Annotated in this window: 97 protein-coding genes, 2 tRNA genes and 2 pseudogenes (2 of these 101 running past the window's edge); 50 read left to right on the forward strand and 51 right to left on the reverse strand. The window is 70.9% G+C overall.

Annotated elements, in window-relative coordinates; all coding sequences use genetic code 11:
* A protein-coding gene (locus YWW_RS0104190) for a M23 family metallopeptidase (RefSeq protein WP_155829900.1) crosses the window boundary here: on the forward strand, window positions 1-312 show its end. The gene continues 612 nt to the left of window position 1, outside the view; the window shows 312 of its 924 coding nt (coding positions 613-924); the start codon falls outside the window, past its left edge; the stop codon is at window positions 310-312.
* A 34-nt stretch (window positions 313-346) separates the two neighbouring features.
* Window positions 347-1,216, forward strand: coding sequence for a ThuA domain-containing protein (locus YWW_RS0104195; protein WP_026929116.1), 870 nt, complete (start codon window positions 347-349; stop codon window positions 1,214-1,216).
* A gap of 24 nt (window positions 1,217-1,240) precedes the next feature.
* Here YWW_RS0104195 and YWW_RS28250 read toward each other — a convergent pair whose 3' ends face one another.
* Window positions 1,241-1,864, reverse strand: coding sequence for a pyridoxamine 5'-phosphate oxidase family protein (locus tag YWW_RS28250; protein WP_051325356.1), 624 nt, complete (start codon window positions 1,862-1,864; stop codon window positions 1,241-1,243).
* Between the two features lie 47 nt (window positions 1,865-1,911).
* Between YWW_RS28250 and YWW_RS0104205 the strand changes: the two genes are divergently transcribed.
* Window positions 1,912-3,222 (forward strand): aminotransferase class I/II-fold pyridoxal phosphate-dependent enzyme, encoded by a 1,311-nt coding sequence (locus YWW_RS0104205; protein ID WP_026929117.1) that lies wholly within the window; start codon window positions 1,912-1,914, stop codon window positions 3,220-3,222.
* Between the two features lie 22 nt (window positions 3,223-3,244).
* Window positions 3,245-4,531 carry an MFS transporter gene (locus YWW_RS0104210; protein ID WP_026929118.1) on the forward strand — a complete coding sequence of 429 codons (1,287 nt, stop codon included), beginning with the start codon at window positions 3,245-3,247 and terminating at the stop codon, window positions 4,529-4,531.
* Here the strand turns inward: YWW_RS0104210 and YWW_RS0104215 are convergent.
* The 10 genes and pseudogenes from YWW_RS0104215 to YWW_RS0104265 form a co-directional block, all read right to left on the reverse strand.
* Complete coding sequence (locus YWW_RS0104215) at window positions 4,528-5,310, reverse strand: SDR family NAD(P)-dependent oxidoreductase (protein ID WP_026929119.1); 783 nt, start codon at window positions 5,308-5,310, stop codon at window positions 4,528-4,530. The genes YWW_RS0104210 and YWW_RS0104215 overlap by 4 nt on opposite strands.
* Before the next feature lie 923 nt (window positions 5,311-6,233).
* Window positions 6,234-7,994: pseudogene (locus tag YWW_RS28255) on the reverse strand (IucA/IucC family protein); the annotation flags it as partial.
* Entirely contained in the window at window positions 7,991-8,572 is a 582-nt protein-coding gene (locus tag YWW_RS0104225) for a GNAT family N-acetyltransferase (protein WP_211228417.1), read from the reverse strand. The gene YWW_RS0104225 and the pseudogene YWW_RS28255, both read right to left, overlap by 4 nt.
* Window positions 8,569-9,867 (reverse strand): lysine N(6)-hydroxylase/L-ornithine N(5)-oxygenase family protein, encoded by a 1,299-nt coding sequence (locus tag YWW_RS0104230; RefSeq protein WP_026929121.1) that lies wholly within the window; start codon window positions 9,865-9,867, stop codon window positions 8,569-8,571. Before YWW_RS0104230 ends, YWW_RS0104225 begins: the two co-directional genes overlap by 4 nt.
* A complete protein-coding gene (locus YWW_RS0104235; RefSeq protein WP_026929122.1) occupies window positions 9,868-11,373 on the reverse strand; it encodes a pyridoxal phosphate-dependent decarboxylase family protein in 1,506 nt (501 codons plus the stop codon).
* 203 nt (window positions 11,374-11,576) lie between these two features.
* Entirely contained in the window at window positions 11,577-13,259 is a 1,683-nt protein-coding gene (locus YWW_RS28260; RefSeq protein ID WP_035704029.1) for a DUF885 domain-containing protein, read from the reverse strand.
* A 72-nt stretch (window positions 13,260-13,331) separates the two neighbouring features.
* Window positions 13,332-14,000: a peptidoglycan-binding domain-containing protein gene (locus YWW_RS33725; RefSeq protein ID WP_081687180.1), complete on the reverse strand. Its 669-nt coding sequence runs from the start codon at window positions 13,998-14,000 to the stop codon at window positions 13,332-13,334.
* Between the two features lie 916 nt (window positions 14,001-14,916).
* On the reverse strand, window positions 14,917-15,345 hold the full coding sequence (locus tag YWW_RS28275; protein ID WP_051325358.1) for a DUF4190 domain-containing protein: 429 nt from the start codon (window positions 15,343-15,345) through the stop codon (window positions 14,917-14,919).
* 100 nt (window positions 15,346-15,445) lie between these two features.
* Window positions 15,446-16,906, reverse strand: a complete 1,461-nt coding sequence (locus YWW_RS0104260) for a class II fumarate hydratase (protein WP_026929124.1) — start codon at window positions 16,904-16,906, stop codon at window positions 15,446-15,448.
* 154 nt (window positions 16,907-17,060) lie between these two features.
* Window positions 17,061-17,543, reverse strand: a complete 483-nt coding sequence (locus YWW_RS0104265) for a VOC family protein (RefSeq protein WP_026929125.1) — start codon at window positions 17,541-17,543, stop codon at window positions 17,061-17,063.
* A 676-nt stretch (window positions 17,544-18,219) separates the two neighbouring features.
* On the opposite strand from YWW_RS0104265, the gene YWW_RS0104270 reads away from it, so the two are divergent.
* The gene (locus YWW_RS0104270; RefSeq protein WP_026929126.1) at window positions 18,220-20,223 is read left to right on the forward strand and encodes a glycosyl hydrolase; all 2,004 of its coding nucleotides are present in this window, start codon (window positions 18,220-18,222) and stop codon (window positions 20,221-20,223) included.
* 159 nt (window positions 20,224-20,382) lie between these two features.
* On the opposite strand, the gene YWW_RS0104275 is transcribed toward YWW_RS0104270, so the two are convergent.
* A tRNA-Asn gene (locus tag YWW_RS0104275) sits at window positions 20,383-20,455 on the reverse strand.
* A 317-nt stretch (window positions 20,456-20,772) separates the two neighbouring features.
* On the opposite strand from YWW_RS0104275, the gene YWW_RS33735 reads away from it, so the two are divergent.
* Window positions 20,773-21,105 carry a hypothetical protein gene (locus YWW_RS33735; protein ID WP_051325359.1) on the forward strand — a complete coding sequence of 111 codons (333 nt, stop codon included), beginning with the start codon at window positions 20,773-20,775 and terminating at the stop codon, window positions 21,103-21,105.
* Window positions 21,106-21,163: 58 nt separating this feature from the next.
* On the opposite strand, the gene YWW_RS0104285 is transcribed toward YWW_RS33735, so the two are convergent.
* Window positions 21,164-23,647: a glycoside hydrolase family 3 protein gene (locus YWW_RS0104285; RefSeq protein ID WP_026929127.1), complete on the reverse strand. Its 2,484-nt coding sequence runs from the start codon at window positions 23,645-23,647 to the stop codon at window positions 21,164-21,166.
* A gap of 224 nt (window positions 23,648-23,871) precedes the next feature.
* Between YWW_RS0104285 and YWW_RS0104290 the strand changes: the two genes are divergently transcribed.
* From YWW_RS0104290 to YWW_RS0104305, 4 genes are all read left to right on the forward strand, one after another.
* Entirely contained in the window at window positions 23,872-24,474 is a 603-nt protein-coding gene (locus YWW_RS0104290; protein WP_035697094.1) for a TetR/AcrR family transcriptional regulator, read from the forward strand.
* On the forward strand, window positions 24,471-25,337 hold the full coding sequence (locus YWW_RS0104295) for a putative RNA methyltransferase (RefSeq protein ID WP_026929129.1): 867 nt from the start codon (window positions 24,471-24,473) through the stop codon (window positions 25,335-25,337). The genes YWW_RS0104290 and YWW_RS0104295 overlap by 4 nt, the downstream gene beginning before the upstream one ends.
* Before the next feature lie 168 nt (window positions 25,338-25,505).
* Complete coding sequence (locus YWW_RS0104300; protein ID WP_211228418.1) at window positions 25,506-26,312, forward strand: glutaminyl-peptide cyclotransferase; 807 nt, start codon at window positions 25,506-25,508, stop codon at window positions 26,310-26,312.
* A 93-nt stretch (window positions 26,313-26,405) separates the two neighbouring features.
* Window positions 26,406-27,575: a hypothetical protein gene (locus YWW_RS0104305; protein WP_155829904.1), complete on the forward strand. Its 1,170-nt coding sequence runs from the start codon at window positions 26,406-26,408 to the stop codon at window positions 27,573-27,575.
* 48 nt (window positions 27,576-27,623) lie between these two features.
* On the opposite strand, the gene YWW_RS0104310 is transcribed toward YWW_RS0104305, so the two are convergent.
* Window positions 27,624-28,571 carry a carbohydrate kinase family protein gene (locus tag YWW_RS0104310; RefSeq protein WP_026929132.1) on the reverse strand — a complete coding sequence of 316 codons (948 nt, stop codon included), beginning with the start codon at window positions 28,569-28,571 and terminating at the stop codon, window positions 27,624-27,626.
* Window positions 28,572-28,685: 114 nt separating this feature from the next.
* Here YWW_RS0104310 and wrbA point away from each other — a divergent pair, with 114 nt between their 5' ends.
* Window positions 28,686-29,285 (forward strand): NAD(P)H:quinone oxidoreductase, encoded by a 600-nt coding sequence (wrbA, locus tag YWW_RS0104315; protein ID WP_026929133.1) that lies wholly within the window; start codon window positions 28,686-28,688, stop codon window positions 29,283-29,285.
* A 94-nt stretch (window positions 29,286-29,379) separates the two neighbouring features.
* Here wrbA and YWW_RS33740 read toward each other — a convergent pair whose 3' ends face one another.
* Window positions 29,380-30,483, reverse strand: coding sequence for a hypothetical protein (locus tag YWW_RS33740; RefSeq protein ID WP_026929134.1), 1,104 nt, complete (start codon window positions 30,481-30,483; stop codon window positions 29,380-29,382).
* 289 nt (window positions 30,484-30,772) lie between these two features.
* Here YWW_RS33740 and YWW_RS28290 point away from each other — a divergent pair, with 289 nt between their 5' ends.
* A complete protein-coding gene (locus YWW_RS28290; protein ID WP_035697090.1) occupies window positions 30,773-32,002 on the forward strand; it encodes an ABC transporter substrate-binding protein in 1,230 nt (409 codons plus the stop codon).
* A gap of 122 nt (window positions 32,003-32,124) precedes the next feature.
* Here YWW_RS28290 and YWW_RS0104330 read toward each other — a convergent pair whose 3' ends face one another.
* The 4 genes from YWW_RS0104330 to YWW_RS0104345 form a co-directional block, all read right to left on the reverse strand.
* A complete protein-coding gene (locus YWW_RS0104330) occupies window positions 32,125-32,889 on the reverse strand; it encodes an ATP-binding cassette domain-containing protein (protein WP_035697262.1) in 765 nt (254 codons plus the stop codon).
* A gap of 170 nt (window positions 32,890-33,059) precedes the next feature.
* Complete coding sequence (locus tag YWW_RS0104335; RefSeq protein ID WP_211228419.1) at window positions 33,060-33,941, reverse strand: ABC transporter ATP-binding protein; 882 nt, start codon at window positions 33,939-33,941, stop codon at window positions 33,060-33,062.
* Window positions 33,931-34,974: a branched-chain amino acid ABC transporter permease gene (locus YWW_RS0104340; RefSeq protein WP_026929137.1), complete on the reverse strand. Its 1,044-nt coding sequence runs from the start codon at window positions 34,972-34,974 to the stop codon at window positions 33,931-33,933. Before YWW_RS0104340 ends, YWW_RS0104335 begins: the two co-directional genes overlap by 11 nt.
* Window positions 34,975-34,989: 15 nt before the next feature.
* Entirely contained in the window at window positions 34,990-36,363 is a 1,374-nt protein-coding gene (locus YWW_RS0104345) for a branched-chain amino acid ABC transporter permease (protein WP_026929138.1), read from the reverse strand.
* A gap of 339 nt (window positions 36,364-36,702) precedes the next feature.
* On the opposite strand from YWW_RS0104345, the gene YWW_RS0104350 reads away from it, so the two are divergent.
* A tRNA-Ile gene (locus YWW_RS0104350) sits at window positions 36,703-36,777 on the forward strand.
* Window positions 36,778-36,871: 94 nt separating this feature from the next.
* Here the strand turns inward: YWW_RS0104350 and YWW_RS0104355 are convergent.
* Together YWW_RS0104355 and YWW_RS0104360 are read right to left on the reverse strand one after the other, a co-directional pair.
* Window positions 36,872-37,144 carry a type II toxin-antitoxin system RelE family toxin gene (locus tag YWW_RS0104355; RefSeq protein ID WP_026929139.1) on the reverse strand — a complete coding sequence of 91 codons (273 nt, stop codon included), beginning with the start codon at window positions 37,142-37,144 and terminating at the stop codon, window positions 36,872-36,874.
* The gene (locus YWW_RS0104360; protein WP_026929140.1) at window positions 37,141-37,428 is read right to left on the reverse strand and encodes a type II toxin-antitoxin system Phd/YefM family antitoxin; all 288 of its coding nucleotides are present in this window, start codon (window positions 37,426-37,428) and stop codon (window positions 37,141-37,143) included. Before YWW_RS0104360 ends, YWW_RS0104355 begins: the two co-directional genes overlap by 4 nt.
* A 200-nt stretch (window positions 37,429-37,628) precedes the next feature.
* Between YWW_RS0104360 and YWW_RS28295 the strand changes: the two genes are divergently transcribed.
* A complete protein-coding gene (locus tag YWW_RS28295) occupies window positions 37,629-38,183 on the forward strand; it encodes an RNA-guided endonuclease InsQ/TnpB family protein (RefSeq protein WP_051325362.1) in 555 nt (184 codons plus the stop codon).
* Window positions 38,184-38,256: 73 nt separating this feature from the next.
* Here YWW_RS28295 and YWW_RS0104370 read toward each other — a convergent pair whose 3' ends face one another.
* Window positions 38,257-39,006 carry an SDR family NAD(P)-dependent oxidoreductase gene (locus YWW_RS0104370; RefSeq protein WP_026929141.1) on the reverse strand — a complete coding sequence of 250 codons (750 nt, stop codon included), beginning with the start codon at window positions 39,004-39,006 and terminating at the stop codon, window positions 38,257-38,259.
* A 102-nt stretch (window positions 39,007-39,108) separates the two neighbouring features.
* Here YWW_RS0104370 and YWW_RS28300 point away from each other — a divergent pair, with 102 nt between their 5' ends.
* The gene (locus YWW_RS28300; protein WP_035697088.1) at window positions 39,109-39,960 is read left to right on the forward strand and encodes a helix-turn-helix transcriptional regulator; all 852 of its coding nucleotides are present in this window, start codon (window positions 39,109-39,111) and stop codon (window positions 39,958-39,960) included.
* A gap of 174 nt (window positions 39,961-40,134) precedes the next feature.
* Window positions 40,135-41,334 (forward strand): MFS transporter, encoded by a 1,200-nt coding sequence (locus tag YWW_RS28305; RefSeq protein WP_051325363.1) that lies wholly within the window; start codon window positions 40,135-40,137, stop codon window positions 41,332-41,334.
* Between the two features lie 16 nt (window positions 41,335-41,350).
* Here YWW_RS28305 and YWW_RS0104385 read toward each other — a convergent pair whose 3' ends face one another.
* Window positions 41,351-42,334 (reverse strand): zinc-binding dehydrogenase, encoded by a 984-nt coding sequence (locus tag YWW_RS0104385; protein ID WP_026929142.1) that lies wholly within the window; start codon window positions 42,332-42,334, stop codon window positions 41,351-41,353.
* Window positions 42,335-42,405: 71 nt separating this feature from the next.
* Window positions 42,406-45,492, reverse strand: a complete 3,087-nt coding sequence (locus YWW_RS33745; RefSeq protein WP_051325364.1) for an AfsR/SARP family transcriptional regulator — start codon at window positions 45,490-45,492, stop codon at window positions 42,406-42,408.
* 219 nt (window positions 45,493-45,711) lie between these two features.
* On the opposite strand from YWW_RS33745, the gene YWW_RS28315 reads away from it, so the two are divergent.
* Complete coding sequence (locus YWW_RS28315) at window positions 45,712-46,521, forward strand: putative hydro-lyase (protein ID WP_051325365.1); 810 nt, start codon at window positions 45,712-45,714, stop codon at window positions 46,519-46,521.
* Window positions 46,522-46,534: 13 nt separating this feature from the next.
* On the opposite strand, the gene YWW_RS0104400 is transcribed toward YWW_RS28315, so the two are convergent.
* Entirely contained in the window at window positions 46,535-47,215 is a 681-nt protein-coding gene (locus YWW_RS0104400; RefSeq protein ID WP_026929143.1) for a winged helix-turn-helix transcriptional regulator, read from the reverse strand.
* A gap of 182 nt (window positions 47,216-47,397) precedes the next feature.
* On the opposite strand from YWW_RS0104400, the gene YWW_RS28320 reads away from it, so the two are divergent.
* From YWW_RS28320 to YWW_RS0104415, 3 genes are all read left to right on the forward strand, one after another.
* Window positions 47,398-48,009: a carbonic anhydrase gene (locus tag YWW_RS28320; protein WP_211228420.1), complete on the forward strand. Its 612-nt coding sequence runs from the start codon at window positions 47,398-47,400 to the stop codon at window positions 48,007-48,009.
* A 12-nt stretch (window positions 48,010-48,021) separates the two neighbouring features.
* The gene (locus YWW_RS0104410; protein ID WP_026929144.1) at window positions 48,022-48,312 is read left to right on the forward strand and encodes a 4a-hydroxytetrahydrobiopterin dehydratase; all 291 of its coding nucleotides are present in this window, start codon (window positions 48,022-48,024) and stop codon (window positions 48,310-48,312) included.
* A gap of 78 nt (window positions 48,313-48,390) precedes the next feature.
* On the forward strand, window positions 48,391-48,756 hold the full coding sequence (locus YWW_RS0104415) for a hypothetical protein (RefSeq protein WP_026929145.1): 366 nt from the start codon (window positions 48,391-48,393) through the stop codon (window positions 48,754-48,756).
* Here the strand turns inward: YWW_RS0104415 and YWW_RS0104420 are convergent.
* Entirely contained in the window at window positions 48,740-49,993 is a 1,254-nt protein-coding gene (locus tag YWW_RS0104420) for a pyridoxal phosphate-dependent aminotransferase (protein WP_026929146.1), read from the reverse strand. The genes YWW_RS0104415 and YWW_RS0104420 overlap by 17 nt on opposite strands.
* 100 nt (window positions 49,994-50,093) lie before the next feature.
* On the opposite strand from YWW_RS0104420, the pseudogene YWW_RS38185 reads away from it, so the two are divergent.
* Window positions 50,094-50,921, forward strand: a pseudogene (locus YWW_RS38185) (LysR family transcriptional regulator); the annotation flags it as partial.
* 90 nt (window positions 50,922-51,011) lie between these two features.
* On the opposite strand, the gene YWW_RS38190 reads toward YWW_RS38185, so the two are convergent.
* From YWW_RS38190 to YWW_RS0104435, 3 genes are all read right to left on the reverse strand, one after another.
* Window positions 51,012-51,698, reverse strand: a complete 687-nt coding sequence (locus YWW_RS38190; RefSeq protein WP_081687203.1) for a cysteine hydrolase family protein — start codon at window positions 51,696-51,698, stop codon at window positions 51,012-51,014.
* A 143-nt stretch (window positions 51,699-51,841) separates the two neighbouring features.
* A complete protein-coding gene (locus tag YWW_RS28330) occupies window positions 51,842-53,101 on the reverse strand; it encodes a YibE/F family protein (protein ID WP_211228422.1) in 1,260 nt (419 codons plus the stop codon).
* Window positions 53,102-53,221: 120 nt separating this feature from the next.
* The gene (locus YWW_RS0104435) at window positions 53,222-54,010 is read right to left on the reverse strand and encodes a maleylpyruvate isomerase family mycothiol-dependent enzyme (RefSeq protein ID WP_026929147.1); all 789 of its coding nucleotides are present in this window, start codon (window positions 54,008-54,010) and stop codon (window positions 53,222-53,224) included.
* A 126-nt stretch (window positions 54,011-54,136) separates the two neighbouring features.
* On the opposite strand from YWW_RS0104435, the gene YWW_RS0104440 reads away from it, so the two are divergent.
* Window positions 54,137-54,721 (forward strand): thiamine phosphate synthase, encoded by a 585-nt coding sequence (locus YWW_RS0104440; RefSeq protein WP_026929148.1) that lies wholly within the window; start codon window positions 54,137-54,139, stop codon window positions 54,719-54,721.
* Here the strand turns inward: YWW_RS0104440 and YWW_RS0104445 are convergent.
* Window positions 54,718-56,064 carry a GH1 family beta-glucosidase gene (locus YWW_RS0104445; RefSeq protein ID WP_026929149.1) on the reverse strand — a complete coding sequence of 449 codons (1,347 nt, stop codon included), beginning with the start codon at window positions 56,062-56,064 and terminating at the stop codon, window positions 54,718-54,720. The two genes, YWW_RS0104440 and YWW_RS0104445, sit on opposite strands and share 4 nt — an antisense overlap.
* A 355-nt stretch (window positions 56,065-56,419) precedes the next feature.
* Between YWW_RS0104445 and YWW_RS0104450 the strand changes: the two genes are divergently transcribed.
* The 9 genes from YWW_RS0104450 to dapB all read left to right on the forward strand — a co-directional run bounded on the left by YWW_RS0104450 (window position 56,420) and on the right by dapB (window position 66,556).
* Window positions 56,420-57,754 (forward strand): ABC transporter substrate-binding protein, encoded by a 1,335-nt coding sequence (locus YWW_RS0104450; RefSeq protein WP_051325368.1) that lies wholly within the window; start codon window positions 56,420-56,422, stop codon window positions 57,752-57,754.
* Window positions 57,755-57,832: 78 nt separating this feature from the next.
* On the forward strand, window positions 57,833-58,813 hold the full coding sequence (locus YWW_RS0104455) for a carbohydrate ABC transporter permease (RefSeq protein ID WP_425402681.1): 981 nt from the start codon (window positions 57,833-57,835) through the stop codon (window positions 58,811-58,813).
* The gene (locus YWW_RS0104460) at window positions 58,810-59,769 is read left to right on the forward strand and encodes a carbohydrate ABC transporter permease (protein ID WP_026929152.1); all 960 of its coding nucleotides are present in this window, start codon (window positions 58,810-58,812) and stop codon (window positions 59,767-59,769) included. The genes YWW_RS0104455 and YWW_RS0104460 overlap by 4 nt, the downstream gene beginning before the upstream one ends.
* A 351-nt stretch (window positions 59,770-60,120) precedes the next feature.
* Window positions 60,121-60,360, forward strand: coding sequence for a hypothetical protein (locus tag YWW_RS0104465; RefSeq protein ID WP_026929153.1), 240 nt, complete (start codon window positions 60,121-60,123; stop codon window positions 60,358-60,360).
* 89 nt (window positions 60,361-60,449) lie between these two features.
* Window positions 60,450-61,412, forward strand: a complete 963-nt coding sequence (locus YWW_RS0104470) for a bifunctional riboflavin kinase/FAD synthetase (RefSeq protein ID WP_026929154.1) — start codon at window positions 60,450-60,452, stop codon at window positions 61,410-61,412.
* 114 nt (window positions 61,413-61,526) lie between these two features.
* Complete coding sequence (gene rpsO, locus YWW_RS0104475) at window positions 61,527-61,796, forward strand: 30S ribosomal protein S15 (RefSeq protein ID WP_026929155.1); 270 nt, start codon at window positions 61,527-61,529, stop codon at window positions 61,794-61,796.
* 309 nt (window positions 61,797-62,105) lie between these two features.
* The gene (locus YWW_RS0104480; protein ID WP_026929156.1) at window positions 62,106-64,523 is read left to right on the forward strand and encodes a polyribonucleotide nucleotidyltransferase; all 2,418 of its coding nucleotides are present in this window, start codon (window positions 62,106-62,108) and stop codon (window positions 64,521-64,523) included.
* Window positions 64,524-65,819, forward strand: coding sequence for a M16 family metallopeptidase (locus tag YWW_RS0104485; RefSeq protein WP_026929157.1), 1,296 nt, complete (start codon window positions 64,524-64,526; stop codon window positions 65,817-65,819).
* Window positions 65,816-66,556: a 4-hydroxy-tetrahydrodipicolinate reductase gene (gene dapB, locus YWW_RS0104490; protein ID WP_026929158.1), complete on the forward strand. Its 741-nt coding sequence runs from the start codon at window positions 65,816-65,818 to the stop codon at window positions 66,554-66,556. Before YWW_RS0104485 ends, dapB begins: the two co-directional genes overlap by 4 nt.
* 36 nt (window positions 66,557-66,592) lie before the next feature.
* Here dapB and YWW_RS0104495 read toward each other — a convergent pair whose 3' ends face one another.
* Together YWW_RS0104495 and YWW_RS0104500 are read right to left on the reverse strand one after the other, a co-directional pair.
* Window positions 66,593-67,489 (reverse strand): hypothetical protein, encoded by an 897-nt coding sequence (locus tag YWW_RS0104495; protein ID WP_026929159.1) that lies wholly within the window; start codon window positions 67,487-67,489, stop codon window positions 66,593-66,595.
* Window positions 67,490-67,605: 116 nt separating this feature from the next.
* Window positions 67,606-68,301, reverse strand: a complete 696-nt coding sequence (locus YWW_RS0104500) for an LppM family (lipo)protein (RefSeq protein WP_026929160.1) — start codon at window positions 68,299-68,301, stop codon at window positions 67,606-67,608.
* Between the two features lie 104 nt (window positions 68,302-68,405).
* On the opposite strand from YWW_RS0104500, the gene YWW_RS0104505 reads away from it, so the two are divergent.
* Window positions 68,406-68,900, forward strand: a complete 495-nt coding sequence (locus YWW_RS0104505; RefSeq protein ID WP_051325370.1) for a DUF2752 domain-containing protein — start codon at window positions 68,406-68,408, stop codon at window positions 68,898-68,900.
* A 34-nt stretch (window positions 68,901-68,934) separates the two neighbouring features.
* Here the strand turns inward: YWW_RS0104505 and YWW_RS0104510 are convergent, their stop codons facing one another.
* Complete coding sequence (locus YWW_RS0104510) at window positions 68,935-69,753, reverse strand: DUF4097 family beta strand repeat-containing protein (RefSeq protein ID WP_026929162.1); 819 nt, start codon at window positions 69,751-69,753, stop codon at window positions 68,935-68,937.
* Window positions 69,754-69,769: 16 nt separating this feature from the next.
* Complete coding sequence (locus YWW_RS0104515) at window positions 69,770-70,261, reverse strand: hypothetical protein (RefSeq protein WP_026929163.1); 492 nt, start codon at window positions 70,259-70,261, stop codon at window positions 69,770-69,772.
* Between the two features lie 224 nt (window positions 70,262-70,485).
* Between YWW_RS0104515 and thyX the strand changes: the two genes are divergently transcribed.
* The 3 genes from thyX to YWW_RS0104530 all read left to right on the forward strand — a co-directional run bounded on the left by thyX (window position 70,486) and on the right by YWW_RS0104530 (window position 74,036).
* Window positions 70,486-71,238: an FAD-dependent thymidylate synthase gene (thyX, locus tag YWW_RS0104520; protein ID WP_026929164.1), complete on the forward strand. Its 753-nt coding sequence runs from the start codon at window positions 70,486-70,488 to the stop codon at window positions 71,236-71,238.
* A gap of 213 nt (window positions 71,239-71,451) precedes the next feature.
* Complete coding sequence (gene dapA, locus YWW_RS0104525; protein WP_026929165.1) at window positions 71,452-72,345, forward strand: 4-hydroxy-tetrahydrodipicolinate synthase; 894 nt, start codon at window positions 71,452-71,454, stop codon at window positions 72,343-72,345.
* Window positions 72,345-74,036: a ribonuclease J gene (locus YWW_RS0104530; protein ID WP_026929166.1), complete on the forward strand. Its 1,692-nt coding sequence runs from the start codon at window positions 72,345-72,347 to the stop codon at window positions 74,034-74,036. The genes dapA and YWW_RS0104530 overlap by 1 nt, the downstream gene beginning before the upstream one ends.
* 212 nt (window positions 74,037-74,248) lie before the next feature.
* Here YWW_RS0104530 and YWW_RS0104535 read toward each other — a convergent pair whose 3' ends face one another.
* The 3 genes from YWW_RS0104535 to YWW_RS0104545 form a co-directional block, all read right to left on the reverse strand.
* On the reverse strand, window positions 74,249-74,848 hold the full coding sequence (locus YWW_RS0104535; protein ID WP_026929167.1) for a hypothetical protein: 600 nt from the start codon (window positions 74,846-74,848) through the stop codon (window positions 74,249-74,251).
* A 220-nt stretch (window positions 74,849-75,068) separates the two neighbouring features.
* Window positions 75,069-75,695, reverse strand: a complete 627-nt coding sequence (locus YWW_RS0104540) for a hypothetical protein (RefSeq protein WP_026929168.1) — start codon at window positions 75,693-75,695, stop codon at window positions 75,069-75,071.
* Window positions 75,696-75,854: 159 nt separating this feature from the next.
* Window positions 75,855-76,565 (reverse strand): SDR family oxidoreductase, encoded by a 711-nt coding sequence (locus YWW_RS0104545; RefSeq protein ID WP_026929169.1) that lies wholly within the window; start codon window positions 76,563-76,565, stop codon window positions 75,855-75,857.
* 75 nt (window positions 76,566-76,640) lie between these two features.
* On the opposite strand from YWW_RS0104545, the gene YWW_RS38195 reads away from it, so the two are divergent.
* Window positions 76,641-80,693 (forward strand): DNA translocase FtsK, encoded by a 4,053-nt coding sequence (locus tag YWW_RS38195; RefSeq protein WP_081883411.1) that lies wholly within the window; start codon window positions 76,641-76,643, stop codon window positions 80,691-80,693.
* Window positions 80,694-80,724: 31 nt separating this feature from the next.
* Here the strand turns inward: YWW_RS38195 and YWW_RS0104560 are convergent, their stop codons facing one another.
* A complete protein-coding gene (locus YWW_RS0104560; protein ID WP_026929170.1) occupies window positions 80,725-81,825 on the reverse strand; it encodes a hypothetical protein in 1,101 nt (366 codons plus the stop codon).
* A 292-nt stretch (window positions 81,826-82,117) separates the two neighbouring features.
* On the opposite strand from YWW_RS0104560, the gene rimO reads away from it, so the two are divergent.
* The 7 genes from rimO to cimA all read left to right on the forward strand — a co-directional run bounded on the left by rimO (window position 82,118) and on the right by cimA (window position 89,187).
* The gene (rimO, locus tag YWW_RS0104565; RefSeq protein ID WP_026929171.1) at window positions 82,118-83,599 is read left to right on the forward strand and encodes a 30S ribosomal protein S12 methylthiotransferase RimO; all 1,482 of its coding nucleotides are present in this window, start codon (window positions 82,118-82,120) and stop codon (window positions 83,597-83,599) included.
* On the forward strand, window positions 83,593-84,177 hold the full coding sequence (gene pgsA / locus YWW_RS0104570) for a CDP-diacylglycerol--glycerol-3-phosphate 3-phosphatidyltransferase (RefSeq protein ID WP_051325371.1): 585 nt from the start codon (window positions 83,593-83,595) through the stop codon (window positions 84,175-84,177). Before rimO ends, pgsA begins: the two co-directional genes overlap by 7 nt.
* Window positions 84,178-84,298: 121 nt before the next feature.
* Window positions 84,299-84,718, forward strand: coding sequence for a helix-turn-helix domain-containing protein (locus YWW_RS37680; protein WP_081687184.1), 420 nt, complete (start codon window positions 84,299-84,301; stop codon window positions 84,716-84,718).
* Window positions 84,719-84,836: 118 nt separating this feature from the next.
* Window positions 84,837-85,700: a PspA/IM30 family protein gene (locus tag YWW_RS0104580; RefSeq protein WP_026929173.1), complete on the forward strand. Its 864-nt coding sequence runs from the start codon at window positions 84,837-84,839 to the stop codon at window positions 85,698-85,700.
* Between the two features lie 19 nt (window positions 85,701-85,719).
* Window positions 85,720-86,508: a phage shock envelope stress response protein PspM gene (gene pspM / locus YWW_RS0104585; protein WP_026929174.1), complete on the forward strand. Its 789-nt coding sequence runs from the start codon at window positions 85,720-85,722 to the stop codon at window positions 86,506-86,508.
* A gap of 28 nt (window positions 86,509-86,536) precedes the next feature.
* Entirely contained in the window at window positions 86,537-87,229 is a 693-nt protein-coding gene (locus tag YWW_RS0104590; RefSeq protein ID WP_026929175.1) for an LPXTG cell wall anchor domain-containing protein, read from the forward strand.
* A 401-nt stretch (window positions 87,230-87,630) separates the two neighbouring features.
* On the forward strand, window positions 87,631-89,187 hold the full coding sequence (gene cimA, locus YWW_RS0104595) for a citramalate synthase (RefSeq protein ID WP_051325394.1): 1,557 nt from the start codon (window positions 87,631-87,633) through the stop codon (window positions 89,185-89,187).
* 64 nt (window positions 89,188-89,251) lie between these two features.
* Here the strand turns inward: cimA and YWW_RS0104600 are convergent, their stop codons facing one another.
* The gene (locus YWW_RS0104600) at window positions 89,252-90,397 is read right to left on the reverse strand and encodes an NHL repeat-containing protein (protein WP_162145917.1); all 1,146 of its coding nucleotides are present in this window, start codon (window positions 90,395-90,397) and stop codon (window positions 89,252-89,254) included.
* A gap of 148 nt (window positions 90,398-90,545) precedes the next feature.
* On the opposite strand from YWW_RS0104600, the gene YWW_RS0104605 reads away from it, so the two are divergent.
* The 6 genes from YWW_RS0104605 to YWW_RS36785 all read left to right on the forward strand — a co-directional run bounded on the left by YWW_RS0104605 (window position 90,546) and on the right by YWW_RS36785 (window position 95,519).
* A complete protein-coding gene (locus tag YWW_RS0104605; protein ID WP_026929178.1) occupies window positions 90,546-90,887 on the forward strand; it encodes a hypothetical protein in 342 nt (113 codons plus the stop codon).
* A gap of 74 nt (window positions 90,888-90,961) precedes the next feature.
* On the forward strand, window positions 90,962-91,738 hold the full coding sequence (locus YWW_RS0104610) for a fumarylacetoacetate hydrolase family protein (RefSeq protein WP_081687186.1): 777 nt from the start codon (window positions 90,962-90,964) through the stop codon (window positions 91,736-91,738).
* A complete protein-coding gene (gene gltX, locus YWW_RS0104615) occupies window positions 91,731-93,197 on the forward strand; it encodes a glutamate--tRNA ligase (RefSeq protein ID WP_026929180.1) in 1,467 nt (488 codons plus the stop codon). The genes YWW_RS0104610 and gltX overlap by 8 nt, the downstream gene beginning before the upstream one ends.
* A 114-nt stretch (window positions 93,198-93,311) precedes the next feature.
* Window positions 93,312-93,656, forward strand: coding sequence for a PadR family transcriptional regulator (locus tag YWW_RS0104620; RefSeq protein ID WP_035697072.1), 345 nt, complete (start codon window positions 93,312-93,314; stop codon window positions 93,654-93,656).
* Entirely contained in the window at window positions 93,653-94,537 is an 885-nt protein-coding gene (locus YWW_RS33750; protein WP_051325372.1) for a DUF1700 domain-containing protein, read from the forward strand. The genes YWW_RS0104620 and YWW_RS33750 overlap by 4 nt, the downstream gene beginning before the upstream one ends.
* Before the next feature lie 271 nt (window positions 94,538-94,808).
* The gene (locus YWW_RS36785) at window positions 94,809-95,519 is read left to right on the forward strand and encodes an aggregation-promoting factor C-terminal-like domain-containing protein (protein ID WP_051325373.1); all 711 of its coding nucleotides are present in this window, start codon (window positions 94,809-94,811) and stop codon (window positions 95,517-95,519) included.
* Between the two features lie 2 nt (window positions 95,520-95,521).
* Here the strand turns inward: YWW_RS36785 and YWW_RS0104635 are convergent, their stop codons facing one another.
* The 8 genes from YWW_RS0104635 to YWW_RS0104670 all read right to left on the reverse strand — a co-directional run bounded on the left by YWW_RS0104635 (window position 95,522) and on the right by YWW_RS0104670 (window position 105,946).
* On the reverse strand, window positions 95,522-96,082 hold the full coding sequence (locus YWW_RS0104635; protein WP_035697071.1) for a cysteine hydrolase family protein: 561 nt from the start codon (window positions 96,080-96,082) through the stop codon (window positions 95,522-95,524).
* Between the two features lie 207 nt (window positions 96,083-96,289).
* On the reverse strand, window positions 96,290-97,348 hold the full coding sequence (locus YWW_RS34790) for a GH12 family glycosyl hydrolase domain-containing protein (protein ID WP_081687187.1): 1,059 nt from the start codon (window positions 97,346-97,348) through the stop codon (window positions 96,290-96,292).
* 203 nt (window positions 97,349-97,551) lie between these two features.
* Window positions 97,552-98,466: a hypothetical protein gene (locus YWW_RS0104645; protein ID WP_035697068.1), complete on the reverse strand. Its 915-nt coding sequence runs from the start codon at window positions 98,464-98,466 to the stop codon at window positions 97,552-97,554.
* A gap of 2 nt (window positions 98,467-98,468) precedes the next feature.
* On the reverse strand, window positions 98,469-100,901 hold the full coding sequence (locus YWW_RS0104650; RefSeq protein ID WP_026929184.1) for an AAA family ATPase: 2,433 nt from the start codon (window positions 100,899-100,901) through the stop codon (window positions 98,469-98,471).
* Window positions 100,901-102,058 carry an exonuclease SbcCD subunit D gene (locus YWW_RS0104655; RefSeq protein WP_026929185.1) on the reverse strand — a complete coding sequence of 386 codons (1,158 nt, stop codon included), beginning with the start codon at window positions 102,056-102,058 and terminating at the stop codon, window positions 100,901-100,903. Before YWW_RS0104655 ends, YWW_RS0104650 begins: the two co-directional genes overlap by 1 nt.
* A gap of 20 nt (window positions 102,059-102,078) precedes the next feature.
* A complete protein-coding gene (locus YWW_RS0104660) occupies window positions 102,079-103,800 on the reverse strand; it encodes an ATP-binding protein (RefSeq protein WP_026929186.1) in 1,722 nt (573 codons plus the stop codon).
* A complete protein-coding gene (locus YWW_RS0104665) occupies window positions 103,800-104,531 on the reverse strand; it encodes a pyrimidine reductase family protein (protein ID WP_026929187.1) in 732 nt (243 codons plus the stop codon). Before YWW_RS0104665 ends, YWW_RS0104660 begins: the two co-directional genes overlap by 1 nt.
* 107 nt (window positions 104,532-104,638) lie before the next feature.
* Window positions 104,639-105,946 (reverse strand): D-arabinono-1,4-lactone oxidase, encoded by a 1,308-nt coding sequence (locus YWW_RS0104670; protein ID WP_026929188.1) that lies wholly within the window; start codon window positions 105,944-105,946, stop codon window positions 104,639-104,641.
* 74 nt (window positions 105,947-106,020) lie between these two features.
* On the opposite strand from YWW_RS0104670, the gene YWW_RS0104675 reads away from it, so the two are divergent.
* Window positions 106,021-107,265 (forward strand): amino acid deaminase/aldolase, encoded by a 1,245-nt coding sequence (locus tag YWW_RS0104675; protein ID WP_026929189.1) that lies wholly within the window; start codon window positions 106,021-106,023, stop codon window positions 107,263-107,265.
* Between the two features lie 68 nt (window positions 107,266-107,333).
* Here the strand turns inward: YWW_RS0104675 and YWW_RS0104680 are convergent, their stop codons facing one another.
* The 4 genes from YWW_RS0104680 to YWW_RS0104695 form a co-directional block, all read right to left on the reverse strand.
* Window positions 107,334-110,135: a transglycosylase domain-containing protein gene (locus YWW_RS0104680; protein WP_081687188.1), complete on the reverse strand. Its 2,802-nt coding sequence runs from the start codon at window positions 110,133-110,135 to the stop codon at window positions 107,334-107,336.
* Window positions 110,136-110,384: 249 nt separating this feature from the next.
* Window positions 110,385-112,031, reverse strand: a complete 1,647-nt coding sequence (locus YWW_RS0104685; protein ID WP_026929191.1) for an FAD-binding dehydrogenase — start codon at window positions 112,029-112,031, stop codon at window positions 110,385-110,387.
* A 239-nt stretch (window positions 112,032-112,270) separates the two neighbouring features.
* On the reverse strand, window positions 112,271-112,531 hold the full coding sequence (locus YWW_RS0104690) for a hypothetical protein (RefSeq protein ID WP_155829908.1): 261 nt from the start codon (window positions 112,529-112,531) through the stop codon (window positions 112,271-112,273).
* Window positions 112,532-112,579: 48 nt separating this feature from the next.
* Window positions 112,580-113,173: the 3' portion of an alpha/beta fold hydrolase gene (locus YWW_RS0104695; RefSeq protein WP_035697057.1), read on the reverse strand. The gene runs 273 nt beyond the window's last position; only the last 594 of its 867 coding nucleotides appear in the window; its start codon lies beyond the right edge, outside the window; the stop codon is at window positions 112,580-112,582.

Below are 113,173 nucleotides of genomic sequence, written 5' to 3' on the forward strand. Positions count from 1 at the left end.
ACGCCGCGGGAGGTCTGCGGCAGCGGCTTCTCCGTGATCAACTCCCACGCGCTCAGCGGCGGTCGCATCTACCTGCTGTACAACGGCTCCACCGGCTACAACTGCGTGGTCACGATCAAAACCACCAAGATCGGCACCCCGAGCCCGGTCTCGGCCACGCTCCAGAAGGAGGGCGGCACCAAGGGCACCGACTCGGGGAACTTCGCCTACTACGCCGGGCCGGTCAAACGCCATGCGCCGAACACCTGCGTCAAGTGGGGCGGATCGGTCGGCTCCAGCTCGTGGACGAGCGGCTGGAGCCATTGCGGCTGATCGCTCCGTAGGAAGGGCCCGCTAAGGTGGGCGCGTGAGAACCCTGCTGCGACTCTCCTTGGTCGTCTTGCTGGTCGGCGCGTCCGCCTTGGCCCCCGCCTCGGCCGCCCACGCCGCAGACGAGCCGCGCGTGCTGGTGCTGACCGCCGGCCACCGCGACGCCGAGACCGTGGACTTCGCCCTCGAACGCCTCGCCATGGAGGCGCGGCGCTGGAACTTCCAGCTCGTCGAGGGCGAGCCGGCCGACGTGGCGGACCTGTCCGGCATCGACGTCGTCATGCTCCTGGACACCGAAGGCGACATCTTCGACGCGGGTCAGGAGGCGGCGCTCCAGGACTTCGTCGAAGGCGGCGGCGGGCTCGTCGCCACGCACTCGGCCGCCGCCACCGAAGCCGACTGGACGTGGTGGAGCGAGGCGCTCGGCGCCACACCGGCCGGTGAGGCCGTCGAGCCGGCCGTCGAGAAGAAGGTGAGCTTCAACGCCGGCTCGCCTATCACCGAGGGCCTCGACGAGGAACTCGAGGCGACCGAGCGCTGGTACTACTTCGACCCCGAGCCCGGCGAGACGGGCCAGAACGTCCTGGCGACGGTGGACACCGGCGACCCGGCGGCGTGGAACTCGCAGGACCTGCGCGTCTTCTACTCCGTGGCGGGCGGGGACCACGAGACCTGGGGCGAGAGGGACTTCCTCCAGCTGATCCGGCAGGGGATCTGGTGGGCGGCGGGCGAGGAGCGCGCGATGGTCCAGAACATCGAGGACACCGCCCCGCAGTGGCCGTACACGCTCACGTTCATCCTGTTCGTGGCGGCCGTGGCCGGCGGCGGCTCGATCGCCGTGTGGCGGCTCGACCGCACCGAGACCGCCCGAGCCGCCGAGCTGACCGCCGAACGCGAGCGGGCCTAAGGCCCGGAGACCCCGTCCGCCGTCTCAGAACCGGCCCGCGACGACCGTCGTCACCTCGGCCACGCCGTTGCGGTAGGGGAGGTCCTCGTCGCCGGGGTCATCGTTGGGCGGCCCGCTGCGCCGCTTCACCGAGGCCTCCTCCAGCGGCAGCGCCATGAACGCCGAGGCCGCCTCCTCTCTGGCGTCGGGCTCGCGCGAGCGCTCCGAGCGCCCGATCGACATGCGCTCGATCAGGGCCCGCATCGCCAGGCGGCCCTCGTCGGCGTCCGTCACCAGCGTGGCCCGGCCGTGGACCACCACGCTGCGGTAGTTCATCGAGTGGTGGAACCAGGATTTGGCGAAGACGAGGCCGTCGACGACGGTGGCCGTCAGGCACACGTCGAAGCCCTCCCGTGCCGCCAGCCCCAGCGACGAGCCGGTCGACCCGTGGAAGTACACCGTGTCGCCGATGCGCGCGTGGAAGGTCGGCAGGACCCGCGGAGCGCCGTCGGGCCCGGTGAAGGCCACGTCGCAGAACAGCGCCTCGTCGAGGACCTGGAAGGCCGGGGCCCTGCCGTAGTCGACGCGCTCGGCGGACCGCTTGGGAGTGGTGCGGGCGGTCGGCGGGAACGCGGGGTCCGCGGCGGGGTGGTCGAAGAGGGAGCTCATGGGGGGACTCCCATCGTCTGATTTTGTACTGATACAATAACTCAGTTATGTCGGTACATTACCAGATCACGGGCTCCTCCGCGAGCGAGATAGCCGCCAGCATCGAAGTCGGCGTGCGCGACGGCCGCCTGCCGCCCGGCCGCACCCTGCCCGCCGTCCGCAAGCTCGCCGCCGACCTCGGCGTCGCCGCGGGCACCGCCGCCGCCGCCTACCGCCGCCTGCGCGAACGCGGCGTCGTCGAGACCGGCGGCCGGGCCGGGACCTTCGTGCGCGAGCGCTCGGCCTTCACCCCCTCCGGCACGATCACCGTCCCGCCCGGCGTCGTCGACCTCCTCAGCGGCGAACCCGACCCCGAGCTCCTGCCCGACCTCGACTCCCTCAAGACCCGCGTCGAGATCACCCCCGGCGACTACCGCAACGGCGGCCCCTGCCCCGACCTGCTCGACCTCGCCCGCGACCGCCTCGCCGCCGACGGCGTCCACGGCGAGCTCACCGTCACCTCCGGAGCCCTCGACGCCTTCGAACGCGGCCTGGCCGCCCGGTGCGAACCCGGCGACACCGTCGCCGTCGAGGAGCCCACCTGGTCCAACGGCCGCGACCTCCTCCTCGCCGCCGGCTACCACGTCACCCCCGTCGCCGTCGACGCCGACGGCCCGATCCCCTCCGAACTGGACGGCGCCCTGGCGCGGGGCGCCCGCGCGTTCATCCTCACCGCCCGCGGCCAGAACCCCACCGGCGCCGCCGTCTCCGCCGAGCGTGCCGCGGCCCTGCGCGAGGTCCTCGCCGCCCACCCCGGCGTGTTCGTCATCGAGGACGACCACTGGGGCGAGCTCGGCCGCACCCCGCTCCACCTCGTCGCCGACGCCGCCGAACGGTGGATGTTCGTCCGCTCCGTCTCCAAGCCCTACGGGCCCGACCTGCGCTGCGCCGTCGTCGCCGCCGACGGCGACACCAAGGCCCGCGTGCAGGGCCGCATGGCCATCTCCCACGGCTGGGTCTCGTGCATCCTCCAGCACTTCGTCATCGCCGCATGGGAGGACGACGACATCACCGCCGTCGTCGAACGCGCCGGGCGGACCTACGCCGAACGCCAGACCGCGCTGCGCGAGGCCCTCGCCGAACGCGGCGTCCACGTCTTCGGCCGCTCCGGGCTCAACCTGTGGGTCCCGGTGGCCGACGAGACCGCCGCCGTCGTCGCGCTCCGCGACGCCGGCTACGCCGTCGCCCCCGGCCGCCCCTACTCACTCCACGGCCACCCCGGCATCCGCATCAGCACCGCCCGGCTCGACCCGGCACTCGCCCCGGCGGTGGCCGACGCCGTCGCCACGGCCGCCGGACCGGCCTCCCCGCCGATCTGACAACTCCAGAAAGGAACCCCCCGTGACAGCCCAGCCACCCGCCACCACCGCAGAAGCACCCACCGAGACCGCCGCCATCCAGCGGCGGGTCCTGACCGTCCTGTTCGGCACCCAGGTCCTCGGCGGGCTCGCCGTCGGCATCGGCATCGCCTTCGGCGCCCTGCTCATCGAGGACATGACCGGCTCGAGCACCTACGCCGGGCTCGCGCAGAGCCTCTTCGCCGGCGGATCGGCGCTCATCGTCATCCCCGCCGTCCGCATCACCGAGCGCTTCGGCCGCCGCGGCGGCCTCCTCTTCGGCTACCTCTGCGCCGTCGCCGGGACCGCCGCCGTCGTCACCGCGATCGTCCTCGACACCGCCGCCCTCGCCATCGGCGGCTACTTCCTGCTCGGCAGCGCCTCCTACGCCGGGCTCCAGTCGCGCTACGCCGCGGCCGACCTCGCCCCGGCGAACAAGCGCGGCACGCACCTGTCCACGGTCGTGTGGGCCGCGACCATCGGCAGCGTCGCCGGGCCGTCCCTGGCCGCGCTGGCCGAACACGGCTGGAAGGGCTGGCTCGGCGGCCCCGACTACGTCGGCCCCACCGTCGCCATGGGCGTGCTGTGCCTGGCGACCGCCGCCGTCCTGTTCGTCTTCCTGCGCCCCGACCCGCTCCTGACCGCCCGCGAGCTCTCCGGCGAGGCCGCGGCCCCGAAGCGCTCGGTCGCCGACGGCCTCCGCATGGCCCGCGCCAACCCGACCGTCCGCACCGGCGTCATCGCCGCCGCCCTCGGCCACTTCGTCATGGTCGGCATCATGGCCATGACCGCCCTGCACATCAAGCACGGCATGGCCGACCCCGCCGACGCGCTCACCGTCGTCGGCCTCATCCTCGGCCTGCACATCGGCGGCATGTACGCCTTCTCGCCGATCATCGGCAGGCTCGTCGACCGCTACGGCTCCAGGCCGGTCCTGCTGGCGGGCGCCGTCCTCCTCGTCGCCGCCTGCACCCTCGCCGGCTCGGCCGCGGTCGACGACCACGTGCGGATCAGCGCCGGGCTCGTGCTGCTCGGCATCGGCTGGTCGTCGATGACCGTCGCCTCGGCGTCCATGGTCACCGGCGCCGTCAGCCCCGCCGAGCGCCCGTCCACCCAGGGCTTCTCGGACATGGTCATGGGCTTCGCCGCCATGGGCGCCGGCGTCGCCTCCGGCCCGATCGTGGAGTACGCGAGCTACGGCATGCTCAACGTCTTCTGCGCCGTCGTCGTGCTCGTGGTCGTTCCGTTCTTGTCGGGCAAGGCGGCCCGGCCGCGGGAGGAGAGCGCCTAATACCCGAAGGCGGTGGGCGCGTTCTGGGCGGCGTCGACCGGGACGACCGCGCCGTTGACGGCCCGGGCGCCGTCCGAGAGCAGGAAGGCGATCACCGCGGCCACGTCGCTCGGGTCGACCAGGCTGCCGCCGGGGAACTCCCGCTGGAACGCGGCGTACTCCTCGGGCCGCTCGATCCGCATCCGGTCCCACTTGCGGTCGGGCACCAGCATCGACCCGGGCGCGACGGCGTTGACGCGGATGCCCTGCGCGCCGAGCTCCTGGGCGAGGATCGCGGCGGCCTGGTTCAGCGCGGCCTTGGTGGCGCCGTAGGTCAGGCCCGGGGCGGGCTTCGCCCCCGAGATCGAGGACACCAGCACCGCCGAGCCGCCGGTGCGCTGCAACTGCGGCACCGCTGCGCGCAGCGCCGTCATGGCGCCGACCACGTTGACGCCCAAGGTGTACGCCCAGTCGTCGGGGGAGGTGTCCTTCAGGTGCGTGCCTCTGGCGCCGCCCACGTTGGCCACGATGCCGCTGAAGTCGCCGAGTCGCCGGCCGGCCACGCTGACGAACTCGACGAGGGTCTGCTCGTCGACCACGTCGAGGGCCCGCGTGAAGACCGGCACGTCGAACTTGCCTCGCAGCCGCTCGGCCTCCTCGTTCAAGCGGGCGGCGTCCCGCGCGCACAACGCGAGCGGCGCCCCGCATGCCGCGAGGAGGTTCGCCGTCGCCAGGCCCAGACCGTGGCTGGCGCCCGTGACGAGCACGGGCCGATCGGAGAAGTCGTAATCGAAGTTCACCTCTCCATCATGGCTTGTCGTGTCACGCCGTCCGACGGCTACTCGAGACCGGCGAAGAAGTCCCACATCGCCCGGCTCGCCCACACCGGCTCGGGCCGGTCGGGCGAACCGAACCACTGGTGGCCGCCCTGGACGCGGTAGAGCAGCGCGGGAACCCCGCCCTCGCACGTCCACGACTCGGCCGTGTAGCCCTCGGTCTCCTCCACGACGCCGTCACTGGAGCAGCCGCCGGCCTCGAACCACAGCTCCAGCCCTTGCATGCCGGACTCCAGGTACAGCGAGTCGTCCTCGCCGACCAGCGCCACCATCGGCACCGGCGCCTCCAAGCCCTCGACCGCCTCGTAGACGCCCCCGGTCCCGGCGGGCACCAGCGGCGCGATCGCGGCGACCTCGCCGGACAGGACCGCGCTCGCCGCCAGCGTCATGTCGCCGCCGTTGGAGATGCCCGCCAGGTGGATCCGCTCGGGGTCGGCGCTCCAGTGCTCGACCAGCGTGTCGATCAGGTCCGACAGGAACGAGGCGTCGTCGCCGTCGGCCGATGCGTCCCACTGCTCGTTCGGCTCGGACGGGTAGACGGCCATGAAGCCCTCCCGCTCCGCCAGGACGTCCATGTTCGAGGCGGTGCGCATGCCCCAGCCCGAGCCGGGCCAGCCGTGGAGCACGATCACGGTCGCCAGTTCCGCCTCCCCTTCGGGGCAGGGGAAGCTGAGCGAGTAGGCGTACTCGCCGAGCGGTTCCTCGTCGACGACGGTGAACTCGCCGGTCTCGCATTCGGCGGCGGCAGGGCGTGGCTCGCCGCCGTCGGTGCAGGCGCCGGCGGCGAGGAGCAGGAGGGCGGCCGCCGCGCCGATCAGGGGTCTCATCATGGGAGCGTAGCTCGCTCCACAGTGGGACTTATGAGAGGGCATCCATCGTAATCGATCTCTCCATGGTGCGAGCGGGTTGTCCAGCCGTCCGGCGTAGATGAGGCTCTCCTCCTGGTTCTCCAGGTTCACCATCTGACGGTTGTTCTTGAGCTGCAATCGGTTCAGACAAGAGAGCCCGAAGGTCTCCTCGAACAGGTCGAAGCGGGCGAACCGCTCGGCCAGCTCGGGGTGCGCGGCCTGGTACCGCTTGATCACCTCCGCGGCCGTGCGCCAGAAGTCGCGCTCGTCGAGCACGCCGTCGCCGTGCAGGATCGCCGACAGGAACCGCAGGAAGCAGTCCACGACGTCGGTCAGGATCGCCAGCGTCCGCACCTCGTCGGGAATCGGGCCCTTGATGCGCTCGGCCTCCGGCGGCACCGGCACGGACTCGTCGAAGATCGCCGCCTCCTCGCCGATGTCCTTGAGGAACACGCGGGACACCCGCCCGTAGCGCAGCCCCAGGATCACGTTCTCGCCGTGGGGCATGAACGCCAGCCCGTACTTGTAGAAGCAATGCACCAGCGGCACCAGGTACGCCTCGAGATAGCGCCGCAGCCATTCCTCGGGCGCCTGCTTCGCGCGGGCGATGAGCGCCGAGACGAACGGGCGCCCCGAGGCGTCGACGTGCAGCAGCGAGGCCATCGTGACCGCCCGCTCCCCCCGTTCGAGGTGGGGGACCGGGCTTTCGCGCCACAGCGCCGCCAGCATCTTCCGGTACGGCGAGCCCTTCGGCGCACCGACCGAGTAGGCCGGGTGCCGGTAGCCGACCGAGGCCCGCTCGCGCAGGACCGTCACACCCGACTGCTTCAAGGTCGGGTCGCCGTGGACCAGGTCGGCGATGAAGTCGTTGATGGCGGGCGTGACCTCCATGTACTCGGTCGACAGGCCCCGCATGAAGCCCATGTTCAGCACCGACAGCGCGGTCTTGACGTAGTCGGCCTCGGGCCTGGAGCGGTTGAAGAAGGTCCGGATCGACTGCTGCGCCTGGTATTCGTCCCTCGTCTCGCCGAGCACCACCAGCCGCCCTTCGGCGAGCTCGGCCGCGAAGGTCGTCGAGATCTTGTTGCGCCACTGCCACGGGTGGACCGGGATGAGGTGGACGTCGCCGAAGGTCAGGCCGCGGCCCGCCAGCACCAGCGCGAAGCGGTCGCGGGCCTCCGAGTCGAGCTGGGTCTCCAGCAGCCAGTCGCCGGGGAGCTCGGCCGAGGAGGCGAACATCGCGTGCCGACGCAGCGCCGCCAGCCACAGCAGGCGCACGCCCGCGCCCGTCTCTGGCGCGAAGGCCAGGTAGTCGTCCGAGGTGAAGCCGAGCCGCCCCGATCCGGCGACGAAGCACGGGTGCCCGCCGGTCATGGCCGCCTCGACCTCCTGGAAGTCGGCGTCGACGAGCTCGGCGGCGCTCGGCTGCGGCACGGCGAGCTGGTAGGCGCCGCGGTTGACGGTGCTGGCGATCTCCTCGAGGTAGACCGGGAGGATCTCCTCGCTCAGCCCCAGCTCGTCCTTGAACGCGATGAAGAACCGCGCCGCGTCCAGCGGCAGCTCCTCGCCGTCCTCGCCTCGGCGCCACAGCGACTCGGGGTCGACGGCCCAGTGGTCGAGCGCGAGCCGCTCGGCCTTGAACAGGTACCGTTCGCCCCCGCTCGCGAGGACGCAGTAGTCGCCGACCTGGGCGGGCGCGAGCAGCCGCTCGTGCGCGAACTCGCCGATCGCCTTGGCCAGCAGGGCCTTGGTGGCCCGCCGCCAGTGCTCGGGCCGGAGGTGCTCGGTGGGGCCGGTCATGGCCTGACTCCTCTCGCGGCGGACCGCTCGTAGTCGCTCGGGGTGCAGAAGCTGAGCAGCGCCCGCTTGTCGCTCAACCGGACGGTGCGCTCGGCGCGGAAGCCGACCCAGTCGTTGAGCCGGTGGATCGGGGTGTTCGTCGCGTCCGGCTCGACCACGACGCGCCTCGCGCCGAAACCGTCGAACAGCAGGTCCATGACGGTGATCATGACGCCCTTGGTGAAACCGGGGACCGGGGCGTTCGTCGGCGCGGTGAGGACGTGCATGCCGACATCGCCCTCGCGCACCTCGTAGACGCCCGCGAGCTCGGTGCGCGCCGGGTCGTAGACCTCGACGAGGAACGAGGAGCGGTACCGGTGCGCGCCGAGGAAGGCGAAGTGGTGGTCCGAGGCGGCGATGGCCTCGTGCTCGGCCCACACGTCGGTGATCGAGGCCTCGGCCATCATCCAGTACCGGCACTTGGGGTGCGTGACCCATTCGTGGAGCAGCGGGGCGTCGGCGGCCGGGTCCACCGGGCGCAGTGCGAACTCGCCGAGGCGAGCGTCTCGGCGCTTGAACCTGTCGGGGGCGCGCATCATGCGGTCTCCTCGGGCGCGGCGAACTCCTGGAAGGCGACGCGCCGCTCGATCGGGTAGACCTCGCGGCCGGTCATGGCGCGGATGATCCACGAGTTGCGGTAGGCGGCCATGCCGAGGTCGGGCGTGACGAAGCCGTGCGTGGACAGCTCGGCGTTCTGGACGAACACCTCGCCGCGCCCGGCGGCGTCGACGCTGTAGTCCCGGCGGGCCTCCAGGCGGCCGGTGGCGTCGAAGCGCAGCCGGTCGCGGACGCCGTCGAGGAACGCGGGCGTGGTGCTGCTGTAGCCGGTCGCCAGGACGAGCCCCTCGGTGCGCAGCTCGAAGTCGCGGTCCTGCTCGTGCTGGCGGATGCCGAGGACGAACCCGTCCTCGGTCCTCGCCTTCTCGACGGTGCAGTTGGTGAGCAGCCGCGTCGCGACCTCGCCGTGCTCGACCTTCTTGCGGTACAGCAGGTCGTAGATCTCGTTGACGAGCTCGGAGCTGATGCCCTTGTAGAGTCCCTTGTGGGCCTCGTTGAGCTCGTCGCGCTTCGGCCCCGGCAGCGCGTTGAAGTAGTCGACGTAGTCCGGGCTCGTCATCTCCAAGGTCAGCTTGGTGTACTCCAGCGGGAAGAACCTCGGCGAGCGCGTCACCCAGTTGAGCTCGCAGCCGCCCGGTTCGAGGCCGTCGAGCAGGTCCAGGTAGATCTCGGCGGCGCTCTGGCCGCTGCCGACCACGGTCACGGCCCCGCACCGCCGCAGCCGCTCCCGGTGCTCCAGATAGGACGAAGCGTGGCAGACGGTCTCACCGGACAGCCCGCGGCACGCCGGAGGCACCCACGGCGGCGTGCCGGTGCCGAGCACCAGACGGCGCGCGAAGTCGACCCGCTCGCCCGCCGGGCCGGCGCTGCGGACCGCGTAAGCCCCGCCCTCGCCGTCCCATTCGACACCGACCACGTCCCGCTCGAAACGCAGGTTGCCGAGTCTGCCCGCGGCCCACCGCAGGTAGTCCTGGAACTCGGCGCGCAGCGGGAAGAACGACTCGCGGATGTAGAACGGATAGATCCGCCCTTCCTCCTTGAGGTAGTTGAGGAAGGAGTACGGCGAGGTCGGGTCGGCCAGGGTCACCAGGTCGGCCATGAACGGAACCTGCATGGTGGTGCCCTCGATGAGCATCCCCGGATGCCAGTCCACCGACGGCTTGCGCTCCAGGAAGATCCCGTCGAGGCCCGCGACGGGCTCGGCGAGGCAGGCCAGGCCGAGGTTGAACGGCCCCAGGCCGATCCCGATGAAGTCGTGCATACGCGGTTCGGACATCTAGGCCCCCTGGAACTTCGCGCCGTGCCGGGCGAGCGCGTCGAGGACGGAGACGATGTCGCCGAGGGTCGTCTCGGGGTTGAGCAGCGTGAGCTTGAGCGCGGCGCGGCCATCGACGCGGGTGGCGGCGACCATGCCCTCGCCCGCGGCGGCGATCGCCTCCCGGGCCAGGCGCTGCACATCGTCGCCGCCGCCCTTGAGGCGGAACAGGACCGTGGACAGCTGCGAGGCGGGCGCGGCGGTCTCGAAACGCGGATCGGCCTCGAGGTGCGCCCAGGTCTCGGCCGCCAGCTCGCAGACCCGGTCGAACATCGAGCCGAGGGCCTCGGGGCCCAGGACGCGCAGCGTCATCCACAGCTTCAGCGCGTCCAGCCGCCGCGTGGTCTGGAGGCTCTTGTCGACCTGGTTGGGGAAGAGGGCCTCGGCCGGGTTGAGGTAGTCGGCGTGGTGGGTGACGTGCCGCAGCGCCGAGCGCTCGCGCACCAGGACCGCCGAGGAGCTGACCGGCTGGTAGAACGACTTGTGGTAGTCCACGGTGACCGAGTCGGCGCGTTCGATCCCCTCCACCAGGCTCCTCCTGCGCCGCGAGACGAGCAGCCCGCAGCCGTAGGCGGCGTCCACATGGAACCAGACGCGGTGCGCCTCGCACACTTCGGCGATCGCCCCGAGCGGGTCGATCGAGCCGAAGTCGGTGGTCCCGGCGGTGGCGATGACGCCCGCGGGCACGAGCCCCTCGCCGCGGCAGGTCTCCAGGGCCGCGTCGAGCGCGCCGGGGTGCATGCGGAAGCGGTCGTCGGCCGGGACGGTGACCACGGCGTCCTCGCCGAGCCCGAGCAGCCTGGCGGCCTTGACGACACTGAAGTGGCTGTGCGGCGAGGCGAACAGGCGCAGCCGGGGGAGGACCTCGACGCCCCGCAGCGTGGTCTCGCTGTTCTTGACGACGGTCTCGACGGCCTCGTCGCGGGCGAGCAGCAGCGCGTGCAGGTTCGACTGCGTCCCACCGGAGGTGAAGACGCCGTCGGCGTCGGCGCCGAAGCCGATGCGCCCGGCGGTCCATTCGATGAGGCGCCGTTCGATGAAGGTGCCGCCCGCGCTCTGGTCCCAGGTGTCCACTGAGGTGTTGACGGAGGCGAGGACGGTCTCGGCGGCGACGGCCGGGAGCGCGACCGGGCAGTTGAGGTGGGCGAGGTAGCGGGGGTGGTGGAACCAGACGGCGTCGCGCAGGTAGAGGTCGCCGATCTCGTCGAGCGCGTCGCCGAAGCCCGGCAGGGGGCGGTCGAGGTCGACCGCGTCGACGGCGGGCGCGAGCTCGGCGGGCGTGATGCCGGTCCAGGGCCGGTCGACCCGGGCGAAGCGTTCGGCGATCCTTTGGGCCACTTCGGCCATGAGCTCGCGGTAGGCCTCGGCCGAGTCGCGGTTGAGCAGTGCGGGCGCCCCGGTGGGGGAGTCGGGCGGTGCGGGGCGGAGTTCTGCGGCGCTGGTCGGCACTGAGCCACGTCCTTTCATGACCGGCCGGTCTCGACCGGGAGGATGACGCAGGTTAGCCTAACCTAATTCTCGGATGAGCAGAAGGGCTGATCCCAGATGGTGATGTTCTCCACGCCGCAGGACGAACCCGCCCAAGATCAACTTGACTGTGCCACAACGAGACCACCCACGGTGACGAGCCGACGGCCACTCGAGGCGCGAACGAGGCGACCCGCTGCGGACTACGCTCCCCGCCGCTCGGCGATCCAGTCCTCCACGACCCCCGTCATGGTCTCCAGCGGCATCGACCCGCTCGACAGGATCCGGTCGTGGAAGTGCCGCAGATCGAACGCCGAACCGAGCTCGGCCCTCGCCCGCTCCCGCAGCAGACCGATGTGGCGGCGCCCCACCATGTACGCCAGCGCCTGCCCCGGCCAGGCGATGTACCGGTCGACCTCGTTCGCGATGTTCACTTCGGACAAGGCCGTATTGTCGCGCATGAACGCGACCGCCCGCTCCCGCGACCACCCGAAGACGTGCATCCCCGTGTCCACCACCAGCCGACACGACCGCCACGCGTCGAACGAGACCATGCCCAAGCGCGCCAGATCACCGCTGTAGAGCCCGATCTCGTCGGCCAGGCGCTCGGTGTAGAGCCCCCAGCCCTCCCCGAACGCGGTGACGTACGAGAAGCGCCGGAACAACGGCAGACCCTCGAGACGCTGCCCCAGTGCGAACTGGAGATGGTGCCCGGGCACGCTCTCATGGAACGCCAGCGCCTCGTACTCGAACCGCGACCTCGTCTGCGGCTCATAGGTGTTCACCCAGTGCACCCCCGGCCGGGACCCGTCCAGCGCGGGCACCGTGTAGTACGCCAGCGTCGAGCCCTTCGCGGCGGCCTCGGGCACCACCCGCACCTCGCAGGGGGCGATGTCGTAGTCCAAGAACGCCTCCGGCAGCGCCGCCTCGGCCCGCCGCAGCGCCTCCGCCACGTCCGCGACGATGTCCTCGGCGCGCTCGTACCGCAGCGACAGGTCGCCGCGCAGCCGCGCGATCACCTCGTCGGCGCCCCCGGCGCCCAAGGCCCTCACGCCGATCTCGGCGAACTCCTCGCGCACCCGCTCGACGCCCTCGAGTCCGATTCGGTGGATCTGCTCGGGCGTCAGATCCGTGGTCGTGAACTGCCGCGCCGCGGCCAGGTATCCCGCCTCACCGCCGGGCACATGGCAGACGCCGACCCGCTCGTCCGGCCGCGCCGCGGGCAGCAGCTCCTCCTCCAGCGCCGTGCGCCAGCGCCCCAGGGCGGGACGGACCCGCCGCTCGACGAGCTCGGCGGCCGAGGCCCGCCACCGCCGCGCGTCGACGCCGGCCGGCTCGGGCCGCAGCAGCGCATCACCCTCGATCGGGCTCGCCAGGTAGTCGTCGATCTGCCCGATCGCCGCCAGCGTCCCGTGCCGAGTCTGGTGCCGCCCTTCGCTCCCCGCCTGCCGGTACCGCTCCAGGACCGCGTCGAAATAGTCGCCGAGCCCCGCGAGCCGCTCCAGGTAGTCCCGGCTCCGCCGCTCGCTGTCGAGAGCGGCGTTCGGGATCGCCGAGAGCATGCTCGAGACCACCCCGGCGATCGAGGCGGTGACCCCGACCTCGTGCAGCGCCGCCTCGACCACGCCCCGCTCGTCGCGCACCAGCCGGTCGAGCATCGAGCGGGTGATCCGGTCCTGCCCCTCCAGCGACGCGGCGTCGACGCCGGCCAGGGCGTCCCCGGTCTCCGCCAGATCCGCGAGCCGCTTCGCACTGCCCTCCCGGCTCGGGTCCGGCAGCAGGTGGTCGTACCCGGCGATCCCGTAGACCGTGGCCGAGACGGGATTGGCGGCCAAGCGCAGATCGAAGTAGCGCCGGGCGACGGCGGCGAGCTGGGACGCGGACATGAGGCTCCTTCCCGAGACGTCGCCTGCGACTCTAAGCGCCGGGCGGACCTCGGGCAAGCCCCTTCGCCGAGGTCAGTACTTCTTCGCGACGGCCCGCATCAGCTGAGCGTAGGCCCAGCCGGTGAAGTTGTCGCCGTCGTCGACCTCCGAGCCCTCGGCACGCCGCATCTTGAGCACCGCCGCCGAGGTCTTCGGGCCGTAGTCGCCGTCCACCTCGCCCGGGTCGTAACCGGCGTACCGGAGCGTCGCCTGGAGCCCCTTGACCCTGTCGCCCTTGTCGCCCACCTGGAGTCCGATCACGTCTCCTCCTCCGAACTCGTCCGTCAGCCCCCACGGGCCGGTGTCGTCGTACGGGCCGGTGCTCTGGCCGTCCGGCCCGACCCCGACCGACACGTGCATGTGCGCGGTGTGGGGATTGGACCCGCCGTAGTGCCGCCACCCCTCGTCGGCCCTGGCCTTCGACCAGATCCGGCGATCCCAGATGATGTATTTGACAGCTCGATGGGAACGGCGGCGCAGGTGCTCGGCGAAGGCGTGCATGTCGGCGCCGCTGCCGGGATCGTGCGTGAAATCCGCCGCGCACACCACATCGTTCGCGTTGGGGTTGTGGCCTAAATCAGACGCAGTACCCTGATGAGCTTCATCGCCGATCGTCCCGTCGCTGGCTTTGGAGCGATTCGGGGCGACGGCGTTGATCTCATCTCGGAGAACCACCAGGCTCTTCGCGAGTCGCCACGCCATAAGACCACCTCCTTCCAGGTCCGGCCCGTGCACACGCGGGCAATGGTCGTGAAGGTGACGCCGTACTGACTGGCCAGGTCTTCATAAGACGACCCATCCTGGTCTCGCGCGTGCCGAATCGCGCGCACCACATCGGGAGTGAGCACCCTCCCGCGAGGCCGCATCCGGTCCCGTTCCCAGGAGTCGTTCACGTTGTCCTGAATGGTGCCGGGTTCCAGGTGATCGGGTCGGACGCAGAGCCGGTCATCGCAGGAGTGGCGGAGGACGGAGGCGTTGTCGTGCGAGTACCCGCAACGGCGCCACGAGTAGATGGGCGCGAGCATGATTCGTTTCTCAGGCGACGGTCCGACTATCTGGCCGTACCCGTATGTGTTCACTGCGCCCTTCCAGAGCCAGCAATGCTCCGTCTCGATGACCTTGTCGAGGAAGCGGAGGTCCGCGCAGACGGCGCGGCGGCCGACCGGTGGTTGCCTGCCAGTGCGGCAGACGCAATCGTTCCACGCGCATGAGCCGGTGAATAGGGTACGATCGCCCATTACGGGAACCTCCTGAATAGGTTGTCCGTCATGCCCCGGGAGCGTTGGCGCGCTCGCCGGGGCCTCGCAGTCTTCTTGTGCGGTTGTGGCAGTTCAGGCCTCAGCCTCGTCCCCCGATGGCGCCGTCCGAGGGCGTCGAACAAGCTGCGATCGTGCCCTTGCGACTTCGGAACATCGGACGTGACCGCCCATTCATATGGTAAAGGAGTAGAACTCGTGATACAAGATCGAAGGTTGAAACAGAACAAATAGGACTCAAAGGTAATGCTTTGGGGCGCAAGGGGATCCAAGTAAGCGGGGCGATCTGGGAGGCAGCGGGAATTCACCCGGAAGGGTAAGCCGGGCAAGCGGATTCGGTGGTGCGAGGCCTGTCGGGCGCCTCAGTACCCGTCCGGCATGTCGGTCAGCTCCGAGTCGAGGTCCTCGACGCATTCCTGGAGGTCTCCCGAGTGGCCCTCCTCCTTGCACTTGTCGTCGACGGCGTCGAAGACCAGCACGTACATGAGGACCGCCACCGCCAGGGCGAGCACGCCGAGGATGATGCCGGTGAGCGACATGCCCCTGCCCGCGTGCCGCTTGCGGCCGGTCACCAGGCCGACGATGCCGAAGATGATCGCGATGACGCCGAGCGCGAACGAGATGAGGTTGACGACGGGAATGAACGCCAGGACCAGGGCGATGATGCCCAGGACGAGGGCGGTGACCGCGAAACCGTTGCCGCGTTTCGGCTCGTGTTCGTGTCCCGGTTCGCGCGAGTACTCGCGTCCTGGCTCTCGTCCGGGTTCGTCGGGATCGGGCGTATAGGCCATGCGGACTCCCTGGCTCGGGTCGTGAGCTGCGGTCGGACCTGCGTGAGTCTATGGCACGCACACGGCCCCACGTGCCGTTTTCACCGCAAGAGGGCCGCGCTCACCGATCCAGGCCGAGGTCGCGCCGGGGGTCGCCGACCATGGTCGCGGGGTCGACGATGCGGTCGAAGTCGGCCTCGTCCACGCCGAGCGCCACCGCGGCCTCCCGCAGCGTCGTGCCCTCGGCGTCGGCCTTGTGCGCGATCTCGGAGGCCCTGTCGTAGCCGATGTGCGGGCTCAGCGCGGTCACGAGCATCAGGGACCGTCCCACGTGGCCCGACACGCCGTCCTCGTCGAGCTCGGTGCCCTCGACGCTGTAGACCCTGAATTTCTCGCAGGCGTCGGCGAGGATCCGCGCCGAGTGGAGGACGTTGTCGACGACGATCGGGCGCATCGTGTTGAGTTCGAAGTTGCCCTGCGACCCGGCCGCGGCGACGATCGCGTCCTCGCCGATCACCTGGTGGCAGACCATCAGCATCGCCTCCTGCTGGGCCGGGTTGACCTTGCCGGGCATGATCGAGGAGCCCGGCTCGTTGGCCGGCAGCCGCAGCTCGTGCAGGCCCGAGCGCGGCCCCGAGGCCAGCCAGCGCATGTCGCCCGCGATCTTCATCAGCGCCACCGCCGCGCCGCGCAGCCCGGCCGAGACGGCGACCATGCCGTCGAGCGAGCCCTGCGCGGCGAACTTGTTCGGCGCGGTCCGGAGCGGCAGCCCGGTCAACTGGGCGAGCCGGGCCGCGATCACCTCCCCGAAGCCCTCGTGGGCGCCCAGGCCGGTGCCGACGGCGGTGCCGCCCGCGGCGAGCTCGCCGATCCCCTCGAGCGAGCGCTCGAGCCTGGCGCCGGCGTCGCGCAGCTGCGTGGCCCAGCCCGACCACTCCTGGCCGACCGTCAGCGGCGTCGCGTCCTGGAGGTGCGTGCGGCCGATCTTGACGACGTCGACCCACTGCACCGCCTTCGCCCAGATCGCGTCGGCGAGGGCCTCGAGCTGTGGCAGCGTCTGGTCGCGGACGGCCAGGAGCGTCGCGATGTGCATCGCGGTGGGGAAGCCGTCGTTCGAGGACTGCCCCATGTTCACGTGGTCGTTCGGGTGGACGAGCCGCTTGGCCCCCAGCTCGCCGCCCAGGAGTTGGCTGGCGCGGTTGGCGATCACCTCGTTGACGTTCATGTTCGAGTGCGTCCCCGAGCCGCTCTGCCAGACGTAGAGCGGGAACTCCTCGTCGAGCGAGCCGTCGACGACCTCGTCGGCGGCCGCGACGATCGCCGCCGCCAGCGCCGGGTCGAGCCGCCCGGCCTCGGTGTTCACGAGCGCCGCGGCCTTCTTGACGTGGCCGTAGGCGCGGTAGACCGCCGTCGGCATGCGGTCCTCGCCGATCGAGCAGTGGATCAGCGACCGCTGCGTCTGGGCGCCCCAGTAATGCTCGGCCGGCACTTCGATCGTGCCCATCGAGTCGCTCTCGACGCGTACGCCGCTCGCGCCGGTGCCGATCGGCATCGAACGCAGTTCGGGCTGCTCGGACTCCATCACGCCACCTCCGGCCGGTAGACCGCTCGCCGTGTCGCTTCGCGGGCGCCCCGTCAGGGGCGTTCGCCGCGCTCCCGATCGTATCCCGGCCGGAGCGCACCGGTGCCGTCCACGGCTTTCGCGGCCTCGAAACGGCCGAGGCCGGGGCACCCGCTCAGGCGGGGCCGTTCTCGTAGGCGTCCTTGAGGCCCTGGAGGTCGATCTTCTTCATCTTGTACATGGCCTGCGTGGCGCGCACGGCGGCCTCCCTGTCGGCGCCGCCGACGTACCGGTCGGCCTCGGAGGGCCAGATCTGCCAGTTGATCCCCCACTTGTCGGCGATCCAGCCGCACTCGATCTCCTTGCCGCCGTTCGCGAGGATCGCCTCCCACAGGCGGTCGACCTCGTCCTGGCCGTCGCAGTTGACCAGCAGCGACATCGCGTGGTCGTGCTTGGCCGAGTCGTCGCCGTTGATGGCGGTGAACGACTGCCCGGCGAGCTCGAAGTTCACGACCATCGCCTTGCCGGGCGTGCCGTGGGCGTCCTCGAGGTACGGGACGGTGCCGGTGACCTTGGCGTCTGGGAAGAGGGAGACGTAGAACTCGACGGCCTCCTCACCGTCGCCGTCGTACCAGATGTTGGTGACGATCTTCTGCATGGTGTCGTCCTTCCGAGCCGATTCGACGCTGTGCGTTCCAGCGATTCGATTGCATCAGTCGAGACGAGGCGGCGGACGCGAATTCATCGTTTCCGCGCTGCCGGGGCCGGATTTCTCCGCACGCGCACGGACCGGTCCGGAGAAGGCCCTGGCCGCTCCGAGACGGGGAGGCGGAGCGGCCGGCGACGGCACCCGCCGACTCCGGTTTCCCGGGCAGTCCGCTGGATGCCCGCCTCGTAGAGCCTGCCGCAGGCGGTGGTGAGGAGGCCGCGGGACTGCTCCTTCGCGTCGGCGTCGCCGAGTGTCCCGCTCGAATCGCGGCAGCGCGGCTTGAACCGTTTCACCGCCGCCTCGGCGCACGCCGCCTGAGCGGCGCCCCGGCCCGGCTCGGACCGGTCGCTCGGAAGACACGCCTGTGACGCGCGGGCGAAAGCGATGCACTGTGGAGGACGCCGCCTCGCGGCGCGCTGAGCCGCGACATCTCTTGACATCGATATGTTCCTATGTTTATTATGGACGTCGCTTAACCGATTCAGTTCTCGGTTCCCCACCTCGGAACGAGGCGAACCGCCGGAGGCGGCGGCCGCATGGGCCGCGAGCCCGCCGTCCGATGACTCGCAGTCGATCACTCGAGCCCCGCCGGCACCACCGCACCGACCCCTCGAAGGAGACGCAAGTGCCTTTCTCTTCCGCCCGCGCGCCCAGGCGCGCGGTCATCGCCATGGGCGCCGCCGTCGTCGCGGCCTCGAGCGCACCGCTCGCGGCCGAGGCGCACGGGAACCGCCCCACGCCGGTCCGCATCGTCGACGACAAGGCGACCCGCGACACCCGCGCGCTCTTCCAATACCTGCTCGAGACGCAGGGCCAGGGCATCATGTTCGGCCACCAGCACGACCTCTCCCACGGCTTCACCTTCGAGACCCCCGACGGCGAGTCGTCCGACACCGTGGCCACGGTCGGCGACTACCCCGCCGTCTTCGGCTGGGACACGCTCATCCTCCAAGGCTATGAGAAGCCCGGCGTGAACGGCGGCACCGAAGCCGAGAACATCGAGGCCCTCAGCTGGGCCTTCGAACAAGGCGACGCGCGCGGCGGGATCAACATCCTGAGCGCGCACCTGCCCAACTTCGTCACCGGGGGGAACTTCTGGGACACCGAGGGGCGCGTGGTCGGCCAGATCCTCCCCGGCGGCGCGAAGCACGAGGACTTCAACGCCTTCCTCGACCGCATCGCCGCGGCCGCCAAGGGCGCCGAGCGTCCCGACGGCACCGCGATCCCGGTGATCTTCCGGCCCTTCCACGAGAACAACGGCGGCTGGTTCTGGTGGGGCGCCGGCCACACCACCTCGTCCGAGTTCATCGAGATCTTCCGCTACACCGTCGAGTACCTGCGCGACACCAAGCGGGTCCGCAACCTGCTCTACGCCTACTCGCCGAACTCGAGCTTCGGCGGCGACCCGGCCGTCTACCTCAAGACCTACCCCGGCGACCAGTTCGTCGACATCCTCGGCTACGACTCCTACGACAACTCCGCCGGCTCGCCAGAATGGCTCGACGGACTGGTCGAGGACCTCGCCATGGTCGTCGAACTCGCCGCCGAGCGCGGCAAGGTCCCCGCCTTCACCGAGTTCGGCGAGTCCGGCGAGGAGGGCCGCAACCTCCAGTGGTTCACCGACGTGCTGGGCGCCCTCAAGGCCGACCCGACCGCGAGCCGCGTCTCCCACATGCTCACCTGGGCCAACTTCGGCGGCGACACCCGCGCCTACGTCCCCTACCCGGGGCACGCCATGGAACCGGACTTCGTCGAGTTCGGCGAGGACCCGTACTCCCTGTTCGTCTCCGACCTCGAAGGCGTCTACGACGCCCGGACCCGCGCGGTCCGCAGCGAGCCGTTCATGCACCTGGTGACCCCCACCGACCGGCAGCGCGTGGCGGAGACCGAGACCACCGTCAGGGTGCGGCTCACCTCGGCGCACGCCCGGAAGATCACCTGCACAGTGGAGGACGGCCCGCCGATGGAGCTGTGCCGCGACGAGGACGGCTTCCACTCCGGCGCCTGGGAGATCGATCCGTCCTGGCTGGACGGCAACCGCTCGGTCACCCTCACCGTGAACGCCGAGGTCCGCGGCCAGACGCTCACCGACACGGCCCTGGTGCTCCTCGGCGAGGCCGAGCCGCTCCCGCCCGGCTGGATCGACGACTTCGAGGGCTACTACGGCGACAACGTGACCCTGAGCGAGTCCTACAGCCACGTCAACGCCAACACCACCACGCTCTCGACCGAGCACAAGGCCTCCGGCGCCTACGGCCTGGCCTACGCCTACGACTTCACCAGCGCCGGCTACACTGGCATCGGCAAGTCGGCCGGCCCGGACTGGACCGCCTTCACCAGCCTGCGGCTGTGGATGCGAGGCGACGGCTCCTCGAACGGCGCGACCTTCCAGATCGTGGCCGACGGCGCCTACTTCGAGTACAACGTGTCGCTGTCCGACACGGCCGGGAAGGAGGTCATCGCGCCGTTCAGCGAGTTCAGGCCCGCGCCGTGGGACACCGGCCACGCGGACGAACTGCTCGATGCCGCCCACCTCGCCAAGGTGACGGCGTTCAACCTCTACCTCGGCCACGGCACCGACGCCCAGACCACCGGAGTCGTCCACTTCGACGACATCCGCGCCGATTAGCGGGCCGGGGACGCGCCGCCGAGATCCGACGGGAAATCGGATACATGTCGTAATGTCATGAACGCTCGGCATGTCCCCGCCGCCGCGGGGGTCATCGATCCCGGCCGAGCAACACGAAAGCCGTTGTCTCAAAGTGAGACAACGGCTTTCGTCGTTCAGCTCCCCGAGATGGACTCGAACCATCAACCCTTCGATTAACAGTCGAATGCTCTGCCAATTGAGCTATCGGGGAAGGGGGCCTGCCGCGGTTGACACCGCGCGAACCGGATACGAGCGTACAGGATCGGCGCGTCCTCATGCCACGGGGGGCGGTGTGGTCTGCGTCCACCTCCCCGGCCCGCTCCCGGCCGCCGTTCGAACGCCGCCCCCCTGTGCCGAGCGTTACAAAACAGCTGCTCTGGCCTCGGTCGCGTTTCCGTCATGGACCGCCAGGGCATCCCCGCATGAGGCAGAATGACCGCTATAACGCGACAGCGCTAAGTGACGGCTCGTGGACTCGCCGAGGCGCACGGAAATACGGCCCGCGAGTCCACCGAGAGGGAGGCAACCATGCGCAAGTGGTATTTCATAGCCGGACTGGGGATCGGCTACATCCTGGGTGCCAAGGCAGGGAGGGAGCGCTACGAGCAGATCCTGGGCTGGACCAGGGAGGTCACCGGCAACGACAAGGTCCAGAACGTGGCGAGCACCGTCCGCGACCAGGCCGGCAAGGCCGCCAACGCCGCTCAGGACAAGATCAAGGGCACCAAGTTCGGCGACATCGTCGAAGGGTTCACCTCGAGCGGCGACGAGCCGCCCAAGGCCGAGCCCTGGGACTCGGCCGGCGTCACCACGCCGGCGCGCGGCAACCGTGAGATCCGGGAGGACGCTCCGGGGTTCTGACCCGCGCGACGAGCGGCGGGCGAGGCATCGGCCCCGCCCGCCGCTCGTCGTCTCGGCCTCAGCCCCGCTTCACCGGCGCGCTGAGCCGCAGGTCGCCGACGGAGCGGCCCGCTTCGACCGTCCACGTCCCCGGCACGGTCCGCCAGCCGCGCGCGGCCTCGTCCCACACCTGGAACGAGCGCTCCTCGAGCCGCACCGCGACCTCGACGGTCTCGCCGGGCTCGGCGGCGACCGCCGCGAAGCCCGCGAGCCGGTGCGCCTCGATGCCGCCGGGCACGTCCGCGTCCGCCTCGGGGGCCAGGTAGACCTGGACGACCTCGCGTCCGGCGCGGCCGCCGCCGTTGCGGACCCGCACCCGGACCGTGTCGCCCTCGACGCTCAGGTCCTCGTAGTCCCATTCGGTGTAGGACAGGCCGTGCCCGAACCAGTACGCCGGCTCGGCGCCGCCGCGCCGCTCCCAGGCGCGGTAGCCGATGAAGACGCCCTCCTCGTAGTGCAGTTCGCCCGCCTCGTTCGGCTCCACGCGGGTGACCGGGGCGTCGGCGAGGGTCTTCGGCCACGTCGTGGGCAGCCGCCCGCCGGGCTCGGCGCCGAGCAGCACCTCGGCCAGGGCGTGGCCGCCCTCCTGCCCGGGGAACCAGGTCAGCAGGATCGCCGCGACGTCGTCCCGCCAGGGCATCTCGACCGGGGAGCCGGAGTTGACGACCACGACGGTGTTCGGGTTGGCCGCGGCGACGGCGGCGACCAGTTCGTCCTGGCGGCCCGGCAGGCGCAGGTCCTTCCGGTCCCAGCCCTCGGATTCGGTCAGGGCGGTGGTGGAGACGACGACCACGGCCGCCTCGGCCTCGCGGGCGGCGGCGACGGCCTCGGCCAGGAGCAGGTCCTCGTCGGGGCGCGGCTCGGCGTGCATGAGGCCGAACATCACCGAGGGCGGGAAGCCCTCGGGGGAGGGGAGCGGCCGGAACGTCAGCCGCACCTCGATGGTCTGGCCCTGCTCGAGATGCGTGGTGCCGCGCGCGACGCCGGGTCCGAAGAAGGACTCGAACGGGTCGTCGGGGTTGACCGCGTAGTCGTCGTCGAACACGGTCCGGCCGTCGACGACGAGTTCGAGGCGCCCCGAGCCGCGGGTGCCGAAGGTGTGCTCGCCGGTGACGGTGGCGGTGTAGGTCCCTTCGAGGACGGCGTGGTCGAACTCGGCGTGGGTCATGCCGCCGGGGATGTAGCCCATCCATTTGACCTGGCCGCTCGCCAGCGGTTCGGGCGCCGGCCCGCTCCCGTCGGCGGCCACGGGCCGCACCTTGAGCTCGAAACCGTTCCCCGCGTGCGTGATCTGCTCGTACAGGTCGACGCCCCGCCGGTAGTCGACGCGGTCGCCGAGGGCGGCCCGGAGCCCGTCGAGCGGGGAGGCGACCCGTTCGGGGAAGACCGTGGCCGAGCCGCCGCCGAGGACGCGGGCCTCGGCCCCGGCGGGGCCGATGAGCGCGAGGCGGTGGACGACGTCGGCGGCGAGCGGCAGCATCGGCGCCTCGTCCCCGGCGGGGATGTCGTTCTTGACCAGGACGAAGGAGCGCCTGGCGATCTCGCGGAGGAACTCGCCGGCGTCCTCCGGTCCGGCGGCCGGTTCGGTGACGGCGGCCTCGACGCCGTCGAGCGCGCCGACGCGGGCGGCGAGTGTGAGCAGGCGCCGGACGGCGGCGTCGACGTCGGCCTCGGAGGCGCGCCCCTCGCGGACGGCCTCGGCCAGCGGCGGGCCGTAGACGGTGTCCGGGCCCGGCATGGCCAGGTCGAGGCCGGCTTCGACGTCCTCGACGGTGTGGCGGGCGGCGCTCCAGTCCGAGACGTTGAAGCCGTCGAAGCCGAACTCCTCGCGCAGGACGGCCATGAGCTCCTTGTGGGCGGTCATGGTGGCGCCGTTCACCGAGTTGTAGGCGGTCATGACCCCCCAGGGCCGCACGGACTCGGTGATCATCTCGAAGGGCCTGAGGTAGAGCTCGCGGAGGGTGCGCTCGTCGATGATGTTGTCGACGGTGAAGCGGTCGGTCTCGGCGTCGTTGGCGACGTAGTGCTTCATGGTGGTGCCGACGCCGCCTTCCTGGACGCCGGCGACGTAGGCCCGCGCGATGAGCCCGGTCAGGTGGGGGTCTTCGCTGAACGCCTCGAAGTGCCTGCCGCCCAAGGGGGAGCGGTGGAGGTTGATGGTGGGCGCGAGGAGGACGTGGACGGCCTTGCGGCGGGCCTCGGCGGCGAGGAGGTGCCCGATGCGGCGCACGAGGGCGGGGTCCCAGGAGGCGGCTTGCGCGGTGGGGCTGGGCAGCGCCAGCGAAGGGTCGGCGACGGTCCAGAACCGGCCGCGGACGCCGATGGGGCCGTCGGAGAGGGTCATCGAGCGCAGGCCGATCTCGGGGATCTCGATGACGCGCCACATGTCGAGGCCGGAGAGCAGGGCGGTCTTGGTGTCGAGGTCGAGCTTCGCGAGCGCGGTCTCGACGGCGTCGTGGTAGTCGGGGCGGTCGTCGGGAATGGTCCATTCGGCGTCGCTCATGCCGTTGCCTTTCCTGGTAGGTGCGAGTGTGGGCGCGGGTCGGTTGCCGGGGGCGGCCTGGCAGCGGGGTCGGTCGGTCCGCGGCGCCCTTCGTCGCCGCGTCCGGCCCGGCCCCGTGTGCGGCGTCGCTACAGACTCGTCGGTAGGTGATGTTACCGACTTGTTCTTAACTAGTCTGTAGGGCAACGATCCCGCCTACCGTCTGCGAGCCGCCGATGACCGCAATGCCCATATCGCCCAACGGAGTACGCCACGGTGCCCGAGGCCAGGCCCGCCGCGAGGAGATCCTCCGCGCCGCGATCGAGGTGATCGCCGAGCGCGGCTTCCGCGGCTCGAGCATCGCGGCCGTCGCCGAGAAGGTCGGCCTGACCCAGCAGGGGCTCCTCCACTACTTCCCGACCAAGGACGAGCTGCTCATCGCGGTGCTGCGGCAGCGCGACGAGTGGGACACCGGCGATTCGCCGGAGGCCGCGGGGAACGCCTGGACCGTGTCCAACCTCTCCACGCTCGTCGAGGCCAACGCGGCCCGCCCCGAGCTCATCCGCACCTTCTCTGCGCTGCTGGGCGAGTCGGTCACCGAGGACCACCCCGCGGGGGAGTACTTCCACGACCGCTACCGCGGCACCCGGGCGGACATGGAGGCGATCCTCCGCCGCGAATGGGGCGAGCGCCTCCCTTCGGGGCTCACCGCCGCCGAGGCCGCGCCGCTGCTGGTGGCCGTCATGGACGGCCTCCAGTTCCAGTGGCTGCACGAGCCCGATGCGGTCGACCTCGTCGCGTCCTTCCGCGCCTTCGTGGGGCTCCTCGGCCTCAGGGCCGCCGAATGAGCCTGCCCGCGCTGGCCGCGCTCGCCTGCCCCAACTGCGCCGGGCCGCTCGACCAGACCGAGCGGCGCCTCCACTGCCCCGAAGGGCATTCGTTCGACCTCGCCAAGCAGGGCTACGCGCCGCTGCTGGCCCCTGGCGCCAACACCACCACCGGCGACACGGCCGAGCAGGTCGCCGCGAGGGAGGAGTTCCTGTCCACAGGGGTGTTCGATCCGCTGATGGCGGCCGCCGCCCGGGCCGCGCTCACCGACGCTCCGGGCGTCGTCGTCGAACCCGGTTGCGGCACCGGCCACTACCTGGCCGCGGCCCTCGACGCCGACGAGGGGCGCGAAGGGATCGGCCTCGACACCTCCAAGTACGCGCTGCGGCGCACCGCGCGCAGAGTGCTGCGGCGAGCCGCCGGAACTCAGGGGCGGCTCGCCGCAGTGCTCGCCGACGCGTGGACCCGACTGCCGGTCCAGGACGCCGCCGCCGCCGCGGTCCTCAACGTCTTCGCTCCCCGCAACCCCGACGAGATCGCGCGGATCCTCCACCCGAGAGGACCGCTGGTGGTGCTGACCCCCCGGCAAGACCACCTGCGCGAACTCGTCGACGCCTTGGCGCTGTTGAGCGTCGACCCTGCGAAACCGCAGCGGACCGTCGATCAGCTCGGCGGGGCGTTCACCGCCGAGCGGACCGACGAGCTTCGTTATCCGATCGAACTGGGGCGCGAGGACACGCTGCGCCTGGTCGCCATGGGCCCCAGCGCCAGGCACCAGGACCCGCAGGCCCTGGCCGCGGCGGTGGACCGGCTGCCCTCGCCGGTCCGGGCCACGGTCTCGGCGACGGTCACCCGCTGGCGCAGGCGCGACCGAGACGTGTGACCGCCGCCCGCTGGCGCGGAAGCCGGCCGGGAAGAAGCCCCATGCCCCGGCCAGCCCCTCACCGCGCCACCGGACGGCGGTCAGTCCCCCGGATGGTTGCTCTTGTCCTCCTTTGTCATAGCCAGTACGGTACGGAGCATCACCTGTAAGCACCTGGAGATGAGTTCAGTGTTCGATCAGAAACGGGCCGCGGCGCTGTTCGCCGTCGCCGCGCTGCCGGCGCTCGCCGGCTGCGGCACCGGCGACGCGGGCGCCGAGGAGTCCAGCCCCCTCCCCGAAGACCCCGCCGTGGAGCAGCTCAGTGTCGAGGTCCTCGACACCTTCGACCATGACGCCGACGCCTTCACGCAGGGCCTCGAGCTGCGCGACGGCGTCTTCTACGAGAGCACCGGCCTGTACGGCTCCTCGGACGTCCGGACCGTCGACCCCGGCACCGGCGACGTCCTCGACTCCGAGGCGCTCCCCGACGACCAGTTCGGCGAGGGCCTGACCCTCACCGAGGACGCGGTCTGGCAGATCACCTGGCAGGAGGGCCTGGCCTACCAGCGGGACCCCGAGACGCTCGACGTCGTCGAGACCTTCGAGTACGAAGGTGAAGGCTGGGGCATCTGCTATGACGGCGAGCGCCTCGTCATGAGCGACGGCTCGTCCACATTGACGTTCCGTGACCCGGCGAGCTTCGAAGCGCTGGGCACCGTCGACGTCACCCTCGGCGGCGAGGCGGTCGACCAGATCAACGAGCTCGAATGCGCGGGCGGCCAGGTGTGGGCCAACGTCTGGCAGACCGACGAGATCGTCCGCATCGACCCGGCCACCGGCGAGGTCGGCGCCGTCGTCGACGCCTCGGGGCTGCTCACCGAGGACGAGGCGGCGTCGGCCGACGTGCTCAACGGCATCGCCGCCGCCGAGGAGGAGGGCACGTTCTACATCACCGGCAAACTCTGGCCCAAGCTGTTCCTCGTGCGTTTCGTCTGATCACGCCTCTTCCGAGCCGTCGGCATTACGAGACGTCCGCTCTGCCGCTACGTCCGTATTGCTTCCGTAGACGGCATAGGCCATGATGGCGTCATGGCCATCACACCCCTAGACCGATTGCTGGAATACAACATGCACCTCTTGAAGGATTCCGGGCACCCCCGCCTGTTCGCGGCCTGGTGGCACGACCTCATCACCGCCGCGGCCTCGGCCTGGTTCCTCGGCGGGCTCATCGCCGTCGTGCGGGCCGCCGAGGCCGACCGGACCGATTCGTTCTTCACCTGGTGGCACCTGGCCTTCTACACCGGTTTCGTCGCCGCCGCGGCGTGGATCGCCTACCTCCTGCTGCGGGCGCACCGCGCGGACGGCCGCACCGGCCTGGCGGCCGTCCCGCACGGCTACGGCCCCGCCGTGGTCGGCGTCCCGCTGTTCCTGGTCTCGCTCGTCGCGGACCTGATCTGGCACGCCGTCTTCGGCTCGCCCGGCTCGCTCGACCTCCTGTTCAGCCCCGCGCACCTCGGCCTGGCCGTCAGCGGCGTCCTCGTCGTCGCCGCGCCGTGGCTCTCGGCCTGGCGCCGCGACGCGCTCGGCGCCCAGCCCGAGGAGGTCGACGTCCACCTGCGCTTCGCCGCCCCGGCGCTGTCCCTGGGCTACGTCTTCGCCGCGGTGGTGCTGTTCGTGTCCTATGGGATCGCCTTCGCCTGGCGCCCGGCCGAAGTGGCGAGCGGCCTGGGCGAATCCGACGGCCCGGCCGGCTGGGCGGTGGCCGCGAGCGTCATGTTCACCACGCTCGCGGTGCTCGCCCTGGTGGTCGTCGCCTCCGGGCGCTTCCGGCTCCCGGTGGGCTTCTTCACGGTGGCCTTCGTCTTCCCGGCGCTCATGGCCGGCGCGAACGCGGGCTTCGAGAACGGCGGCTTCGTGGTCCTGTTCGTCCTCTCGGGCGCCCTGGCGGACCTGCTGACCTGGCTCGTGCGCCCGGACCTGCGCCGCCGCAAGGACCTGATCACCTTCGCCGCGGCCTGGTCGGTCCTGACGTGGCTGGCGTACATGATCATCACCAGGACCGTCGAGGGCGCCTGGCCCGCCGTCGAGATCACCACGGGGGCGCCGATCGCCGCGGCCCTGCTGGGGGCGGCGTTCATGCTGGTGATCCAGCCCGACCACCGCGAGGTGGCGCCGCCGCGCCCGAGCGAGCCGTCCCCGTTCGACGAGGTCATCGCCCGCGCGAAGGCGATGACGGCCAACCGGCCCGAGCAGAGCTGACGGGCCCGCACGGATCCGCCCCGGCGTCGTGCGGGCCCGCCCCGCCGTTCACCCGCGCAGCGCCGCGAGGCTCCCGGCCAGGAGCGGCTCGGTGATGAACTCCGAGTGGGTGCCCGCCTTGCGGCAGGCGAAGGCGCCCGCGACGCGGCCCGCGTCGATCTTGGCTTCGAGGCCGTCGCCGCGGCGCTCACCCCACAGGAAGCCCGAGACGAACGCGTCCCCGGCGCCGTTGGAGTCGACCGGCCGCCACGAGGCCCACTCGGGGACGGCCCCGCTCAGTTCGGCCACGGGGTCGATCGCCGTGTAGCGCTCGACAGTGCCGGCGCGTCCGAGGCCGCCGCGTTCGAGGACGTACCCGCCCCGCTCGCCGTCGGTGGCGATCACCAGCGAGGCGCGGCCGTTGTCCATGATCCAGCGCATCGCCTTCTCGGGGGCGCCGCCGAGCTTCGCCGCCGACAGGAACACGGTGTCGGCCCGCAGCGCGTACTCCTTGTGGTGCTCGGACTCGCCGTCCCAGGCGTGGAGGTCGGTCGAGACCGGGACGCCGTCGTCGAGGTCGCGCAGCATGCTCCGGGTGACGTTCGAGATCGAGATGTGGACGTGCGCCGCCTCTGCCAGGTGGGGGCCGTAGAAGTCGGCGGGCAGGCGCAGATCGCTGTGGTGCCGGTAGTCGTAGAAGGAGTAGCGGCGGCCCTCGTCGTCGACCAGGTTCACCGAACGCGAGGTGCCCTCCGGCGAGATCAGGTGGCGGAAGTCCAGGCCCTCCCGCTCGTAGCGGTCGAGGATCATCTCGCCCTGCGTGTCCTCGCCGATGAAGTCGATGAACCGCGTCGTCAGGCCCAGGTGCAGGCAACCGAGCGAGACCCCGTTGCCGGTGTGGGCCACGTAGTCGTGGATCGGCTCCACGCCGAGGTTGTCGCCCTCGCCGATCGCGATCTCGGGGACGCGGACGATCGTGTCGACGCCGACGCCGCCGGCCACGAGGATATCGAGCATGTTCTTGCTCCTATTGACATCGTCTTGCAATTTTTTGGAATCTATTGCGCTGGGTAACCCTAAGGCCCGGCATGTCAGAAAATCAAGGCCCATTCAACAGCAAGGAGCGCCACCATGGTCAACCTGGCCGTCATCCACTACTCCCAGACCGGCAACGTCCACCGGATGGCGAAGGCCGCCGCCGAGGAGGCCGAGGCCGCCGGCGCCGCGGTCCGGCTCCGCAAGGTCGCCGAGAACGCCCCGCCCGAGGCGATCCGGTCCAATCCCGACTGGGTCGCCCACCGCGAGGCCGTCGCCGACCTGGAGGAGGCCGAGATCGACGACCTCGAATGGGCCGACGCGGTCATGTGGGGCACGCCGACCCGCTACGGCGTCCCCTGCTCGCAGATCAGGCAGTTCGTCGACCAGACCGGCGGGCTGTGGCAGCGGGGCGGTCTGGTCAACAAGGTGATGTCGACGTTCGTGTCGACCCAGACCAGCCACGGCGGCCAGGAGACGACGATCCTGACGATGAACAACACCTTCTACCACTGGGGCGCGATCGTCGTCGGCATCGGCTACACCGATCCGGCGATGTTCGAACTCGAACTGGGCAATCCCTACGGCGCCAGCCATATCGCCAACGCCGGACCGGTGAACGAGAAGAACCGGCAGGAGCTGCGGATCCAGGTGCGGCGGGTGCTGGAGATCGCCGCGAAGATCAAAGGGGAGTGAGAGCACAGCGGAGTGAGAACGGCCGGGCCCGGCGAACGCCGGGCCCGGCCCCTTTCTGTCCCCCCCCCCGCATCGCGGCGGGTGGTCTCCGCGCCTATGCGGCCGCGCCGCTCTCGGCCGCCGAGCAGCGGATCGCGTAGGCCGCCGTCGCCGCCGCCAGCGCCGGCCCCCAGACCGGGAACGGGAACAGCAGCAGAAACTCCGGCTCCCCCTCCCGCACGGCCATGATCGGGAACGAGATCCCCGCGAGCGTGAACAGGTAGGCCACCACGCCCGCCGGGACGATCGCCACCCGAGGCGGCACCGGACGGCCCCGCAGCCGCGGCACCCAGTACGGCCACCGCTCGCCCCACCGCCGGACCAGCCCGAGGCACAGCACGCCGCCCGCCAGGCAGGCGAAACCCAGCAGCAGGCCCCACAGCCGCACGTCCGGGTTCGCGGCCAGTTCCTCGGCGTCCAGCAGGTACGGCCACGGCGTCAGCCACGTCAGCCGCGTCAGCCCGTACGGCAGCGAGCAGGCGAAGGCCGTGTACGCGGCCGCCTTGCCCCACTTCGCCGCCCGCTCAGGCGAGGTCCACGGCCCTCGCGGCCGCTCGACCCCGCGCCGGCGCAGCAGCTCGACGGTCACGGCGGCCCAGCAGGCCCCGCCGACGGCCGACCACACCTCGGTCAGCGGGTAGACGCCCAGGTCGACCAGGCCGCCCCCGAGCTCGTCCAGCAGATCGGCCAGCGTCGACGGATCCAGCGTGCCCTGCACCGCCAGCGCGCCGATCCCGGCGAGCACGAGCACGGCCGCAGCCACGCGCCAGCCCGCGCCCCGCGCCGAGAGGACCGGCCCGGCGATGAGCGCCGCGGGCATCAGGAACGCCGAGAGGTATCCGGCCATGATCAGCAGCGTCAACGTCGGCACCAGCAGCGCGAACACCACGGCGTAGGCGGCGGTCAGCGGCCACAGCCGCGGCTTGGCGCGCGCCAGCAGGAGACCGCCGACGCCTGCGGCCAGAAGCAGCGACGGGGCCAGCGCGTCGGGGAAGGCCTCGGGGAACGCGATCGCTTGGCGCTCAGTGGGATTGGTGAACGGGCCCGCTCCGGGCGAGGCGAGCTGCCACAGCGCGAGCGGGAGAGCGGTGAGCGACCACAGGAAGGCGGCGAGGAACGCCGTCCTCCCGGTCGCCGGTGCGTGGGCGGTTGTCGTCATGACCCCAGCGTCGGCGAGACGGCCTCCCGCGGCTTCCCTCCGGCGGGCGGGCGGCCTCCCCCCGCCGGGGGAGAGCCGCCCCGCCCCCCCCGGATGGAACACCGGATGCCATCGCGTGAAACGAAGTTGAAATACGCGCATCGAAAAGGTCACGGAGCCATCACATATCGGGCCGGGTGTGGTCACGGCGCCTAGCGCCCACATCCCGGCTGCCATATGGTGTAACTCACATCACGTCAACCTCCACTCATCCGACGGACCCCATCTCGAACACAACCTAGGAGAAGCCATGTCTCGCTTTCCTCGGGCATTGCTGGCTGTGGCGACCGCGAGCGTCACCGCGCTCGCCCTCGCCTCATGCGGCGACGAAGCATCAGAAGGCTCTGACTGCGGCATGAAGATCGGCACGATCCTGCCGCAGACCGGTTCACTCGCCTTCCTCGGCCCACCCGAATTCGCCGGAGTCGACCTCGCCATCGAGGAGATCAACGAGGCCGGAGGCGTCCTCGACGAATGCGTCGACGTCCTCCACGAGGACTCGGGCGACACCTCCACCGACATCGCCAGCCAGTCCGCCGACTCGCTGATCGCGCAGGACGTCGACGCCATCATCGGCGCCGCCTCCTCGGGCGTGTCGTTCCAGTTCATCGACAAGCTCTACGAAGAGGGCATCGTCCAGATCTCCCCGGCGAACACCTCCCCGGACTTCACCACCTACGAGCGCGGCGACTACTTCTTCCGCACCGCCCCCTCCGACGTCCTCCAAGGCCGCGTCCTCGCCGACCAGATCATCGCCGACGGCCACGCCTCGGTCGCGATCCTCGCCCTCCAGGACGCCTACGGCACCGGCCTGGCCGACGCCGTCGAGGAGAACATCACCGCCTTCGGCGGCGAAGTGGTCATGAAGACCATCTACGACCCCAACGCCTCCGAGTTCTCCGCCGAGGTCTCCGAACTGGCCGCGGCCGACGCCGACGCGGTCGTGCTCATCACCTTCAACGAGTTCACCAACCTCGCACCCGAACTCGTCGAGTCCAACCTCGGACCGCAGGACCTCGGCTGGTACATGGTCGACGGCAACCTCTCCAACTACGGCGACCAGTTCCCCGAGGGCATGCTCGAGGGCACCAGGGGCACCTTCCCCGGCGCCGACCCGGCGAGCATCCAGGAGCGCCTGCTCGAGATCGACCCCGAACTGGTCGACTACACCTACGCCCCCGAGTCCTACGATGCGACCATCCTGCTGGCGCTCGCCGCCGCCGCCGGAGACTCCTACGACTCCGAGACCATCAAGGACAACCTCGTCGACGTCAGCCGCGAAGGCACCGAGTGCACCAGCTACGCCGACTGCCTGGAACTGATAGAGAACGACGAGGACATCGACTACAACGGCGCCTCGGGCCCGATCGAGTTCTCCCCGGAGGGCGACATCACCGCCGCCACCATCGGCATCTACGAGTACGGACCCGACAACACCTACGAGAACATCGACTACCGCTTCCAGACCCTGGAGGAGTAGCCGACCGCGGGGCGGCCCCGAGGGCCGCCCCCGACCGCATCGAGACCCGCCTCCCGCACGAAGCCGCCCCGGCCCGGCCGAAACCGGACCGGGGCGGCATCTCGTCCCGGAGGCGTTCCCCGCTAGCGGGTCCTGCCCAGTGTGCCGAGGTACAGCTCGACGACCTTCGGATCGTCGATCAGCCTCGCCCCCGGCCCGGTGTACGCGCTCCGCCCCTGGTCCAGGACGTAGCCGCGGTCGCAGATCTGCAGGCACCGGCGGGCGTTCTGCTCGACCATGACCACTGTGACGCCGGTGGCGTTGATCTGCTTGGTGTTGAAGAAGACCTCGTCCTGCATCGTCGGCGACAACCCGGCGGAAGGCTCGTCCAGCAGCAGCACCGACGGCTCCATCATCAACGCCCGGCCCATCGCCACCATCTGCCGCTCGCCGCCCGACAGCGACCCGGCCCGCTGGGCCCGCCGCTCGGCCAGCATCGGGAACAGCTCGGCGACGAAGTCGAACCGCTCCTTGAACTTCTCAGGGCGCAGGAACACGCCCATCTCGAGGTTCTCGTGGACGGTCAGCGACGGGAACACGTTGTTCGACTGCGGCACGAAGCCCACCCCCCGCGGCACCAACTGGTGCGCCTTGTGGTTCGTGATCTCCTCGCCCCGCAGCGTCACCGTCCCCGAACGCACCCCCACGAGCCCGAAGATCGCCTTCAGCAATGTGGACTTCCCCGCCCCGTTCGGGCCGATGATCCCCACCAGCTCGCCCTCGTCGGCGTACAGGTCCGTCCCGTTCAGGATCGACACGCCGGGGATGTACCCGGCGACGATCTCGTCGGCGCGCAGCAGCGCCTCACCGGCGGCGGCGACGTGCCCCTCGCGGCTGCACACCTCCATCGCCGACTCCTCCGGCACCGGCGCGTCGGGCTCGGCCACGAACACCGGCGGCTTCGCCTCCGCATCGGACCGGGCCGCCTCGGCAGCGGCCGCCTCCGGCTCGGGCACGGCCTCCGCCGAAGCGTCGGCGCCGCCCTTGTTGATCTCCTCATCGGACATGCCACGCCTCCCTAATGCGCCGCGCCGTCGTGATGCGCCCCGAGGTAGGCGTCGATCACGCGCGGATCGGACGAGATCTGATCGGGAGTGCCCTCGGTGATGACCTGACCGGCCGCCATGACGACGACCCAGTCGGCGATCTCGTGGATCATGTCCATGTCGTGCTCCACGAACAGCACCGTCATCCCCTCCTCGCGCAGCTCCTTGATGTGCTCCAGCAGCGACTGCTTCAAGGCCGGGTTGACGCCCGCCATCGGCTCGTCGAGCATGACCATCTTGGGCTCCAGCATCAGCGCCCGCGCCATCTCCAGCAGCTTGCGCTGCCCGCCGGACAGCTCGCCGGCGTAATCGTGGCACTTGTCCGCCAGGTTGAACCGCTCCAGCAGCCGCAGGGCCTTGGCCCTGTTGCCCACCTCCTGGCCCCGCCACATGCCGTGTATCAGCCCGGCCCACAGCCGCTCGCCGAGCTGATCGGGCGCGGCGATGAGCATGTTGTCCAGGACGGTCATCCTCGTGAGCGCCTTCGTGAGCTGGAAGGTCCGCACCATCCCGGCCTGCGCCATCTGGTAGGACCGCAGCCGCTTCGCCGAGCGCCCGTCGAACTCCCACGTGCCCCTGCTCGGCCGGTCGAAACCGGTGAGCAGATTGAACAGCGTGGTCTTCCCGGCGCCGTTCGGCCCGATGAGCGCGGTGATCGTACCGCGCTGGACCTCCAGGTGCTCGACGTCGACGGCCACCAGGCCGCCGAAGGCCCGCCGGACGCCCGTCGCGGACAGGATCGGATCCGGTTTGGCCACGCCCGGCTCGGGTGCGACGTCGGCCAGCGCCTCCAGCGCGGCCTGGTGCGCCTCGCGGAACACGGCCTCCTCGCGCTCGGTCTCGCTATCTGACATCGAGCATCAGCTCCCTTCGGTTGCCGAGGATGCCCTGCGGCCGGTAGATCAGCAGCAGCACCATGCCGAGGCCCAGCAGGAAGAACACGAGCGGGCCCACCTGAATGCTGGACAGGGCGCCGGCCGGGATCAGCTCGGCGCGGATGGCCTGGTTGAGCGTCTGCGAGAGCAGGTTGTAGAGGAACCAGAACAGCGCCGCCCCCAGCACCGGCCCGAACAGCCGCGCCGCCCCGCCGAGGATCAGCACCACGTAGAAGTAGAACGTGAAGTCGGTGCTGAACGTGTCGGGCTGGACGTTGGCGCGGCTCAGCGCGAAGACGAAGCCGGCCGTGGCGCCGATGAGGCCGCCGATGACCAGTGCCTGCATCTTGTAGGCGAAGACGTTCTTGCCGAGGCTGCGCACGGCCTCCTCGTCCTCCCTGATGCCCTTGAGGACCCGGCCCCACGGGCTGTGCACGAGCAGGCCGAGCACGACCAGGAAGACCGCGATCAGCGCCCAGCCGACCGTCATGATCCACAGGTCCCGGTCGGAATACTGGAAGTCGACGATCCCGAGGTCGACGGTGAGCCGCCCGTTCTCCATGGAGACGAAGGCGAACGACCAGTTCGCGTCGTCGCTGTAGGGGCTCATCGCGAAGAACGGCTCGCTGAAGCCGCGTATGCCGTCCGAGCCGCCGGTGTGCTCGGACCAGACGGTCGAGCGCGCCAGCCGCCGCACGATCTCCGCGGCGGCGATGGTGACGATCGCCAGGTAGTCGGCCCGCAGCCGCAGTGTGGGGATGCCGAGCAGCAGCGCCATCGCCACCGCGGCGAGGAGCCCGACGGCGATGCCCCACCAGAACGGCAGTCCGGCCGCGACCACGGTGAGCGCGAGGCCGTAGGCCCCCATGGCCGCGAAGGCCGCCTGGCCGAAGTTGAGCAGCCCGGTGTACCCGAACTGGACGTTGAGCCCGATCGCCGCGATCGCGTAGATGAGCATGGTCGGGCCGATAGCCTGTGTGAGCGCCTGACTGAAGACGAAGTGCCAATCCATTGCAGTCTCCTAACCTCAGCCGATCCGCTCACGGCGGCCCAGGATGCCCTGCGGCCGAGTCAGCATGACGACGATGAGCACGGCCAACGCCCCGACGTACTTCAGCTCGGGGGAGACCACCAACGTGGACATCTGCACGAAGACGCCGATCAGCATGGCCCCGATGAAGGCCCCGAAGGCCGTGCCGAGACCGCCCAGCACCACCGCCGCGAACACCAGCAGCAGCAGATGCTGACCCATGTCGAACTTCACGCCGTCGTTGATCGACAGGAACACGCCCGCCATCGCCGCCAGCGCGCCACCGATCGTCCACACAAGACGAATGACCTTGTTCACGTCGATGCCGGTCGCCGCCGCCAGCGAGGGGTTGTCGGCCACCGCGCGGGTCGCCTTGCCCAAACGCGTGAACACGAGCGCGGCGCCGATCGCCGAGCACACCAGCGCCGCGATCAGACCCGTGTAGACCTCCTTGGGCGCGATCACCAGCCACCCGAAGTCCCACGGCTCCTGCCCGACGTACTCGTCGTAGCGCTTCCGCTCGCCGCCGACGAAGAACAGCGTCGCGAAGCGGATCAGCATCGCGACACCGATCGAGATGATCATCATCGAGATCAGACCCGTGCCGCGACCGCGCAGACGACTCCACAGACCCCAGTCCTGGAGCCAGCCGAACAGCGCCCCCGCGACGACGGCGCCGATGACGGCCACCCACACCGGAAGCCCGAAGGTGATGTTGACCAGCAGGGCCATGACACCGCCGAAGGTGACCAGGTCACCGTGGGAGAAGTTGGTCAGCCCCGTGGTGCCGAAGACCATCGACAGGCCGACCGCGGCCAGCGCGATCATCAGACCGAAGTGGATGCCGCTGAACAGCAGGCTCACCGCCCGCTTCGCGCCGCCGGTGCCCTCGAGCTCCGGATCGATCTCCTCTTCGGCCTCGTCGCCGCCGACCGGCCCCTCGGTCTCCTCCTCGGTCTCCTCTCCGCCCTCGTCGCCGCTCGGCGACTCGCTCTCCGGCGGTTGGGCATCGGGGTCGAGCTGCGTGTCCAGCGGGAACAGGACCGTCCGGACCGACGACTGGACCTCCAACTCCAACTGCGGCCGGGCGTTGCGCACCAGCAGGCCGGCGGGGAGCGTCGACTCGTCGAGCGTGACGATGTACGTGCCGGGCGCGTCCAAGGGCACCTCCCAGGTGCCGTCCTCCGCGCTGGTGACCGTGGCGATCTCGGTGCCCCCGGCGTCGGTGACGGTGATCTCGACGTCGGCGACCGGGTTGTCGTCCTGGTCCGTGAGGGTGCCCTTGAAGCCGGGTTCCTCCTGCGCGTGGGCGGTGCTGCTCACCCCCAGCCCCAGCAACAGGCCGGCCAGCGCAGCCGACAGCAACAGCATTGCTCGTCTCAATGGGCCCCCTCGGAGGTTCGGGCACCGAGGGGTGTCATGCAGGGTTCGAGAAACACCCAACGATGCGAGTGAGCCGAATCTTAGGGAGATCCGGGCCACAGTCACACCTCTCGTTATGAAACCGTTGCCAAAGTGGCGCAGATGTTATCGGCGAGCCTGCGAAAACGTCCGGGCCGTGCCACAACGATGTTTCGAGATCGTCAGATGTCGATGAACACCGCGAGACGCCCGCCGCGCCGCCCGGCGACCGGCGGTGCGGCCCGCGAACCCCGCCGTGCCCCTCGGAACGCCGCCGAAGCCGAAGGTGTGAGAAGATATTGGCTGCCTGGGGTGGTAGCTCAGCTGGTTAGAAGCAAACGACTCATAATCGTTAGGTCGCGGGTTCAAGTCCCGCCCACCCTACGGCCGAGGCCCTGCGTCAGCAGGGCCTCTTTCCGCTTCTGCCTAGGTTCGTTCGGTGGGGGCTGTTGATCGGGGCGGCTGCCGCCGAAGATCGCTAGGTGTCTTTGTAGACCTTGCTGCGGTGGCCGACCGCGACCACCAAGACGACGAGTTGCCCGTCCTCGATTTTGTAGACGATGCGCCAATCGCCTACCCGGACGCGCCACCGGTCCGAGCTGCCTTTGAGTTTTTTCACGCCGGTGGGACGGGGCTCCCCTTCCAGCTTGGCGATGGCGAGCAGGATGCGTCGCCGTACTGCCTTGTCGAGCTTTTTCAGCTGCTTGTCGGCTTCATCGGTGAAGACGACGCGGTAATGCTCCTCGGTCACGCGGCTTCCTCGCCGAACTCTTCGGCGTACTCGGCCAGCACCTGGGACAGCGGTTTGTGGGGCGTATTGCCCTGGCCGGCCTCGGCCTGGTCGGCGAGCTGCATCAGGTAGGTGTCTTCGGCCTCTTCGAGCAGGTCGGCGTCATCAGCGGGCACCACAGCGGCGATTCGCTTGCCGGCACGGGTGATGAAGGTGCGCGTGCCTGAGTAAGTCGCCTCGTTGAGTACATCGGCCAGATGAGCGCGAAGCTCGCTCACTGGAATCTCGTTCACCGCATCAGTCATGTTGTAACGGTACCATCTGTACGTTTGGTACTTCAATCTGTTATCGTTTACGGACGTAAATACGCTTATGCCGGTTTTCGCTGCTGCGTTGAGTTCAGGAAGGTGGACAGCAGGTCTCCCGTCCGCAGGGCTGACCAGAAGTGATATCAGCGCCGAGCAGTCTGCGAAAATAAGGCTCCTCCAGCCGTGGCAAAGGGCGGATGGCGGCGCAGCACCACTCGAAGGAGAGCCAGGCCCGGGAGGACATGCTCCAGAAGGCCACCACGCGGTTGGTCGAGGAGTACGACACGATCTGCATCGAGGATCTCCATATCGCGGGGCTGATGAAGAACCGCAGGATCGCGCGCCACATCGTCCGTATGGGTTGGCATCGGTTCCGGAGACTGCTCGAGATCAAGTGCGAGCGGGCCGGGAAGCGGCTCGCGGTGGTCGACCGCTGGGAGCCGACCAGTAAGCGGTGCTCGAATCCGGGATGTGGATTCGTGCTCGATGAACTTCGCCTGGAGGTCCGCAAGTGGGCCTGTCCGGGCTGCGGTGCCCGGCATGACCGGGATGTCAACGCCGCGAAGAACATTCTTGCCGCTGGGCTGGCGGTGTCGGCCGAGGAACAGGATCCGGCAGCAACGGAAGCGCTGCCGGATCCTGCGGTCGACAAGGCCTGTGGAGCCTGTGTAAGACCTCGGGGGCTCTCACCTCCGAGGCAACGGGCTGCGAAGCAGGAAACCATTCTCAGTGATGAGGTGAATCTGCTCTGAGAGTAAGGAACCAAGAGCGGTGCGCTCTGACTCTCAGCGGACAGGCCAAGAGTTCCGTGCTCTTACTTGTTCCCTACCAAGGCACGATCGCTCCGTTCAGGTAGTCGATGCGGCCGTCGCTCATGAAGCTCGCGGTCGGGCCGTCCTCGCCGATCAGGGCCATGTCGATCGCGATCTTCGCCCCCTCCTCGACCTTGCGGGTGCCCTGGTTGCCGTTCAGGTCGGTGGCCGTGAAGCCCGGGGTCACCGCGTTGATCTTGATCGCGGTGTCCTTCAGCTCGATGCCGTAGGAGACGGTGAGCATGTTCAGCGCCGCCTTCGAGGCCCCGTAGGCGCCCGGCTGCTGCCCGCCGAACGGGAGGTCCTCGCGCAGCATCGTGCCGATCGAGCCGATCTCGCTGGAGACGTTGACGATCCGGCCCGCCTCGGAGCGGTGCAGCAGCGGCAGGAACGCGTTGGTCACCGCGATGGCGCCGAAGACGTTGGTCTCGAAGACCTTCCGCGCCGTGGCGAGCGTCAGCTCGCTGGTGCTCCAGCCGCCGTCGGCGAGCGCGATCCCGGCGTTGTTGACGAGGATGTCGAGCTTCCCGTAGGCCTCCTCGACGTGCCTGGCCGCGGCGGTGACGGTCGCGGCGTCGGTGACGTCGAGACGGACGAACGCGGCGTCGTGGCCCTCGGCGCGCAGTCTCGCGGCGGCCGCCTCGCCCCGCTCCGGTGAGCGGGCGCCGACGAGGACCGTGACGCCCGCCTCGCCGAGGCCCTGCGCGGTGGCGTACCCGATGCCCTTGTTGGCGCCGGTGATGAGTGCGATCTTGTCGTTCATGCCGTCATCGTCCTGCGGTTCCGCGGTCCCGGAAAGAGGACGCCTTGTGGTGGTACCGCCGGTACCTGGATGAGCGGCGCCGAGTGGGGGAGGCTTGGAGGCATGGACCGACAGCAGCTCGCCGACTTCCTGCGCGTGAGGCGCGCGGCCATCCGTCCCGGCGACGTCGGCCTGCCGGAGGGCTCGCGCCGCCGCACGCCCGGCCTGCGCCGCCAGGAGGTGGCGCATCTGGCGGGGATCTCGGTGGAGTACTACGTCCGCCTCGAGCAGGCCCGCGGCCCGAAGCCGTCGCGGCAGGTGCTGGGCGCGCTGGCCCGCGCCCTGGTGCTCGACCGCGACCAGCGCGCGCACCTGTTCCACCTGGTCGACGGGTCGCCGGAGGCGGCGGCGCCGAGCCGCGAGGTGCCGCGCACCGTGCTGAACCTCCTCGCGGGCCTGGGCGACTTCCCCGCGTACGTGGTCAACGCCGGCTACGACATGCTCGCGTGGAACCGCCTGGCCGAGGTGTTCATGGGCTACCTCTCGAAGCTGCGCGTCGAGGAGCTGAACATCCTGCGCACCTCCTTCACCGGCCCCGGCGCCGCCGAGCGGCTGGCCGATCCGCAGCACGAGGGCTTCCTGCGCGAGTGCGTCGCGGACGTGCGCGCCAGCCTCGCCAGGAACCCCGGCGACGCGGAGCTGCGCTCGCTCGTCGAGGAGCTGCTGCGCGCCAGTCCCGAGTTCGGGGCGATGTGGGCCGACCACGAGGTGGCGGTGCGCCGGGCGCGGACCAAGCGGGTCGACCACCCGGTCCTGGGGCCGGTCGAGTTCGACTGCCAGGTGCTGGCGGTGCCCGGGAGCGAACTGCGCCTCATCGTCTATGTGCCGGAACCGGACTCGCCCTCCGCCGAGGCGATCGCGTCGCTCGCCCGGGAGGTGGCCGGGCGGCCCGGGGCCGGTGTGGTGCGGGTCTGACTAGCGCGCGACAGATATCACGCGGGGAATTCACCTTCGTGTCTTCTGGACGGTACGATCACCGCCTACGCTTGGACCCCGGGAGCCCCGCACCGAGCCCATTGTGATCGGACCGGCACCGAAGCGGCGGGCGGGCTCCTCATCTTTCCCTTCGTCCTCGACCGGAGTCGCTCCATGCGCTTGCCGCTGTTCGCCATGTCCATCGGGTCGTTCGGCATCGGTACCGCGGAATTCGTCGTCATGGGCATCCTGCCCGCCATCGCCGCCACCGAGAAGGTCTCCCTGGCCGACGCCGGGATGCTGGTGACGGCCTATGCCGTCGGCGTCGTCGTCGGCGCGCCCCTGCTGACCGTCGCCACGACGCGGTTCTCGCGCAAGCGGCTGCTCATCGCGTTCATGGCGTTCTTCGCGGGCGCGAACCTGCTGACGGCGTTCGCGCCGAGCTTCGAGGTGCTGCTCGCGTCCCGGTTCGTCGCCGGCCTGCCGCACGGCGCCTATTTCGGGGCGGCGTCGGTGGTGGGGGCCAGCCTGGTGCCGTTCGAGCGGCGCGCCCGCGCGGTCTCGGCGGTCATGGCCGGTCTGACGATCGCCACGGTCGTCGGCGTCCCGCTCAGCGCCCTGGCGGTGGATCTGGTCACCTGGCGGCTGGTGTTCGTCGCGATCGCGCTGATCGCCGTGGCGGCGATGATCGCCATCGAGCTGACGGTCCCGGACACCGGCGGGATGGTCCGCCAGAGCAACCCGGCCGCGGAGGTCCGGGCGCTGCGCAGCGCGCGCGTCGTGCTGACGCTGCTGACCGGGATGATCGGCTTCGGCGGCATGTTCGCCTGCTACACGTACCTGACGCCGCTGCTGTCGGAGGTGACCGGTTTCGGCTCGTTCGCGATCGCGTGCACGCTCGTCGTGTTCGGCCTGGGGATGACGCTCGGGAACATCGCGGGCGGCCAGGTGGCCGACCGCTTCCCGCTGCGCGGCCTGTTCGCCGCGTTCACCTCGATCGCGGCGGTCCTGGCGCTCATGGTGTTCACCGTCGCCTCGCCGGTCATGGCCGTGGCGTGCGTGTTCGCCATGGCGTTCGCCTCCTCGATCGTCAGCCCGGTGCTGGCGCGGATGCTCCTCGACGGCGCGCACGAGGCGCCGTCGCTGGCCTCCTCGCTGCACCACTCCGCGTTCAACGTGGCCAACGCCAACGGCGCCTGGCTCGGCGGGATGGTCCTCGGAGCCGGCCTGGGGCTGACCGCGCCGCTGATGGTGGGCGTGGCGCTGTCCCTGGCCGGGCTGGTGCTGTCGTTCGCCCTGGCGGGCGCGGTGCGGGCCGCGCGGCGGCGGGTGCCGGCGCGGCCCGACGCGACCATGGAGCTGATTCGCATCTGACGGCGCTGGAGCCGCGCTACGGCACCAGCACCACCTTTCCGGTCGTGCTCCGGTCTTCCAGGGCGCGGTGGGCCTCGCCCGCGTCGGCGAGCCGGAACGTGTGGACCGCCGGCACGAGCCTTCCCGCGGCCAGTTCCGCCAGGGCCCGCTCCTCGAGGCGGCGCAGGCCGCCCATCCGCTCCATCAGCTTCGGGCCGAGCGCCGAGGTGACGGTCAGGCCGCGCGCGGTGATGTCCTCGACGGTCACCTCGGTGGGCTTGCCCGCCGACCATCCGAACACGACCATCCGGCCGGCGAAGCCGAGGCGCTCGAAGGCGGCCCGGCCGGCCTCGCCGCCGACCGAGTCGTACAGCAGTGTCGCCTCGCGGCCGTCGAGGGCATCGTCGAGGCGATTCGTCCAGTCGGCCTCGCGGTAGTCCACGGCCGCGTCGGCGCCGTTCTCGCGGACCCGCGCGGTCTTGTCGGGGCCGCCGGCGAGGCCGACGACGAACGCGCCGGCCCGCTTCGCGGCCTGCACCAGGAGCGTCCCCATGCCGCCCGCCGCGGCCGGGACGATCACCACGTCCTCGGCGCTCACGGGCCCGACTTCGAGGACCATCAGGGTCGTGCGGCCGGTGCCGATCATCGCGACGGCCTGCTCGAAGCCGACGCCGTCCGGCAGGGCGTGCACGGACTCGACCTCCCGCACGGCCTTCTCGGCGTAGCCGCCGGAGGCGAAGCCGAGGTGGGCGACGACCCTCCTGCCGATCCACGCCGGGTCGACGCCCTCGCCGACGGCGTCGACGACGCCCGCGCTCTCGCGGCCGGGCGTCATCGGCAGCTCGGGCGGGCCGTACGGCATCCTGTCGCGCTCGCCGGAGCGATAGGCGGTGTCGAGGACGTGGACGCCGGCGGCGCGGGCCGCGATGCGGACCTGCCCGGGGCCCGGTTCGGGCTCGGGGACCTCTTCGTACGCGAGCACCTCGGGGCCGCCGAATTCGTGCTGTCGGATGGCGTGCATGTCGTTCCTCGTCTCGGTCGCGGTCGGTGGTGCCCGCAACGCTATGCGCCGGGCGACCGGCGCCGCATCCGTCAGGCGACTGGACCCGGGCCGCCGCGGTACCGGTCGATGCCGAGCGAGGCGAACAGGGCCTCGGCCTCGCCGCGGCAGGCGGCGGCCGCGGACGCCTCGCCGCGGGAGGCGTGGGCGTCGGCGAGCGCGAGGAGGCTCTCGGCCTGGCGCAGCGGGTCGGGCATGGCCGCGAACACGTCGCAGGACTGGCGCCCGAGCTTGACCGCCTTGTCGGGGTGTCCGGCGCGGGTGTGGAGCTTGCACAGCACTCTGGCGTGCACGGCGAGCGTCTCGGAGGTGTGGTAGCGGCCGAGCTCGGCGACGCGGTCGAGGGCCTCGCCGGCGCGGTCGATCTGGCCGGTGTCGACGAACAGCTCGGCGAGCCGGTAGGTGTAGACCAGCTGGTGGCGCCAGCCGTTGATCTCCTCGACCAGCTCCAGGCCGCGGGTGAGCGCGGCCTCGGCGCGGACGTGGTCGGCGTCGGCGATGTGCACCGCGGCCTGCCTGAAGTAGAGCCTGGCGCGGAAGTACTTCGACGGGTGGTCGCGCAGCATCTCGGCGATGGTCTGGCACAGCTCCTCGGCGGCGGTGACGCGGCCCATGTCGATGTAGAGCTCCGAGAGCGACAGCAGCGGGTAGACCGTGGTCGGGCCGCCTTCGGAGGCGGCGTCGATGTCGCGGGCCCGCAGCAGCAGCGTCTCGGACTCGGCGAAGATCCCCATGCGGCGCAGCACCGAGCCCAGTGAGGTGAGGACCTCGACCTGGACGTGGGGGCGCCCGGAGCGGTTGGCGGCGACGACGGCCTCGCGCAGGATCGAGACGGCCTCCCGGTAGCGGCCCAGCTGCGTCAGTGTCGTGCCGAGGTCGTTGCGGGCCTTGCCGGTCCGGTCGCCGTGCGGGGTGCGTTTGAGCGCTTCGAGGGTCTTCTGCGCGTACCGCATCGACCTGGGCAGGTCGCCGGCGGCGTAGGCGACGGCGTCGGCCAGGGCGTAGGCGCGGACGGCGTCCATGGGGTCGTCCGAGTCCTTGCCGGTGGCGATGCCGCGTTCGGCGACGGCGGCGAGCTCGGGGAGCTCGTACACCGAGTCGGCGGGCTCGACCCGGTAGTGCTCGTCGTCGCCGACCGGCCCGGTCTCGCCGGGCTCGTCGCGGTATCCGGCGTCGGCGAAGGGGATGAGGCGGGTGAGCAGGCGCGAGACGGTCGGGTGGCCGTTCCATTCGAGGAAGGTCGCGACGATGTTGCGGTACTCCTCGGTGGGCAGCAGGGACGAGCCGGTCGCGTACCAGTCCACGGCCTGCTCGCGCAGCCGCTGGAGTTCGGCCGCGTCGAAGGTGTCCTCGGCCCGGCGCCTGGCGTACTCGCGGACGAGGTCGTGGAAGCGGTAGCGGCCGGGCCGGTACTCCTCGACGCGGTGGGCGGCCACGAGCCGGTCGAGGGTGCGTTCGGCGGCCTGGGGGTCGCGGTCGGCGAGCGCGATGGCGAGGCCTTCGCTGAAGTCGGCGCCCGGCAGGAGCGCCAGGTTCAGGTACATCAGCTGCTCGTCGGGCAGCAGCGCCTGGTAGGACAGGTCGAAGGCGGCGGCGACGGTGGTCGTCGGGTCGCCTTCGACGGCCAGGCGCGAGAGGCGGTCGCGGTCGGAGAGCTCGGTGGCGGTGCCGGCGAGGGTGGCTGCGGGGCGGGCGGCCAGGTTGGTGCCGACGATGCGCAGCGCCAGGGGCAGTCCGGCGCACAGGGCCGCGAGGCGGCGGGCGGCCTCGGGCTCGGCCTCCATCCGCTCGGCCCCGACCAGGCTGGTCAGGAAGCGGAGCGCGTCGCCGGTGTCGAGCGAGTCCACGGTCATCGGCAGGACGTCGTGGAACGCGGCCAGTTCGGGCAGACGCAGGCGGCTGGTGACGACGGCGGCGCAGCCGGCGGTGCCCGGCAGCAGCGGCCGCACCTGGGCGGCGCTGCCGGCGTTGTCGAGGATGACGAGGGTGCTGGTGTCGGCCAGGCGGGAGCGGAACAGGCCCGCGGCCTCCTCCGCGTCGGGCGGGATGGCCTCGGTGGGGACGCCGAGCGCCCGCAGGAACCCGGCGAGCGCGTCGAGCGGCGACAGCGGCGGGGCCCGGTCGAAGCCGCGCAGGTTCACGTACAGCTGCCCGTCGCCGAAGTGTTCGCGCACCCGGTGGGCCCAGTGCAGGGCCAGGGTGGACTTGCCCGAGCCGCCGATGCCGGACAGGACGGCGACGCTCGGTCCGGGCTCGGTGAGCCGGTCGAGCTCGGCGAGCTGGTCGCCCCGGCCGGTGAAGTGGACGCTGTCGGCGGGCAGCTGGGCGGGCGCGGGCAGCGGCTGCGTCGGCGTGAACTCCGGGCTCGCCTTCGGGGTCCCGATCTCGGGGTCGTCGCGCAGGATCGCGGTGTGCAGCTCCCGCAGCCGCTGGCCGGGGTCGATGCCGAGCTCGTCGCGCAGCCGCCTGCGCATGGCCTCGTACACGTCGAGCGCCTCGGGGGCGCGCTCGGCGCGGTACAGCGCGGTCATGAGCAGCTCGGCGGTGTGCTGCCGGTACGGGTGCTCGGCCAGGACGCGCCGCAGGTCGGCGATGACGGGCGCGCCGGTGTTCAGCGCCAGTTCGAGTTCGGCCCGGTCCTCTTCGGCGGCGGCGCGCTCCTCGTCCCACAGCCGCGCCCCGGCCTCGATGATGCTTCCCGACAGGCCCGCCAGGGCCGGGCCCCGCCACCATCCGAGCGCTTCGCGCAGGCCGCGCAGGGCCGCTTCGGGTTCGGAGGCGGCGACCTGCTCGCCGGCGATGCGCACGGCGGCCTGGAACCGCAGCGAGTCGACCTGCTCGGGCCGCACCCGCAGCGCGTAGCCGGCGCCGACGGTCTCCACCTCGGCGCTCTCGCCGTGGAGCAGGCCGCGGATGGCGGCGACGGTGTTCTGGATCTGGCGGCGGGCCGTGGCAGGGGGGCGCTCGTCCCACACCGCCTCGATGAGTTTCGGCAGGGTCACCACGTGCTCGGCCTCGAGCAGCAGGACCGCGAGGAGCCGCGGCAGGACGCGGCCGGGGAGCGGGACCGGCGCGCCGTCGCGCGTCACTTGCAGGGCGCCGAGGATGCCGAATTCCACGGGCCACCTCCTTAGGGTCGTCGGGCCGGCCGCGTGGGGGAGCGGGGCGTGGCATGCGCCGGCACGCTGCGTGGGGGAGAGGCGCTTTCCAGTCTAAGTGGTTTCGTCAATGCGGTGGTGAACGCTCGCACGGGCACTCGGGGCGCGCTCGTGAAGAAGTCGTGAGCGTTCTGGCGGGCGGCCTCCGATGCTCAGTGCATGAGCAATGGAGGAGGAGAGATGTTCACACGAGAGTGCCCCGCCGCGACGCTCCGCCCCGCCGACGCCCGCGCCAGGTTCCGCGAAGGGCTCGTCGCCCCCACCGGCGGCTGGTCGGACGGCTACGTGCAGGCCGGCCTGGTCAGCGTGCACCGCCGCCACGCCGTCGCTCTGCGGCGCTTCGCCGTCCGCAATCCCCAGGTGTGCCCGCTGCTGGACATCGCCGGGGCGGGCCGGTTCACGACCGGGCTCGCCGAGGGCGCCGATCTGCGGCGCGACCTGCCCGCCTACCTGGTGTGGCGGGACGGCGAGCTGGTGGAGACCCGCACCGACGTCCGCGCCCTGTGGAGCAAGGACCTGGTGACGTTCCTGCTGGGGTGCAGTCTCACGTTCGAGTCCGCGCTGCGTCGCGCGGGCATACCGCTGCGGCACCTCGAGCAGGGCCGCGACGTCCCCATGTACCGCACGTCGAGGCGGTGCCTGCGGGCGGGGCCGTTCCGCACGCGGCTGGTGGTGTCGATGCGCCCGATGCCCGCGGACCTGATCGCCAGGGCCGCGGCGATCACCGCGGAGATGCCCTACGCGCACGGCGAGCCGGTGCACGTGGGCAGCCCGGCCATGCTCGGCATCCGGGACCTCGCCAGTCCCCGCTACGGCGACGCCGTGGCGATGGCCGCCGACGACGTCCCGGTGTTCTGGGCGTGCGGGGTGACGGTGCAGGAGGCGATCATCGCCGCGGAGCTGCCGTTCGCGATCACCCACGCGCCGGGCCACATGCTCATCACCGACCGCCGCATCGGGCCGAAGACCAGGCCGCGCCGGGAACGGTAGCGCCGACCCCGCGCTACGCCGAGACCTCGCCGTCGATGCGGGAGGAGGCGGCCGGCTCGGGGAGGCGGAACATGCCCAGGAACCGCTCGGCCATGGCCTGGTCGCCCTGGACGGTGATGCGCCCGGCGTGCAGTGAGACGTCCAGGCTCCGCCCGCCGAGGGTGAGCCGCTTGAGCGTCTCGGGGTCGGTGCGGATGACCGCGTGGGGGTGCTCGGGCCGCCCGGGGGCCAGGAGGAGCTGGGAGTCCAGGATCTCGGCGACGAACGGCCGGTCGCCGACCCACAGCTCGAACGCCGCGTCGAAGCCCTGCGCGGCGACGGGCATGAACAGGCCGCGCAGGGCCAGGATGAGCGCGTCGGTGCCGATCGGCGCGTCCAGCGGCATCCCGGCCGAGCGCGCGCCCCAGCGCAGCAGCCGCACGATGACGGCCTCGAGCTCGCGGCCCCATTCGGTCAGCTCGTACACCTTGGAGGCCGCCGGCGGCGGGAGGCGGCGTTTGGTGATGACGCCGTGCGATTCGAGTTCGCGCAGCCGCTGCGAGATGACGTTGGCGCTGGCGCCGTGGAGGCCGCCGCGCAGGTCGGTGAAGCGTTTGGGACCGAGGACGAGTTCGCGGACGATCAGGAGCGACCAGCGCTCGCCGACGAGGTCGAGGGCGTGGGCCGCGGGGCAGCCGTCGCCGTAAGTGCGCACCGGTTCCTCCAGGTCAGACGGGTGAAGGTGGTTTCCGTTGATCTTACGATATGGTTTCGAGAGCCTTTCCTCCTGATTCGGGACCGCGAGATCTCGGGACGGTAACGGCCGGTCTGTGAAAGACGCGTCCCACAGGCCGGGTCGAACTTGCGGCGTCCCGTTCCGTTGGGCACTATGCAGGGGTGCCTGAATTGACCGCGACTTCGCTCATGGACCACCACCGGGCCGCCTCGACGCTGGCGGGCCTCCTCGAAGGCAACGGCCGTTTCATAGCCGGAGAACCCCGGTACGCGCGCGACATCAACGCCGCCCGCGGGGCCGCCCCGGACCAGCGGCCCGACGCCGTCGTGTTCACCTGCATCGACTCGCGGGTCACCGCCGAGTCGGTGTTCGACTGCGACTTCGGCCAGCTGCTGGTCGTCCGCACCGCCGGGCACGTGCCCGACCGGGCCGCGGTCGGCTCGCTCGAGTTCGCCGCCGCCGAGCTGGACGTGGCCTTGGTCGTCGTCCTCGGCCACGAGCGCTGCGGCGCGATCGGCGCGGCCCTGCGGGCCGTCGAGGACGATACGCACGATCCCCGCACCGGCTACCTCGTCGAGCAGCTGTGGCAGCCCGCCTCGCAGGCCATCGCCGAAGCGGAGGAGGGCCGCGACACCGCTTCGCACGCGCTGCGCCTCCAGGTGCGGCGCACTGTCGCCGACCTGAGCAGGCGCTCCTCGCTCGAGGGCGTGCTCGTCGTCGGCGCGGTCTACGACTTGGACACCGGAGTCGTGTCGCTCGTCGACCAGAACTGACACAATCGGGGCATGACCGATCAACCGTTGACCGAAGCAGAGATCGAGCTGGCGCTTTCCGAACTGCCCGGCTGGAATCACACCGACGACCACCTGGTGTGCTCGTGGACCTTCGACGGGCACCTCGCCGCGGTGTCCGCCGCGGCGGCCGTCGGGTGGCTCCAGGAGCGCCGCAACCACCACGCGGACTTGACGATCCAGTACAACAAGCTGACCGTCTCGACCACCACGCACTCCGCCGGGCACAAGGTCTCCGCAAAGGACACCGCTCTGGCGCAGGAGGTCTCGGCGCTGCTCGATTAGGGCTCGCCCCGCACGCGGCGATATGCGCATTCTTCACTTCTCTGGCATCATTGAGACCGAGAAGGTGGGGAGGGTGTCATGGACGCCTACGCATCTCGCGCTTCGAAAGCGGACAAGCGGAGCACGCTCTACAGCCTCGCGGTCGCACGCCGACGAGGACTGATCGACACGCCGGAGTACCGGCTGCGCCGCCAGCTGGCCCGCCGCGCCGTGAGCGTCGCCGACCTCCAGGCGCTCCTGGAAGACCTCGACGACCTCACTTCCGAGCGCGAGCTCACGCCCGGACGCGACCACTGGCGCTACGGCCGCTGGCGCGGCCCCGTCAGACACGGCTACGAACTGGAGATCCAGCGCTTCGTCGGCGCGCTGTTCCTGATCCTCGCGCTCGTCATCGTCGTCGCCGTCGTGTACGCGGCCATCACCGCGATCAACGCGTGGCGGTGAGCGCGGCCAGTTTGGACCCCAGCGCGCCGAGTGCGTCGGCGATCCACGGCATCTCCAGCGGATCGGTCGAGACCAGCGCCGCGAGCCGCTCCGAATCGGACGAGCCGTAGACGCCGGGCACCGCCACGCGCAGCCGCAGCGACGACTCCTCGGCGCCGAACGCCGAACCGGGCAGCACGCCGACCCCGAACTCGTCGAGCAGGACCCGCGCCAGCTCGGCGCCGGTCCGCACCGACCACCGCTCCTCCAGGCGCCCGCGCAGCGGCTCGAAGTCCGGCCAGACGTAGAAGCCGCCCTGCGGCGGGTCGACCTCGCAGCCGGCCTCGGCGAACACCTCGGCCGCGCCCCGCGTCACCGCGCCGTGCAGCCGCCTGCTCGAGACGAGCCGGTCGACCAGCTCCACCGGGTCCGACCAGGCGTAGGCCGCCGCGTGCTGCATGGGCATCGGCGTCGACGACCACACCTCGGAGGCGGTGCCGCGCACCGTCTCGCGCAGCGACTCGCCGAGCGGGGAGCCCGGGAACCGCGCCGCGCCGATGCGCCAGCCGCCGAGCGCGTAGTTCTTGCTCAAGGCCGTCGTCGTCACCGTCCGCTCCGGCGCCCACGCGGCCGGGGACGGGAATGGGCCGTCCTCGAAGACCAGGTCGCGGTAGATCTCATCGGCCACGATGACCAGGTCCAGCTCGCGGGCCGCCTCGCACAGCGCCTTCACCGAGCCCTCGGAGGCGATGCGCCCGGTCGGGTTGTCCGGCAGCGTGGCGACCACGATGCGCGGCTCGCGGCCCTCGGCTCGCGCGCCGCGCACCGCGGCGTCGAGCGCCTCGGCCTCGGGCACGCCGCCCTCGCCCGCCGGGACGGGCACCCGGATCGGGGTGCGGCCCATGAGCTCGGCCTGGGCCGCATAGGACACCCACGCCGGACTCGGCACGATGGCCTCGCCGCCGACGGCGTGCAGGACCGCGAACAGCAGCGGCTTGGAGCCCGGCCCCAGGAGCACCTGCTCGGACCCGGTGGTCAGGCCGCGCCGCGTCCAGTACCCGGCGGCCGCCTCGCGGGCCGGGCGGATCCCGGCCACCGGGCCGTACGACGTCTGGCCCGCGGCTCGCGCGAGACGCTGCCCCAGCAAGGGGTGCACCGGGATCCCGGCCTCACCGAAGGCGAGCGCGAGCACCTCCTCTCCGGCGGCTCGGCGGGCGGCGATCGTTTCACTCGCGGCCAGGGTGGCTGAGACAGTCACTGTCGTCTCCTTCGTGGGACTTCCTCGTCACCGTCCAGCCTGGTGCGAACAGAGCATCATCGCAAGTATCCCTGCCTGTTGCCGAGCGTAAGATTTGCTTATGCTCGATGTCCGCCGCCTGCGGCTGCTCTACGAATTCGCGGCCCACGGGTCGATAGCCGCCACCGCCGTCGCCACCTCGCAGACCGCCTCGGCCGTCTCGCAACAGCTTGCCGCCCTAGAGAAGGAGACCGGTGTCGCGCTCCTGGAGCGCACCGCCCGCACCGCCCAGCTGACCGACGCCGGGCGCCGCCTCGTCGAGCACACCGGCGCCATCCTCGACGCCATCGACGCCGCCGAGACCGACCTCGCCGCCGACGCCGCCGAACCCAGAGGCCGGGTCACCATCACCGCGTTCCCCACCGTCGCCGTCGCCCTCGCCGGGCCGATCGTGCGCCGCCTGCGCCGCTACCCCGAGCTCACCATGGTCCTGCGCCAGCAGCGCACCGTCACCGAGAGCCTCGCGCGCGTCCGCTCCGGCGAGATCGACCTCGCCCTGATCGACGACTGGTCCGGCATCCGCCGCCCGGCCGCGGCCGGGCCGCTCACCTACCACCACCTCGTCTCCGACCCGCTCGTCGCGGTCCTGCCGCCCAGGCACCGGCTCGCCGCCGCCGAGGAGCTCTCGGCGCACGCCCTGGCCGCCGAGCCCTGGATCGCCTCGCCGGTGGGGGAGCCGTCGCGGATGGCGCTCGACCGGCTGTGGCGCGCCGAGGGCATCGCCGTGCCGGTCTCGGAGTTCGAAGGTCTGGACACGATCCTGACGCTGGTGGCCAAGGGCCTCGGCGTCACCGTCGCGCCGTGGATGGCCGCCGCGGAGCGGCGCGACGTGGCGGTGCGTCGCGTCGCCGAGCCGTTGACCGGCCGCGACGTCTACGCCGTCCACCGCACCGCCTCGACCGGCCGCCCGGCCGTCATGGCCGCGCTCCAGGCGCTGCACCAGGCGGCCAAGAAGCTCATGGCCGCCGCCGACCGCTTCTTAGCGGGGGTCCGGTCCCGGAAGGCCGGGGCCTGGGAGCTGCTGCCGCCATCCGGCGAGGATGTCGTCTCCGGATTCCACGGCCCGCTCTGCCTGATTGAATCTGAGGAAGTCGCGCACCGCTTTGTTGTCGGTCTGGTCGCCGGGGTCCTGGCCCGACACGAGGTCTTGGGGCACCAGGTAGTGATAGCCCCGTTCGGCGGCGCCCATGACGGCGTAGAGCACGCAGCAGACGAGCTCGACGCCGCATATGACCAGCCCGTCGATGTCGTAGTGGTCGAGCAGTCCGGTGAAGGACGGACTCTGCCAGCAATCGAAGCGGTGCTTGACGACCACGCTGGCGTTCGGGACCGGCGGGACGAACAGCTCGGCGCCCCAGGTCCCCGCGGCGCACAGGCCGTCGGGTGTCTCCCAGCGGCGCTGGCGGTCGGTGAGGTGGTCGAAGTCGAGGACCTGCCGGGTGTAGACCACTCGCGCGCCCAGATCGCCTGCGCGCCGCGCGAAGGCATTGGCGCGCAGCGCGGTCTGCGCATTGTGGGTGTTGGTCGCCGGTGCGCCGTCGAACACCTCGGGGCTGCAGAAGTCGTTCTGGAAGTCGATCATGACGACCGCGACTCGCTCCAGCGGCAGCCGGTAGAACGCATCGGATGGACTCATGGCCGGATTCGTGCTGGGACCTGGGCTCATTCGATCATCCTCGCAAGCGCGACAGCGCCCGGCAACCGCTTATGGAGGCTTCGGCCCTTGACCTTCTTGCCCGCGTCGATCCCCTGACCGGGCTCGGGAACGCTCGCTCGTCGACGCTGGTTCACCGAATCGGTGCCGAACGCTCAGCGCAGATGCGAAGGCGGGTACGGCGAGTCCTCCTCGTCCCACGACTCGCCCTCCCGCGGCTCCGGCCTCGGCCGCTTGGGCTCCTTGGGCCGCTTCTCCTTCGGCGGCTCGCGCCGCGCCAGGATCGCGGCCAGCCACGTCGTGATCGGCACGGCCGCGATGAGCCCCAGCGTGCCCACCACCGAGCGGGCGATCTCGGTGGCGATCGTCTGACTGGTCAGCACCTGCCCCAGCGGGCGGTCGGCGGCGGCGATGAGCACCAGCAGCGGCAGCGAGGCGCCCGCGTACGCCAGCACGAGCGTGTTGATCACCGAGGTCAGGTGGTCGCGCCCGACCCGCATGCCCGACTTGAACAGGCGCGAGCGGCCCCACTTCGGGTTCGCCTTCGCCACCTCGTCCACCGTGGCCGCCTGGGATACCGTGACGTCGTCGATGACGCCGAGCGCGCCGATGAGGATGCCCGCCAGCAGCAGACCCGACATGTCGATCGGGTACTGCATCGCCAGCGACGTCGTCTCCTCGTCGAGCACGCCGTTGAGCTGCGCCAGGTGGACCGCGCCCTGGGCGAGCACGCCGGTGAGCACCAGCGAGGCGAGCGTCCCGAGCACCGCCACCGTGCTGGTCCGGTTCCACCCGTGCGAGAGGTACAGCGACACCAGCATGATCGCCGCCGAGCCGACGACCGCCACCGGCATCGGCGAGCGGCCGTCCAGGATCGCCGGGACGACGAACAGCAGCACCACCGCGAACGTCAGCCCGAGGCTCACCAGCGAGCGCAGGCCCTTCCAGCGGCCGAAGGCGACCACCGCGAGCGCGAACGCGATCACCAGCGCCCACAGCGCGCTGGAGCGCTCGTGGTCGATGATGTGGTACTGCTGCTCGCTCACCGAGTCGGGCGTGTGGATCAAGACCACGTCGTCCCCGGCGGCGACCTCGGCGGCGCCGGGCCCGGCGGGGATGTCGACCAGGATCTCGGCGTCCGCGTCCGGCCCCGACGTGAGGCGCACCAGGACCTCGCCGCACCGCTCGGCCTGGAGCTGCTCGGACAGCTGCTCCTGCTCGGCGCCGCACTCGGTCTCGTGGACGGAGATGACACGGCCCTCGACCTCGGTCCCGAAGCCCTCGCCTTCGGCGTCTTGCACGTCGGTGGGCCACAGGAGCGCGAGACCGGCGATGGTGGCGATCGCCGCCGGGACGAGGATCCACAGGGCGGCGCGCGGCACGGCGTCAGTCGGCGCGAGATGCTCTCGGTTCACCCGTGAGAGCATACGGGCCGGGGCCGGGCCCGAGGCGGCACCGACCCGCCGAGCCGCGCCGCTCCGGCGCGGCCCGCTGGCGATCGGCTCGCCCCACCTGGAGTTACGCACTGTAGCGCTCTAGTTGCTGAACGAAACCGGATCCACCCAGCGCACCGCCGAGTAGTTTCGCCACAGTTGCAGCAGTGCCGGGTCGCCGCTCACCGTGAGGTCGTCGAAAGGCAGCCGATTCCACAGCGCCAGGTACAGCAGTTCCACCGGGCCCTCGATCGTGCAATGAGGCGACTCGACCTCGTTGAACGTCACCAGCGGGCCGGCGTCGGTCGGGTGGATGTACCAGTCGCCGCGCCCGGGCGCCAGATCGATCGCGTGGATGTGCAGCACCGAAGGGTGCAGCGCCCGCACCCGGCTCGTCGGCCGCCCGTGGAAGCCCAGCAGCAGCTCGTCGATGCCGTCGGCCGCGAAGTCCCGGTTGACCGGGGAGATCTCGTCTCCTCTGGCCTGCTCGGCGTCCACGCGGTGGATGGTGGTCTCGTGGGCCTGGCGCCGCACCCAGAACCGCTTCGACGACTCCGATGCGAACACCTGCCAGCATTGGAGGTCGTCCGGTGCGGCCTCCAGGGTCTCGACGAGCTCGCCGAGGCCCAGCCGGACCCAGTCGACCAGCAGTTCGTCGTGGGGCAGCGGCCCCACGACATGCTGGAAGTCGCGTTGCCGGGGGTCATGGGCCAAGGCGCGGGCGACAATGGCCGTCGCCCATCGATGGACAGTTCCGATATGGGTCAACAGGTCTTTGACGCTCCAACCGGGGCAAGTCGGCACAGCGGCGTTGAGCGCGAGTTCTCCTCCCGCGATGGCGATCCGCTCCCCCTCGGTACGCAGCACGTTGATTTGATCGCCGATATTCATCCACAGCAGTCTTTCACCTGTGTCGTGAATTACGCAAGTTAGGACCGTGAACCGATACGGAAGTGTTAAAACGGTCGACCCATGGTGCGCTGGACCTAAGGCGCAAATCCGATAGGCTCGCCTGTCATGGCCGAACCGCAACACCGGCTCATCGTCATCACTGACGTCGACGGTTGCCCCAGGCCCCTCGACGAGCAGGTCCGCCGTGCGCTGCGCGGCGGTCCGTTCTCACTGCTCCTGCGCGACAAGCACCTCGACTGGGACCGGCGGCGGCGCCTGGCCCAGCGCCTCGAAGGCGCCCTCGCCGCTTCCGGCGGCGAGCTCATCGTCGCCGACCCGCCCGAGGCGGTGCGCGCCGCGCACCTTTCGTCCCGTTTCCCGGTCCCCGTGCCGCGCCCGGCCTGCCTCGGCAGGTCGGTCCACGCCGGAGAGCCCATCGATGCGGACCTGGACTACATCACCTACTCGCCGATCTGGACCACCGACTCCAAGCCCGGCTACGGCCCGGCCCTCGGCCTCGACGGCCTGGCCGAACGCGTCGCCACCAGCCCGGTGCCGGTGTACGCCCTCGGCGGCGTGACCGGCCCCGACCGCGCCCTCGCCGCCCGGGAAGCGGGCGCGGCGGGGGCCGCGGTCATGGGCGCGGTCATGCGCGCCGCCGAGCCCGATCGCGTCGTCGCGGCCCTGCGGGCCGCCCTCGAACCCGTCTAGCGGTCGAGGCCGTTCGCGGCGATGACCTCGGTGTAGAACTTCGCGCTCGCCTTGGGGATGCGGCGCTGGGTCGCGTAGTCGACGTAGACCAGGCCGAAGCGCTTGTCGTAGCCGAAGGCCCACTCGAAGTTGTCCAGCAGCGACCAGGCGGTGTAGCCGCGCACGTCGGCGCCCTGGGTGATCGCGTCGTGGACCGCGGCGATGTGCGAGCGCAGGTAGTCGACCCGCTCGGTGTCGACGACCTCGCCGTTCGCGTCGGGGCCGGTCGGGTAGGCCGCGCCGTTCTCGGTGATCATCGTCGGCACGCCGTAGTCCTTGTGGACGCGCAACAGGAGGTCGGTCAGGCCGCTCGCGTCGATCGGCCAGCCCATGTCGGTCACGTCCAGCTCCTCGGGCGTCCACTGCCCGATCCCGGCCGAGCCGGGGCCGACCGGGTTCTCCGGCGCTCCGGGGGCGTCCTTGAACCAGGACGGGTTGTAGTAGTTGAGGCCCAAGAGGTCGATCGGCTGCGAGATGAGCTCCAGGTCGCCGTCCTGGACGAAGCTCCAGTCGGTGTGGTGCGCGGTGCGCTCGATGACCTCGGTCGGGTAGGCGCCCTTGAACAGCGGGTCGAAGAAGATCCGGTTGGCGATCGCGTCGGTGTAGCGCACGGCCTCCTCGTCGCCCCGGCACTGGGTCGGGTTGAGCACGATCGAGACCTGCTCGGCGCCGGCGGCGCGCAGCGCCTTCGTCGCGAGCCCGTGGCCGAGGAGCAGGTGGTGGGCCGCCGCGAGCGTCGCGGCCGGCTCGGTGCGGCCCGGCGCGTGGTGGCCGCTGCCGTAGCCGAGGAACGCCGAGCACCACGGCTCGTTCAGCGTCCACCACGTGTCGATCCGGTCGGCCAGGCGCGCGCCGACGATCGCGGCGTAGTCGCCGAAGCGCTCGGCGGTCTCGCGCACCGGCCACCCGCCGTGGTCCTCCAGCGTCTGCGGCAGGTCCCAGTGGTAGAGGGTCGGCATCGGCTTGATCCCGGCGGCGGTGAGCTTGTCGACGAGCCGGTCGTAGAAGTCGAGCCCGGCCGGGTTGGCCGGGCCCGAGCCGTCGGGCTGGATCCTCGGCCAGGCGATCGAGAAGCGGTAGGTGTCGACGCCCATCGACCGCATGAGGGCGATGTCCTCGTCGACGCGGTGGTAGTGGTCGCAGGCGACCCGTCCGGACTGGCCGCGCCACGTCCTGCCGGGGGTGTCGGCGAAGGTGTCCCAGATCGACGGCCCGCGGCCGTCCTCGCTTGTGGCGCCTTCGATCTGGTAGGAGGCGGTTGCGGTCCCCCAGAGGAATCCCTCGGGGAAGTCGAGCTGCGGCATGGGGCGCACCTTTCGAGGCGGGGGGTGTCTGACGACTGAGTTCTGCAAGTTTCCAGCGGTGCCGATGATACGTTCATGTCACCGCTCCCATCGAACAGGGATGATACAGGTATCGATACAGCCGCCTTGCGTAACGATTCGGTAATTTAGCCTTGACACGTCATGTAATCCAGAGCACCATTTCAGCGTCGTACCAGGCGGCGGGTTGAGGCGGTTCCGCACGGCGGCAGGGCGGTGCGCGAGCAGGACTCACTGACGGCTCGCAAGCACCACCGAACTGCGCGACTCCGACGGAACACTGGGAGGCAGTCGGACTCGCCGGGCGACCAGCATCTGCATAGAGAGGGAAACCCCGATGAGCAACACTCGACGATTGATGTGCCTCGCGGCTGCCACCAGCGCGCTAGCGCTCGCCGCCACCGCGTGCGGCGCGCCCGACGACGAGGGCGAGGGCCGGGGCGAGGTCCCCGACGAGGCCCAGGACTGCGCCAACTACGAGGACTACGGCTCCTTCGACGGTGAGACCGTCCACATCTTCGGCTCCATCCTCGACACCGAGGGCGACGAGATGGTGGAGGCCTGGAGCTACTTCGAAGAATGCACCGGCATCACCATCGAATACGAGGGCTCGGCCGAGTTCGAGGCGGACATGACCGTCCGCGTCGACGGCGGCAACGCCCCCGACATCGCGCTGTTCCCGCAGCCGGGCCTCATGTCGAACTTCGCCGACGCCCTGGTCCCGGCCTCCGAGGAGGTCACCGCGCTCGCCACCGAGGGCTGGAGCGAGGACTGGCTCCAGTACGGCACCATCGACGGCACCTTCTACGCTCCTCCGAACTCCGGCAACGCCAAGTCCTTCATCTGGTACTCGCCCGCGTTCTTCGAAGAGGGCGGCTACGAGATCCCGACCACCTGGGACGACCTGATCGCCGTGTCCGACGAGATCGCCGCCGACGGCGTCGCGCCGTGGTGCGTCGGCTTCGAGAACGCCGGCGCCACCGGCTGGCCCGGCACCGACTGGATCGAGGACATCGTCCTGCGCGAGGGCACCGATCTCTACGACCAGTGGGCCAACCACGAGATCCCCTTCAACGACGAGCGGATCGTCGCCGCCATCGAGAAGGCCGGCACCATCGTCACCAACGAGGACTACGTCTTCAACGGCACCGACACCATCTCCTCGACCTCGTTCCAGGAGGCCGGCTTCCCGATCCTCGAGGGTGACTGCGCGATGTACCGCATGGCCTCCTTCTACGGGGCCATGTGGCCCGAGGGCACCGAGGTGGCCGAGGACGGCGACGTGTTCGCCTTCCGCTTCCCCGAGACGAACGAGGGCGACAACACCATGCTGATCGGCGGCGAGTTCGTCGCCGCGTTCAACGACAACGAGGCCATCGAGGCCACCCGCCAGTTCCTGGCCTCCGAGCTGTACCACAACGCCCGGCTCCAGACCGGCCCGTGGAGCACCGCCCACCAGGGCGTGGACCCGTCCAACGCCACCACGCCGATCAACGAGCTCGCCACCGAGGTCCTGACCGACCCGGAGGTGACCGTCCGCTTCGACGCCTCGGACCTCATGCCCGGCGAGGTCGGCGCCTCCTCCTTCTGGACCGGTGTGGTCGAGTGGGTCGACGGCTCGAAGGACGCCCAGGAGATCGCCGACGACATCGAGAACTCCTGGCCGCAGTAGTCCGATCCGAACCGTGACGGAGCCGAGCGGGGTCGAGCCCGACCCCGCTCGGCCCCGCTCTGACATCTCTGGAGTGCACTGACAGTGGACATCTCCGCTCTCACCGAACGGTTCGGACTGCTGGCGGTCGGCCTCGCGGCCTTCGTGGTCGTCATGCTCGCCCTCTACGGCATCGCCGAACTCGCCTCGCGGCGCAACCGCAGCCGCCTCGTCGCGGCGGTCTTCCTCTTCCCCGCCCTGCTGTTCCTCGCAGTCGGCCTGGTCTACCCCGCCTTGCGGACCCTCGTCATGTCGTTCTTCAACGGCGACGGCACCGAGTTCATCGGCTTCGACAACTACGTCTGGGTCTTCGCCGACGACTCCGCCCTGCAGACCCTCATCAACACCGCCCTGTGGATCGTCATCGTGCCCGCCCTGTCGACGGCCCTCGGCCTCCTCTACGCCGTCCTCATCGACGGCCGCCGCGGCGAGCGCGTCTACAAGGCCCTGGTCTTCCTGCCCATGGGCATCTCCTTCGTCGGGGCCTCGATCATCTGGAAGTTCATCTACCAGTACGAGGCCTCCGGCGATCAGCTCGGCCTGCTCAACCAGCTCCTGGTCTGGATGGGCCTGGACCCGGTCAACTGGCTCAACAACTTCCCGTCCAACAACTTCCTGCTGATGGTCGTGCTCATCTGGATCGAGGTCGGCTTCGCCACCGTGGTGCTGTCCGCGGCCCTCAAGGGCGTGCCCACCGAGATCGTCGAGGCCGCCCGCATCGACGGCGCCAACCCGTCCCAGATCTTCTGGAACGTCACCGTCCCCTCGATCCGCTCGGCCATCGTCGTCGTGGCCGTGACCGTCTTCATCGCCACCCTGAAGCTCTTCGACATCGTCCGGGCCATGACCGGCGGCCACCACGGCACCGACGTCCTCGCCCACAACATGTGGGACCAGGCGTTCCGCCTCGGCAACGACGGACGCGGCGCCACCATGGCCGTGCTGCTGTTCGCCCTGGTCATCCCCGTCGTCATCTACCAGGTGCGCAATATCCGCCGCCAGGAACTGGAGGCCCGATGAGCGTCAAGACCGAACCGCGACCCGAAGCCGCCCCGCCGTCCTCCGTCGGCGAGTCCCGCGGCGAGCGCCTCCGGCGGATGTTCTCCAGCCGGATCGCCAGCTTCGTGGCCATCCTCATCGCCGCGCTGTGGACCATCCCGACCGCGGGCCTGTTCATCTCCTCGCTGCGGCCGGAGGTCGACATCCGCACCTCGGGCTGGTGGACCGTCTTCACCGAGTCGAACTTCACGCTCGACACGTACAACTACGTGCTCTACAGCGACTCGGCGGGCGGCGGCCTCATCCGCAACCTCGTCAACACCGTGGTCATCACCATCCCGGGCGTGATCGTCCCGGTCGCGTTCGCGGCGATGGCGGCCTACGCGCTGTCGTGGATCGACTTCAAGGGCCGGAACCTGCTGTACATCGCGATCTTCGCGCTCCAGGTGGTGCCGCTCCAGATGGCGCTGATCCCGCTGCTGTCGTTCTTCAGCCAGGGGCTGGCGATCGGCGACTTCACGATCATGCCCGCCTGGCAGCTCGACGGCGTCAACACCATCGTCCAGGTCTGGATCGCCCACTCGATCTTCGGCCTGCCGCTGGCGATCTTCCTGCTGCACAACTTCATGCGGGAACTGCCCTCGGACGTGATGGAGGCGGCCCGCATCGACGGCGCCAGCCACTCGCAGATCTTCCGCAAGGTCGTCCTGCCGCTGGTGACTCCGGCGCTGGCCTCGATCGGGATCTTCCAGTTCCTGTGGGTCTGGAACGACTTCCTGGTCGGCCGCACCTTCGGCGGCGGCGAGTCCACCAGGCCGCTGACCGCCGTGCTCGGCGACTTGGCCGGCTCGTGGGGCTTCGGATGGACGCGCCTGCCCGCGGCTGGGTTCATCGCGATCATCGTCCCCCTGATCGTGTTCCTGCTGCTCCAGCGCTACTTCGTCCGCGGCCTGCTCGCGGGCAGCGTGAAAGGCTAGCCCTCCCGAACGAACACCGGCGGCCCCGCTCCACATCCGGAGCGGGGCCGCCGCCGTGTTTCCGCCCCCGTCGCACCGGGTATCCGGCGCTCGCCGCGCCCCCCGCGCCACACCGGATTCCAGGCGCTTTCCGCACCGGCACGGCACACAAGACCCCACTCGGGCACCGAACGAACCGGAAATGGCCGGTATCCACCAACGGCATGGTCGACGTCCCTGTAATTCGACGAGCGGCCGATTGACGCCTGTGTCAGAGCTTTTCTCGGAAAACTCCGTCGGACAGCCGACCGAGACCCAAGAATCGAAGGGAAAGCCGGTATCGCCACACCCACCAGCGATTCAGGAGTTGCCATGTATCCCAGGCACGACGGCGAACTGCCAGAGGAATTCCGCCAGACGCTGGCGGAGCAGGTGACACAGGAACCGGCGCACGAAGAGCCCGAAGTGCTCAGCGGTGAGACGCCCGCCCCGCTCGAGCCCGCCGGCAACGGCTGGCTGCTGCTGGGCATCTTCCTGCTCGTCACCATCGGAGTCCTGATGCTGCTCATCTTCGCCTCGGGCGGCAACGCCGACTCGTCGATGATGCTCTGACGCGCCGAAGGCCGACTCCCCAGCGGCGGCGGCCACTGCGCCGCTCGTCAGTTGGGCGCGCCGGGCGCGGCAGTGAGAAGATCGTGTCCGTGGAAACCTGGCGTGGAATTGACGCGACACCCGACGGCTGGCCCGACTCGGTGGTCGCGATCGGCGTTTTCGACGGCGTGCACCGCGGTCACGCGGCCCTCATCCGGACCGCCATCAAGGCCGCGGTCGAGCGCGACGCCCGCAGCGTGGTCTGCACCTTCGACCCGCATCCCACCGCGGTGGTCGCACCGCACGCGGTCCCGGCCCAGCTCACGAGCCTGAAACGCCGCGTCGAGCTGCTCGGCTCCCTCGGCGTGGACGGCGTGTGCGTCCTGCCGTTCACCGAGGAGCTGTCCAAGCTCAGCCCGGAGTACTTCGTCCGCCACGTCCTGGTCGGCGCCCTGCACGCCGTCGGCGTCGTCGTCGGCGAGAACTTCCGCTTCGGCCACAAGGCCGCCGGAGACGTGGCCCTGCTGACCGAGCTCGGCCGCCGGCACGGCTTCGAGGTCCTCGCGCAGCCGCTCGCCTCCGATGCCGTACCAACGGACGGCTCGCAAGCGTCGCCGAAGGGCGAGTCCTTCTCCTCGACCCGGGTCCGCGCCCTCGTCGCCGCGGGCGAGGTCGCCTCGGCCGCCGAGGTCCTCGGCCGCGACTTCGGCATCGAAGGGACCGTCGTCCACGGCGCGGCGCGCGGCGCCGACCTCGGCTTCCCGACGGCCAACATAGCGCCGGTCCCCGGCGCGGCCGTCCCCGCCGACGGCATCTACACCGGTTGGTTCCACATCGACTCGCGCCGCGTCCCGGCGGCGATCAGCGTCGGCACCAACCCCACCTTCGGCGACGAGGCCCGCTCGGTCGAGGCCTACCTCCTCGACTTCTCCGGCGACCTGTACGGCGCGGACGTCCGGCTCGACTTCGCCTCGCGCCTGCGCGGCCAGATCGCCTTCGACAACGTCGACGACCTGGTCGAACAGATCGAGACCGACGTCGCACAGACCCGTGCGGCCTTGGAGCTGGACTGACGGCGCTGATAAAGTGGTCCGGTTCGCACGGCCCAGGGGACCGTGCGGCCCGACCGACCTGCACGACGCCGCGGGTCCGGCCGGACTGCTTCCAACACTCAGAATTGAGGAATCATGGCGCTCGAAGCCGCACAGAAGGCCGAGATCATCAAGGAGTACGCCACCCACGAGGGCGACTCGGGCTCGACCGAGGTCCAGGTGGCACTGCTGACGGTCCGCATCAAGGAGCTCACCACCCACGTCCAGGAGCACAAGCACGACCACCACTCGCGTCGCGGCCTGCTCCTCCTGGTCGGCAAGCGCCGCCGTCTGCTCAAGTACCTCCGCAACGAGGACATCACCCGCTACCGCGCGCTCATCGAGCGCCTCGGCATCCGCGGCTGACACGACTCGACGACAGGGAGCGGCCGATCGGCCGCTCCCTGTCCCGTGTCCCGCCCCGCCCACCCGCCGGTTTCGCTTCGCGGCTGCCGCCGCGCCCGCCGGATGACGTAGGGTGGTGCGGAGAGCATCAGCTCTGCCACAGTGCCTCCCGACGAGGCACGGCGCGGCTCGCCGGAGACCGCCGGTCCTCGGTAGTGGCACCCGGACCGTCCCGATCCATTCGGGACGCCGCTCCGTGTGCTTCGATCGAAGACCGGCCCCGAGACGGCAAGACGCGCTCCGAACTACACATGAGGAGTACGACACTCAATGTCCGAAGCCACTCAACGGACACCCGAGGCTTACAACCTCGGGGAACACCACGCCACCGCCGTCATCGACAACGGCGGGTTCGGCACCAGGGAGATCATCTTCAGCACCGGCCGCCTCGCCAAACTGGCGCAGGGCTCGGCCATCGTCCAGATGGACGACACGGTGGTCCTGGCGACCACCGCCGCCTCGAAGAACCCGAAGGACCACTTCGACTTCTTCCCGCTGACCGTCGACATCGAGGAGCGGATGTACGCCGCCGGGCGCATCCCCGGCTCGTTCTTCCGCCGCGAAGGGCGCCCCAGCGAGAACGCGATCCTGACCTGCCGCCTGATCGACCGCGGCCTGCGCCCCTCCTTCGTGAGCGGCCTGCGCAACGAGGTCCAGGTCATCGGCACCATCCTCGCCGTCGACGAGCGCGACGAGTACGACGTGGTCGCCATGAACGGCGCCTCCATGTCGACCCAGCTCGCCGGGCTGCCCTTCTCGGGCCCGCTCGGCTCCACCCGCGCCGTCCTCATCGGCGAGCAGTGGGTGTGCTTCCCGACGCTCGAGCAGATCGAGCAGGCCACCTTCGACATGGTCGTCACCGGCCGGGTGCTCGAATCCGGCGACGTCGCGATCATGATGGTCGAGGCCGAGGCCACCGAGAACACGGTCTCGCTCATCGCCGGCGGTGCCCAGCGGCCCACCGAGGAGATCGTCGCCGGCGGCCTCGAGGCCGTCAAGCCCGTCATCGCCGAGCTGGTGCGCGCCCAGGCCGAGCTGGCCGCCGTCGCCGCCAAGCCCGTCGCGGACTTCCCGCGCTTCCCCGACTACCTCGACGACGCGTACGCCGCCGTCGAGTCCGCGGTCGCCGCGGAGCTCGACCAGGCGCTCACCATCGCCGACAAGCAGGAGCGCGGCACCGAGCTCGACCGCGTCAAGGCCGTCATGCTCGAGAAGCTCGGCGCGGACTTCGAGGGCCGCGAAGGCGAGCTGTCCGCGGCGCTGCGCTCGCTCACCAAGAAGCTCGTCCGCAAGCGCGTCATCACCGAGGGCGTCCGCATCGACGGCCGCTCCCCGGTCGACATCCGGCCGCTCGCCGCCGAGGTCGGCATCCTGCCGCGCGTCCACGGCTCGGCGCTGTTCGAGCGCGGCGAGACCCAGATCATGGGCGTCACCACGCTGAACATGCTGCGCATGGAGCAGGCCATCGACACGCTGTCGCCGGTGACCAAGAAGCGCTACATGCACAACTACAACTTCCCGCCGTACTCGACCGGTGAGACCGGCCGCGTCGGCTCCCCCAAGCGCCGCGAGATCGGCCACGGCGCGCTCGCCGAGCGCGCCCTGGTCCCGGTCCTGCCCGGCCGCGAGGAGTTCCCGTACGCGATCCGGCAGGTCTCCGAGGCGCTCGGCTCGAACGGCTCGACCTCGATGGGCTCGGTCTGCGCCTCGACGATGTCGCTCATGAGCGCCGGCGTGCCGATCAAGGCCCCCGTCGCGGGCATCGCGATGGGCCTGATCAGCGAGGAGACCGACGGCGAGACCAAGTACGTCACGCTGACCGACATCCTCGGCGCCGAGGACGCCTACGGCGACATGGACTTCAAGGTCGCCGGCACCGCCGAGTTCGTGACGGCCCTCCAGCTGGACACCAAGCTCGACGGCCTCCCCTCGGAGGTCCTCGCGCAGGCCCTCCAGCAGGCCAACGACGCCCGCCACGCGATCCTCGACGTCATGGCCGAGGCCATCGCCGAGGTCGGCGAGCTGGCCAGCACCGCGCCGCGGATCACCACGCTGAAGATCCCGGTCGACAAGATCGGTGCGGTCATCGGCCCGAAGGGCCAGACGATCAACCAGATCACCGAGGACACCGGCGCGGACGTCACCGTCGAGGACGACGGCACGATCTACGTCGCTGCCGAGAAGGGCTCGCAGGCCGAGGCCGCCGTCGAGATGATCAACTCGATCGCGAACCCGACCCTGCCGAACGTGGGGGACCGCTTCCTCGGCACCGTCGTCAAGACCACCGACTTCGGCGCGTTCATCTCGCTGGTGCCGGGCCGCGACGGGCTGCTGCACATCTCGAAGGTCGGCGACGGCAAGCGCGTCGACCGCGTCGAGGACGTCCTGAGCGTCGGCGACAAGATCGAGGTCGAGATCGGCGACATCGACAACCGCGGCAAGATCTACCTCGACAAGGTCTACCCCGAGGGCCAGGAGCCCGAGGGCTACAAGAAGGGCCGCCCCGAGCGCCGCGAGGGCGACCGCGGGGACCGCGGCGGGCGCGGCTCGCGCGGCGACCGGGGCCCGAGGCGCGAGGGCGGACGCCGCGACGACGACCGGCCGCGCCGTTCGGACGACGGCGACGGCGGCGAGCGCCGCCGCCGCCGGACCCGCCGCACGGAGGACTCCGGAGGCGCAGAGGACTAAATGAGCCGTTCCCAGACGCGAACGCTCATCGACGATCCGCTGGGCGGCACGGTGCGACGCACGGTGCTGCCCAGCGGGCTGTGCGTGGTGACCGAGTCGATCCCGGCGATGCGCTCGGCCTCGCTCGGCGCGTGGGTCGGCGTCGGCGCCCGCGACGAGGCGCCCGAGCTCTCGGGTGCCTCGCACTTCCTGGAGCACCTGCTGTTCAAGGGCACGGCGAAGCGCTCGGCCGCCGAGATCTCGGAGGCCGTCGAGGCCGTCGGCGGCGAGTCGAACGCCTACACCGCGCGCGACCACACCTGCTTCTACGAGCGGGTCCTCGCCGACGACCTGCCGCTGGCGCTCGACGTGCTCGGCGACGCGGTCTCGAGCTCGCTCATCGCGGACAAGGACGTCGAGATCGAGCGCGGCGTCATCCTCGAGGAGATCGCCGCCTCGGCCGACGAGCCCGCCGAGGTGGTCCACGAGCTGTTCAACCGCGCCGTGTTCGGCGACGGCCCGATGGGCCGCGACATCGCCGGGACGGCCCAGTCCGTCCGCGCGATCACCCCCGAGCAGATCCGCGACTTCTACCACCGGCACTACCTGCCGTCGAACCTGGTCGTGTGCGTCGCCGGCGGCGTCGACCACGACGAGGTCCTCAAACTCGTGCGAGATTGCTTCGCGCCCCTGCCCTCCGGCGCCCAGGCCCCGCCCGAGCGCCGCCGGGACGCCCTCCCGGAGCGGCCCGAGCTGCTGAGCGTCGAACGCGAGGACACCGAGCAGGCCCACCTCGTCGTCGGCTGCCGGACCATGTCCCGCAAGGACGAGCGCACCTACGCGCTCGGCGTGCTGAACAACGTCCTGGGCGGCGGCATGTCCTCGCGCCTGTTCCAGGCCATCAGGGAGGAGCGGGGCCTGGCCTACACCGTCAGCTCCTCGACCTCCTACTTCGGCTCGACCGGCTCGTTCAGCGTCTACGCCGGGTGCGGCCCCGACAACGCCCGCGAGGTCCGCGACCTGGTCGTCGCCGAGCTCGCCCGGGTCGTCGCCGACGGCATCACCGAGGAAGAGCTCCACCGCGGCAAGAAGATGTACCAGGTCGGCGTGATCATGGCGATGGAGGACTCCAGCTCCCGCATGGACTGGCTCGGCCGCGACGAGCTGCTGTACGGCGAGCTCATGAGCGTCGACGAGGACCTGGCCCGCAACGAGGCGGTCACCATGGACGCGGTCCGGGCCGTGGCCGCCGACATCCTCTCGCAGCCGATGACGACTGCGGCCGTGGGGCCGTTCGACCGAGGAGCGTTCGAATGATCAAAGTGGGCGTGCTGGGCGCGCGCGGCCGTATGGGCACGGCCGTCTGCGAGGCCGTCGCCGACGCCGACGACCTGGAGCTGGCCGCGACCGTCGACCACGACGAGCCGCTCGAGCGGCTCCTCGAGGCCGAGGTGGACGTCGTCGTCGACTTCACGCTCCCCGAGGTGGTCATGGACAACCTCGCCTGGTGCTTCGACCGGGGCCTGCACACCGTCGTCGGCACCTCCGGCTTCGGCGAGGCCCGGCTCGACCGGGTCCGCGAGATGCTCGGCGCCGAGCCCGACATCGGCTGCGTGATCGCCCCGAACTTCGGGATCGGCGCGGTCCTGATGATGCAGTTCGCCGCGAAGGCCGCCAAGCACTTCGCCTCCGCCGAGATCATCGAGACCCACCACCCGCGCAAGGTTGACGCCCCCTCCGGCACGGCCGTGCACACCGCGCGCCTGATCGCCGCCGCCAGGGCCGAGGCCGACTGCCCCGAGATGCCCGACGCGACCGCCGAGGACGCCACCGGCGCCCGCGGCGGCGAGGTCGACGGCGTCCACATCCACGCGATCCGATCGGCCGGCTACGTGGCGAGCCAGGAGGTCCGCTTCGGCGGCCCCGGCGAGCGCTTCACGATCAGCCACGACTCGCTCGACCGGGCCTCGTTCATGCCCGGCGTCCTCCTCGCCGTCCGCGAGGTCGCCTCCCGCCCCGGCCTGACGGTCGGCATCGACGAGCTCCTCGACTAGGACCGGTCCACGGACCGCCGTCCCGCGGCCCGTCGGCTACCCCTCGTCCGCGGCCGGGGCCTCCGGCTCCGCGTCCCGATCATCGGGGGCGGGGCCCTCCTCTGTGCCTCCCTGCCCGTCGTCGGCCCCGCCGGTCGGCTCGCTCGTCGGCTCCTCGGTGGGCGCCTCGCCGCTCGGCTCCTCGGTCGGCGTCTCGGTCGGGGCCTCCTCGGTGGGCTCGTCGGCGGGCGTCTCCGACGGCGTCTCGGCGGGGGTGTCGCTCGGGGTCGGTTCGGTGGGATCCTCGCCCGGACCGGTCGTGGTCTCGGAGTCGGTGTCCGGCGTCTGGATGATCGTGGCGTTCTCGGGCCCCGGCTGCTGGACGAACCGGCCGGGGTCGCCGGTGATGCCGCCCAGGAGGAGCAGGACGCCCATCGTCAGGCCGAACACCAGGACACTGGAGAGCGCGATCGCGAACAGGGTCCGCTTGCGCGAGGCGGGCTTCGCGATGTACTCGGTCGCGCCCTCGGCATCGGTGCCGACCGCTTCGGCCCGGCGCAGCGGCCTGGTGGCGTCGCCGTCGGGAGCCGCGGCGGGGACCGCCGCGGTGGCCGTGACACGGGTCGGGTCGCCGCCGGGCCCGGGCGCGTTCAGGTCTACCGTGCGGGCCTGGTCGGCCTTGACGGCGGGGGAGAGGGCCGCGATCTGCGTCTTGATCCGCTCGCCGGTGCGCCGCATGGTCCGCAGGATGAGCACCGCACCGATGGAGGTGCAGACGCTCAGGGCCGCGGTGCCGAGGACGGTGCCCCACAGATCGAGGAACTTGACCAGGATCGCGCCGAGCGTCGTCGCGCCGGTCGCCGCCAGCACCTGGCCGATGCTCAGGTCCAGATCGGAACCGCGCCGCTCACCGTTCGGGCGAGCGGCCCCGTCCTCCGCGCGGTACTGGGTCACCGGCGCCCCCCGTCGGCGTTGCTGTCATGCGTTCACGAAACCGACCTCCCAGGCTACGGCTCGTATACGCGACGGCAACGGGTTTGTGCGGCAGGCAACGGCACGCGTTCGTCACGTCACCGCTCTCCCGTGGAGTGCCTGCGGAGCCTGCTCCACTGCCACAGCCACACCAGCGCCAGGACGAGCGCGAACGCGGCGGCGGCGACGCCGATCCACAGCCACGCGTTGTGCTGCTCGGCCTCGGCGTGCAGCTCGTACTCCTCGCCCGGGCTCATCCGCCATGTCACGGTGCGCCCCTCGAGCTCGCCGTTGTGGTCGGTGACGTCCGCAGGGAAGTTGACGCTGATGATGACCTCGGCCTCCGCGAAGTCCTCGGTCATGAGGAAGCCGGTGGCCCTGAGGTCCCAGTGGCCGTCGAGGACGTACCGGCGGCCGTCGTGCTCGATGCGCAGGAACCCCCACTCGTCGCCGCCGAGCTCGGCGAACTCGCTCAGCGGCCGGTCGGTGAAGCTCGCGGTCCGGCCGACGTAGCCCCCCTCGCGGTAGTCCCTGCGCTCGGCGCCGGGGACGCCCTCCAGCAGCGCCTCCAGGAACGCGTCCAGCTCGGCCTGCTCGATGGCGCCCTCGCCGGCCCGGACGTCGGCGAGGAACTCCTCGCTCCAGGCGGCGGTGAAGGTCCCCCCGACCGTGTCGTCCGACCGCACCTCCAGCTCCAGATCGAGCCTGAGGCAGCCGGCGGCGGCGAACAGGACCGCGAGGGCGGCGACGGCGGACAGCGCCCTGAGCGCGGCCGGCTTCGTGAGACCCAGCATGCCCCGAGCCTAGGCGCGCGGGCGCGACGGCCCGGTGCTTTCGTCGAGATCGGCCGTTCCGCGGCCGGAGCGCCCGCGGGTTACCCTGTGAGGCGGGAGGCATCGTGTGCGCAGTTGAGGAATCGACCCTGGAAGACCACCGCGAAGGCAAGCGCCCGAACGCGGTCTCGCGGTGGACGGCGCGCCTGTCCTCCCAGCGCTGGCTGGCGCCGGTGGCGGTGCTCGCCTGCTTCGCCGCGGCCGCCGGCGGGGTCGTCGCGACCAACCCCAGCGACAACACCGGCCCCTCCACGTGCCTGGTCAAGCTGACCACCGGCTTCGACTGTCCCGGCTGCGGCGGCACCCGCGCCTTCTACTACCTGCTGACGGCGAACCTGCCCGAGGCCGCCCGGCACCACGTCATGGCGGTGTTCGCCGCGCCGTTCATCGTCTGGATGTACCTGGCCTGGGCGCTGCCCCGCGTGGCGCCGAAAGTGAGGTGGAGGCTCCCCGCGCTCCACCTCACCCCGGCGGTCCTGACGTCGTTCCTGGTCGCCTGGGGCGTGTTCTTCATCGTCCGCAACCTGCCGTGGGAGCCGTTCACGTACCTGTACGTGTAGGCCTCTCGCGCGCGGACGCCCCTCCGCGCGTCTCCTAGGTGTAGGCGTTCGCCCGGTGCAGGTAGATGTCGCCGGAGACCGAGCGGGCCCGCACCTCCAGGCTCGTGCCGCCGTTCGACGGCGCCGGCGAGGTGTCGCCGGCGGCGAGCTCGGAGGTCACGGTCCCCGCCTTGGCGTCCAGGTCCATCCACACGTCGGTGCCCGCCACGATCCCGAGGCTGATGCGCCCCGAGACGGTGTTGGCGCGGCAGACGCCCGACTTGAGCGCGCCCAGCTCGATCGCCCCGGAGAGCGTGTTGACGCTGGCCGAGCCGTCCACCTTCTCGGCGATGACCGCCCCTGCGACGGTCTTGGCCGAGAAATCCCCTCCTACGCGGTCGGCCCGGACCTGCCCCGAGGCGGTGTGGGCGCGGAACTCGTCGCCGGTGTCGATGACGCTGATCGAACCCGAGACGGTGTTGGCGCGCACGCTGGTGGCCTGCTCGACGGTGGCCGAGCCGGCGACGGTGTTGATCGAGACGGGCCCGAGCCTGCCGTGCAGGCTGATCGGGGCCGAGGTCGTCTTGACCGAGACGTCGGAGCCGACCGGCACCTTCACGGAGACGTGGACGCCGATCTGCTTCTTGAACAGCCAGTTCTGCGGCTTCTCGGGCGCGACGATGCGCAGGTGCCCGTTCTCGAACTCGACGCGCGCGAGGTCGGCGGCGTCGGTGTCGCCGTCCTTGCGCTGCGCCGGCTTGATCTCGACCAGCACCTGCTCGCCGTCGTGGGCGGTGACGGTGGCCGAGCCCTCGGCGAGGGTGATCGACGCGGTGATCGGTCCGTCGTGGGTGAATTCGGTGTACTCGTTCATGAGTGCCGCTCTCTCGCTAGGCCCGGGCGTAGCCGGTGATGCGTTGGCTGTACCGCGCTCCGCTGGTGGGACCGGCTGAGCGCGAGGTGTGGACGGCGTTGTTGATGGCCCGCACGAGCCAGGCGTTGACCGAGGTGCCGTCCGCGGAGGCGGTGTGCTCGACCTTCTCCTTCAGCGACTCGGGCAGGCGCAGCGTGATGCGGGCGACGTCGTCCTCGACCGGCGGGGCCGGCGGCGGCGTCGTCTCGGCGGCCTCGACATCGGTGACGCGGAGGTCGACCTCCTTGCCGCGCACGCGCAGATCGACCGACGCGGACGAGCCCGCCTGGTCGAGCCCGGCGGTGATCTCCGCGGCGGCCTCGGAGAGCGCCTCCATGAGCGCGAGCCGCGCTCCGGCGTCGAGGGCCTCTGACAGCAATTCGGCGGTCCGCGCGGCGTCCTCGCCGGCCGGCGCGGCGGCGGCGGTGAGGCTCCGGCGGAGCGATTCGATATACGGCGTCAAGTCCATGACACCATAGTGACATCACTTTTGATGTCTGTCAAGCGGCGGTGACATTTCCCGGCCCTCACCGGTGACGCGAATGTGGAAAACCGCTGGTCGCCGAGGGGCGCCGTCGGGTAGAGATGACACAGGGGCGCCGGAGGACGCGGTCAAGACCACAGCAGTCCTCCGAGTACGCTCATAGAGCTATAACCAGCAGTGAACAGACCGATCACGAGGGGGAGCGGGGCATGCCCGAAATCGTACCGATGGATGTCCGACTCATCGCCTGGACGCACTTCGAGCCCCCGGCCGACATCCCCTGGGACACCGACGCCGCAGGCGGCGAGGCCCTCGCCGAATTCGCCGGCCGCGCCTGCTACCAGTCCTGGAAGAAGCCCAACCCCAAGACCGCCACCAACGCCGGCTACCTCGACCACATCCTCCAGGTCGGCCACCTCTCGGTCCTCGAGCACGGCAACGTCAGCTTCTACATCAGCGGCATCTCCAGGTCCCTCACCCACGAGCTCATCCGCCACCGCCACTTCTCCTACTCCCAGCTGTCGCAGCGCTACGTCCCCGAGCGCGACGCGGCCATGGTCGAACCCGACGTCATCGCCGAGGACCCCGAGCTCCACGAGCGCTTCCTCGCCGCCTCGGAGGCCGCCCAGAGCGCCTACAACGACCTCCTCGAAGGGCTCCAGAAGAAGTTCGCCGACATCGCCAACCCCACGCTGCGCCGAAAGCAGGCGCGCCAGGCGGCGCGATCAGTCCTGCCCAACGCCACCGAGACCCGCATCGTCGTGACCGGCAACTACCGCGCCTGGCGCCACTTCATCGCCATGCGCGCCTCCGAGCACGCCGACGTCGAGATCCGCGCGTTGGCCGTCGAATGCCTGCGGCAGCTCAAAGAGAAGGCCGCGAACGTCTTCGCCGACTTCGAGATCTCCACCCTCGGTGACGGATCCGAAGTGGCCCACAGCCCCTACGTCACCGAAGGCTAGCGGTGCCCCGGCACAGCCGGCGGACCGCGCCGGGAGGCGAAGACGCCTGAAGCCGCCCGCCCCGGCCGAGGCCGCGAGCCGTGAACCAACCCTCACGGTGAGGCCCGTGAGCCGCAAATCGGTACGGCGGGCGGCGAGACTTGAGACAGTTGAACCGACGAGCGGCCGGGCAGCCACGTCCCGGGCCGCCGCAATCAGTATTGGTGAAAGCACATGCGCAACGTGACCCGCCCGTTCGGGCGCACCTTGGCGGCCATGATCACGCCGTTCACGCCGTCCGGAGAACTCGACGTCCACGGGACCGCCGAACTGGCCCGCTACCTCGTCGACGAGCAGGGCCTGGACGGCCTCGTCCTCAACGGCACCACCGGTGAGTCGCCCACCACCACCGACGCCGAGAAGGCCCAGCTCATCGAGACCGTCGCCGAGGCCGTCGGCGACCGGGCCCACATCGTCGCCGGCGCCTCCACCTACGACACGCGCCACTCGGTGCGCCTCGCCCAGGAGGCCGAGAAGGCCGGCGCCCAGGGGCTCCTGCTGGTCACCCCCTACTACTCCCGGCCGCCGCAGGAGGGCATCGAGGCCCACTTCAACGCCATCGCCGGGGCGGTCGAGCTGCCCTGCATGCTCTACGACATCCCGCCGCGCTCCAGCGTGCCCATCACCGAGGCCTCCTACCTCCGGCTCGCCGAGAACCCGCGGATCATCGCCGTCAAGGACGCCACCGCCGACCTCTCCGCCGCCCAGCGGATCCGCGTCGCCACCGGCCTCGCCTACTACTGCGGCGTCGACGCGCTCAACCTCGCCGCCTACGCCACCGGGCAGGTCGGCGTCGTCTCCGTCATCGCCCACGTGGTCGGCAAGGAGCTCAACGCCATGTTCGACGCCTTCGACGAAGGCGACGTCGAGCGGGCCTCGGCGATCAACGACGCCCTCCTCCCGGCCCTGCGCGCCCTCCAGGGCCCGGCCCAGGGCGTCACCGCCGTCAAGGCCGCCCTCGCCCAGCGGGGCCTCCCCGGTGGCGAGCCGCGCCTGCCGCTTCCGGCCGCCAGCACGGTGATCGCGGATTTTATCGCTGAAAACCTCGCGAGCATCAAGGAGGTCTGATGAGCCTGACCAGACCCGACAACCTCGGCGAGCCGGGCCCGCTGGCCGCCGGCGGCCTCCGCGTCATCCCCCTCGGCGGCCTGGGCGCCATCGGCCGCAACATGACCCTGTTCGAGCACGAGGGACGCCTCCTCATCGTCGACTGCGGCGTGCTGTTCCCCGACGTCGAGCAGCCCGGCGTCGACCTGATCCTGCCGGACTTCACGCCCCTCCTCGACCGCCTCGACGACATCGAGGCCATCGTCATCACCCACGGGCACGAGGACCACATCGGCGGCATCCCCTTCCTGCTCGAGCACAAGAACGACATCCCGCTGGTCGGCTCCAAGTTCTCCGTCGCCCTCGTCGAGGCGAAGCTGCGCGAGAGGCGCATCAAGCCGGTCAGCACCACCGTCGCCGAAGGCGAGTCGATCGAACTGGGACCCTTCGGGCTCGAGTTCCTCGCCGTCAACCACTCGATCCCCGACGCGCTGGCCGTCGCGCTCCGCACCGGCGCCGGCCTGGTCCTGCACACCGGCGACTTCAAGATGGACCAGCTGCCGCTCGACGGCCGCATCACCGACCTCGCCGGCTTCGCCCGCCTCGGCGACCAGGGCGTCGACCTGCTCCTGTCGGACTCGACCAACGCCGAGATCCCCGGCTTCGTCACCTCCGAGCGCGAGATCGGGCCGGTCCTGGACAAGCTGTTCGAGGACGTCAAGGGCCGGATCATCGTCGCCTCCTTCGCCAGCCACGTCCACCGCGTCCAGCAGGTGCTGGACGCGGCCTGGGCGCACGGCCGCAGGGTCGCGTTCGTCGGCCGGTCCATGGTCCGCAACATGGCGATCGCCCGCGACCTCGGCCTGCTGAAGATCCACGAGGGCCTCCTGGTCAACATGGACGAGGCCGTCCGGCTGCCCAACGACGAGATCGTGTACATGTCCACCGGCTCCCAGGGCGAGCCGATGAGCGCGCTGGGCCGCATGGCCTCGGGCGACCACCGGCACATCACCGTCGAGCCCGACGACACCGTCATCCTCGCCTCCTCGCTGGTGCCGGGCAACGAGACCGCCGTCTACGGCGTCATCAACCGGCTCGCGCGCACCGGGGCCACCGTCATCCACAAGGACGTCGCGAAGGTCCACGTCTCGGGGCACGCCCCGGCCGGCGAGCTGCTGTACGTGCTCAACAACGTCAGGCCCTCCAACATGATCCCGGTGCACGGCGAGGCCAGGCACCTCCAGGCGCACGCGCGCCTCGCGATCGACTCCGGGGTCCCGGCCGACCAGGTCATCGTCATCGAGAACGGCGACGTCGTCGACCTCGTCGACGGACGGGCCCGCCTCGTCGGGCACATCCCGAACAACCTGGTCTACGTCGACGGCCTGTCCGTGGGCGACGTCGGCGAGCCGGTCCTGAACGAGCGCCGCGTCCTCGGCGACGGCGGCTTCATCGCGGCCACCGTCGTCATCGACTCCGAGAACGGCAAGGTCGTGGGCGGCCCGACGGTCTCGGCGCGCGGTTTCTCGGAGGACCCGAAGGCGTTCGAGGGCGTGCTGCCGCTCATCGACGACGCGATGGAACGCGCCGCCGCCGACGGCGTCACCGACCCGCACCAGCTCCAGCAGATTCTCCGCAGGACGGTCGGCAAGTGGGTCAACGACACCTACCGCCGCCGCCCGATGATCGTGCCGCACGTGCTCGAAGTATGAGAGCACGCAGAGGGCTCAGCCTCGAAGTATGAGAGCACGAAAAGAGCTCAGCCTCGGAGTGTGAGAGCACGCAGAGGGCTCAGCCTCGGAGTGTGAGAGCACGAAAAGAGCTCAGCCTCGGAGTGTGAGAGCACGCAGAGGGTTCAGCCTCGACATGTGAGAGCAGTTGAGAGCGCGGGGCGGGCCGCCCAGGCGGCCCGCCCCGCTCCGGCTCATCCCGGAGTGACGGTGACGGTCGGCGAGGCTCCCGGCCCTCCCGCGGGGGCTGGAGGCATCGGCTGGTAGTAGACCTGCTGGCGTGGCCGCATCCGCATGAGGAAGGTGCTGGCAGCCAGCAGCGCGACCGCGATGATGGCGAGGTACATGCCGCTGTCGGCCTCGATGGTGATCTCGGGGGCGGAGTCCCCGCTGAATTCGTCGTCGCCGCTGGAGTCCTCGTAGTCCTGGAAGAACTGCCGCATCACGGTGACCGGGTGGTAGGCGAACGCCGCGGTGAGCCCGGCGAGGCCCACGGCGCTGAGCCGGGTCGGCCAGCGCAGTCCCGGCGAGCGGTGGGCGCTGAGCCCGACGGCGACCAGCAGCGCGACGGTGAGGATCACCGTGGACGTGTCGATGGCGAACGTCGTCCCGCCGCTGAGGCTCGACAGGCCGAAGTAGCCGTAGTCGTCCCCGCCCTCGTAGTCGATCGAGATGCGGGGGAGCAGTACCGAGACGCACAGCAGGATCAGGCCCGCGCCTGCGACCACGAGGCCGATCGGCGAAGGCGAGTCCGACGGCGGCGGGGCGAGGAGCGGCGGAGGAGCGGTCGGCATCGGATTCAGCGGGGGAGGAGCCGCTTCGGGCGAGGCGGGCGTTTCCGGAGGGGACATCTGGGGCTGATAGGGGTTCGAGGGGCCCTCGGGCGGGATCGCTTTCACCGTGTCGATGCTACCGGTCAGACCCGATGCGAGCGGTCTTCGACATCCCCGGAACGGCGTACGGGCGACGAAGACCACACTGGAGTCTCCGCCGCCCGTTCGCCGAAGCGCTATGTCACTGCTGGGGCGGCACCTGCGGCCAGCCGTTCTGCTGGGCCTGCGGCTGCTGCCCCGTCGGCGGAGCCTGTTGCTGCTGCTGCGGCGGGCCCGCGGGCACGGGCTGCGGCTGCGGCGACGGCGCCCACCGCATCATGAAGATGCTGACCGCCAGCAGGATCGCGGCGATGATGTAGAGCCAGACCCCGCCGCCGGCCGAGACGGAGACGCCGGGGTCCTCTCCGCCCGGAGCGTCCAGGGCGCTGTTCGCCTCGATGACCGGGTGGAGCGAGGCGGCGGCGGTCAAGACCGCCAGGCCGATGCCGCCGAGCTTGGCGGCCCACATGAGGCTCGGCTTGACGCCCGCGGCCGTCCAGACGACCAGGACCAGGAGCACCAGGGCCGGCGCCAGCCCCGGCAGGCCGGCGCTGCCGTTGTGGAAGCCGGCGGCGACCAGCCATTCGAGCGCGTCCTCGTCGCCCGAGAGCGACAGGTGCGGAATCATCGATCCCACTGCGAGCAGCAGCAGGCCGACGCCGGACAGGCTCAGCCCGACCGGGGAGGGACGGTCGGGGCCGCTCGGCAGCAGCGACGTCTGGAACTGCTGCGGAGCTTGCTGGTAAGGAGGGGGTGGAACGTCGTTCACGTTGTGATCACCTAACTCGATGGGGGTTACGACGGCACACACCCTAGTCGCCTTCCGCCACAATCCCCCGTCCGCGCTCGGCGGCAGAGCCGCGGACCGGCCTCAGGACGCGGCGATCCGCTACGCGCGCAGCCGGTTCCGCCGAGCGGCTCGACGCCCTCAGCGTTCGGTCGCGCGCGGGCGGATGGGCAGCGGATTCGGCGGTTCGATCCGCATGTCGTTGACGACCATGTCCGAGGGCATGTTCAGCGTCTCCACGACCGCCCTCGCGATCGACTCGACGCTCGTGGCCCGGTCGAGGTCGTAGTCCGAACCGAACTGCTCCCGGACGCTGCGCTGCATGTCGGTCTTGAAATGCGAGGGGTACAGGCTCGTGACGCGCACGCCCGCGCCCTGCTCCTCGCCGCGCAGCGAGTCCGCCAAGGCCTTGATCGCGTGCTTGCTGGCCGCGTACGAGCTCCACCCCGGCCCGGCGGCGAGCCCGGCCCCCGAGTTGACGAACACGACGTGCCCGCTCGAGGCCCGCAGCGCCGGCAGCAGCACCCGCGTCAGCTCGGCGACGGCCACGACGTTCACCGTCAGCGTCCGCCGCCACCACTCCAAGGACTGCCCGCCCACCGGCGCGATGTGCGCGATCCCCGCATTGTGGACGAGCGCGTCCAGGTGCTCGAGTTCCAGAGCGGCCACCGCGTCGGCGATGCCCTCCGGGTGCTCCAAGTCGGCGATCAGCCGCCGCTCGCACGGCACTCCTTCGAGCGCGCCTTCATTGCGGGCGTGCGCGATCACCGCGTCGCCTCGTGCGCTGAACAGCTCGGCCAGGGTTCGCCCGAGCCCGCGTCCGGCGCCGGTCACCAGAATCGTCTTCGGCATGCGCACACCCTAGCTCTGCCCCGCGTCCTCGCTCACCGCAACGAGCGGCGGCGTGCGGGCGGTAACGTATGGGCCATGATGGCCAGGACTTCCGGTGGCTCGCGGGGGGCCGCCCGCAAGCGGACCGCCGCGCGGCGGCCCGCCGGCTCCGGCACGCGGAAACCGGCGAAGAAGGCCGCCAAGAAGGCGGCGAAGAAGAAGGCGGCCAAGAAGACCGCCCCCGCCCAGCGCGGCGGGAAGAACGCGGCGCGCGCGGCCGCGAAGCAGCGGCGCGCCGACGCGATCCCCGGCCCGCTCGAAGCCCTCGGGATGGGCCTGCGCGGGCTGTGGGTCGGCACCGCCCGCACCACCGGTTGGATGGCCCGCTCGGTCGGGAAAGAGGCCGCCACGGCCCGCGACATCGACCCCGCGCACCGCCGCGACGGGCTCGGGCTGCTCCTCATCGCCGCGGCCATCGTCCTGGCCTGCGCGGTCTGGTTCGACGTCGCCGGCCCCATCGGCGAGCACCTCGCCTTCGGCCTCGACTGGACCCTCGGCCTCGCCACCCGCGCCCTGCCGGTCCTGCTCATCCTGTGGGGCCTGCGCGTCATGCGCCAGCGCCCGCCCGAGGACGCCCACGGGCGCGCGCTCGTCGGCTGGACCGCGATCTGGCTCTCCAGTCTCGGCCTGCTGCACCTGATCTCGGGCCTGCCGACCGAGATGAGCGAGCGCATGGCCGCCGGAGGCCAGATCGGCTGGCTCGTCGGCAGCGGAATCGCGCTCGGCGTCTCCGCCTACGTCGCCTTCCCGCTGCTGGTGCTGCTGCTGCTCTTCGGCGTCCTGGTGGCCACCGCGACCCCGCTGAACCAGGTCCCCGGCAAGCTCAAGGGCCTGTGGGAACTGGCGACCGGCAAGGTCGACTCCTATGAAGACGAATCCGAGGACGCCCCCGGGCGGTCCACGCGCGCCAGCGAGGCCGCCAAGCGGCTCAAGGAGGAAGAGGCCCGCAACATCCACCGCGCCACCACCGTGCTGCCGCGCCTCTCGCCCGAGGAGGTCCCCGAACTGGGCGTCGAGGAGCCCCTGGACCGCAAGACCGCGCCGGTGGCCGAGCCCGAACCGCGACGGGAGCCCCCCAAGCACTCCGCGCCGCCCAAACGCGTCGAGCAGCCGACCCTCTCCGAAGGCTCGGCCGCGATGGACGGCGACTACCGGCGCCCGCCGATGGACCTGCTCAAGGCCGGCGCGGTCGCGAAGAAGCGCTCGAAGGCCAACGAGACCGTGATCGCGGCCCTCCAGGAAGTCTTCGAGCAGTTCAGCGTGGACGCCGCCGTCACCGGCTTCACCAGGGGCCCCACCGTCACCCGCTACGAGATCGAGCTCGGCCCGGCCGTCAAGGTCGAGCGGATCATCCAGCTGTCCAAGAACATCGCCTACGCCGTCAAGAGCTCCGACATCCGCATCATCAACCCGATCCCCGGCAAGAGCGCGGTCGGCGTGGAGATCCCCAACGTCGACCGGGAGGACGTCGCGCTCGGCGACGTCCTGCGCTCCAAGGAGGCCCTGGCCGACGAGCACCCGATGATCGTCGGCCTCGGCAAGGACGTCGAGGGCGGCTACATCCTCACCAACCTCACCAAGACCCCGCACATGCTCATCGCCGGCGCCACCGGCTCTGGGAAAGCACTCGCTCTCGCGACCCCTGTTCCGACTCCTGACGGCTGGTCGACCATGGGTGAACTGCAAGCCGGGGACCGGGTGTTCGACGAGCGCGGCGTACCCTGCACCGTTATCGCGGCGACCGAGGTGATGGAAGATCGGCCCTGCTACGAGGTGGAGTTCTCCGACGGGAGCGTCATCCTCGCCGATGCCGAGCACCAATGGGTGACCACCACGAGGGCGGGGCGAGTGCAGCGGGCACGCTGGAAGGACGACCCGTACTGGACCGAGGACGAAATCCTCTGGATCAAGGAGCGGGCGTACGCCGCGCTGTCTGAGCCGGATCGTCCCGTGTCGACCGCTGACATGCGAGCTGAAGTCGGTGATCGGTTCAAGAATGTCCTCCGCCAGGTGGTTGCGGACATCCCCCCTGGCGGCAGCGTGACGACGAGCTATATCAGGAACGGCCGCGCCATCGAGCGAACCGTGCCCGGCCGGTCACGCCATGCGGTGTACGAGGCGCTGACGGACCGCGTCGCAATGCCTGGGAGGTCTTCGAGGCGACGTGTCGCCGATCAGAGGCCCGTCACCACTGCGGAGATCGCCTCCACGCTCCGGGTGCGGTCGGGCGGTCGGTCCTGGACGAACCACGCCGTCGCGGTCGGCGGTGCCCTCGAACTGCCTGAGATCGATCTGCCCATCGCGCCTTACACGCTCGGATGCTGGCTTGGAGACGGCACTTCGGGCACCGCGGGTTTCACCTGCGCCGACGAGGACATCCTCAACCGGATCCGGTCCGACGGGTACGAGGTCACCAAGCATCCCGCCGCGCGAATGGCCTATACGATCTCGAACGCACCGGAGCGTCGGCGGAGGATCCGCGAAGCGATCGCACTCGCCGAACAAGGCGTCGGCCTGGTGCGCGCGGCTCGACACGTCGGTGTCGGCATCTCCGCGGTCTGCGCTGCGGCGAAAGGGAAGTTCGCCATTGGACGCAATGCTCGGGACGCGCTCGACTCGGCTCCCTGTACGCCGTATAAGACCATGAGCGCACTGTTCCGCGAGATCGGACCGAAGCACATTCCTGAGCGGTACCTCCGCGCCTCCGAACAGCAGCGGCGCGAGCTGCTGGCGGGCCTGCTCGATACCGACGGGACCGTCTCGAAGAGCGGGAACATCACGTTCGCCGTGACGAATGAGCGGCTGGCGCGCGATGTCCACGAACTGGTGCTGAGCCTCGGATACCAGGCCACGCTCGGCACCAGGCCGGTAAAGGGCGCCCGTCCGGAGACGTCGGTGTGCCACATGGTCAGATTCACCACTGAGGATCGGGTCTTCCATCTTTCACGGAAAGCCGGACGGCAGCCCGCCGCGACCAGGCGGACCACTCGTGAGCGCTATATCGTCGATGTCCGTCCGACGGCGTCGGTACCGGTGCGGTGCATCCAGGTCGACAGTCCGAGCCGCCAGTATCTGGCGGGCCGGTCGTTCATCCCCACGCACAACTCGAGCCTCATCAACACGCTGCTGACCTCGGTGCTGATGCGGGCGACGCCCGAGCAGGTGCGGCTGCTGCTCATCGACCCCAAGCGCGTCGAGCTCACCAGCTACGAGGGCATCCCGCACCTGGTCCACCCGATCGTGACGCACCCGAAGAAGGCCTCGGACGCGCTCCAGTGGGTGGTCAAGGAGATGGACATGCGCTACGAGGACCTCGCGAAGGCCGGCGTGCGGCATGTCGACGACTTCAACCGGAAGGTCCGCTCCGGGCAGATCAAGGCCGAGCCCGGTTCCGAGCGCGAACTGCGCCCCCACCCGTACCTGCTGGTGATCGTCGACGAGCTGGCCGACCTGATGATGGTGGCGGCCAGGGACGTCGAGGACGCGGTCGTGCGCATCACGCAGTTGGCGCGCGCCGCCGGCATCCACCTCGTGCTCGCCACGCAGCGCCCGTCGGTGGACGTGGTCACCGGCCTGATCAAGGCGAACGTGCCGTCCCGTCTGGCGTTCTCGACCTCTTCGCTGGCGGACTCGCGGGTCATCCTCGACCAGCCGGGCGCCGAGAAGCTGGTGGGGCGCGGCGACGGGCTGTTCCTGCCGATGGGCGCCTCGAAGCCCGAGCGCATCCAGGGCGCCTGGGTGAGCGACGAGGAGGTCGAGCAGGCCGTGGAGCACGCCCGCTCGCAGATGGAGCCGCAGTACCTCGAGGAGGTCACCGCGCCGCCGGGCTCGAAGAAGGAGATCGACGCCGAGATCGGCGACGACCTCGACCTGCTGTGCCAGGCGATCGAGCAGGTGGTGACCACGCAGTTCGGCTCCACCTCGATGCTCCAGCGCAAGCTCCGGGTCGGCTTCGCCAAGGCCGGCCGTCTGATGGACCTGATGGAGACGCGCGGCGTGGTGGGCCCCTCCGAAGGCACGAAGGCCCGCGACGTCCTGGTCAAACCCGACGAGCTGGAAGGCGTGATCGCCTCGATCCGAGGCGAGTGAGCCCGGCGGCCGAGCCGGCCGCCGGGTCCGCTCAGGAGAAGTCGATCTCGATCGTGTGCGTCTCCTCGCCGGAGATGGGCATCTCCACGCCCTTGTCCGGCCACGCGATCGGGCCCTTCGGGGCGAACTCCAAGGTGAACTGGAGGGCGTCGGCGGGCACGTCGTAGCTCAGGTGGTAGGTCCTGAGCTCGCCGTCCTCGCGCCAGTCCTCGGCGGTGTGGTCGACGGCCGTGGCCGTCAGCGCCCCGTCGGGCCCGCTGACCTGCAAGGTCTCCTCGGGGTCGATCTCCCAGACCAGGCCGCTGCCCGAATGCAGCCAGATGAAGCTGACCGACAGCCTCGCCCGGTCGAGCTCGGCGACCCAGCCCTCGCCGGGGACGTAGACCGAGCGGTTGACGACGAAATTGGTGCTGTAGTTCCAGCCCTCGACCGAGTACTGGTAGTTGCCGCTCTCGAGGTACCCGTCGACCGAGTTCTCGATGTAATCGGTGGTGACCTCTTCGCGCGAACCGTGGTACAGGCCTTGGATCAGTTCGCTGCGCTCGCGTTTGCGCAGGTCGATCGCCTGGGTGCGCTCGAAGTCGGTGACCTTCAGCGAGATCGGGGCGTCCTGCGGGACCACCGCCAGGTAGGCCGCTCCGGGGGCGGGGACCTCGCCCTCGAAGGTCCACACTTCGTCGCCGATGGCGAGCTCGGCGCTGAGCGTGGGCGTGGGCTCGTCCTGGTAGGGCCCTTCGTGGCCGGGCTCGGGGGCGAACTGCACCATGGTGAACTCGTGGCCCTCGGGGGGCGGGAAGAGCGCGGTGTCCTCGCCGAACAGGTACTCGAGCTGGAAGCCCTCGGGCGGTTCGGTGAAGGAGACCACGCATTCGACGCGGAGCGCGAAGTGCGCGCCGATGAGGGTGCCCTCCTCGTCGGCCAGGCGGGCCTCGTCGCCTTCGGGGCAGACCGAGACGGGGACGTCGGTGGCGATCGTGTGGCCGGCCCGGGTGTTCAGGGAGCCGGTCGGGACTTCGCCGCACGCGCCGAGGGCGAGCGCGGCGACGGCGGCAGCGGCGGCGGCCGCCGCCCGGCGGGATCGGTCGGGGCGCGGGGCGCGCCGGTGGGCAGGGGTGATGCCAATGGGGGACATAGGTCAAGCCTATGGCATGGCCCCGACGGCGATGCGGCATCATACCGCGGTATGACCTGCGCGGACGGCCGCGCCGCGCGCCCGTTTCCGCGGGGCGGAGGCATTGGGGCCGCGCTGAGCGGATTCGGGCGGTTCGGCCCGGCGCCTGGTCCGCCGCGGGCCGGTGCACCGGCCCGCGGCCCCGGTCCGAGCCGGGACGATGGGGGAGAGCTTCGACACTCTATCGTCCCCGCACGGGGCGGCCCCGCCGCCGCCCGGACGGCTTCGAGGCATCGCTAGGTACCCTTTTGAGGTGTCATCAGCTCAACCGGCCGCCAAAAGCGTCGCGGTCCTCACGCTCGGCTGCGCCCGCAACGAGACCGATTCCGAAGAACTGGCCGCCCGCCTGGCGGCCGGCGGCTGGCGCATCACCGACGACGGCGAGAACGCCGACGTCGTCATGGTCAACACCTGCGGTTTCATCGAGCAGGCCAAGGCCGAGTCCATCGACGTGCTGCTCGATGCGGCGGGCACCGGCGCGAAGGTCGTCGCCACCGGCTGCATGGCCGAGCGCTACGGCAACGAGCTGGCCGAGAGCCTGCCCGAGGCCGACGCCGTGCTCGGCTTCGACCACTACCCCGACATGGCGGCCCGGCTCGACGACGTCCTGGCCGGGCGTGAGCTCGCCTCGCATCAGCCCGCCGACCGGCGCAAGCTCCTGCCGCTGGCCCCGGCCGCCCGGCAGGACGCCGCGGCCGTCGTCCCCGGTCACTCCCGCTCCCGGCAGGCCGACGAGGCCGCGGACGTCGACGGCGCCCCGGCCCACCTGACGGTGCTGCGCCACCGCCTGTCCGAAGGGCCCGTGGCGAACCTCAAGCTCGCCTCCGGCTGCGACCGCCGCTGCACCTTCTGCGCGATCCCCTCCTTCCGCGGCTCGTTCGTCTCCCGCACCCCCGAGGAGGTCCTCGCCGAGGCCGCCTGGCTCGCCTCCGACGGCGTCAAGGAGCTCAACCTCGTCTCCGAGAACACGACCTCCTACGGCAAGGACCTCGCCGACCCGGCCGCCCTGGAGCACCTCCTCGAAGGGCTCGCCTCGATCGACGGGATCGAGTGGATCCGCCTGTCCTACCTCCAGCCCGCCGAGCTGCGGCCCGGCCTGATCGAGGCGATGCTCCGCATCGACAAGGTCGTGCCGTACTTCGACCTGTCGTTCCAGCACTCCTCGGCCTCGGTGCTGCGCCGGATGCGCCGCTTCGGCTCCACCGAGTCGTTCCTGGCGCTGCTGGCCCAGATCCGCGAGCGCGAGCCGCTGGCCGGTGCCCGCACGAACGTGATCGTGGGCTTCCCCGGCGAGACCGAGGAGGACTTCGAGGAGCTCATGGGCTTCCTGTCCGCGGCCCGGCTCGACGCCACCGGCGTCTTCGCCTACTCCGACGAGGACGGCACCGAGGCGGTCGGCCTCGACGGGCACCTCGACGAGGACGTCGTCGCCGAGCGGGTCACGCGCGTCTCGATGCTCGTGGACGAGCTGGTCGGCCAGCGGGCCGAGGAGCGCGTCGGCGAGACCATGACCGTCCTGGTCGAATCCGTGGCCGCTGCGCCAATTGACGGCTCCGCAAGCGTCGCCGTGAGCGGCGTGGACGGCCGCGGCGCCCACCAGGCGCCCGAAGTCGACGGCTCGGTGGCCCTGGTCGGCGCTGTCGAGGGCCTGGAGGTCGGCGATTTCGTGACCGCGAAGGTCGTCGACTCCCACGGCGTCGACCTGGTGGCCGAAGTCGTGGAGGAGTCCTGGTGAAGGCCGACCCGCCCCCGGTGTCGCCGTGGAACGTCGCCAACGTCGTCACCGTGGCCAGGATCTTCCTCGTCCCGGTCTTCGCGGTGGTCGTGGTGCTCTCGGAGATGGAGCACTCCGGCTGGCGCATGCTGGCGTGCCTGCTGTTCGTGTTCATCTCGGCGACGGACTTCGTCGACGGCTGGCTGGCGCGCTCGCGCGGCCTGGTGACCGAGTTCGGCAAGCTGGCCGACCCGATCGCCGACAAGGCCCTCATCGGCACCGCGCTGGTGCTGCTCAGCTTCTACGACGCCCTGCCGTGGTGGGTCACCGTGGTGATCCTCGTGCGCGAGCTCGGCATCACGGGCCTGCGGATGGCGGTGCTCAAGCACGCGGTGATCGCGGCCGGGCGCGGCGGGAAGCTCAAGACGGTGCTCCAGATCGCCGCGGTGGCCTGGTACCTGTGGCCGTGGCCGGAGCCGCTCGACGTGGTCGGCCCGTGGCTGATGGGCGCGGCGGTGCTCCTCACCGTCGTGACGGGAATGGATTACCTCTGGAAAGCCTTTAAATTGAAGGAGAGCGAGTCGGGGCGAACGCGCTAGGCTTGCAGGACCCGCTTAGGCTCAGCTGAACGGCGTCCCGGCCGGTAGGCTTCGCCAAGAGGGCGCAGGCCTTGCTCGCAAGCCTCGTGAACAGGGCGAAAGCGGCGTGGAGGAGAGTTCGATGGTGTTGTTGCGGGAACTGTTGGGAGAGACCCTGCGTCGGCGCCGCCGCGCTCAGAAGCGGACGCTCCGAGACGTCTCCAAGCAGGCCAACGTCAGCCTCGGGTACCTCTCGGAGATCGAGCGGGGCCACAAGGAGGCGTCGAGCGAGCTTCTCGCCTCGGTGTGCGGGGCCCTCCAGGTGCGGCTCAGTGAAGTCCTCGCCGAGGTGTCGCGCGAGGTCGCGGCCCATGAGAAGCGGGACGACGCCACTCTGCCCCAGGGCCGTTCGGTCGCGGTGCTGCCGCTGCCGCGCGAGAAGGAGGCCGCCGAGGACCAGCCCCGTCGCCGCCGTCACGCCCACCCCGCTTCCATCGCGCAGGCGCATCCTCGTCACCGGCGTGGCGAAGTGACCGATTCGGTGGTCCGCGCGGCGGCCTGAACGCGACCGATGATGTAGTTTTGGCGAATGAGGCGTCACCCTGTCGCACATTGTTGGCGGGGATGTCCGACACTATAAGAAAGTCGGCGTTGCAGACATCACCGAAGGGACCCCGATAATGGCCAATCCGTTCGTCAAAGGCTGGAAATACATGATGGCGCTGTTCGGCGCGAAGATCGACGAGCACGCCGACCCCAAGATCCAGATCCAGCAGGCGATCGAGGAAGCGCAGAAGCAGCACCAGGTGCTGGTTGGACAGGCCGCTTCGGTGATCGGCAACCAGCGGCAGCTGGAGATGAAGCTCAACCGCTCGATGGCCGAAGTGGAGCGCCTCCAGGCGCAGGCGCGCCAGGCGCTGGTGCTCGCCGACAAGGCGAGGGCCGACGGCGATGAGGAGAAGGCCCAGCAGTTCGAGCAGACCGCCGAGGTCCTGGCGAGCCAGCTGGTCTCCACAGAACAGTCCCTTGAGGACATGAAGACCATGCACGACCAGTCCCTCAACGCCGCCGAGCAGGCGAAGAAGGCCGTCGAGAACAACCAGATGATGCTCCAGCAGAAGCTCCAGGAGCGCACCAAGCTGCTCGGCCAGCTGGAGCAGGCCAAGATGCAGGAGACCATCGCCTCGTCCCTGGAGTCGATGTCGCAGACCGCCGCGCCCGGCAACGTCCCGAACTTCGAGGAGATCCGCGACAAGATCGAGGGCCGCTACTCCAACGCCATGGGCCGTGCCGAGCTGGCCAGCAACTCCGTCGAAGGCCGCCTCCTCGAGGTCAACCGCGCCACCCGCGACATGGCCGGCGCCTCCCGCCTGGAGCAGATCCGCGCCTCCCTCGAAGGCGACCAGCTCTCCGGCTCGGACAAGGCCAAGCCCGCCATCACCTCCAAGGAGACGGTCACCAACGCCCGCCTCGCCGACATCCGCGCCAGCATGAGCGACGGCGAAGGCACGCCCGAAGCCGAGGCCGACTCCACCAAGAGCTGACCCGCCGAGAGGAACCCCTGTGGACGCCAAGGCCCGCAAGCACGCCGTCCGGCGCTTGCGGTCCCGGCTGTCCTCGGCGAAGTTCTGGACGGTCGTCTCCGGCGCCACCGTCACCGGCTCGGCGTTCTTCCTGCCCGTGGGCGGCGTCGTCGGATCCGACGGGATCTGGGTCGTCGCCGCCGGCTTCTCCACCGCCCTGGCGACGGTCCGCTGGCTCGACTACCGCCGCCTGGCGCGCGCCCTGCCCGCCGAGCGCGAGGCCCTCGTCCTGTACGGGCCGGCCGGTCTGCGCCAAGAGGCCCGCGGCTTCCTCGGCGAGGCTGCCGAGACGCTGCGCCGCGGCCGGATGCGCTCGCAGTTCCGCCGCAGCGCCGCCCTGGGCCCCTACCAGCGCCTCGAACGCGCCAGCGCCACCGCCGAGCAGCTCGCGCAGCGCCTCCAGGGCAACGCCGAGGCCGCCGCGGCGCTCGCCGGCGCCGCCAAGGCCGGGCCCGAGCTGCTCCGGCTGGCCTTCACCGTCCGCGACGTCGAGCAGTCGATCGCCATCGCCTCCGGCCCGAGGCAGGCGTTGCTGCGGGCCGACCGGGACCGCCTGGTCGAACGCCTGGAGACCGGGGTCGGCGCCTACGAGGACATGGTCGTTGCCGCGGGGGAGTGCCTGGCCGGCTCGGTCGGGCTGCGCGAGGCCCTGGCCGCGAACGAGGCCGACGCCACCTTGGAGACCCTCACCGACGCCGCCGACCGGCTGCGCGCCGCAGGCGAGGCCGCCAGCGAGATCCGCGGAAAGATCCAGCTCCAATTAAGGTGAAATATCCTAATTTGATCTAATTCTCGCTGTGAGAACCTTCTACCCGCGCGCCGTGCTGATCTCCGCCGCCGCGCTCCTGCCCTTGGCCGCGCCCGCGCTCGCGCACGCGGCCGAACTGCCCGCCGAACCGGTCCTGATGCACCTCAAGGACCACCCCGAGCTGCCGCTGGCCTGGACCGGCGAGCGGGCCGAGCTCGCCGCCGAAGGCGACGCCTGGTCCTTCACGCCGGTCGAGGCCTTCCAGGACCTCGGCACCCACCTGATCGTCCACGACGAGACCGGGCAGTGCCTGGACGCCGGGCCGATCCCGGACGGCGCCGAGACCGCGACGGTCGAGCTCGCCGACTGCGCCGACGCCACGCCGTGGGGGGTCGTCTACAACGACGTCCCGGCCCACCAGGACTACCGGTTCACCACGCCCGAGGGCCACTACCTCGGCATCGAACGCGGAAGCCAGGCCGCGGCGGGCACCGAGGTCCTCGTCGTCGCCGTCCCCTCCAGCGTCCACGCCCAGGAGTGGCAGTTCGCCGACGTGCCCGAGCAGACGCCCTCGACGCCGCCGCCGGCGGAGGAGACCACCGCCGCGCCCGCCGCCGAGCCGAAGCTTCCGCAGACCGGCGCCGGCGTCGCGGCCCTGAGCGGGGCCGGCGTCGTCGCGGTCGCGGCCGGAGCGGCCATGGTCCTGTGGCTGCGCCGACGGACGCTGCGCGACCAGTGGTGACCGCGCCCCCGGCGGCTCGGGCCTTCCCGTCCGCGGCGGCACCGCCACATGCCCTGTCCGCACGGGCACGCCATATCCGCACGGCACCGCGACATGCCGTGTCCCGCATAATGGGAAGTGCTGGCTCGCGATGGTGCCCGGTGGCATACTTCCAACCGTGACCTTCCAGCTCATTATCAGCTGCGGGCGCCCGGCGGAGCATCGGTACTAGATGCCGTCGCCGAGCGCCAGACCTCCTGCGTCAGCAGGGGGTCTTTTTCGTTGGAGCCAAGCCATCGTTCAGGCGGCCCCCGCAGCGGCAGAATCGGAATCCTGAAAACTATCTGGAGCACAACGTGACGCAAACACACACCGTCGGAGAGTTCCACGTCTTCGACACGACGCTCCGCGACGGCGCGCAGATGGAGGGCCTCCGCTACTCGGTGGCCGACAAACTGGCCGTCGCCGAACTCCTCGACGAGCTCGGCGTCGACTACATCGAAGGCGGCTGGCCGGGGGCGCTCCCCTCCGACACCGAGTTCTTCGCCCGCGCCGCCGAAGAGGTCAACTTCAAGCACGCCAAGCTCGTCGCCTTCGGCATGACCCGCCGCGCCGGGAACACCGCCGCCGACGACCCCGGCTTCGCCGCGCTCCTCGACTCGCGCGCTCCAGCGATCTGCCTCGTCGCCAAGTCCGATGTGCGGCACGTCGAGCGGGCCCTGCGCACCACGCCCGAGGAGAACCTCGCGATGATCACCGACTCCGTCCGCACCGGACGCGAGCTCGGCCGCGAGATGTTCATCGACTGCGAGCACTTCTTCGACGGCTTCCGCCACGACCCCGACTACGCGACCCTGGTGGTGCGCACCGCCCTCGAGGCCGGTGCCGAAGCCGTCGTCCTGTGCGACACCAACGGCGGCTCCATCCCCGCCGACATCACCGCCGCCGTCACGGACCTGCGCGATCGACTGGCCCCCGACCTGCCCCCCGAGCGCGTCCGCCTCGGCATGCACGCCCAGAACGACACCGGCTGCGCCGTCGCCAACACCATCGCCGCCGTCCAGGCCGGCGTCATGCACGTCCAGGGCACCGCCAACGGCTACGGCGAGCGCCCCGGCAATGCGAACCTGTTCACCGTCATCGCGAACCTGGAGACCAAGCTCGGGCTGCGCGTCCTGCCCGACGGCTGCCTGGAGAAGATGACGCGGATCTCGCACGCCGTCGCCGAGATCGCCAACATGACCCCCGACGAGCACGCCCCCTACACCGGCCACGCCGCGTTCGCGCACAAGGCCGGCATCCACGCCTCCGCGATCAAGGCCGACCCGGCGCTGTACAACCACATCGACCCCGCCGCCGTCGGCAACGACATGCGCATCCTCGTCACCGAGATGGCCGGCCGCGCCTCCGTCGAGCTCAAGAGCCGCGAACTCGGCGTCGACCTCTCGGGCGACAAAGGTGCGCTCGACCGGATCACCAAGCGCGTCAAGGAACTCGAAGCGAAAGGCTGGTCGTTCGAGGCCGCCGACGCCTCCTTCGAGCTGCTCGTCCGCGACGAGGTCTCCGGCGGCCTGCCCCGGCCGTTCACGCTCGACACCTACCGCGTCATCGTCGACCACGACCCCGAAGGCGCCACCGTCGCCGAGGCCACCGTCCGCCTCCACGTCCACGGCGAACCCGGCGAAGCCCCCGAACGCTGCATCGCGACCGCGCAGGGCAACGGCCCCGTCAACGCCCTCGACGCGGCCCTGCGGAGCGCCCTGGCCGCCCGCCACCCGCGCCTGGCGCAGCTGAGCCTCTCGGACTTCAAGGTCCGCATCCTCGCCGGCTCCACCGGCACCGAAGCGGTCACCCGCGTCCTGATCACCATGGGCGACGGCGAATCCGAGTGGACGACCGTCGGCGTCGCCCCCAACCTCATCGAGGCCTCCTGGAACGCCCTCGCCGAAGGGCTCGCCTACGGCCTCAACCGCCGGTAGCCCCGACTCCCGCGGACGGCGAACGGCCCCGGCGCGGACGCGCCGGGGCCGCCTCAGCCGATGCTCATTCGAAGAGCGCCAAGTGCCGCTGCTCCATGGAACCGCCGCCGAAGGTCGTGAACGCGCCCGCCACCGCCAGGCCGGTGCCCGAAGGGTGCACCTTGAGGTCCCACACGCCGATGATGCCGTTCGCATTCGGGTTCCACGGCAGGAGCTTCCCGTTCTCGTCCACGGCCAGGAGCTTCCCGCGCGGCGCCTTGACGCCGTCGACGCACTCCCCGTTCGGCCCCGCGTGGTTGGTGTCGCAGGCCTTGTCGAAGTGCCCGCCGCCGATGATCGTGTCCCCCCAGACCGTCACGGCCTGCATCCCGCCGTCCGCGGCCTGGTACCACAGGGCCTCGCCGCTGGTGTCGAACGCGCGGACCTCGCCGCCGCGCCCGTCCAAGGCCGCGTACAGCCGATCGCCGTCGACGACGACCTGCCTGGTCAGCACGTACACCGACGCCTGGAACGAGCGGTCGACGGCGCCGGATTCCGGATCGAACGCCGCGAGCTTGCCGAACTGCTTCTCGTCCTCGACGGAGCCGAAGCCGCCCGAGGCGTACAGCCGCCCGTGCCCGGAGGCGATGTCGCGCACCGCGCCCTCCTGCACCCGCGGCGCGAACGAGGTGACCGGCGCGCCGTCCGAGGCGCTCACCGCGGCCAGGTACGGCTGCGCGTGGCCGCCGACCGTGGCGAAGCGGCCGCCCAGGTAGACCCGGTCTCCGGCCGGTTCGACGGCGAACACCGTCGACGACGGGCTCGGCCGCCACGCCTCGTCCAGCTCCCCGGTGGCGAGGTCGAAGCGGGCCAGGCGAGGCACCGGCACGTCGCCGACGTGCCGGAAGTCGCCGGCCACGTACAGGTGCTCCGACGTGGCGACCAGGTCGAGTACCTGCCCGTCCAGGACCGGCGCGAACGGCAGCAGCTCGCCGCTCGACGAGTCGACCGCCGCCAGGTGGTGGCGCGCCGCGCGGGTGCCGTCGACGTCGACTGCGCTCGTGAACCGCCCGCCCGCGTAGAGCACGTCACCGGCGTAGGCGACCTTGTGGACGTCGTCGTCGAACGAGGCGGTGGTCCGCGGCACCTCCGACTCGACGACCGCGCCGGCCGGGATCTGTGCGGCCAGTACCAGGGCGAGCATAGCGAAGAGCAAGATCAATCGGCGCATCACGGCAGTCTCGCATGAGGACGGCCGCCCGCGCCGCATTCGACGCGGCGCGTCCCCCGAAGGCCCCGGCGGACAGGCCCGCCCGACCCGTCGGACACCCCCTGCCGCGCGCCCCGCCCCCGTGGACCCGTCGTATTAGAGTTGAGGCGTGACTTCCTACAAGACCGATCGCGCCCGTGCAGCGGCCTCCGCCGCCGATTCGGCGGTGTACGCACGACGCCGATTCGTCTCGGGCCTGTTCCTCGGCCTCGTGATCCACGTCCTCCTCGCGCTGGCCCTCGGCTTCGTCCTGGTCGACAACATCGGCGCCTCGCTCAACGTCCGGCTCGGCGCCACGACCATCTCCTGCGCCATCGCCACCCCGCTGACCTGCGTGCTCGGTTTCGCCGTCGGCCTGTCGGGGCGCCTGCGCAGGCTCGGCATGGGCATCGTCGTCGGCGCGCTGCTCGGCACCGTCATCATCGTGGGCCTGTTCCTGTTGGTCGGATAGTGAGTTCACCGGCGGAGCGCACCGAACTAAGCTGAGGCCGACAGCTTCGATCGAGTCTTAGAGAGGGGCGCAGTGTGCGCATCGCACGGATCGCTCACCCCACCGGCATGTCGTTCGCGGTACTCGAGGGAGAGGGGCCCGGCGCGACCGCCGCGGAGATCGACGGCCACCCCTTCGCGCAGCTCAAGATGACCGGCCAGCGGTGGGCGCTCGAGGACGTGCGCCTGCTCGCCCCGATCCTGCCGTCGAAGGTCGTGTGCGTGGGCCGCAACTACGCCGACCACGCCGCCGAGCTCGGCAACGAGGTCCCGGCCGAGCCGCTCATCTTCATCAAGCCGTCCACCTCCGTCATCGGCCCCGGCGAGGCCGTCCGGCTCCCGGCCGTGTCCGAGCAGGTCGAGCACGAGGCCGAGCTGGCCGTCGTCATCGGCCTGCCCGGCGCCCGCGGCGTCGACAAGGAGGCCGCCGCCGCCTCGATCTTCGGCTACACCTGCGCCAACGACGTCACCGCCCGCGACCTCCAGTGCAAGGACGTCCAGTTCACCCGCGCGAAGGGCTTCGACTCCTTCTGCCCGCTCGGGCCCTGGATCGAGACCGACGCCGACGTCGCCGACGCCGAGATCCGCTGCGAGGTGGGCGGCGAGGTCCGCCAGCTCGGCTCGACCAAGGACATGGTCTTCGACCCCGCCACGCTCGTCTCCTACATCTCGCAGGTCATGACGCTGCTGCCCGGCGACGTCGTCCTCACCGGCACCCCCGCGGGCGTCGGGCCGCTCGAAGGCGGCGACACCGTTTCCGTTTCCGTCGCCGGCATCGGCACGCTGAGCAACCAGGTGGTCCCCAGTGAGTAATGTCCGCACCCGCTTCTGCCCCAGCCCCACCGGCCTGCCGCATGTCGGCCTGGTGCGCACCTGCCTGTTCTCGTGGGGCTACGCCCGCGCGAAAGGCGGCGAGTTCGTCTTCCGCATCGAGGACACCGACGCCGCCCGCGACACCGAGGACTCCTACAACCAGCTCGTCGAGGCGCTCTCGTGGCTCGGCATGAACTGGGACGAGGGCCCCGACATCGGCGGCCCCCACGCGCCCTACCGGCAGTCGCAGCGCACCGACGTCTACGCCGACGTCATCAAGCGCCTGGTCGAGGGCGGCTACGCCTACGAGGCGTTCTCCACCAACGAGGAGGTCGAGGCCCGCCACAGGGCGGCCGGGCGCGATCCCAAGCTCGGCTACGACAACTTCGACCGGGCCCTCACCGAAGAGCAGAAGCGGGCCTTCCGCGACGAGGGCCGCAAACCGGTGTACCGGATGCGGATGCCCGACGAGGACATCACCTTCGTCGACGCCGTCCGCGGCGAGGTCACCACGCCCGCGGGCACCGTCCCCGACTACGTCATCGCCCGCGCCGACGGCTCGCCGCTGTACACGCTGACCAACCCGGTCGACGACGCGCTCATGAAGGTCAACATGGTCACCCGCGGCGAGGACCTGATGTCCTCGACGCCCCGGCAGATCGTCATGTGGCGCGCGCTCATCGAGCTCGGCCTCGCCGATCAGGTGCCCGAGTACGCGCACCTGCCGCTCATCGTCGACGAGCGCGGCAAGAAGATGTCCAAGCGCGACCCGCGCTCGGACCTGCTCCAGTACAAGCTCGAGGGCTACCTGCCCGAAGGGGTGCTCAACTACGTGGCGACGCTCGGCTGGTCGATCGCCGCCGACCGGGACGTGTTCACCGTCGCCGAGTTCCTCGACGCCTTCGACCTGCACGACGTCAAGTCCAACCCGGCCAGGTTCGACGAGAAGAAGTTCGACGCGATCTGCTCGGCGCACTTCCGCATGTCCGACCCCGTCGAGCTGACCGCGATGCTGGTCCCCGAGCTCCAGAAGCGCGACCTGCTCCCCGAGCAGCCGACCGCCGAGCAGCGCTACGTGCTCGAGGTGGCCGTCCCGCTGGTGCAGGAGCGCTGCTCGACGCTCGCGCAGGCCGCCGAGATGCTGCGGTTCCTGTTCTGCGGCGTCGAGGTCGAGATCGACGAGGCCAGCGCGAAGAAGACCTTCAAGGACGACGCGGCCGAGGTCCTCGACGCCTCGATCGCCGCCCTCGAAGGCGTCGAGTGGACCACCGGGGCCATCGAGGAGGCCTTGAAGACCGCGCTCGTCGACGGCATGGGCCTCAAGCCGCGCAAGGCCTTCGGGCCGGTGCGCGTGGCGATCAGCGGCAAGACCGTCTCGCCGCCGCTGTACGAGTCGATGGAGCTGCTCGGCCAGGCGGTGAGCCTCGCCAGGCTCCGCGCCGCCAGAGCCGCCCTCTGATATCGAGCCGCTGCAACACCAAGTCCGACAACCGGCCCCGCCCGTGAAGGGTGGGGCCGGTTTCGTCGTGTCCGCGACGACCACTACTGTGCTATGCATGGTACCGTGTTAAGCGTGGATAGATCGCAACTGCTCAAAGGCCTGCTGGACATCATCGTCCTGCGAGTCCTGGAGACCGAGGACGGCTACGGCTACGAGATCCTGCACCGCTTGCGGGCGGCGGGATTCGACGAGCTCGGCGACGCCTCGGTCTACGGCACTCTCCGCCGCCTCTACCGCGCCGGGTACCTGTCCACATATGTCCAGCCCAGTGAATCGGGGCCGCACCGCAAGTACTACGCGCTGACGGAGCCCGGCAGGAAATACCTGCGTCAGATGCGCGACGCCTGGGAGGACGTCAGCACCAAGATGCAGGCATTGTTCGACACTTCCGGTACCGCCAAGAAGGGGCGATCATGACCGACACTCCTCGAGACGCCTCCGAGATCGCGGACTACAGGCTCGCGGTCGAGCGGCACCTCGCCGACCTTCCCACCCCGATCCGCGAGGACCTCCTCGCCGATCTGGAGACCCACCTGACCGAGATCGCCGCCGAACTCGAATCGGGCGCCACGCTCGCGGACAGGCTCGGAAGCCCGGAGGACTACGCCCGGGAACTGCGCGAGACCGCCGGCGTCACCGGGCGGATCGAGCGGCCGCGCGGCGGTTTCCGCGTTCTGGCGGACCGGTACACCACCAGCGCGGGAGTCGGCGGCTTCGCCGAGTTCGGCCGCTCGCTGAGGCCGGGCTGGTGGGTGCTGCGAGGTGTTCTCTGCGCAGTGGTGGTCTTCGCGGTGATCGGCGTTGCCTTCAGCGGCTCGAGCATGCCGTTGTTGAGGGACATCGTCCAGTTCTGGCCCCTGACCGTGATCGCGTTCGCCGCTTCGGCACTGACCTTCGTCTGGCTCTCTTTGCGGCTCGGTGCGAAGTCGGCGCATCAAGGGTTCCGGTATCGCGGGATCGTGGCCGTCAGCGGGTTCGCCTTGGCCGCGATCGTGCTCTGGGGCGCTGCGTCCCTGGTCGGCGGATACTGGTCCGACGAGTTCGGGAACGATTGGGGCGGCTCCGATCCGTTCTCCGAAATGGAGACCGAGGGCTACCCCACCTGGCCTGACGGCATGACGACGTCAATCGAACAGACGGCCCCGGAGATGCCGGACGACGAGATGACCACCGAGGCGGAGGCGTTCGAGACGCCGATGCCCGAGGAGCCGAGCACCGATGAACAGGTCACCGAGACGGAGGTGTTCGAGACCACGACGGCATCGCCGTCCGCCGACGAGGAGCAGGCGACCGGATAGGGGTGATGTGCCCGAATCGTTTTTCACCACCATGTGAGATCGGCCTCTGTAGACCTTGGTAGCGGAAGTTCTGGCAGATTTCGGGCCGTCAATGGGCCGAACGGCCCACTTGGTTCCCCTGTGGATGCGACGCCCGGAACCGGCCGCGCGATAGCGCGCCTATCGGGCGAATCGGGCGAGCGACGGTTCCGGCCCCAAACGCGAATGTGCCGTATTCGCGTGATTACTCGCAGGTAGGGCGTCGTTATCGGCGGCCCCTAGCCTTACGCGGGTGCTTCATCCCAACAAGCTGACCCAGGCGAAGCACGCGGCACACGAGGCGCCCACCCCAGGGCTTCCCCACAGCCTCAGAAACCGCGTCTTCGCATCCATCGCCGCCACCGTCATCGCCCTCACCTCGGCGACCACGGCCGGTGCGGCGATCATCGAGACCGACGACCGCAGCGAGTCCGAGCGGCTCGCCTCCGACATCGTCGCCGAGGCCACCGAGGCCGACCACGAGTGGCAGGAGGTCGCCGCCATGGAGACCATCCTGCCGGTCAAGGTCCAGGGCACCACCGACGTCGAGAAGACCGGCGCCGCTGAGATGCCGGAGGAGGAACCGGTCGAACCGACCGAAGAAGAGTCCTCCGGAGGATCCTCCGGCCCCTCGGTGGACATCGCCGCCGACTGCTCCGAGTACTCGGGCAACAAGGCCATCGGCTGCACCATGACCCTCGACGCCGGCTGGGGCCTCGACGAGTTCTCCTGCCTCGAATCCCTGTGGGAACGCGAGTCAGGCTGGAACGAGCAGGCCTACAACGAGGGCTCGGGCGCCTACGGCATCCCGCAGTCCCTCCCGGGCGACAAGATGTCCTCGCACGGCGACGACTGGGAGACCAACCCGGCCACCCAGATCGCCTGGGGCCTGGACTACATCGACGGCCGCTACGGCAGCCCGTGCGGCGCGTGGTCGCACTCGGAGTCCAACGGCTGGTACTGAGCTCAGAGGGAGCCGACGATCTCCACGCCGGCGTCGCGCAACTCGCGCACGGCCCCGGTGTCGCCGCCCGGATGGGCGTGCACGAACGCCGTCGCGTCCAAGTCGACACTCACCCGGTAGCCGAGCCGGACGGCGTCGCGGGCCGTGGCGGCGACGCACACGTCGCCCGCCAGGCCCACCACGGTCACGGCCTCGGCCCCGCTCGCGAGCAGGAGCCCCCCGAGCGGGCTCAGGCCGCCCGCGCCCGGCTGGTCCACTCCCGAGCCGAACAGCACGAAACCGGAGAAGCCGCCGGAGCGCCCGGGGCCCTTCGGCACGACCTCGCCGCGGACGTCGAGCTCGGGGTGCAGCTCGGCCTGGCCGTCCGGGTCGCCCTCGGGGAGTTCGACCGGTTCGACGTCGCGCGTGTAGTACACCGGCGACCCGGCCTCGACCGCCGCGGCGACCCGCCGGTTGACCTCCTCGACGACCCGGTCGGCGCCCTGGACCGCGAGTCGCCCGTCCGGGTCGACGAACGCCCGCTGCATGTCGATGACGATGAGCGCGTGCTGGGGAGTTGACATGGGGCTCCAATCGCTGTGCGGTGGCAGGTGCCGATGGCCTTCCGCACCACCCTAAGGCCCGCGGGCGACCACCGCGGCCACCGGTGGCGCCCCGAGCTCCCTCGAGATCGCCGCCGCACCGTGCACCGCTGCGTCGATCGCATCGCCCGCCGAGGCGTTCGGTGAAAGCTGAGCCGCCGTCGTCCGAGCTGGACCCGGCGGGCGCGCTCAGCAGCCGACGTCGAAGGCCTCGGCCGGACCAGACGCTATGAAGCCGAACACCTCCCGGCTCGTGCCAGCGTCGACGCGGGCGTTCCATCCCACGTCGGACGCCGAGACCGTCGAGCCCGACTGGCTCCAGTCCACGTTCCAGGCGCTCGAGACCTCCTGGCCGCTCGGCCACTCCCACGACAGGTCCCAGCCGTCCACGGCCTGATCCTCGGCGTGGATCGTGACCGCGCCCTGCCAGCTCGAGCCCCAGTCGTTGACCACCGAGACGCTCGCCAGGCACGAACCGCTCGGCGGGTCGGTGGGGTCGTCCGGCGGATCGGTCGGATCGCCGCCGCCGATGTCGAGCGAGTAGCTCTCGGTGCTGTACCGGTGCCCGCCGGCCGAGGAGGTGATCTCGTATCCGAACTGGATCTGGTCGATCCGCACGTCCGGCATGCGGCCGGTCTCGTAGAGCCACCGCGCGACGTCGCTGATGCCGACCGTGGCCGAGTCGGTATTGCCGGTGCGGATGAAGCTGTAGACCTCGTTGGCGCCGTTGTTGCCGCGGTAGTAGTCGAAGGTGTGGCCGCCGACGGTCACGGTCGTCTCGTAGCTGCCGAGCGGCCCGACCGGGCCGACTTTGCTCAGCCAGATCATGATCTCGTGCTCGTGCCCGTTGCCCCACACGTCGTAGGCGGCGTTGTAGGCGACGCCGTTCCCGCCGCTCGGGCCCTCGAAGGCGACGGTGCTGTTCACCTCGGGCATCTGGCTGACCTGCTCGCCGAGCGTGTAGGAGACATTCGGGTAGCTCTTGATGCCGCCGGTGTTCGGGTGGTCGGCGTCGACCCACCAGTGCGACTCGTCGACCGCCGAGATGGTCTGGGTTCCGGCTCCGGAGCCCCAGATGTTGTTGTAGACCGTGTAGTCGCCGTACATCGTGTTGCCCCACTGATCGCTGGAGGTCCAGGTGGGGGAGGTGTGGTCGGCGAAGGCGTTGAACCCCATGGGGCTCGCCGAGATCGCCAGCGCCAGGGCCGAGAAGGCCCCGAGGACCGCGATCTTCCAGGGTCGTTTCATGCGTCGTTGCTTCATGGCCATGCCCTTGTGATCGGGGCGGGAGCGCGCGGATGCCGGGATCGACCGCCGCTGCCGCCGAGGAGTCGACGCCGCCAATTAATATTGACGAACGTCTCTACAATCGCAGTGTAGAGTGGACCGCTCCCCAGCGCAATGCGCTGCTGATACTCTGCCGCGCGAAGGCGGCGGGGCCGAGGCCTGCTTTACAGCCCGGCCGCCGATGAGACTCGCACCGAACGCAGCAGCAGCCTCGCGTCGCCCAACCGCCGCTTGAGGCGCCGCTCCAGTCCCGCGATGGGCGTGAGGTTCTGCGGAGCGCGCGCGTCCTTGTGCGCGGCGGACCCCAAGGGCGGCAAGGCCGCGGCGGTCGCATCGGCCAGCGCGATCGCCGCCTCCTCGCTCAAGGCGTCGGCGGCCTCGATCCTGGCCACGCCCGCCCAGCCCCGCGAGCCCGCCCCCGGCAGCCGCAGATACCACGAGTAGCGCGGCCACGTCGTCAGCAGGTGGAACACCGGCGTGCGCTGCCCGGGCCGCAGCTGCTCCACCACGCCGTTCAACGGCCCCTGAAGATAGGACCGGTGGTGGCTCTTGATGTAGCCCACCGCGTTCGGCAGCCTGGTGCGCCCGCGCAGCGTCCCGTCGAGCACGGACAGCTCGGCGTCCATGGCGACGGCGGCGGCGACCTTCGCCTCCAAGGCCGCCATGGCGGCCTGGCTGGCGGCGATGAGCTCGGCCGAGTCGGCCGCGTCGGCCTTGCGGTACGGGTACTGGCCGAAGTCGGTGCCCGGATCGAGCGGCGCGAACAGGCCCCGCTCGACCGAGGACTCGGTGACGGCCGAAGTGCCCCCGTCGAGGTCGCAGGCGACGGCGCCGGCGGCCCAGGAGACGCACACGCCGGGCCAGCGGCCGGCCTCGTCGCTCAGCTCGACGCGCGCGTCGACGCGCCTGACGCCGTCGACCACCAGCAGCCGCGTCGGGCCCGCACCGGGCGCGTCCACCGGCGCCCACGCCTTGGCCGGCGTCTCCACCTCGACGTTGACGGTGGCCGAGTCCGAGCGCGACGGCGACTCGGCGTTGTCGGCGAAGGACGGATCCCAGGCGTCGACGGTGATCTGCACGGCTACTCCAGAGTCTTCTCGACGTGGGAACCCTTGGCGTCCTTGACGATACGGAAACGAACCGGCACGCGCTCGGCGAGGTCGGCGACGTGCGTGACCAGCCCGACGGTGCGCTCGCTGGAGACCGTCAGCGCCTCCAGCGTGGTGGCGACGGCGTCGAGGGTCTCCGGGTCGAGCGTGCCGAAGCCCTCGTCGAGGATGATCGACTCCAGGCACGCGCCGTCGCGCGAGAGGCTCGCCAACTGGTCGGACAGCGCGAGCGCCAGCGACAGCGACGCCGCGAAGGTCTCGCCGCCCGACAGGCTCCGCGCCGGGCGCGCCATGTCCGCGTCGTGGTGGTCGACCACCCAGAAGTCCTGGTCGCGGTAGATCAGGTCGTACTGGCCGCCGGTGATGCGGCCCAGCATGACCGTCGCCCCGGCGACGAGCTCGTCGAGCGCCTCGCTCAACAGCCACTCCATGAAGCGGCGGGCCTCCAGATGCTTCGCGAGCTCCTTGGCGACCTCGGCCTCGTGCGCGAAGCGGCGCGCCTCGGCCTCGAGCTCGACGCGGCGGCCCCGCGCCTCGCGCAGCTGCGCGGCCGCCGCCCGAGCGGACTCGACGGCCGCGGCGTGCACGGCCACGTAGTCGCCGCCGGTGCCCGTGCGCGGCACGGCGACGTCGAACTCGGTCATCGCGGCGAGCAGCTCGGCCCGCAGCGTCGCGGCCCGCCCGTCGAGCGACTTGAGTTCCGCTCGGGCGGCCTCGCGTGCGGCCGAAGCCTTCTCCAGCGCCCCCGCGGCCCATTCGACGAGGCGCCCCCAGCTCTCGGCCAGGTCCGCCCCGGCCGCTGGCGGCCCGAGGACGGCGACCTGGTCCCGGGCGTGCCCGAACTCCCGCCAGGCCCGCTGCTGCTGCTCTTCGGCGCCCGCCTTGCGCTTCTCGGCCTCCCGCAGCGCCCGCCTCGCGGCCTTGAGCGCCGCGGCGGTGCCGCTGAGCAGCCGCCCCGCCTCGGCCGCGGCCTCGCGGCGAGCCTGGAGCGCATCGGCTTCCGGCACGCCTTCGAGCTTCTTGACCAGGCGGCGGCGCTTGACGTCGAGCTCGGTGAGGCGCTCGGTGTAGCTGTCGAGCTTCGCCTGGAGGTTCACCACGGCGGCCTGCGCGTCCTTGTACTCGGCGGTGGCCGTCTGCGACGCCTGCTGGGCCTCCTCCAGGGCCGCGGAGAGGTCCCGCTCGGGGACCGCCTCGACGGCGCGGTCGCACACCGGGCAGTCCTCTCCGGCGGCCAGCTCGGCCCGCAGCGTCCCGGCCAGGTCCGCCATGCGGGCCTTGTGGACGGCGGCGTGCTGGATCTCGACCTCTTCGGCGGCGGCCCCTTCGAGCTCCTTGGCCTCCTCGAACTGGTGGCGCAGCTCCTCGGTCAGCTCGCGGCCGGTCTTCAGGCTCGCCTCGGTCTCGGCGAGCTCCTCCCACGCCTTGAGCTGCCGCTCGATGAGCGCCAGATCGAGCCCGTCGAGTTCGGCGCGCAGACGCTCGTCCTCGGCCTCGGTGGCCTCGACCTCCGCGGCCTTCGCCTTGACGCGTTCGAGCGCGTCGGCGAGCTGCGCGGCGATGTCGTCGACGCCGCCGGGCCGCTTGATGTACGTCAGGGACGCCAGGTTCGCCTCGCCCTCGCTCAGGCGCCGCCGAGCGGTCTCGACGGCGGTCTCGAGCCCGTCGAGCGCCCCGGCCTTGTCCCGCACCGGCTCGGTGAGCTTCTCGAGCTTCTCGACCCGCAGCGCCGCCGCCGCGAGGTCCTCATCGCTCACCTGCGGGACCTTCTGCAGCTGCGCCTCGAGGGTCCGCTGCGCCGTGGCGGCGGCGTCCCGTTTGGCGCCCGCGAGCTGCTGGACCCTCCGATAGGCGCTGTGCCCCAAGAGGTTCTCGAGGATCTTGCGCCGGTCGGCGGCCGTGGCGTGCAGGAACTCGGCGAACTCGCCCTGCGGCAGCAGCACGCACTTGGTGAACTGGTCGAACGGCAGCCCCACGATCCGCTCGGCGGCGGCGCTCACCGCCGAGGGGCTCCCCGCGAGCGGCCTGCCCAGGCCCTCGACGAGCTCGGTGTCGTCGGCCGGGTCCACCCCGTCCGGCAGCTGCTCCAAAGCGGCCATGGTGGTCTTGACGTTGCCGTTCTTGTCGCGTCGCAGGATCCTGGTCGCCACGTAGTTGGCGCCCGCGGCGGCGAACACCAGCCGCACCCGCCCCTCCACCGCCGACGGGGCGATCGCGTGCTGCGTGGTGTTGTTGCGCCACCGCGGCGTGCGCCCGTACAGCGCGAAGCACATCGCGTCGAGCACCGTGGACTTGCCCGCGCCGGTGGGGCCGGTGAGCGCGAAGAAGTCGACGTCGGTGAAGTCGAGCGTCGAGGCCTCGGTGTAGGAACCGAAGCCGTGCATGTCCAAGCGTATCGGCCGCATCAGGTCTCCTCTGCCGCGACGGTCTGCGTCTCCTCGTACAGCTCGGCGAACAGCTTCGCCACGGCCGGGTCGTCGTGCCCGGTCTCGGCGAGGTAGGCGTCGAACAGCTCCCCGGGGCTGCGGCCCGAGCGCCGCTGCCGCGGCGCGGCCGCCTCGGCGCGCATCACCGGGTCGATGTGGATCTGCACGGCCCGGGGGAACAGCTCGGCCACCTCGCCGCGCAGGCCCGCGCGGGCCGGTTCGGTGACGAACACCCGCAGCCACGCGCGCTCGTCCACTTCCACTTCGCGCAGCTCCTCGAGCGTGCCGCGCAGCGTCTTGAGCGGCACCGCCTCGCTCAGCGGCACCTGCCGCACCCGAGCGGGCGTGTCGGCGGTGACGTCGACGAGCGTCACGCTCGGCGTGTGGTCCTCCTCGCCGAAGTCCACCGCGAGCGGCCCGCCCGAGTACCGGATCGGGCACGGCCCCTCGATCTTCTGCGCCTTGTGCAGGTGCCCCAAGGCGACGTAGTTCGTCGAGGCCGGGAAGACCGCCGCCGGGACCGCGTAGTCGGCCACGGTGTGGACCTCCCGCTCGCCGCCGCCGACCTTCCCGCCGACCACCGTCAGGTGCCCGCAGAACAGGTCCACCTCGTCGCCGCTGAAGCCCTGCGAGAGCGCGGACACCATGCGCCGCAGGTGATCGGCGTAGGCCGACTCGGTGTCCGCGGCGCTCAGCTCGAACAGCTCGGCCGCCCTGACCGCATACCGCTGGCTGACGAACGGCAGCGCCGCCAGCCGCCACCGCTCGCCGCCGGCCGTCTGCCCGGTGACGAGGTGGTCGGCGGCCTTGCCGATGCGGCCCCGCAGGTGGATGCCCGCGGCGGCGGCCCATTCCCGCAGCGCCTCCAGGCCCGGCCCGTTGTCGTGGTTCCCGGCGATCGCCACGACCTCGGCGCCCGTGTCGCGCAGCGCCGACAGCGTCGCCGTCAGCAGCTTCTGCGCGGCACTGGACGGCGAGGCCGTGTCGTACAGGTCCCCGGCCACGATCACCAGGTCGACGCTTTCGTCGCGGGCGATCTGCACGATCTGGCCGAACACGGCCCGCTGCTCGTCCAGCCGCGCTCGGCCCTTCAACGTGACGCCGACGTGCCAGTCGGAGGTGTGCAGGATTCGCAAGGCGGACTCCTCAACGCGAGCTAGAACGGGATGTCGTCATCGTCATCGTCACCGGCGAGGTCGAACGGGTCGACCTTCGCCGTCACGGACCTGGCCGACGACGCCGGGGCCGAGCCCGCCTCGGCCGGCCTGGTGGCCCACGCCGGGAACGGGAAGTTCACCACCAGCGGCACCGGCAGCTCCGGCTGGCCGACGAACATGGTGCCCGGCTTGGCCATCAGCACCCGCTGGCGCTGCGCCTGCGTGAGGAAGCCGTACTCCGGGCGCGTCGCCTCGGCCGCGTCGAGGCGCCCGACGACGCGCACCGCCGAGTTCGAGGCGATGCGCCGCTCGACCTCGCTGGCGGTCTGCTGCGCTCCGATGAGGACCACCCCGAGCGAGCGGCCGCGCTCGGCGATGTCGAGCAGGATGTCCTTGATCGGGCTGGTGCCCTCCCGCGGCGCGTACTTGTTGAGCTCGTCGAGGACGACGAACTGGAGCGGCCGGGCCGTCCCGGCCTTCTCCTTGCGCTCGAACTCGCCGCGCAGCACCACGCCGACGACGAAGCGCTGCGCCCGGTCGGGCAGGTTGTGCAGGTCCACGACCGTCACCTGCGCCTCGGAGGAGATCGCCTTGCCCCGCGGCGGCAGGTCCCCGCGGATGAGCCGCCCGATGTCCCGCCCGGAGGCGATGAGGCGGCGGATGAACGCGTTGACCGTGCCCAGGCCGATCGCCGAACCGGCCCATTCGATGCGGGTGGCGTCGTCGGAGAGCCGCTCGCAGATCAGGTCGACCAGGTCCCGGTACGTCGTCAGCAGCTGCCCGTCGACGGCGACCGCGCCGTTGTCCTTCGGGCGGGCCTCCTTGCGCAGCCGCGCGGCCACCTGGTGGACGACCATCGTGTACTGCTGGCGGTCGTCGTCGGCGTCGGCGAACACGAACGGCAGGAGTCCGCCGGAGCAGAACTCGGCGAGCGTCCAGTAGAACGCGTCGACGCCGGTGGACCGGCACGCCACGTCCGGGACGCCGTTGTTGTCGCCCTCCCGGGGCGGGGCGAGCACCTCCACGGACTTGAACGCCCCCGGCGCCATCCCCAGCTTCCGGTACGATTCGCGGATCTCGTCGTCGATCCTGGTGTTGTCGTGGTCGAGCAGCAGCAGGTCCTCGCCCTTGACGTTGAAGATCAGCGCCTTCGTGTTCGCGGCCTCGGCGCCGATCGCGCCCGAGTGCAGCAGCGAGTACAGCAGCCACGTCGCGAACGACGTCTTCGTCGCCACGCCTGAGATGCCCGAGATGGACACGTGCGCGCCGCGGGTGCCGTCGAGGAAGTCGGCGTTGAGGAACACCGCCTGGCCGTCCCGTGAGAACCCCAGCGGCACTTGGCGTTCCATGCCGTCGAAGTACAGTGCCCGGTCCCGCTCGGAGCCGGTGGCGCGCTCGACCGCCGCGCCCGGCGTCGGCGGCACGAACACCTCGGGCTCCACTCTCGTCACAGTGACCTCGGCGGCCTCCTGCACCTGCGCGGGCAGCAGCCCTCCGGCGATGTCGAACACGTCGGAGTCGAACTGCGCGCCCTCGTGGCGGCTGCGGACCGCGGTGACCACCCCGGAGATGCGGACCGGCCCCACGCCGGGGACCTCCCGCTCGGTGGTGAGCACGTCGTCGAGCTGCGCGTACGCCTCCGGGCCGACGCCGACCCAGAACGAGAGGGGTGTGGCGTCCTCGGTGCCGAGCACCCTGCCCACCGAATCATTCATGCGCATCATCCTCTCAGGTACCGGAGGATCAGGTTGCCCTCGGCTTCGATGACGTGTCGCAGCCGCAGCGGCCGGGCCGACGCGGCCGCCCGCCCCTCCGCGACCCGGATCGGGCCCGCGCCCACGAGCAGCGGCGAGACCGTCAGACACAGCTCGTCGACCAGGTCGGCGGCGATCAGCTCGCCGAAGACCCGCGGCCCGCCCTCGCACAGGACGCGCCGCAGGCCCCGCTCGCGAAGCACCCCGAGCGCCGCCTCGTAGTCGATCTCGCCGTGGCCGACCGCGACGACGTCGGCCACCTCCCGCAGCGCCGCCATGTGGCCCACGGCGGCGTCGGCCGCGCAGACCACGACCGGGCGGCGCGGCGCGTGCGTGAACAGCGCCGCCTCCGGATCGAGCCGGGCCGACCGCGACGCCACCGCCATCACCGGCACCCGGGGGAGCCCCCGCTCCGTGCGCCAGGCCTCCCGCTCGGGGTCGAGCACCAGCGGCCCGTAGCCTTCGGCGAGCACCGTCCCCGAGCCGGCGAGCAGCACGTCGCACGAGGCGCGCAACACCTTGAAGACCCGCTTGTCGGCCTTCCCCGACAGCGGCCCGGAAAGCCCTTCCAATGTGGCCGCCCCGTCGGCGCTGGACACGAAGTTGACCCGCAGCCAATCCTCCTCGGGAGGCTCGTACGCCTCGTGGAGTTCGGCCTCGCTCAGCTCGTCGAGCCTGAGATACTGCACATCTGGCACGGCCACAACCTAACTCATCGGCCCGACAACATCGCTCCCGCGACACCGGCCGAGCGGGGCGGACGCGGGGCGCCCACCTCAGCATGGCACGGCCCGCGCCGGTCGGCTCAAGCTCCCAGGACCCGGTCGAGATAGGAGTTCGCGAAGCGCCGCTCCGGGTCGACCTCGTCCCTCACGGCCAGGAAGTCGTCGAAGCGCTCGTAGCGCTCGCTCAAGCCCTTGGCGTCCAGCCAGTGCAGCTTGCCCCAATGCGGACGGCCGTCGACGGCGTTGCAGATCTCGGCCGCCGCCTTGAAATACTCCTCGTAGTCGTGCCGGTGGTACTGGTGGACCGCCACATACGCCGTCTTGCGGCCGTGCGCGGTCGAGAGCCACACGTCGTCGGCCGCGGCGAACCGCACCTCCACCGGGAACGAGACGTTGAACCCGCCCGCGTCCACCCGCGCCTTGAGATCGCGCAGCACCTCCGCCAGCGCCTCGCGCGGCACCGCGTACTCCATCTCCCGGAACACGACCTTCCGCGGCGAGGTGAACACCCTGTGCGAGACGTCGGTGTAGTTGCGGGAGCTCCACACGCGACCGGCCAGCCGGTTCAGGCTCGGCACGGCCTGGGGGAACCGCGCCCCCACCCGGTTGCTCGCCTCGAACAGGGCGTTCTCGGTGAAGCCCTCGTTCCACCAGTACTCCAGGCGAGTGGGGCGCCGCTTGCGCTCCTCCATGGAGTACCGGTTGTTCTGCTTGGTCAGCGTCCGCTCGGTGTGCGGGAACCAGTAGAACTCGAAGTGGTCGTTCTCGGCCACCAGCTCGTCCAGGCCGCCCAGGACCGCGTCCAGACGCATCGGCGTCTCCACCGCCTGCAACTGGAACGCCGGCACGCACTGGATCGACACCTCCGTGATGATCCCCAGCGCGCCCAGCCCGATCCGCGCCGCGGCGAACAGCTCGGGCCGCCGCTCCGGCGAGCACCGCACGACGGCGCCGTCGGCCAGCACCATCTGGAGCGCGCTCACCTGCCACGCCAATCCCCGGTACCGGTCCCCGGTGCCGTGCGTGCCGGTCGAGATCGCCCCCGAGACCGTCTGGCGGTCGATGTCGCCCATGTTCTCCAGCGCCAGACCGTGGGCGTCCAAGACCTTGTTGAGCCGCCACATCGGCATGCCCGCCTCGACGGTGACCACGTTCGTCTCGGTGTCGACGCGCACCACGCCGTCCATGTCGCCCATGTCCACCAGGACGCCCTCGGGAGCGGCGATGCCGCTGAAGGAGTGCCCGGCGCCCACCGCCTTGACGCGCAGCCCGTCGGCGGCGGCCTCGCGCACCGCCGCGGCGATCTCGTTCACCTTGCCGGGCTTGACGGTTCGGACGGGTTCGACGGCTTCGGTGCCGGACCAGTTCCGCCAGAGAGAGGTAGCCATTGGGTCTCCGGTTTGTCTGCGGTCTACTTAAAGGTAGCTTTCATCTAACCCGCACCCAACAGGAGGGAAGGCGTATGGGTCTCGACATCGCACCGGGCCTCGGTTCGACGGAACCGGTCCTCGGCTCGACAGACTGTCTGTTCGCGGAGCTCGACCGCGCGACGGCGAAGCTCCAGCCGCCCTTCGCCGTCGTCGAGCTCGGTGCGTTCGACACCAACGCGGCCATCCTGCGGCGCAACGCCCTCGGCAAACCGCTGCGGCTGGTCAGCAAGTCGCTGCGCTGCCGGGCCCTCATGCGCCGGGCCCTCGCCCAACCCGGCTTCAAAGGCGTCCTGGCCTACACCCTGCCCGAGGCGCTGTGGCTGGCCGAGGAGTTCGACGACGTCCTGGTCGCCTACCCGACGGCGAACGCCGACGCCCTGCGCCACCTGGCCGGCGACGAGGAGCTGGCCCGGCGCGTGACGATCATGGTCGACTCGGTCGAGCACCTCGACCACCTCCGGGAGGCCGCCGCCCCCGTCCCCGGCAGGCCGCTGCGGCTGTGCCTGGAGCTGGACATGTCGCTCGACCTCCTCGGCGGCCGGGTCCACATCGGCGCGCACCGCTCGCCGGTGCACACGCCCGAGCAGGCCCTGGCCATGGCCCACGAGATCGACAAGCGCCCCGGCGTGCGCCTGGTGGGCCTGATGGGCTACGAGTCGCAGATCGCCGGCGTCCAGGACGGCCCCGGCAGCGCCAAACTCAAGTACCCGCTGGTGCGGCTCATGCAGCGGATCTCCCGCGCCGAACTCGCCGAGCGGCGTGCCGAGGCCGTCGCCGCGGTCAGGAGCGCGGCCGACATCGAGTTCGTCAACGGCGGCGGCACCGGCTCGGTCGTCTCGACCGCCGCCGACCCCTCCGTCACCGAGATCGCCGCCGGCTCGGGCCTGTACTCGCCGGCGCTGTTCGACGGCTACCGCTCGATCCGCCCGCTCCCGGCCGCGTTCTTCGCGCTGCCGGTGGTGCGCCGCCCCCGCCCGGGCATCGTCACCGCCCTCGGCGGCGGCTGGACGGCCTCGGGCGTGCCCGGCTGGGACCGCCTGCCGAAACCGACGTTCCCCCGCGGCCTGTCCTACACCAGGACCGAGGGCGCCGGCGAGGTCCAGACGCCGCTGCGCGGCAGGGCCGCCGACGAACTCGCCCTCGGCTCCCGGGTGTGGATGCGCCACGCCAAGGCCGGGGAGCTGGCCGAGCGGGTCAACACGCTGCAACTGGTCGCCGCGGGCCGCATCGTCGACGAGGTCCCCACCTACCGCGGCGAAGGCTTCGCCTTCGCCTGAACGGCGGGCGCCGCGCCCGCCTCGCGCACTCCGAGGCGGGCGGGCCTCGACGGGCCGCCGCTTCGCGGTCAGTCGTCGTCCCAGCCGCCGTTGCCATTGCCGTTTCCGTTCCCATTGCCGTTGCCGCCACCGCCGCCACCGCCGCCGCCGTTGTTCTCGCACAGGCCCAGCGCCTCCGAGATCGGATCGCACGGCTGGCCGTTGCCGCCGCCGCCGTTCGGCTGCCCGCATCTGGAGTCGGTCGGGTTGGCCGCGCAGTAGGGACTCGACGGGTCGATCGTGCCGTCCTCGTTGAGGATGTCGTCCACGATCGGACTGCCCACGTGCTGGGCCTCCGTCCAGCCCTGCTGCTCGTACCCCTTGGTCTCGATCACCCCGGTCATGAACTGCATCCACACCGGATAGCTCAGGGTCGAACCGAAGACGCCGTCGGTGCCGCCGTCCTTGTTCAGCAGCGGCGCGGACTCGGCGGTCGCGTTGCCGACCCACGCGGCGATGCTCAGCTGCGGGATCGCGCCGACGTACCAGGTGTGGGCGTTGGCGCCGTCGTACTCCTCGGCGGCCTCCCACGTACCGGTCTTGCCGGTGTAGGGGCGGGAGAGCGGCTCGCCCTCGCCCTTGATCTCGGAGCCCACCCACTGGAGGTTGCGGGCGATGCTCACGTCGAGCGCCTGGGTCGACTCGAGCTCGCGGATCGGCTCGACCTCGTTGCCGTCGCGGTCGTAGACCGCCTCGACGAAGTGCGTCTCGTTGTAGACCCCGTCGGCGGCGATCGTGGCGTACACGGTGGCCATGTTCATCACGCTGGTCGGGTACTGGCCGAAGCTGATGTGGTAGTAGAACGGCGAGTTCGCGGACTCCAGGTCCAGCGGCGTGCGCACCGGCGTGCCGTCGTCGTTGTACCCGTCGAGCGAGGCGAGCGTGTCGATGCGGCCGGTCTCGTCGGTGGCGTAGCTGCCGTCCTCGTTTTGGATGACCCCGTGGCGCGAGTAGGTGATCGTGCCGTCGTCTTCCTTGTAGAACTGGTAGGTGACCTGCTCGCCGCCCTCGTTCTGGCTCATCGAGCGCAGGCCCATGTCGATCGCGGTCTCGAGGATCGCGGTGGCGCCGTACTTCTCGGCGATCGCGTACATCGGGGTGTTGCGCGAGTCGCGCACCGCGTCGGTCAGCGTCCGGTCGGTGTTCTCGGTGGCGCCGGCGTTGCTGATCGTGTTGTCCTCGAAGTCGCTCAGCGTCTCGAACTCGCGCGGCGAGTCGGAGTTCCACCACGAGTCGATCGAGGCGCCGTTCTTGATCGCCGTCGCAGCGGTGATCATCTTGAACGTCGACGACGGCGGGTGCGGGTTCTCGATCCCCGCCTTGTCGACGCCGAGGCCGTTCTCGCCGCCGTAGTAGCCGAGGACGCGGCCCGTGCCCGGCTCGACGGCGACGACGGAACTGGCCATGGACGCGTTGTACTCGGCGAGGGCGGCGTTGTCGTTGCTGTTCTCGAACTCGAAGTAGCCGTCCTCGTTCTCGTACTCGGCCGCGGCGGCCGGCTCCTCGACGACGTTGCCCTCGTCGTCGACCAGCTGGCCCTCCTCGTTCGTCTCGCGCTTGAGGTCGCCGCGGCCGGCGGTGTCCTCGGCCAGCCGCTGGATCTCCGGGTCGATGGTCAGGGCCACCGTGTAGCCGCCGGTGCCCTCGTCGTGGCCGTAGAAGTCCTCCTTGGTCAGGCCGTAGCGGCTCTCCAGCTCCGCCCAGACATAGCCGTCGGTCGGGTTGGTGATGAAGCCCGTCGGCGTGTCGTGGCCCCACGAGCCGGGGTTCTTGAGCTGCTCGTTGGTCTCGGGCATGCCGGCGTCGAGCTGCTCCTGGACGAGCTGCCGCTCCTCCTCGGTGAGGTCTTCGAGGGTGAGCAGGGCCTCCATGCCGTGCGTCCAGCGGTCGAGCGGGGCGGTGTCGCCCTCCTCGACGACCCGGGGGTCGAAGGAGCCGTCACCCGCCTTGACCTGCATGACCAGCACCATCGCCTCGCCCCAGGTCAGCTCCTCGAGCTTCTTGCCGAACCAGACCTCGGAGGCCGCGGCGATGCCGTAGGCGCCGCGGTTGTAGAAGTTGAGGTTCAGGTAGTGCAGGAGGATCTCCTCCTTGGTGTACTCCTGCTCCAGCTTCATCGCCATGATGGCCTCGCGGGCCTTGCGGCCGTACGAGATGTCGTCGCGGATGTCGGCGACCATGCCGGCGTACTGCTGGCTGATCGTCGAGGCGCCCTGCGTGTCGCCGCCGGTGACGTTGTTGATCAGGGCGCGCAGGGTGCCGGCGTAGTCGACGCCCTCGTGCTCGAAGTAGTTCTTGTCCTCCAGGGCCAGCAGCGACCAGACGACGCTCCTGGGAAGGTCTTCGTAGTCGTCGACGAGCTTGCGGTTGAACTCGCCGTAGCCGGCGACGACGGTCTCGCCGTCGGCGTAGGTGAAGGTGGTGGACTCGCCGAAGGCGAGATCCTCGGGCGCGGGCACGCTCTGGAAGAACGCGGCGCCGACGACGGTGCCCGAGCCGAGCAGCATGATGCCGACCAGGATGAGGGCGGCGTAGACGCGGCGGCGGCGCATGGACATGCGCTTCTTCTTGGGCTTCGGCTCGTCCGGGGTCCTGGCGCGCACCGCCGAGACGACCGAGGCCCGCCCCATGTTGCCCGGCCCCGTGCCCGAACCTCCACCTGGACCCGCGCCCATGCCTCCGCCCGCGCCCGGCCCAGTGCCCATGCCTCCGCTTGAGCCCGCACCTGTGCCCGCGCCCACGCCCGCGGGGCCCGCCGGAGGTTCGATCCTCGGCGAGCCGACGGGGGGTCGGGCCTCGGGGTACTGGTCGCGGCGTTCGTAGTCGCTCATGCTCAACCATCCACGTGTTCGATGTGCCGATCGGTGGCCAGAGGGCCGTCGTCACTCGGCCTTGCCGGGGCGCACCGGGAGGGAAGGTGCTGGAGCACCTCGTCGGCGCCCGGCGCTGTCATCGCCGGGGGAGGCTTGGATGATAGCGAACCCATTCCCGGCTTGCGATACATCCTCAGTTTGGCAGGCTACGCCATCAGTCCCAAAGCCACCATGGGCATTGGTGGCGAATCCTATTCGCGCCGGGCGTCACCGCTGGTCGGACACGCCGCGGGCGGCCCGTCGGCCGGAGAAGAGGCAGCCGCCGAGGAAGGTGCCCTCGAGCGAACGGTAGCCGTGCATGCCGCCCCCGCCGAAGCCGGCGGCCTCCCCGGCCGCGTAGAGCCCCGGCAGCGGCGATCCGTCCACACGCAGCACACGGCCGTCCAGATCGGTCTGGAGGCCGCCGAGGGTCTTCCGGGTGAGGATGTTGAGCCGCACGCCGATGAGCGGCCCCGCCCCCGCGTCGAGCAGCCGGTGCGGCGAGGCCACCCGAATGAGCCGGTCCCCGCGGTAGTTCCTGGCCCCGCGCAGGGCCATGACCTGCAAATCCTTGGTGAACTTGTTGGCCATCTCGGCGTCGCGGCCCGCCACGGCCTCCCGCACGGCCTCGAACTCCAGCAGCGGCTCGTCTGTGATGGAATTCATGCCCTCGACGAGCTTCGGGAGTGAATCGGCCACCGTGAAGTCCACGCCGCGCTCCTTGAACGCCTCCACCGGACCCGGCGCGCCGGGCAGCACCCGCTTCAGGAGCAGCCTGATGTCCTTCCCGGTCAAGTCCGGGTTCTGCTCCGACCCCGAGAGCGCGAACTCCTTCTCGAGGATCTTCTGCGTGAGCACGAACCACGTGTGCTCATACCCGGTGGTCATGATGTGCTCGAGTGTCCCCAAGGTGTCGAAACCGGGGAACAGCGGCGAAGGCAGCCGCCTCCCGGTCGCGTCGAGCCACAGCGACGAAGGCCCCGGCAGGATCCGGATGCCGTGCATCGGCCAGACGGGATCCCAGTTCGTGATGCCCTCGGTGTAGTGCCACATGCGGTCGCGGTTGATGAGGCTGGCGCCGGCGTCCTCGGCGATCCCGAGCATGCGCCCGTCGACGTGGGCGGGCACCCCGGCGATCATCCGCTTCGGCGGCGCGCCGAGCCGCTCCGGCCAGTTCCGCCGGACCATCTCGAAGTTCCCGCCGATGCCGCCGGAGGTGACGACCACGGCCTCGGCGGTGAAGGAGAACTCCCCGGTGACGTCCCGGCTCGTGGAGACCCCGCGCGGCGCCTCGTCGTCGGCCAGCACCGAGCCGCTCACGCCCGTCACGGCCCCCTCGGCGGTCTCGATCCGGTCGACCCGGTGCCGGAAGGCCAAGCGGACCCGCCCCGAACCCGCGGCCTCGCGCACCAGCCGCGCGAACGGCTCGACCAGCCCCGGCCCGGTGCCCCAGGTGATGTGGAACCGCGGCACCGAGTTCCCGTGCCCCTCGGCGGTGTAGCCGCCGCGCTCGGCCCACCCCACCACGGGGAAGAACCGCACGCCCAGGCCGTGCAGCCAGGCGCGCTTCTCACCGGACGCGAAGTCGACGTACGCCTCGGCCCACTTGCGGGGCCACTCGTCCTCCGGGCGGTCGAAGCCGGCGCTCCCGAGCCAGTCCCGCCACGCCAGCTCGCGCGAGTCCTTGATGCCCATGCGCCGCTGCTCGGGCGAGTCGACCAGGAACAGCCCGCCGAAGGACCAGAACGCCTGCCCGCCGAGGGACTGCGGGCCCTCCTGGTCGACGAGCACCACGGACTTCCCCGACCGGGCCAACTCGGCGGTGGCGACCAGCCCCGCGAGCCCGGCCCCCACCACGATGACGTCACTGTCCATGGCCCGAGCACCTTTCGAAAGCAGCAGCGCCTACCGGCGCGTAGGGGAGGTATACCAGTGCGGGGACGAGCCCGTCAACCGGTCGATCCCCGGTCGCCGCATGGGAAGCCCGAAGCGCCGAGCCGACGCATGACACAACCCTTAGCTCTTCACCGCGCCGCCCGCGCTCTCGGCCCTCTTCCGACCGGCATCAGCGATACACGATGTCACCTGTGGCCGTGGTCCTGGCGGTGCTCTGCCTACTTCTCACCTTGTGCACGGTCGTGGCGGGACCGGCGCACGGCGTAGGCGGCGACCGCCGCCGCGAGCGTGAGCCCCCAGGGGAGGAAGGACAGCCCCGGCAAAGCTGCTCCCCAGCTGTCCCGATCCATCTCGTCGAGACCGCCGAAGACCTCGGTGGTCACCCGCAGCCCCGCCTGCATGACCGTGATCGCGGCGCCCGCCCCCGGGACCACCGCGAACCAGACCGGCACCCGACGCCGCCCTCGGACGTCGAGCACCGGCTCGACCTGGCCGAGCGCGGCGCCGACTGACCGGATGCTCGCCGTTCAAGCCCGTTCGAGGAGCGCCTTGAGCGCGTCGGCGAACTGCGCGGGGCGTTCGACGGGGCCGAGGTGGCCCCCGGGGAACTCGGTCAGCGGGAGGCCGAGCCGCTCGGCCAGCGCCGCGGTGGTCCGGTAGGGCAGCTGGCCGCGTGAGTCGATGCCGGCGGCGGGGACCAGGCGCGCGGCCGTCGCGCCGAGCGCGGTCAGCTCGGGCTCGGCGGTGGCGAACGGGACCAGGATGTGCTCGAGGAAGATCGGCTGGAGCTCGCCGATCCGCGCGAACAGCTCCAGCAGCTCCGGATCGGGCGGCTCGGGCCGCGTCTCCGCGTAGCCGTCGAGCCAGTCGCCGGTGTGGCGCAGAGCCGGGGCGGCCGAGTCCGTTCCCGGAGCCGCCATGGCGGCGGCCATGGCCTTCATCGCCTCGGCGCCGCCGTGGGCGCGCGCGGCCGCCCGGACCGATTCGAGCGCGGCGCGGTGGTGTTCGGCGTCGGGCAGCAGGCCGACGAGCGGCGGCTCGTGGACGACGGCGAGGCGGACGCGCTCGGGGTGGCGGGCCGAGAGCGCGAGGGCGGTGATTGCGCCGGAGCTGGAGCCGAA

Source organism: Glycomyces tenuis DSM 44171, assembly GCF_000427885.1.
GTDB classification, from domain to species: Bacteria; Actinomycetota; Actinomycetes; order Mycobacteriales; family Micromonosporaceae; genus Glycomyces; species Glycomyces tenuis.

What these genes read in the sequence shown, in the direction of transcription:
- YWW_RS28250 (WP_051325356.1), bottom strand. Translation starts at nt 1,864, where the DNA reads ATGAGCTCCCTCTTCGACCACCCCGCCGCGGACCCCGCGTTCCCGCCG.
- YWW_RS0104205 (WP_026929117.1), top strand. Translation starts at nt 1,912, where the DNA reads ATGTCGGTACATTACCAGATCACGGGCTCCTCCGCGAGCGAGATAGCC.
- YWW_RS0104225 (WP_211228417.1), bottom strand. Translation starts at nt 8,572, where the DNA reads ATGATGCGCGCCCCCGACAGGTTCAAGCGCCGAGACGCTCGCCTCGGC.
- YWW_RS0104230 (WP_026929121.1), bottom strand. Translation starts at nt 9,867, where the DNA reads ATGTCCGAACCGCGTATGCACGACTTCATCGGGATCGGCCTGGGGCCG.
- YWW_RS0104235 (WP_026929122.1), bottom strand. Translation starts at nt 11,373, where the DNA reads ATGAAAGGACGTGGCTCAGTGCCGACCAGCGCCGCAGAACTCCGCCCC.
- YWW_RS28260 (WP_035704029.1), bottom strand. Translation starts at nt 13,259, where the DNA reads ATGTCCGCGTCCCAGCTCGCCGCCGTCGCCCGGCGCTACTTCGATCTG.
- YWW_RS33725 (WP_081687180.1), bottom strand. Translation starts at nt 14,000, where the DNA reads ATGGCGTGGCGACTCGCGAAGAGCCTGGTGGTTCTCCGAGATGAGATC.
- YWW_RS28275 (WP_051325358.1), bottom strand. Translation starts at nt 15,345, where the DNA reads ATGGCCTATACGCCCGATCCCGACGAACCCGGACGAGAGCCAGGACGC.
- YWW_RS0104260 (WP_026929124.1), bottom strand. Translation starts at nt 16,906, where the DNA reads ATGGAGTCCGAGCAGCCCGAACTGCGTTCGATGCCGATCGGCACCGGC.
- YWW_RS0104265 (WP_026929125.1), bottom strand. Translation starts at nt 17,543, where the DNA reads ATGCAGAAGATCGTCACCAACATCTGGTACGACGGCGACGGTGAGGAG.
- YWW_RS33735 (WP_051325359.1), top strand. Translation starts at nt 20,773, where the DNA reads ATGCGCAAGTGGTATTTCATAGCCGGACTGGGGATCGGCTACATCCTG.
- YWW_RS0104285 (WP_026929127.1), bottom strand. Translation starts at nt 23,647, where the DNA reads ATGAGCGACGCCGAATGGACCATTCCCGACGACCGCCCCGACTACCAC.
- YWW_RS0104290 (WP_035697094.1), top strand. Translation starts at nt 23,872, where the DNA reads ATGCCCATATCGCCCAACGGAGTACGCCACGGTGCCCGAGGCCAGGCC.
- YWW_RS0104295 (WP_026929129.1), top strand. Translation starts at nt 24,471, where the DNA reads ATGAGCCTGCCCGCGCTGGCCGCGCTCGCCTGCCCCAACTGCGCCGGG.
- YWW_RS0104305 (WP_155829904.1), top strand. Translation starts at nt 26,406, where the DNA reads ATGGCCATCACACCCCTAGACCGATTGCTGGAATACAACATGCACCTC.
- YWW_RS0104310 (WP_026929132.1), bottom strand. Translation starts at nt 28,571, where the DNA reads ATGCTCGATATCCTCGTGGCCGGCGGCGTCGGCGTCGACACGATCGTC.
- wrbA (WP_026929133.1), top strand. Translation starts at nt 28,686, where the DNA reads ATGGTCAACCTGGCCGTCATCCACTACTCCCAGACCGGCAACGTCCAC.
- YWW_RS33740 (WP_026929134.1), bottom strand. Translation starts at nt 30,483, where the DNA reads ATGACGACAACCGCCCACGCACCGGCGACCGGGAGGACGGCGTTCCTC.
- YWW_RS28290 (WP_035697090.1), top strand. Translation starts at nt 30,773, where the DNA reads ATGTCTCGCTTTCCTCGGGCATTGCTGGCTGTGGCGACCGCGAGCGTC.
- YWW_RS0104330 (WP_035697262.1), bottom strand. Translation starts at nt 32,889, where the DNA reads ATGGAGGTGTGCAGCCGCGAGGGGCACGTCGCCGCCGCCGGTGAGGCG.
- YWW_RS0104335 (WP_211228419.1), bottom strand. Translation starts at nt 33,941, where the DNA reads ATGTCAGATAGCGAGACCGAGCGCGAGGAGGCCGTGTTCCGCGAGGCG.
- YWW_RS0104340 (WP_026929137.1), bottom strand. Translation starts at nt 34,974, where the DNA reads ATGGATTGGCACTTCGTCTTCAGTCAGGCGCTCACACAGGCTATCGGC.
- YWW_RS0104345 (WP_026929138.1), bottom strand. Translation starts at nt 36,363, where the DNA reads ATGCTGTTGCTGTCGGCTGCGCTGGCCGGCCTGTTGCTGGGGCTGGGG.
- YWW_RS0104360 (WP_026929140.1), bottom strand. Translation starts at nt 37,428, where the DNA reads ATGACTGATGCGGTGAACGAGATTCCAGTGAGCGAGCTTCGCGCTCAT.
- YWW_RS28295 (WP_051325362.1), top strand. Translation starts at nt 37,629, where the DNA reads ATGGCGGCGCAGCACCACTCGAAGGAGAGCCAGGCCCGGGAGGACATG.
- YWW_RS0104370 (WP_026929141.1), bottom strand. Translation starts at nt 39,006, where the DNA reads ATGAACGACAAGATCGCACTCATCACCGGCGCCAACAAGGGCATCGGG.
- YWW_RS28300 (WP_035697088.1), top strand. Translation starts at nt 39,109, where the DNA reads ATGGACCGACAGCAGCTCGCCGACTTCCTGCGCGTGAGGCGCGCGGCC.
- YWW_RS28305 (WP_051325363.1), top strand. Translation starts at nt 40,135, where the DNA reads ATGCGCTTGCCGCTGTTCGCCATGTCCATCGGGTCGTTCGGCATCGGT.
- YWW_RS0104385 (WP_026929142.1), bottom strand. Translation starts at nt 42,334, where the DNA reads ATGCACGCCATCCGACAGCACGAATTCGGCGGCCCCGAGGTGCTCGCG.
- YWW_RS28315 (WP_051325365.1), top strand. Translation starts at nt 45,712, where the DNA reads ATGTTCACACGAGAGTGCCCCGCCGCGACGCTCCGCCCCGCCGACGCC.
- YWW_RS0104410 (WP_026929144.1), top strand. Translation starts at nt 48,022, where the DNA reads ATGACCGATCAACCGTTGACCGAAGCAGAGATCGAGCTGGCGCTTTCC.
- YWW_RS0104415 (WP_026929145.1), top strand. Translation starts at nt 48,391, where the DNA reads ATGGACGCCTACGCATCTCGCGCTTCGAAAGCGGACAAGCGGAGCACG.
- YWW_RS38190 (WP_081687203.1), bottom strand. Translation starts at nt 51,698, where the DNA reads ATGAGCCCAGGTCCCAGCACGAATCCGGCCATGAGTCCATCCGATGCG.
- YWW_RS0104435 (WP_026929147.1), bottom strand. Translation starts at nt 54,010, where the DNA reads ATGAATATCGGCGATCAAATCAACGTGCTGCGTACCGAGGGGGAGCGG.
- YWW_RS0104440 (WP_026929148.1), top strand. Translation starts at nt 54,137, where the DNA reads ATGGCCGAACCGCAACACCGGCTCATCGTCATCACTGACGTCGACGGT.
- YWW_RS0104445 (WP_026929149.1), bottom strand. Translation starts at nt 56,064, where the DNA reads ATGCCGCAGCTCGACTTCCCCGAGGGATTCCTCTGGGGGACCGCAACC.
- YWW_RS0104450 (WP_051325368.1), top strand. Translation starts at nt 56,420, where the DNA reads ATGAGCAACACTCGACGATTGATGTGCCTCGCGGCTGCCACCAGCGCG.
- YWW_RS0104460 (WP_026929152.1), top strand. Translation starts at nt 58,810, where the DNA reads ATGAGCGTCAAGACCGAACCGCGACCCGAAGCCGCCCCGCCGTCCTCC.
- YWW_RS0104465 (WP_026929153.1), top strand. Translation starts at nt 60,121, where the DNA reads ATGTATCCCAGGCACGACGGCGAACTGCCAGAGGAATTCCGCCAGACG.
- rpsO (WP_026929155.1), top strand. Translation starts at nt 61,527, where the DNA reads ATGGCGCTCGAAGCCGCACAGAAGGCCGAGATCATCAAGGAGTACGCC.
- YWW_RS0104480 (WP_026929156.1), top strand. Translation starts at nt 62,106, where the DNA reads ATGTCCGAAGCCACTCAACGGACACCCGAGGCTTACAACCTCGGGGAA.
- YWW_RS0104485 (WP_026929157.1), top strand. Translation starts at nt 64,524, where the DNA reads ATGAGCCGTTCCCAGACGCGAACGCTCATCGACGATCCGCTGGGCGGC.
- dapB (WP_026929158.1), top strand. Translation starts at nt 65,816, where the DNA reads ATGATCAAAGTGGGCGTGCTGGGCGCGCGCGGCCGTATGGGCACGGCC.
- YWW_RS0104500 (WP_026929160.1), bottom strand. Translation starts at nt 68,301, where the DNA reads ATGCTGGGTCTCACGAAGCCGGCCGCGCTCAGGGCGCTGTCCGCCGTC.
- YWW_RS0104510 (WP_026929162.1), bottom strand. Translation starts at nt 69,753, where the DNA reads ATGAACGAGTACACCGAATTCACCCACGACGGACCGATCACCGCGTCG.
- YWW_RS0104515 (WP_026929163.1), bottom strand. Translation starts at nt 70,261, where the DNA reads ATGGACTTGACGCCGTATATCGAATCGCTCCGCCGGAGCCTCACCGCC.
- thyX (WP_026929164.1), top strand. Translation starts at nt 70,486, where the DNA reads ATGCCCGAAATCGTACCGATGGATGTCCGACTCATCGCCTGGACGCAC.
- dapA (WP_026929165.1), top strand. Translation starts at nt 71,452, where the DNA reads ATGCGCAACGTGACCCGCCCGTTCGGGCGCACCTTGGCGGCCATGATC.
- YWW_RS0104530 (WP_026929166.1), top strand. Translation starts at nt 72,345, where the DNA reads ATGAGCCTGACCAGACCCGACAACCTCGGCGAGCCGGGCCCGCTGGCC.
- YWW_RS0104535 (WP_026929167.1), bottom strand. Translation starts at nt 74,848, where the DNA reads ATGCCGACCGCTCCTCCGCCGCTCCTCGCCCCGCCGCCGTCGGACTCG.
- YWW_RS0104545 (WP_026929169.1), bottom strand. Translation starts at nt 76,565, where the DNA reads ATGCCGAAGACGATTCTGGTGACCGGCGCCGGACGCGGGCTCGGGCGA.
- YWW_RS38195 (WP_081883411.1), top strand. Translation starts at nt 76,641, where the DNA reads ATGATGGCCAGGACTTCCGGTGGCTCGCGGGGGGCCGCCCGCAAGCGG.
- YWW_RS0104560 (WP_026929170.1), bottom strand. Translation starts at nt 81,825, where the DNA reads ATGTCCCCCATTGGCATCACCCCTGCCCACCGGCGCGCCCCGCGCCCC.
- YWW_RS37680 (WP_081687184.1), top strand. Translation starts at nt 84,299, where the DNA reads ATGGTGTTGTTGCGGGAACTGTTGGGAGAGACCCTGCGTCGGCGCCGC.
- YWW_RS0104580 (WP_026929173.1), top strand. Translation starts at nt 84,837, where the DNA reads ATGGCCAATCCGTTCGTCAAAGGCTGGAAATACATGATGGCGCTGTTC.
- cimA (WP_051325394.1), top strand. Translation starts at nt 87,631, where the DNA reads ATGGAGGGCCTCCGCTACTCGGTGGCCGACAAACTGGCCGTCGCCGAA.
- YWW_RS0104600 (WP_162145917.1), bottom strand. Translation starts at nt 90,397, where the DNA reads ATGCGCCGATTGATCTTGCTCTTCGCTATGCTCGCCCTGGTACTGGCC.
- YWW_RS33750 (WP_051325372.1), top strand. Translation starts at nt 93,653, where the DNA reads ATGACCGACACTCCTCGAGACGCCTCCGAGATCGCGGACTACAGGCTC.
- YWW_RS0104635 (WP_035697071.1), bottom strand. Translation starts at nt 96,082, where the DNA reads ATGTCAACTCCCCAGCACGCGCTCATCGTCATCGACATGCAGCGGGCG.
- YWW_RS34790 (WP_081687187.1), bottom strand. Translation starts at nt 97,348, where the DNA reads ATGAAACGACCCTGGAAGATCGCGGTCCTCGGGGCCTTCTCGGCCCTG.
- YWW_RS0104650 (WP_026929184.1), bottom strand. Translation starts at nt 100,901, where the DNA reads ATGCGGCCGATACGCTTGGACATGCACGGCTTCGGTTCCTACACCGAG.
- YWW_RS0104660 (WP_026929186.1), bottom strand. Translation starts at nt 103,800, where the DNA reads ATGCGCATGAATGATTCGGTGGGCAGGGTGCTCGGCACCGAGGACGCC.
- YWW_RS0104670 (WP_026929188.1), bottom strand. Translation starts at nt 105,946, where the DNA reads ATGGCTACCTCTCTCTGGCGGAACTGGTCCGGCACCGAAGCCGTCGAA.
- YWW_RS0104675 (WP_026929189.1), top strand. Translation starts at nt 106,021, where the DNA reads ATGGGTCTCGACATCGCACCGGGCCTCGGTTCGACGGAACCGGTCCTC.
- YWW_RS0104680 (WP_081687188.1), bottom strand. Translation starts at nt 110,135, where the DNA reads ATGAGCGACTACGAACGCCGCGACCAGTACCCCGAGGCCCGACCCCCC.
- YWW_RS0104685 (WP_026929191.1), bottom strand. Translation starts at nt 112,031, where the DNA reads ATGGACAGTGACGTCATCGTGGTGGGGGCCGGGCTCGCGGGGCTGGTC.